This window comes from Salinimicrobium marinum, from assembly GCF_014651535.1.
Lineage (GTDB): Bacteria > Bacteroidota > Bacteroidia > Flavobacteriales > Flavobacteriaceae > Salinimicrobium > Salinimicrobium marinum.
Genome location: NZ_BMXB01000014.1, coordinates 1 through 92,038, shown reverse-complemented (window position 1 = coordinate 92,038; position 92,038 = coordinate 1). Strand labels below are relative to the sequence as shown.

Below are 92,038 nucleotides of genomic sequence, written 5' to 3'. Positions count from 1 at the left end.
TAGTCAATTGCTTTCATAAATGATAAGTTTTTAAATCCTTACCTAAATTTAAGCAAAAAACTCATCGGTGTTTGCGTGTGCTAAATCATGGGTATTTCATAATATCTTATTTCACGTTTAAAAACTGTTGATAATTTTCCTCTCCAACCGATATGTCTCTTCTCAATCCAATTGTTTCTATCATCATAAATATATTCATATCTGTTGATAGACTTTTTGTCTTCTGAGAAATTCCCAATTATCATTGTTATAACATTTCCGTTTTTATCGTATTCAAATTCGTTATAAAAGCTATTGTCGTGTTTAGTCCAAATCACAATTTCTTTGAACTTATTATTACTAATCGTATCGTTATAGGTTGATATCCTCATATCCTGAACAAATTCCTTATCGGCATAATCTTCCATACGAGTCAACCTATTCAGGTTATCATAAACAAATAATTTTTTGGTAATATAAGAACTGTCAGAATTAGCGTGATTTAGATACTCAAAATTTCCTTCTTGCCGATAAGTATAGTAAAGAACTTTGTAAGTTTTATCAAGTTGCTGGACGTTAATAATAGAATCTCCTTTGTATTCGTAATTCCAAATAGTTGTGTCTTTTGAGTATTGGTAAGAAATTCTCTTTTCTTGTAAAATTCTTTTATTTTGATCGTATTTATAATTCCAAATTGCTCCGGCAATTAATGAATCGTTTTCCTTTCTTAATTCTGTTCGAGTATTTAAGTTACCGTTTTGATTAAACTCGAGTTTATAATTGTGAGGTGCAAGAAAATCATACAATTCTAGTGTATATGTTGAATCATTTGAAAATTTGGGTTCGTATTCTTTGTGAATAATCTCCAATACTGAACCTTTAAGTCCGTAACGTTCTAAATCTGTTATATTTAAACGTTCACGCATTTGTGAAAATCCAACTATTGGAATAAGAAGCAATATTAAGCAGGTTTGTTTCATATGTATGGCAACGCACTCATTAACTTAACAGTAGATTCATTTATATTATAAATTCTCAACCGACTGGTATTTCAATTGAAATATAGATAGATCTGAAGCATTCAGTTCCTCCAGGGCATTGTTGTAATCCTCTGCAGAATCTATTACCAGTCCGTTTCGGTGTTCTTTTAGAGAGGAGAAGAATTTAATTTCAAACCATACTTTATCCAGCATTTCCTGTTCTTCAGGAGTGATGCCGGTGCCGCCGTATAGCATTGCATCCATCTGTCTGCGGGCTATATCTTTCAGGTCATTGGCTGCGTTGTTGCTTGTAGGTAGATTTCGGATAGCACCAATCACAAAAAAGACTCTTCCATAACCTTGTTTTTCGATATATTCGTTTCCGTATTTCAATTTGTACAGCGCCGGATTTTCCTCGTAAACTTTTGCCAGTGAGTCCCGTACTTCCCTTTTGTTGTAAAAGTAATCGTAACCGTCCTCGTACTTGCCCCCACCAATCAAAACGCCATTTTCGGTTACCGGAAATTGCTCAATGACCGTTTGGTACAACTCGGTGCTTACAGCAAACCTGGTAGCAAAGTAATCTCCCGGATCGTAATACTTATTGAACAGCCGATACGGAAACATAAACTCTATTGCATTGGCATTGTTACGCCATACTGGACTTTTGGAAGAGGATTGATTCAGCTTGAAATAGGAAGTTTCAGTAGCCCCAAAAGGATTAGCAACGGGAACATAATTACTCGTATAAATTCCTGCACCAACCTGTTCCTTGTAAGGATAGTTTTCCTCCAGAATTATTTGTCCGTTGCTGGTAATAGTGACTTTCCGGGTTCCGGCTGCTGCATTGTAGGTAGTGGTGCTGGTGCTGCTATTATCAGCCGCTGTAAATTCAATCGAACTCAGCTCACCATGGGTATAATTGTGAATAGCCGTACCTTCCTCGCTGTACACCTTTTTAACCGAGGGAAGCCCGTTGGAATATTCGGTTTCAAACCAAAGCTCTCCATCGGGTTGGAAATATCTGGACCAGAGCGGCTTGTTATCCTCACTACGACTTATTTCCATATACAGGTGCTGCTGCGGATAACTGGCATATACTTTGGCCGATTTTATGTAGCCGTTTTCGTAGTATTCGAATTCATTGGTTGGCCCTCCGGTTAGCTGATATTGACCTTCTTTTATCCAGCCATTCGAATGCCGGCTGATGAGTTCAAATCCTGAAGTAGATTTGATAGAGTAGTCGGTTTGGGAAACATCCTCTTCTTTTTCGCAGGAAGAAAATAGCACTAAAGCTGCCAGTAGCAGAGACAGGTAGAATTTTTTGTGCATCAATTGTATTTCTGAAAATTATACGATCATTTATGTATATAAAATCTATCAGTAGCAAATCCTCCTTATTTGTTACAGATTTCATTTATTAATCTGCTGCAAACCAAACAACAATGATAAATTTTTCAGCTAAAGGAATCAGGATGCGAAAAACCTCTAAATATTATATCTTTAAAAGATTTTCATCCATTTATGAGCTTAAATACCCTTAATCGATTTGATCGTATAGTGGCAATTCTCATTCAATTGCAGTCCAGGCGGATAGTAAAAGCACAGGAACTAGCCGACCGGTTTGAAGTTAGCTTGCGAACCATTTATCGCGACATAAGGACTCTCGAAACTTCCGGAGTGCCAATTTACAGTGAAGCGGGAGTGGGATATTCCATTGTTGACGGGTATAGGTTGCCACCGGTTATGTTTACACGCGAGGAAGCCACAAGTTTTGTCGCGGCCGAAAAACTGATGCAGAAATTTACCGATAAATCATTGGGGAAACATTATGAATCAGCAATGTTTAAGCTGAAGTCGGTATTGAGAGGCACGGAAAAAGATTGGGTCTCTGCTATAGAAACCAGGGTAGCCATTAATTCTTCCGAAGAACTTTTTAATAAAAATGTTCCCGATGCTTTGGAAATTCTGTTTGAAAGCATTGCTGAGAAGAAACAGGTTTTTCTTCTTTATCACTCGTCGGATTCTAATTTTCCTACGGAACGAAAAATTGAACCGGTTGGAATTTTTCACGAAAACCGGCACTGGTACGTCATGGGATTTTGCCACCTTCGAAATGATTACCGCCAATTTCGAACCGACAGGATACAGAAAATAGCCCGCACCGAAATTCCCTTTAATCAAAACCATCTTTCTTTAGATCATTTTCTAAAAAATCCTGCTGCCCCACAGCAAACTAAAATCCGGATTCTCGTAGATAAAGAAGTGGTGAAATACATTAAATCTGACCGAAAACATTATGGATTTGTTTCTGAAAAAGATTTTGAAAGCCAGGTAGAAATGACATTTATGTCCCGGGATTTGGAAGACGGTTTTTCGCGGTGGTATTTAATGTTTGGGGATTACGCAAAAATTCTGGAGCCGGAGCGCTTAAAAACACGAATTCGGGAAATCATTAAGAACACAGAAAAAGGAATTCAATAGTTATAAGGATTAAAGAAATCCAGATCCGGTTAAGAAATCACCGTCCCTGGATTTCATTTTTAGAAAATTTTAAATGCGAAATACAGGCTATTCTACCTATCCCAAAATGCCGGTGGTTCTACACCTAAGGAGCGCAGGTACACATATCCCTGGCCGCGGTGGTGAATTTCATTATCAATAAAATAAAATATGTTTTCCCAAACCTTGCCTTCATATTGTCCAAAAGATTTTATGGTTTCATGGAAACGTTCAGGTTTTATCTGCTTCCAGTATTTTTCTATTTCAGCGGTGGATTTATCCCAGGCAGCAAGTAACTCAGCCTTTTGGTTTTGGTGATCAAAATTCTCCTGTAATTCAGCAGGTTTTTGGGTAGCTATTTCCTTAATTCCAGGAGCAGTTACCCCGAGAATTTCCTGAATTAAATCTGCAAAAGTGCGCATTCCCCCCAGCGAATAATTAAAGAGTTTATCTTCGGGAAAAGCTTCAATTGTTCTTCTGGTAAGCCGTTGGTGTCCTTTTAAGTGTTCAAGTAATTCTTCTGGCGAAATTACCTGCTTTTTTTTGTTGATGGTGTTTGTCTCCATAATTATAGTTTAAAGGATTAATTAAATGAGTGACGTAATTAAATTTTTGTCGATGAGGAATGATTTAGCTTTTGCCGGCAACCATTCCTGCAACACTTTTTATTATACCATCAAAATTAACAGGGGTAGGTGACAAGGGTTTGTCAGCAGGGTTTTATTATTTTTTAAATTTTCAGTCTTAAAGACTGTTGGACTTAAAACACCGGCCAACCATATATTAAATCAAAAAACCCCGATGAATAAATCATCAGGGTTTGTTGTAACTAAAAACTTAAAAGTAGCCTCGCCAAGAATCGAACTTGGATCTACAGTTTAGGAAACTACTATTCTATCCATTGAACTACGAGGCCCAATTTAATGAGAATGCAAATTTAAAAAAAAGTTGCAGTTAGTGACCGTTACACTAAAAAATATATAGGAAAAGGATATTCAGGAAATGCAGGTGCAGAAACATCAAAATAATTAGTACCAGCGAAAGGGAAAATAAATTTTTAAATTTGCAAAAAAAGCTATCATGAAACTCCTGCATCCTATTACTATCTTCCTGTTTTTATTCCTAAGTACCTCAACCTTTGCACAGGTCAATGAAGAGAAAACCGGAGGCTGGTATATGTATTTCTGGAATACCACGTTTTCTGAAAGCAACTGGGGATTACAGGGAGACGTGCAGTATCGTAACTGGAATCTAATGGGAGACCTGGAGCAATTATTGTTAAGAGGCGGACTCACTTACAGGCCCAATAATACCGCTGTAAAGTTCACGCTTGGCTATGGTCATATTACTTCGGGTGCTTATGGTGACAGCAACGACACCAGTAGTGAAAGCCGTATTTATCAGGAGGCTTTACTTCCCCAAAAAGTGGGTTCAAGATTCTTTCTTACCCATCGATTTAGGTATGAACAACGCTGGGTAGAAGATCAGGATATAAGAACGAGAATTCGGTATAATATCTTCCTGAACATTCCGCTCAATCAACCCGATCTTGGAAAGAATTCGGTTTACCTGGCATTGTATAACGAACTCTTCATCAACGGGGAACGGGAGATAGGAAATAATAACAGGGTGGAATTTTTTGACCGCAACAGGTTTTATTCGGCTTTGGGCTATTCAATTTCCGACAATATGAGGGTGCAAGCCGGTTATATGGAACAAACGACCAATACTTTGTCTAAAGGACAAATTCAGGTGAGCCTGCATCATACCTTCTAGCAGTAAAATTTCCGGATTAAACCCTTTTTTTAAGCAGCGGAAAACATTCTGAAGATACCTTCTGCAGTTAAAAAAATGAACTTCTGAAGCTGTTTCAGAAGTAGATTTTTAAAGAAAAGATCACATAGAATCCGAAGCAGATAACATACTGAAACAGAATATAGATACCTGAACCTTAATTTTCTAAATTTTAAGTTAAATTTACGGAAAAATATCTTTTTGCGCTTACTCATCTTCTTCCTGCTCCTCCTGTTTCCCCTTACCTCTACGGTTTGTCAGGAACTACCTCCTGTTTCCAATTATGACCCCAATATGTATGAAGCAGGGAATCAAAACTGGATGGTTTCTCAATCCAACAGCAAGGATATTTACATAGCCAATAGCTCGGGCCTGCTGGAATATACCGGTGCAGAATGGAAGGTGTATCCTATGCCCAACAATACTATAGTAAGATCAGTAAAAGCTGTGGACAGCCTTATTTTTACAGGTGCTTACATGGAAATGGGGTTTTGGAAAAAAAATGACTACGGTATTCTCGAATATACCAGTCTTATATCTAAGTTTCCAGATGAAATTCGAGATGGAGAACAGTTCTGGCACATGGAAATTATTGGCGAGATCCTCATTTTTCAAAGTTTTGAAGGTCTCTACACCTATAACATAAAAAAGGATGAAATCTCAAGAATTGAGAGCCGACCCAACAGCGCGGTCAGCAGTTTGTTTAATGTAGAAAATAAGATTTACTTCCACGTCCTGGGAGAGGGATTGTACATGATAGAAAACGGGGTTCCACAACTTATAATTGAAGACGCGTTAATCCCCGATAGTGAACTTACCCTGCTATACCGGCAGCATGGGCATTTGATAATCGTTAGTCAGTCAGGAAATTTCTACAGTTGGGATGGGGCAAAGCTTGACCGGCTTTCACCGGAATTTAACAAAAAAACCAAAGACCTCAGCATATTTTCTGCTGTCAATCTTCCCGATGGTTCCCTGGTGCTGGGTACCATAGAAGACGGGATTTATATACTGAATCCCGACGGGGCTATCCGCCACCATTTTAATCAGGAAAAAGGACTGCTGAATAATACGGTTTTAAGCCTCTTTCTAGATAAAGACCAGAATATCTGGGCGGGTCTTGACAACGGAATTAGTATCATCAATATGGATTCCCCTTTCAGGTTGTTCGAAGATCATAAAGGATCAATAGGATCTGTATATGCATCTTTTCAGGATGAAAATTATCTTTACCTGGGAACGAATCAGGGGTTATACTATAGAGAAACCGGGGAAGAAGATTTCCATTTTATGGAAGGTACCAACGGGCAGGTTTGGAGCCTACAGCGTATTGACGGCACCCTTTTTTGCGGTCATAACAGGGGAACTTATGTGGTCGAGGGAAAATTTGCCCGTAGAATTGCAGAACATGCCGGGACCTGGGTGGTAAAAAAATATGATTATCATCCAGATTATTATCTTCAGGGACATTACAACGGAATTAGCCTACTTAAAAAACAAAACGGAGCTTTTATTCCCCAGCCAAAACTTGAAGGTTTTCCACATTCTTCGAAATCTATTGTAACAGGAGATAACGGAGATATCTGGATAGCCAATGAGCATAAAGGTGTTTTCAGGTTAAGGTTTAACGATGCTACCAATACTATTTCTGAAACCGAAAATTACCAGTTTCAAAATACTTCCGGGATCACCTCGAGCATATTCAGGTTTAACGATACGCTTTACTATTCCACCACCAATAAGATATTTCAGTTTAATAATTCGGAGAATAAATTTACCGAAAACCACCTTTTAGGAAGAACGCTTAAGGATTTGGAAAGGATTTCAGGAAAAATAATAAATGAAAGAGAAGACAAAATATGGGGATTTTCGGGCAATGCCATCTTTAGTGTAGCACCGGAACCTTTGAGCAATGATTATAAAGTTGCTTCGATTTATCTCCCAAAAGACCTTCGTAATATCACGTTGGGATATGAAAATGTTACGGCGCTGGGAAGTGACGTTTACCTGCTGGGGGTGGCGAACGGGTACCTGGAATTTGAAAGAACAGAAAGAGCAGAAATCAATAAAGAGATCAGGATCAATGAAGTGGCCACTGCCCCTCTTGATGAAACCCCTCGCTCTGTAAATCTTTATGAAGATCCCATTTTTCATTATAAAAACAACAACATCAGTTTTACATACAGCATTCCGGAATTTAAAAAATTCCTGGTTCCGGAATACAGTTACAGGCTCGTGGGATTGAGTGACCAATGGAGTGACTGGAGCAAAACCCCCGCAGCAAGTTTTAAAAACCTTTCTTTTGGAAATTATGAATTCCAGGTAAGAGGAAGGATTGGGGAGGAAAATACATTGGTTCAAACTTTTAGTTTTAAGGTAGAAAGGCCATGGTACTTCAGTTTTACGGCGTTTGCAGTATATTTTCTACTATTTCTGTTACTGCTTGTTCTAATTCATAAGACTTATAAGCGACAACATGAAAAGCTTATCGAAGAGAATGAAAAAGAGCTGCGAATGAAAAACCTGGAAGCAGAGCAAAAGATCATTAAACTACAAAATCAACAGCTGGAAAGAGACGTTAGCAGTAAGAATAAAGAACTGGCTGTGTCTACGATGAGCCTTATTAAAAAGAATGAATTCTTAACCAGTATTAAACAGAAATTAAAAGATTCGGCACATTCTTCAGAAGTCAACTCGGTTATTAAAACAATAGATAAAGATATTAATGAGGAAGATAACTGGAGATTTTTTAAAGAAGCCTTTAATAATGCCGATAAAGATTTCTTCAAAAAGATAAAAGCTTTACATCCACAACTTACTTCCAACGATTTAAAATTGTGTGCCTACCTGCGATTAAATTTATCTTCAAAAGAGATCGCTCCTCTGCTAAACATCTCGGTGAAGAGTGTGGAAATTAAGCGATATCGATTGAGGAAAAAGATGGATTTGCCCCGGGAAAAGAATTTAACCGATTATATTCTCGAAATTTAAGCTATACACGCGGTTACAAAAACTCTACATCACCTCTACATCCCTGTTTTATTCTGCTTTTCCTGTGAATTATGAAAACTTCATTATAGGAGATTAAATAATGCTATATCCTTAATTGAGGCCTTTTTCGCGGCCACAAGACACTGCTTTCCCAAAATTTACCGGCTGTATATTTTTTGTAAAGGTGAGAATTCAATGCACTTAACATTCTATTAATAAATTGTCATCCAATACAAATACATAATATTAAGTCTAACCATAATCACGCAAACGTTTTCAAAAATGATGTATTCTGAAATGAACCTGCTATTAACTAATTCAACATCTATAATTTAAATCTACTCATATGAAATTTAAAAATTACTTGTTACTACTATTCCTTCTGGTAATTAGTAGTAGTTGGGCGCAAACCCACACAATTTCCGGAACTGTATTGGATGATACAGGGATACCTCTACCCGGAGCCAACGTAATAATAAAGGGGACTACCACAGGAACTCTTACAGATTTTGATGGTAACTTCTCGATTGAGGCTTCTCAGGGAGAGACCCTGGTGATCTCTTATTTAGGTTATGAGTCACAGGAAGTAGAGGTTACAGATGCAAGCCGCATCGAAATTACTCTGACACCAGATACCGCCTCCCTTGAAGAAGTGGTGGTTGTAGGATATGGTACTCAGAAAAAAAGTGTGGTAACCGGTGCCATTTCCAGTGTAAATGCTTCAGATCTTGAGACGCTGCCAATCAACAGCGTGGGAGAAGCTTTACAGGGTCGAACTTCAGGATTAACGGTTGCTGCTTCGAGCGGACAACCCGGTTCCGGTGCTACTATAAGAGTCCGTGGAATTACCACTCTAAACAACAATGATCCTTTATGGATTGTGGATGGGGTGGTAGTCGACAATGGAGGAATTAATTACTTAAACCAGTCAGATATTGCTTCCATAGAAGTTTTAAAAGATGCAGCCTCCCAGGCAATCTATGGAGCAAGGGCAGCCAGCGGGGTTATTCTTGTTACTACCAAATCTGGTAAGGAAGGAAGAATGAGGATAAACTACAATACTTATGTAGGTTTTTCCGAACCGGCCGACAGGATAAATCTTACCAACGCTACAGAATATGCTGCTTTGCGTAATGAAGCCAGCGTAAATGATGGTGGAGCCGTTGTGTTTCCAAACCTCAGCGCTTTAGGACAGGGCACAGACTGGCAGGATGTAATCTTTAATGACTCCGCCTTTCGCCAGAATCATGAAGTTAGTCTTAGTGGAGGAAGTGATGTTTCGAGCTTCTATTTCTCCTTTGGATATCTTGAGGAAGAAGGTATAGTGGCTACAGATATCTCCAATTTTGAACGTACCAACCTTCGTTTGAACTCTACCCACAAGATCACTCCCTGGTTAACGTTTGGGGAAAATTTCGGATATTCAAGAAACAAAAGTGTGGGAATTGGAAATACCAATAGTGAATATGGTGGGCCATTAAGTTCAGCCACGAATCTTGATCCTCTTACACCCGTTGTAGTGACCGATCCTGCACGATTGTCACAATTTCCATACAACCAGGACCTGCCATTCCTTAGAGATGCCATGGGAAATCCTTACGGTATTTCACAACAGGTAGCGCAGGAGATCATTAACCCATTGGCCTACATCAAAACCCGACTGGGAAATTTCGGGTATAGTGATAATTTTGTAGGGAATACTTTCCTTGAGGCCGAACCTATAGAAGGGCTGGTGTTTCGCTCAAATCTTGGTGTTAAACTTTCCTATTGGGGTGACGAGACATTTACCCCCATCAATTACTTAAATGCTTCCTTCAGTACAGCACAGACTTCTTTTACCAGAAGTAATAACAACAAACTTGATTATAATATAGAAAACACAGTTTCCTATTCAGATCAAATTGGAGAGCACAATTTCACCATACTTTTAGGACAGGGTGCTTATAAGGAAAATGAAGCCAAAGGGTTAAATGTCACCAAATACGGAATTCCTGTTGACAACTTTGATGATGCTTCCTTGAATTTTGATGTGCCTGAAGATGACATAGTAGCAAATGGCTACGAAAACGTGCCACATAAAGTTTCCTCTCTTTTTGGAAGGATAAACTACAATTACGCAGAAAAATATCTCTTTAGTGGAATTATTCGAAGAGATGGTTCCTCTAGATTTGGGTCCAATAATAAGTACGGTATCTTCCCTTCAGCATCTGTAGGCTGGGTGATTTCCAGAGAAAATTTCTGGGGTATGGAAAACCCTGTTGGCTTCTTCAAGCTGCGGGGTAGTTATGGTATTGTGGGTAATGACAATGTTGGGGATCTTGCCTTTTTGTCAACCATTGGCTCCGGAAGAAATTATGCTTTTGGAGACCAACTTGGCAGCTACGATGTTGGATACAGTCCCGAAGCACCGGCCAACCCCGATCTTAAATGGGAAGAAACAAGCCAGTTAAACATCGGATTTGAATCGCGTTTCCTCAATGGTTTCTCGCTTGAAGTCGACTGGTACAGAAAGGAAACAACAGACATTTTACTTTATCCAAGAATTCCGGCATTTGCAGGGGTAATTGGTAACCCGGCCCGAAACGTTGGTAACATGGAAAACATGGGAGTTGAAGTGAATCCCGGCTACACAATGAACCGTGAGGATTACGGATTCTCTATTAATGCCAACGCCTCCTATTTACGCAATGAAGTGACTTATCTTGGTGACGGCCAGGAATATCTTGACGGCGGTGAAGCCTTCCAGTCAAGCACATTCCCCATTACCAGGACAGCGGTTGGGGAAGCAGTAAATTCCTTCTATGGTTTTAAAACTTTAGGAGTATTCCAGACCCAGGAAGAAATTAACAACTACACCAATGCGGAAGGGAATTTAATACAACCAAACGCTGTGCCGGGAGATTTCAAATGGCAGGATTCCGATGGAAGTGGTTCAATTGGTGAAGAAGACCGTGTTTTCATTGGAGATCCGACGCCGGACTGGTCTTATGGTATTACGGTGAACGCTTATTACAAAAACTTTGATTTTACAGTATTTGGACAGGGTGTAGCCGGAAACCAAATTTTCCAGGGGCTTCGCCGACTGGATATAGCCAATGCGAACTATCCCGCTAAAGCACTAGACAGATGGACAGGACCGGGTACTTCAAACAACCATCCAAGAATGACCAATAATGATCCTAACAACAATTACAGTAATCCTTCAGATTTCTATCTTGAAGATGGAGATTACTTCAGAATCAAAACTGCTCAAATAGGATACAGCCTTTCTGAAGAGGCCCTCTCTACAATCGGATTTCAAAAAGTGAGGATCTATGTAATGAGTGAGAACCTTTTCACTTTCACGCAGTATACCGGTTACGATCCCGAGATTGGAGGAGGCGTAATGAGTATAGACAGAGGTATTTATCCGCAGGCAAGATCTTTTATGCTTGGGGCATCCATTGGATTTTAATTGTATAAAATTATAAAAGGTACTATTATGAAAAGAGTAATAAAATATATAACAGTCGTTGTTTCAGCGGTTACTTTAACCGCGTGTAGTGACGATTTTTTAGAAGTTGAACCAAGGGGAGAAAGCCTGGAATCCAATTACTATCGTAATGCAGAGGAAGCCTACAATGGCGTGGTGGCAGCCTATGATCCCGTAGGATGGGTAGGCCAAAATTATGTTGCGAAGGAATTTGCGCTAAATGCAGCCTCCGATGATTTTTATGCAGGAGGTGGAAATTCCCAGGATGTACCGGCTGTTCAGGCCTGGTCCAGTTACACCTTAGAGCCTGCCACAGGGCCTCAGGAGGAATTATGGAGAAGAAGTTATTCAGGAATTTACAGGACCAATGTGCTGCTTTCCAAATTGCCCGATACAGATATGGACGAGCATTTAAAAAGCAGGTTTGAGGCTGAAATGAAATTCCTAAGAGCATACTATTATTTTGATTTAATAAGGTTATTTGAAAGGGTGCCTATGTTTACTGAACCGGTAGCAGTAAGTGATTTAGGCAATGCAGTACAGGTAGACCGTTCAGAAGTTTTTACCCTGATAGAGCAGGATCTTGTAGAGGCCGTTCCTAATTTACCCACCGAGGTAAATCTGGCAACTGAAGCCGGGCGGGCAACACAAGGTGCCGGCAAGGCTTTATTAGGAAAAGTTTATCTGCACCTGGAAAGGTTTGGAGAGGCTGCACAACAATTTCAGGATGTGAATGGCACCCCCGGTGGTACAAGTCAGTACGGGTACCGCCTTCTTGAAAATTATGGTGACCTGTTCGAAAATGAAAATCAGTTTAATGAGGAATCGATTTTTGAAGTTATCCATACTTCTGCATCAAACTGGGGCGACTGGAATTGTATTGGATGTACAGAAGGTAACCTGCTAAACCAAATGTCTGCGCCACGGGGTTATAATATTATTGAACAAGGTAAGGGTGCCCCTGATTTCATTGCAGGCTGGGGTTTCAACATTCCCACAGAAAAATTGGCAGATGCCTTTATTTACAGTGATGGCAGCTATGACAACCGTTATAAACACACCCTTAGTAATCTTGACAGTCTCGCACAGCAGGGAATAATATCTTATGAAAAAAGCTATCAGGATACAGGATATTTTCTGAAGAAATTTGCCGGAAAGCAGGAAGACCGTTCTACGGGTGGTGGTAACTTTGAACTTAACTGGCCTCAGAATTTCTACGACATTAGATTGGCCGATACCTACCTGCTAGAAGCAGAAGCGCTGGTAAGAGGCGGAGGTGATACCAACAGGGCGCAGGCATTATTAGATGCCGTACGAAGCCGTGTAGGAGAAGAATCTGTACCTGCAACTTTTTCGAATATCCTCAGGGAAAGAAGACTGGAACTTGCGGGTGAAGGACATCGCTGGTTTGACCTGCAAAGAGCCGGTTTGGCTGCCGAATATCTTCAGTTTAAAGGATATGTAAGTAAGAAACATGATAAGCTGCCAATCCCGCTGCAAGATTTAACTAACACACAACTAGAACAAGATCCCGCTTATCAATAAATGGAACTTTTTCAACAATAAATGAACAGTATGAAAAATATCTTTAAAATAATGATAGCCGTTTTTGTCAGTACTGCTGTAATAAGCTGTGACAAAGACGATGACAGCCTGGGAGTAGATCTTGAGGGAATGGCAACACCCACAAATCTTGGGGCTACTTTCCAGATCACCCAGGATAACACCGGCTTAGTGACCATTACTCCTACCGGGGAAGGTGCCACGCTGTATTCTGTGGATTTTGGTGACGGTTCGGGTTCCTCAGATGAAATGAGTGTGGGGGAGAATGTAACTCATGTATATGAGGAAGGTGAATACGACGTAGTGATCACCGGAACAAATCTGGCGGGAGAAACTGCTGAAGGCACTCAGCCGCTCACCGTTTCCTTCCGTGCTCCCGAAAATCTGGAGGTTTCCGTAAATAAAGATCCTCAGGATAATTATTCCATTTCTGTAAGTGCCGCTGCAGATTATGCAACGATGTTCAATGTGTATTTCGGCGATGTGGCAGAGGAAGAACCAACCCCATTAATGCCCGGTGAAACTGTAAATCACACTTATGAAACCATAGGAACGTATGACGTACGGGTCGTAGCTTTAAGTGGAGGAACCGCAACTACCGAAATTACTCAGGAAGTGGTAATTTCTGATCCTTTATTCCTGCCAATAGATTTCGAATCTGAAAAACTGGATTACAGTTTTGTCAATTTTGGCGGAGGAGAAGGCGACGGAGTACCTGTTATAGCCAATCCAGATCCTTCGGGTGTAAATACCACCGAAATGGTAGCTGCCTATACTAAACCGGCAGGTTCAGAAACATGGGCAGGAACTTCCATCGCACTTGACGAACCTATTGATTTTTCCACTACCCGTTACGTAAGTGTGGATGTATGGTCTCCAATAGCCGGTGCAGATGTGCTCTTTAAGGTAGAAAACCTTGAAAATCCAGATATAGCTGTAGAAGTCGCTGCAACCACTACGGTTAGCGAAGAATGGGAAACCCTGATCTTTGACCTCAGCGCAATAGATCCTGCTGTTGATTACGGAAAAGCAGTCTTGTTCTTCAATTTTAATATTCCGGGAACAGGAGAAACCTACTATTTTGACAATATCAAAACCACTCAGTTAGAATTCACCGAATTGCCTCTAACTTTCGAGTCCGAAAATCTTACGTACACCTGGAGTGGCTTTGGAGGCGCCGAGGGAGGAGTGGTAGCAAACCCTGATCCTTCCGGAATTAATCCAAGTGCCCACGTAACCGAATTTAAAAAGGCTGGTGGTGCAGAAACCTGGGCCGGAATTTCCCTTGATTTAGATCAACCACTTGATTTTTCTAACGGTACCACGGTAAAGATGAAAGTCTGGTCTCCGGAAGCAGGGGTGCCTGTTCTTCTAAAATTGGAGAATTCAGCATCCGTTCCTGAGGGAGGTGGTAACCCTACCGTTTTTGTAGAGGTGATCCAGAACACCAGCACTTCGGGAGAATGGGAGGAATTAAGCTTTGACCTCAGCAGTTTTGAAGCATTTGATCCTTCCGTGGATTACGACAGAATTATTCTGTTCTATGACTTCGGAAATTCAGGAGAGGGAACTACTTCTTATTATGATGACATCAAGATTGGAGATACAAATTATATTTCCTTGTTCAGCGACCTTGCTGAAGATATAGTGGTAGATTCCTGGAGAACAGACTGGTCAGTTTCAGATTATGAAGAAGTAACCTTTGATGGCCGATTGACAAAACGTTACTACAACCTAAGTTATGTGGGAATAGAAACTATCGCCAATCCTGTTGATGCTTCAGAAATGACCTATTTCCATACAGATATTTACACCGATAATGCAACTTCTTTCAAAGTGAAACTGGTTGACCTGGGACCCAACGGCGTTTATGGTGGCGGTGATGATACCGAACATGAAGTTACCATCGAAAATCCAGCTCAAAATGAATGGGTAAGTGTAGAGATACCTCTTTCTCGATTTGAAAATCTTGCTGAAAGAGCGCATATAGGGCAGCTCATCTATTCCGCTGTACCTTCGGGAGCAGCAAATGTGTATGTCACGAACGTATATTTTCATAATTAAAAAGCAAACACATGAAAAGCACAATAAACCTTAAAAATATATTTCTTCTCCTTCTTCTAAGTACACTTGGAGTGAGTTGCGTTGAGGAAGAGTACGACCTGGGAGAAATTACTTCTCCGTCAAATTTAAATGTCAATGCACAGGTTGTAGGACAGAGTGAAGAGATGCCGTATGGAGACGGCAGCGGAACTGTAAATTTTTCAGTAACTGCAGATAATGCAATGACGTATAAATTTATTTATGGCGAGGGCGTCGAAGAAGTCTCCTACGATGGAAACAGTACCCACTCCTTTAATAAAAATGGAGTGAATGATTATGTCGTTACGGTTATTGCCTATGGCACCGCGGGTGCTTCTGCCAACACTACAGCAGAAGTGACCGTTTTTAGTGACTTCAGTGATCCTGAAACGGAGTTACTGTTAACCGGCGGAAGTACAAAAACCTGGTATGTGGCAGTTTCACAACCTGCTCATTTAGGAGTGGGACCTGCTACGGGTGATAATATGGACAATCCTTCCTACTACGCCGCGGTGCCTTTTGAAAAAGCCGGAGAAGAGATAAGTTCCTGCCTGTACACAGATGAACTTACATTTAGTATGAATGGTGAAAATATTGTTTACAACTATAACAATAATGGACAAACCTTCTTCAATGCATCCTATGCTCCAGATTTTGGAGGGACAGGTGCAGAAGATGAGTGCCTGGACTATGACAGTGAAGGAACCATCAACGTTTCTTTATCTCCATCCACTTCGGGCTTAACCGGTGGACAAACAACCGGTACTGCCATAAACTTTGCCGAGGATGGTTTTATGAGCTACTACATTGGCGCCAGCACTTATGAAATTCTATCTATTGATGAAAGCAGCATGCACGTGAGAGCGGTAATGGGTAATGACCCGGCCCTTGCATGGTACCTGAAATTTACAACCTCACAGGAAGAGGAGGAAGAACCGGCTCCATTTGAAACCGAATACGACGAGCTGGTTTGGGATCAGGAATTTGAAGAACCACTGGACACTGATCTGTGGAATTTTGAGACCGGTAACGGTGAAAACGGATGGGGAAATCAGGAAAAACAGTATTACACTACAGAGAATGCTGAAGTTGTTGACGGAAACCTTGTGATTACTGCCAAAGCCGAAGAAACCAGTGGATTTGATTATTCTTCTTCCCGGATCACTACTGAAGATAATTACGAATTCATGTACGGACGGGTAGAAGCACGGGCAAAACTTCCTGAAGGCGCAGGAACCTGGCCTGCAATTTGGATGCTGGGCTCCAACTATGCCGAAGTGGGCTGGCCCGATAGTGGTGAAATAGACATCATGGAACATGTAGGAAATGACCAGAACACTATCCACGGAACCCTTCATTATCCCGGAAGATCTGGCGGTAATGCAGATGGTGGCACGATTGAAATTGAAAATGCCAGCAGCGAATTCCATATTTACACCATGGAATGGTCTCCCGAAAGGATTGTTTTTCTTGTAGACGGTGAAGTTTACCATACCTACACAAACAATCCCAATTCTCCATACCATCAGGATTTCTTCCTGATCTTAAATGTCGCCATGGGCGGTAATTTTGGAGGAGCAATAGATGCCGCGTTTGAAGAATCGTCCATGGAGATTGATTATTTACGAGTTTACCAATAGCCCCCCTTTATATTAGCCAACATGAGGCTGTTTTAAGGTATTTGTACGTCAACCTGTCCCAAAGCATCGGGAGAATTCAGGAGCTAAGGAAAATTGAAAATCAGTAGTGTAAGATTCTGAAATAAATTCAGAATGACGGAGTAAAAGCTTTTTAACAGCCTCATTTTAATTGATGAAAAAATGAAAAAATACAGCCCCTTCCTCGTGTTTCTCTTCGGAAGCTTTTTAGCACAGGCACAAAATCCGGAAATTCCAAGTTCTGTTGAAAATGTGGAAACAAAAGTCGATTCGGTTTTAAACCTGATGACACTGGAAGAAAAAATAGGACAATTAGTGCAGTACAATGGCAGCTGGGACCTTACCGGTCCTGCCTCCGATATGGACAACAAACAGAAAGAGGAAAACCTTAAAAGAGGCATGGTAGGCTCCATGCTCAACGTACTTTCTGTAGAAGCTACTACCGAAGCCCAGAAGCTGGTCATGGAAAATTCCAGACTCAAAATTCCGCTAATATTTGGATATGATGTGATCCACGGGTATAAAACAATGTTTCCGGTGCCAATTGGGGAGACTGCCAGCTGGGACCTTGAAGCCATGGAAGAATCAGCGCGAATCGCCGCTTTAGAATCTGCAGCACATGGCGTGAACTGGACCTTTGCCCCCATGATCGATATTTCCAGAGATGCCCGCTGGGGACGTATCATGGAAGGATCGGGAGAAGATCCTTTCCTAACTTCGAAGGTCGCCGTAGCCAAAATAAAAGGCTATCAGGGGAATGACCTGGCCAGTCCTACTACCATAGCAGCCACTGCAAAACATTTTGCTGGCTATGGTTTTGCTGAAGCAGGGCGTGATTACAATACCATACACGTAGGAGAAAATGAACTTCACAATACGATTTTGCCCCCCTTTAAAGCGGCCGCAGATGCGGGAGTTGCCACCTTCATGAATTCGTTCAATGATATTGACGGTACTCCCGCAACCGGCCATAAAATTCTACAGAGGGATATCCTTAAAGGAGACTGGAACTGGAACGGGTTCATTGTATCTGACTGGGGTTCCATTATCGAAATGGTAGACCACGGATTTGCCCGTGATAAAAAACACGCTGCCGAAATCGCTCTAAATGCAGGAAGCGACATGGATATGGAAGGTGGCGCTTATGAAGCCAGTCTTTTAGAACTCGTGGAAGAAGGAAAAGTTTCTGAAGAAAAGATCAATGATGCCGTAAAACGTGTGCTTAGGGTAAAGTTTAAATTAGGACTTTTTGAAGATCCTTATAAATATTCAAATCCGGATTTATTAGCACAAATCCCATTTCAGGAGCACCAAGAAACAGCAAGGGATATTGCACGTAAATCTATTGTACTTCTAAAGAACGAAAATAACATTTTACCAATAAAATCTTCGGTTAAAAATATTGCCGTGATAGGACCTTTGGCAGATGACAAAGATACTCCAATAGGCAACTGGAGAGCACAGGGAGAAGCAAATTCAGCTGTTTCGCTGCTTGAAGGAATTAAAAATACGGTAGGCAGCGGTGTAAAAGTTACCCATGCAAAAGGTGCCGCCCTGGGAATGGGAGAAAGAAGTTTCCTGGCGCCTCTGGAAATCAATACTACCGACAGATCGGGTTTTGCAGATGCTGTTAAAAAAGCCGGAAATGCAGATCTTGTAATCATGGCGCTTGGCGAGGATGCTTTTCAGTCGGGAGAAGGAAGAAGTCAGGTGAATATAGGCCTGGCAGGGCTTCAGCAGGAATTACTTGAAGAGATTTATGCGGTTAACAAGAACATTGTGCTGGTACTACAAAACGGAAGACCGCTGGAAATTTCCTGGGCTGCAGAAAATATTCCCGGCATCGTGGAAGCATGGCAACTGGGTTCTGAAAGCGGGAACGCCATCGCCGATGTACTTTTCGGAAAATACAATCCTTCAGGAAAACTTCCGGTATCATTTCCACGTGCGGTTGGTCAGGAGCCGCTTTATTACAATCAGAAGAACACCGGAAGGCCTTTTAGCCCCAATTCCGTTACTTATTCTGCTTATACCGATGAGAAAAAAGATGCATTGTACCCCTTCGGATTTGGATTAAGCTATACCGATTTTGAATATGGTGACCTGCAGCTTTCCTCCAGTAAAATGACTCCTGATGCAAGTATTAAAGTTAGTTTTCAGTTAACAAATTCCGGAGATGTTGAGGGGAAAGAGGTCGTTCAGCTTTATTTACGGGATCTGGTTGCCAGCACTACCCGTCCGGTGAAAGAGCTTAAAGGATTCCAGCTAATTACTCTTGCCCCGGGAGAAACTAAAAAAGTTACTTTTGAAATTTCAGAAGAAATGCTTCAGTTCTATAATGCTGAAAGAAAATGGGATTCCGAAGCAGGAGAATTTCATGTGTTGATTGGCGGAAACTCCAGAGACCTGAAAAAGTCCTCTTTCACTTTAAATAAGTAACGTATGAAAAGTTTGAAAAATGTTGTTCTTAGTGGCTCATTTATTATGTTACTTTTTCCGGCAGTTACTGCGCAAGTCATCTTTGAAGAAAATTTTGACGGAGAGCAACTGAATAGGGACCACTGGAGCTATGAGGAAGGCGACGGCTGCCCCCATCTTTGTGGCTGGGGAAACAATGAACGCCAAATCTACAACCGTGATTATCTAAAAGTGGAGGACGGGAACCTGGTGATCACAGCCGTAAAAGAAGGAGATCAATATTTTTCGGGAAAGGTGAATTCCAAAGACAAAGTGGAATTCCAGTACGGGGAGATAGAAGTACGGGCAAAACTTCCTGAAGGTCACGGTATCTGGCCGGCAATCTGGATGCTTGGGCATGATATTAATGAGGTGGGCTGGCCTGCTTCGGGCGAGATCGATATCATGGAATATGTGGGCCGGGAGCCAAATACACTTTACACGACACTGCATTATCCCGCACACCACGGGGAGAATGCGAGTTCAAAAAAGACCTATATTGAAGATATCGAGGAAGGTTATCATACGTACAAGACCATTTGGAATGAGAAAAATATTAAGTATTACATGGACGGGGAACTGGTTTATACGTTTGTGCCGGAAAAGTATGATGAAGAATACTACCCATTTAGAAAACCCTTTTATTTTCTTTTAAATATGGCGGTAGGCGGAAATTTTGGTGGTCCCGAGGTGGATGATTCCATTTTTCCTGTGAAATTCTACATTGATTACATTAAAGTGACCGCACTGGAAGAGTAACAATTGGGACAGAAACCACGCCTAAAGATGGCCGTGGAATCTTAAAAGTTTGGAAAACAGCGATAATTATTATCTTTATCGCTAAATTCACAGCAAAAATTTTTCCATATGAAAAAGACACTTCTTATTAACAAAATGATATTGGGAGCTGCGGTGGTAACCTTAGGTTTATTTTCTTCCTGCAAGGATGAAGAGAAAACAGAAACCACTACTCCTGCAAACACTGTAAATACAACTAACAACACTTCGGAAGGATCTGAAGCACAGCAAACTGCGCAGCTGAATCCGGAACACGGACTCCCGGGACACAGATGTGATCTCCCCGTAGGAGCACCTCTAAGTTCTTCTCCGAACACTACGAATACAACACCCGCACCAACTCCGGCTTCCAATGTGTCCCCGGTAAGAATTGACCAAACACCAAAAGTGAATCCGCCGCATGGAGAACCTGGTCACGATTGTGCAGTTCCGGTTGGTGCAGAATTGAAACAGCAATAATTCTTTTTCTTCAGAAAAAATACAGGAGGCTGTCTAAAAAGCTTTAAAGGTCATCCAGATTTTATTTTCAGAATCTTTTTGTGCTGATTTCCAGAACTGATCAGAACCTGAAACAAATTCAGCTGGATGTTAAAAATGCTTTGTTAGACAGCCTTTTTATTACCTCTCCCCCCCTTTTTCTCCGTTGGGATCACAACTCTTAATCGCTGACTAATTATTTTTCATTATTTCCAAAAAGCTGTATTTTACTATAAAACTGCAGGAATGGAAGAAGAAGCACTGGAATTCGCACGAAAAGCACATGGAGATCAACAGCGTAAGTACAATGAAGAGTTGTACATAGAGCACCTTAAAAGGGTGGCTGAAATTGTGAAAACTGTTCCCCATACTACCGAAATGATCTGTGCAGCATATTTGCATGATGTGGTGGAAGATACCCCGGTTTCACTTCAGGATATCCAGCGAAAATTTGGAGGCAAAATAGCCAAACTGGTAGAAGAGTTAACCGATGAATACATAAAAGAAAATTACCAGCATTTAAACCGCAAAGCCCGCAAAAAGAAAGAAGTGGAACGCCTGGAGAAGATTAGTGCAGAAGCCAAAACCATTAAACTCGCAGATGTGATTGACAATACCAGAGATATTTTGGTCAATGACAGAAATTTTGCACGAAAATATATTCCGGAAATGGAGGCTTTAACCGAAGCCCTGCAGGGAGGAAATTTCAAGCTCCTCATGAGAGCCTGCTACGAAGTACAGCGCGGCAATTTAGAACTGAACCTGGAGCGGCAAAAAGTGTGATTTACAGATAAAAAAGAGGCTGCCTGAAAAGCCTGCTTTACGTCCACCTGAACTTGTTCCAGAATGACGTTTTAATGCTTTTCAAACAGCCTCTTAGTACTTATAGAAAACTAATCCAAACCACCTTTACGGGTCGGAGGCTGTGGCGTAGGCCATTGCTGAGGTTCTCCCGTTCTAGGATGATTTTTCAGTTTTATTTGTTCACGGGATGTTCTTTCCGGATCTTCACTTGCCATATAAGTCAACACGGCGGTAAGGATCACGTTGTTACGAACATCGTCAAAAACGATCTTATCATACGTGTCTCTGTTGGTGTGCCAGGTGTAGTTCCAGTAAGACCAGTTAAGGGCACTAAGATTAAAGGCCGGTGCTCCTGCAGCAACGAAAGATGCATAATCTGATCCTCCACGGCCTGGACTTCCGGGGAAATTGGTTTCAATATGATCTGCAACGGTATCGGGAACTTTTTCTAGCCAGTCTCCCAGATAATCGTACGCATGTAAAAATCCGTTTCCGGAGATGTTTACCACTCTTCCGGTTCCGTTATCCTGATTAAACACTGCCTGTACGTTCGCAACGATCTCAGGATGGTCTTCCACAAAAGCACGGGATCCATTTAGCCCCTGCTCTTCACTTCCCCAAAGTCCCACAATGATGGTTCTTTTTGGGTTTGGATATACTTCTTTCAGGATACGCGCAGCTTCCATCATCACGATTGTTCCGGTTCCGTTATCGGTGGCACCGGTGGCACCATCCCAGGAATCGAAATGAGCAGAAAGAATAATATATTCTTCAGGTTTTTCTGTTCCTTTTATTTCTGCAATGGTATTAAAAGTAGGCACTTTCCCCAGTTCTCTCGATTGTGCCTCTACTTTAATTTGCGGCTTGTTTCCACTTTCGACAAGCCTGTACAACATTCCGTAGTCTTCTAGTGAAAGGTCGAGCGTTGGTACTTTTTTGCTGTAGGCACCAAAGATCTTATTGGCTCCAAATCCACGGGACCAGTAAGAGCTTATGATTCCGGCTGCACCGGCATTTTCAAGCGCTTCAGGTAAGGTTCTGGAGGTATATCCCATCTTTCTGAATTTTTCACGCCATGCCTCTTCCTGTTCCTGTCGCTCCTTTTTCATTTTTTCAAAAGAGGCTTCTGTAGCAAATTCCTCCCAGTTATAATCGGGACGACCGGTAGGTTGGTTCATCGAGATCATTACAAATTTTCCGTTCACCTTAGGAAGCCATTTTTGAAAAGACAAAGAATCTGTCACTTCCGGAAGTGTGATAACTTCGGCAGTAACCGGTTTCTTTCCGGTAGAAGGGCTCCAGGCCAGCTGCCGGCCCTCCAGTGACTGTATTCTTGGATGTACCATATCGATATGGGTGATCCCTCTTTCCCAGCCACGCCATTCTCCCCACTTTTGTTTTTCCGCAGAAATCCCCCAGCTTTCAAACTTATCAACCGCCCAGTTATGAGCGTTGTTCATTTGTGGTGTTCCAACCAACCGCGGTCCCACCACATCCAGAAGTTCATGAGCGAGATGCTCCAGTTGAGAATTTTCTTCGGCCTCATTAACAATGCTGTTAATTACCTGATCCTCCTGTGCAAACACTAAATTGCCGGTCATCAGGAAGCAGAAAAGCCATAATTTGAACTGATTTTTCATAAAAATGTTTTGATTTATTGAAGTTGTTAGCCAAATATATCAATAAATCATCGTTCAGAAACTAAAGTTATTTCACCTCAACACCCTTAATTCCTGACTAATTTTCAGGTATAAGACGGAATGGCGGATTTCACACAATATCAAAAAATATGTAACTTGCTGTTATGCGGTTATTTATCATTCAAATAAAATTATTGGTATATTAAAACACACTTGAGGAGCCGTCTGTACGGTCTTTGTACATATATTCAAAATTAAATCTTAAATTTTCATTTTTCTGAAGAGATTCAGGAGAATTGAAGATTTTAACCGGTAAAATGAAACAAATGAAAGTATTAGTTATTGGAGCAGGAAACATGGGTCTCACTTACGCAGAAGGAATGGCTTCTTCTGCCTTATTAAATAGGAAAAAACTGAAAATCTTTGATGTCTCCCCTGAAAAAATAATTTCATTAAAAGAAATGTCTCTTTTCAACGTCTATGAAAAACTGGAGGATTGTCTTCCCAAGGCCGATGTGGTTTTTATTGCAGTAAAACCATACCATAGCGAAGAATTGTTTGAGCAAATGAAACCCATGGTCAATAATGACCAGATCTTTGTCTCACTTATGGCCGGGGTGACCATTGAAACCATACAGGAAAGCCTTGGAATAAAAAAAGTAGTAAGAACCATGCCTAACTTACCTGCACAGGTAGGAAAAGGAGTGACTTCTTATACTGAATCCAAGGAGGTATCTCGGGTGGAATTACTTATGATAAGAAACTTGCTCGACACCACCGGCGAATCCATCAGGGTTAAAAACCAGAATTTCATTGATGCTTCTACAGGAATTTCGGGAAGCGGACCTGCATATGTATTCTATTTTATGAACTCCATGCTGGAAGCAGCTCTCAAAATGGGCTTTTCAGAAAACGATTCAAAGGTTCTTGTTAGTCAGACCTTTGAAGGCGCGGTAGAATTGTTCAATAAAAACGATCTTTCTCCTACCCTTTGGATGGACAGGGTGGCTTCAAAAGGAGGTACAACCCGTGCAGCTCTTGATTCCATGGATGATAATAATGTGAAGGAATTGATCAAGGAAGCAGCCTATGCAGCATTTAACCGTGCAGTGGAACTGGGAGAAGAGGATTGATTATTTCTGAAAATCATATAAACCGGCTTTGCTTAAATCAATGCCGGTTTTTTTATGCGGAATAAACTTTGTGCATATTTTATTTTAAAATTCAACAGAAGAACCCATTTCCGAAGATTGTTCTTCCAATCCCATCCTTCTATATGATTTATGTGATATTTTTGCCACCTGAAGGAATCAGACATTTCCGTAATTTCTCTTTTGATCTTACTGTAGCCTGAAAAATAATTTTTTAACGGAATGAATTCATTGCAACAACCCACACGCCTTTTTGACTGCTTAACTTACCGACTGAAAAACTCTCCTGCACCCGATTTTCTGGCTGCCAAAGAAAACGGTGTCTGGAGAAAATATAGTACCAGTGAGGTTCGGGAAAAAGTAGATGGTCTGAGCGCGGGCTTGCTGAAAAAAGGATTTTCCGGAGGGGATGGCTCTATTGAAGGCAGAGACAAAATAGGCATTATAAGTGCGAACTGTCCCGAATGGATCATGGCCGATATGGCCATTCAGCAGACGGGAGCAGTTTCTGTTCCGGTGTATCCGAATATTACAAATAAAGAACTTCAGTTCATCCTTAGTGATGCTAATGTGAAAATGATCTTTGTAGGGGATGAATCCCTTTTCACCAAAGTTTCAGAAATAAAAAAAAATTTACCCGCTCTGGAAGCGGTGTATTCTTTCAAAGAAATAGCAGGAGTTTCACCCTGGACCGAATTACTGGAAGAATTAAACCCTGAAAAAGAGCAACAGATCAACGATCACCGGGATGCTGTTAATGAAACCGACCTGGTGACCATTCTCTATACCTCCGGAACAACCGGAACTCCTAAAGGTGTGATGCTTTCCCACAAAAATATCCTGAGTAATTCTTTTGGAGCGGCAGAAGTAATTGCAGATGTAAAAGTGCAGGGAGAAAGAGCCCTTAGTTTCCTGCCCCTCAATCATGCTTTTGAGCGAATGGCCACCTATTGCCTGCTGTACAGCGGCGCTTCTATTTATTATGCAGAGAGCATGGATAAACTGGCCGAAAACCTGGGAGAGGTAAAACCGAAAATTTTCACGACTGTACCACGACTTCTTGAAAAGGTGTACGAAGGCATTTTAGCGAAAGGAAATGAACTGACAGGGGTAAAGAAAAAGCTGTTTTTCTGGGCTCTTGGTCTTGCCGAAAGGTTCAAAATTGATAAGCCTTTAAGCATGAGTTACAAAATTCAGCTTAAAATAGCAGATAAATTAATTTTCATTAAATGGCGGGATGCACTGGGTGGAGAAATAAAATCCATTATCACAGGAGCTGCAGCCTGCCAGGTAAGACTATTAAGGATCTTTACTGCTGCCGGAATTGTGATTCAGGAAGGTTATGGTTTAACGGAAGCAGCTCCCATTATCAGCGGAAATTACTATGACAAAAAAGACCGGAAATTTGGAACGGTAGGGCCACCAATGAATAATGTAGCGGTGAAAATAGCTGAGGACGGTGAAGTTCTCTGCAAAGGACCGAACGTGATGCTGGGTTACTATAAACGACCGGATCTCACGAAGGAAGTCATGATTGACGGCTGGCTGCGCACAGGCGATATCGGAACTTTTGTAGACGAAAAATTCCTGAAGATCACCGACCGTAAAAAGGAATTACTTAAAACCAGCGGCGGAAAGTTTGTAGCACCACAGCCCATAGAAAACAAAATGTCTGAAAGCCCTTGGATCGAGCAGATCATGGTGGTGGGGGAAATGCAGAAGTTTGTGAGCGCTCTCATTGTTCCCGCTTTCCAGGCATTCAAAAAATGGTATGCAGAACAGGAAAAACCCTATCCCGGAGATGATGCGATTTTAAAGGACAATGAAGCACGAAGATTAATCAAGGAATCTGTAACGGAATACAACCGGGAATTTAATCCGGTAGAACAGATCAAGGAATTCCGGTTACTGCCACAGGAGTGGACGATAGAAGGAGGAGAATTAACCCCCACCCTCAAACTAAAACGGAAGAAGATTGGGGAAAAATATCAGGAGTATATCAGTTCTATTTATAGCTAAGCCTGCAACTGGTATTTTCATCTTTCCCATACAATCCTAAAAGCATGAAATTTTACGGATTTATGGAAGAGAGACAGAAAGTTCATACCTTAAAAAAAAATCAGCCCCTTCACAAGGGAAGAGGCCGATGGAATTTCAATTTACCCTACTAATTAAAATTGAAATGCATACTGAATTTTAAGGCCGAAAGCCAGTGTTTTTACTTCATCCACATAATGATTGAAGGATTTGTTGTTTATTGATGAAAGCATGCTGCCATTCATAAGATCTACGGGATCTTCAGAATTGTAGGCAATAAGATTTCCCTGATTTTCTTCAGGTTTTATATCCTTTAAACCATAATCCAAAAATAGACCCATATAAAATGCACGGTCATTCTCCAGCATAAATTTAACTCCTGCTTCCATGTTTAACACCAGGTTGGTAACAAGTCCAAGTTCCAATCTTGAAGCATTCATTGGACCAAAATTTCCGAAACCGGAAAATCCTGGAGCGCTTAGTTCTACATCATACTGCTCATAATAACCGCTGGTGGTTAATGAAGAAGCGCTTGCTTCATATTCTGATTGAATTTCAAAGCCCAATTTAGCACCGGCTGCAGCATAAAAGCGGGTAATATTGCCGGTTTCGTACTGAATTTTTAAAGGCACATTTAAGTAATATGCATATTGATTTTCCCGGAAATCCTTTAACTGGTACCGGAACTCAAATTCTTCTCCCTCCATATCAAGCGTAGAATAAACATCTTCTACAGAGGAAAGATAAGCCGAACCCTCGAAATATTGCAGTTCTGCCCCTGTACCAATACTCCAGTTTTCAGAAAGGTAGTAGGAGTATCCCGCTCCAAAACCAAATCCGTTTTCCATATCGCTGTTCTCCTGAAAGACTTCATAATCAAGTTTTGAGAACGATCCTTGCATGTAAAGAGAAATTTCATTTTTGGTTTGGCCGTGAGAACTGCCAATGATACCGCAAACCAGCATGAGCAATAAAATCTGCCAACCGGGTTTAAGCTGGGAACTATTTCTATTATATATTTTCATTTTTTTGTTTGATAAATTATTCATGCAGATTTAATTAGTGAACAATAAACTTTAAAGATTTACTGTTTGAATTAGTGGTACAGTTAAGAATATAAACACCCGAGGGTAAATTAAATGGCAGCTCAATAGTAGTGGCTTTGCTGTTTGATCTCAGCTGTTTCAGAATCGTTCCATTAAGATTATGAATGGAAATCTGCATGGTTTCCAGTTCTTCCTCAGGGAAATCTGCCAAAAGTTCTAATGGCTCTCCGGAATTTATTGGGTTTCGAGCCAATACCACCCTATAAGAATTTTTAATCTGGATTACAGTGGAGCAGGTTCTGAGTATTTCACCATCTTCAGTTATCATTTCCACATGATAAGTACTCCCAGAATCCAGCTGATCACTGAAATTATTACCTTCAGAAAAATACTGCCCGGTACCAATAAGTGCTCCGTTTCTGTACCATTTGTAGCTTTCAAACCTATAGCCTCCATTGGTTTCAGGATTGTTATTTACCAGAAGCACATTGTTAAACTTCTGAACAACGATATCTTCAAACTTGAACGTCTTTTCTACTTTAATTTGATAAACCCTTTGTGCATTTCCATCTCCTGAAGTTACCGTTATGGTCTCATTGTAAATCCCAGGAGCAGGAGTGGCGATAGTAAACACTTCGGCGTGATCTGCGGAAGAGCCACGATTGGTTTCCATTCGTATTTGCACCCCATTCTCATCACTGCCACACCCGATAAGGTAATAAATCTCTGCGGAAGGACTAGCGTAAGTGGTACCATTGATGACCACATTGTTCAGTTTTGCTTCACTGCTTGTAATGTTAAGCATCCTGGTGACAGGAGCGGCCGCTTCATAGTTCTGGTTTCCTGACTGCGTGGCGGTAATGCTTATTTGCCCCGCAGTAAGCAATTTCACAAAACCACGTGGGCTAACAGAAGCTGCAGGTTCAGCAACTTCAGAAGTATAGGAATACTTCACAGCTAATTCTGAAGTTGAAGTAGCATGCAAGAGAAAATCCTCATCTGTTTGAAGGTTTCTATCTGAAAGTTCTTCAAAAGTGATACTCTGTACAGCCTTCTCAATAGTCAAAACAGCAGTAAGAACTTTATCATTAAAGTTTTCCTTACTAATATTAGCTGTCACTGTATAAGTGCCTGCATTTACGTTAACATTATTGCTGTAGGTAACGCTGGCACCTTCAGGCATTCCGCTAACAGCTAAGCTGTGTGGTTGGCCATCATACGTGAAGGTGGCATCATCAAACCTTACACCTTCAATATCGGTAGATGTAACTACCAGCCTTACTTTTTTGGAAGCAGCCAGGTAATTGTTAGTTTCTTCAGCAGAGATAGTTACATCATATTTTCCGGCATTGGTATATCCCTGTGCAGGAGCATACGTCATTTCTGTTTCCTCATGATTCAGGCTTCCGACAATATTCTTTACCGTCCTATCATAAGTGAAAGTTTGTACGGCATCTGCAGTGATTACCGTTTCAGCTTTTTCGATCACAAGATCAGCAGCCAGTACCTTACTATTGTAATTCTTCTGGCTTATCGTTGCCGTCACTGAATAAATTCCCGCATTGATTTGCCCGTTGTTCTCATACTTCACGGTAGCACCATCAGGCAGACCAGTAACGTAAATACTTTTTGAAGTTCCATCATAAATGAAGGTTTCACCTTCAAATGCTACTCCTTCAATTTCTGCATTTTCAATTACCAGTGAAACTTCTTCGGAAGCAGACAAATAATTGTCGGTTTCTTCGGCAGAAAGAGTAATGGGATACGTTCCGGCATCATTAAATCCTTGTGCAGGGTCATAGGTTAATGTAGTTTCTGAATGGTTTAAGCTAGCAGTTACTGTTTTTTCAGTACCATCATAGGTGAAAGTTTGAACGGCTTCCGCAGTGATTAGAGCTTCAGCTTTCTTAATTATAAGATCCGCAGTCAGTATTTTATCATTAAAGTTTTCCTGGCTTACGGTTGCAGTCACAGTATAAGTTCCTGCATTAATTTGCATATTATCGGCATACGTTACTGAAGCTCCTTGCGAAAGTCCGCTCACGGCTAAGGTGTGAGCTTCACCATTATAAATGAAGGTATCATCTTCAAAGGCCACTCTTTCGATTTCTGCATTTTCGATAACCAGCGAAACTTCTTTTGAAGTAGCCAGGTAATTATCGGTTTCTTCGGCAAAGATAGTCACATCATAGGTTCCTGCATTTGTAAATCCTTGTGCTGGAGCATAAGTCAACACGGTTTCAGAATGATTTAGACTAGCAGCAACATTCTTAACTGTTCCATCGTAAGTGAAAGTTTGAACGGCTTCCGCAGTGATTATCGCTTCAGCTTTTTTGATTATTAGATCGGCAGTCAATACTTTATCATTAAAGTTTTCCTGACTCACCGTAGCAGTTACTTTATAAGTCCCTGCATTAATTTTCCCATTATCGACATACGTTACTGAAGCTCCTTGCGAAAGTCCGCTCACGGCTAAGGTGTGAGCTTCACCATTATAGATGAAGGTATCATCTTCAAAGGCCACTCTTTCGATTTCTGCATTTTCGATAACCAGCGAAACTTCTTTTGAAGTAGCCAGGTAATTATCGGTTTCTTCGGCAAAGATAGTCACATCATAGGTTCCTGCATTTGTAAATCCTTGTGCTGGAGCATAAGTCAACACGGTTTCAGAATGATTTAGACTAGCAGCAACATTCTTCACTATTCCATCATAAGTGAAGGTTTGGACAGCATCGGCAGTGATGATAGCTTCTGATTTGTAAATCACAAGATCAGCAGTCAGGATTTTATCATTATAGTTTTCCTGACTAACAGTAGCAGTCACTGTATAAGTTCCTGCATTGATTTGTCCGTTGTTAGCATATTCTACTGTAGCCCCTTCCGGAAGTCCGGTTACGGCTAAGCTGTGGATTTCACCATTGTAAGTGAAAGTTTCATCTTCAAAGGCTACTCCTTCGATTTCTGCATTTTTGATTACCAGCGACACTTCTTTTGAAGCTGATAAATAGTTGTCAGTCTCTTCTGAGGAAATAGTTACTCCATAGGTTCCTGCATTTGTAAATCCTTGTGCTGGAGCATAATTCAACACAGTTTCAGAATTATTTAGACTAGCAGCAACATTCTTCACTATTCCATCATAAATGATGGTTTGGACAGCATCGGCAGTGATGATGGCTTCTGATTTGTTAATCACAAGATCAGCAGTCAGGATTTTATCATTATGATTTTCCTGGCTTACGGTTGCAGTCACTGTATAAGTTCCTGCATTGGTTTGTCCGTTGTTGTCATATTCTACTGTAGCGCCTGCTGGAAGACCGGTTACTGCTAAGCTGTGTGAGATTCCTTCATAAATGAAAGTATCACCTTCAAAAATCACTCCAGTGATTTCAGCATTTTCGATCACTAAAGACACTTCTTTGGTAGCCGGCAAGTAATTGTCAGTCTCTTCTGAGGAAATAGTTACTTCATAGGTTCCAGCATCAGTGTATCCTTGTGCAGGAGTATAAGTTAAAATAGCTTCTGAATTGTTTAGACTGGCCGCAACATTCTTCACTATTCCATCATAAATGATGGTTTGGACAGCATCGGCAGTGATGATGGCTTCTGATTTGTTAATCACAAGATCAGCAGTCAGTACTTGATCATTGTAATTTTTCTGACTTATTGTTGCAGTTACTTTATAAGTTCCTGCATTGATTTGCCCATTATCGGCATATTCTACTGATGCACCTTCCGGAAGTCCGGTCACGGCTAAACTATGAGCTTCACCATTATAAGTGAAGGTATCACCTTCAAAGGCCACTCCTTCAATTTCTGCATTTTCGATTACCAGCGACACTTCTTTTGAAGCTGATAGATAATTGTCTGTCTCTTCAGCAGAAACAGTCACTTCATAAGTTCCGGCAGTGGTATAAGCCTGTTGAGGAGTGTACACCAATTCAGTTTCTAAATGGTTTAAACTTGCAGTTACTGATTTTTCAATTCCGTCATACGTAAAAGTTCGTACGGCCTCAGCAGTGATTACCGCTGCTGCTTTGTTAATCACAAGATCTGCATTCAATACTTGATCATTGTAATTTTCCTGACTTACCGTCGCAGTTACTTCGTAAGTTCCTGCTTCCGTTTGATCGTTATTCTCATAACTAACAGAAGCTCCTTCAGGAAGACTACTAACTTCAATGGATTTTGAAGTGCCATCATAAGTAAAGGTATTATCTTCAAAAGCCACACCTGTGATCTCTGCATTTTCAATTACCAGCGACACTTCTCTTGAAGTTGATAGATAATTGTCTGTCTCTTCTGCGGAAATCGTAACAGGATAAGTTCCTGCATTGGTGTATCCTTGTTGAGAAGTATAAGCCAATTCAGTTTCTGAATGGTTTAAACTTGCAGTTACTGCTTTTGAAGTACCGTCATAGGTAAAGGCTTGTAATGTCTCTGCAGTGATTACGGCTTTAGCCTTTTCGATAATAAGGTCGGCAGTCAGTACTTTATCATTGTAATTTTCCTGACTTACTGTTGCAGTTACTTTATAAGTCCCTGCATTAATTTGCCCATTATCGGCATAAGCTACTGTAGCACCTTCCGGAAGTCCGGTTACGGTTAAGCTGTGAGCTTCACCATTATAAGAGAAACTATCATCTTCAAAGGTCACTCCTGTAATAGTTGCAGGTTCAATAACTAAATTCACTTCTTTGGAAACCGCCAAATAATGCTCGGTTTCGGCTGCGGAAACTGTGATTGGATAAGTCCCTACATTGATATATCCTTTTTCCGGGAAATATTCTAAGCTACCTTCCTCATTGTTGAGACTTGCCACCACATTTTTTACAGTTCCATCATAAGTGAAAGTTTGGGTGCTGTTTGTTGCGATTTCTGCTGAAACTTTAAAATAAATACTGAATCGTGTTGCAGCTTTATTGGCATTCCCCGCTGTATCTTCAGCTACATTGCCCTCGATATCGATCTTTACGGTGCCTCTTTCTGTGGGTTTTAAATCGAAACTAAACGAATCATGTTCACCTTCAAAATTTTCTGCTGTCCCGTTAGTAATCTTCAAATCGGACACTTCAAAACCTGATACTTTCTCGCTAAATTCTATATTTATTGAAACGCTATCTGCATTGCTGGGATCGCTTTCCGTACTGCTAATTTTTACGGTTGGGGCCGTCCTATCACTCTCAATACTAAATTGTGTTGCAGCTTCATTCGAATTTCCCGCTGTATCTTCAGCTACATTGCTCTCGATATCTACGCTAACCGTTCCATCTTCTATGGGTTTCAGCTCAAAAAAGTAACTGCCATCCTGTTCCTTAAAGTTTTCTACTTCTGCATTGGCAACAACCAAATCGGAAGCATCAAAACCAGTTACATCTTCACTGAATTTTACGGTTACCAGAAAGCTTTCTGCATTGCTTGGACTGATTTCCGTAGTGGAAATGACAACTGTTGGGGCTTTAGAATCCAAAATTTCGTAAGCACCCATATCTATAGCTTCTTCAGAAAGCCTTGGATTTCCCGCCAAATCTGTAGCGTTTTGTAAATCTCCGGGAAATAATCCATTGTTACCTGAATTGATTGCGGGACTAGCTGTTTTAAGGCTGAAATCACCGTTTCCCGGATCGGCGAAGATGTCGGCTTCAACAAGTCCGGTAGCATCTATATTACCATTGGAAGTATTATTGTTATCCTGGATGAGACTGTACTGGGCGATGTAGTTGCCTCCAAGAGAAAGTTTTATCCCTCCCCAAACGATCGAGTTGTAAAATTCCGGAACAGAGGAACCATTGTACATTGCCGCATCATTCGGCGCCCAATTATCTACAATGCTCACATTAATCAATTTAGGGGAAGAATGAGCATTAAACATACCACCGGCCCAATGATCTATTGCCAAATTATTCGTAATAATTACGCTGACTAATTGTGGGGAAGAATCATAATTGACCATCCCTGCACCATAATTTTGTGTTGAATTTTGAACAACCTTTATATTGACCAATTGTGGGGAAGAAGACGAATTGAACATTCCTCCACCTCTATTACGCCAAAGTGTATTTGAATGAACGGTAAAATCTGAACTTCCATTCGCGTTCCCCCCACTAATAGTGAACCCATCAAGGCGGGCACTGCCCACAGCACCAGAACTTAGCACCACGTGATAGGCATTTTCACTATTCCCGGTAATACTCAGTGTACTGCCACTCCCGCTCGCGACATCGTCACCGTTAAAATCACCACTTAAAATACTGACATTTGCTTCAATACCCAAATCGCGCTGGTTCAAAGCGGTTTCCGCACCTGCAAAACCGCCATAAAGTTGTACATTCTTTACCAATAAAAAAGCATTGTCGCGGCCTTCATCGGCAAAATTAGCACCATCACGTGGGCTGTAAAGCGGTTTATACGTTCCACCGGCTACCCATATCTGCAAGGGAGAATTCTCCCAGTTACTTTCATTGTTTTTGGCATATTTTAATGCTTCGGCTAATTCTGGAAGGGCATTGGCCCAGGAATCGCCGCTGCCATCCCCTGTGACATTTTTATTGACATACAGAATGTTGTTTTCATCTGGATGGATCGCAATTACTGGCCCTTGCAGGTCACTTTCCACTGCCGTACCGGCATTGGTTCCATCATTGGGCGTGACTTCAAAGCTTATGTATTTACCAACATCTGTAGTTTGTAACTCATAGGTTTTATCAGTGGCCTCGCTAATAGCCGCTTTATTAGTTCCGGAAGCGTCATCAGCCCGATACCATATATAGGTGGAGCAGGATTCGGGATCGCTGTCAGTATCATTATAAGAATAATTCCCTTCAAGGGTTTTACCAACTTCTAAGGTACCTGAAAAGGTCACGGCAGCCGCGGTGGGTGGGGTATTGGCTGCAAAACTGGTATTTCTATACAAAGTAGAAATAGAACCATTTTCAGTTGTACCTATAATAAGCACATCTTTATCATTATCTCTATCTATATCGGCAAAAGCTATAGAACCGTAATGCACACCTTTGAAAGGAAGCCCTAAAACTTCCGTGTAATTACCTGTGCCATCATTTTTATAAAGTTTGGTAATAGGATTATAACTATCATTGCTACCTGTGATCATCACATCTTGGAAACCATCTCCATCAACATCGGCAAAACCTAGGGAGCTATTTTGTACTCCTGTGAAAGGCATGCCGGTAACTTCAGAATAATTACCGGCACCATCATTCTTATAAAGTTTGGCGATTGGTCTGTAGGAAGTGTTATTATAGCCTGTGATCAATACGTCTTGGTCATTATCTCCATCTATATCGGCTAAAGCTACAGAACCATTATACATTCCTGTGAAAGGGGCACCTGTGACTTCTGTATAATTGCCAACTCCATTATTTTTATAAAGTTTGGTGATAACATTAGAATACGGCGTGCTCCTACCTGTTATCAACACATCCTGGTCACCATCTCCATCTACATCGGCAAAAGCCATGGAGCCGTCCTGCACTCCTTCAAAAGGGGTTCCTGTAACTTCTGAAAAATTACCCAGACCGTCGTTTTTATAGAGTTTTGAAGAAACACTAGATGTCAAGTTACTCACTGCCCCCGTGATCAAGACATCCTGATCACCATCTCCATCTACATCGGCAAAAGCCATGGAACTATTTTGCACGCCTGTGAAAGGAGTTCCCATCACTTCGGAATAATGGCCGGAGCCGTCATTTTTATAAAGATTTGCGATACGATTATTGGAATTATCCATACCTGTAATCAACACATCCTGATCACCATCTCCATCTACATCGGCAAAAGCTATAGAGCCATTTTCCACTTCTGCGAAAGAAGTTCCCGTGACTATTGAATAATTGCCAAAACCGTCATTTTTATAAAGTTTTCCGATGCGGTTATATGAATTATCATGTCCAGTGATCAATACATCCTGGTCATTATCTCCATCTATATCAGCAAAAGCTATAGAACTGTTTTGCACTCCTGGGAAAAATGTTCCTGTGGGTTCTACATAATTACCGGCACCAATATTCACATATAATTTGGCAACAGGTGTTAAGTGATTATCTCCACCTGTGATCAATACGTCCTGATCATTGTCCCCATCTATATCTGCAAAAGCTATAGAACTATATTGCGCTCCTGCAAAAGAATTATTAATATCTTCCATATAATTGCCCGAGCCATCATTCTTGTAAAGTCTGGAAATATTATAGCTTGTGATTAACAGATCCTGATCACTATCTCCATCTACATCAGCAAAAGCCACGGAACTATTTTCTACTCCTTCGAAAGAAGTACCTGTTGATTCTGAATAATTACCACCACCATCATTTTTATAAAGTTTGGCAATCGAATTGTAGTTAATATCCATGCCTGTGATCAATACATCCTGATCATTATCCCCATCAATATCTGCAAAAGCTATAGAACTATTTCCCACTCCCGGGAAAGGAGTATTTATGTCTTCTAAGAAATTTCCCAAACCGTCGTTGATATAAAGCGTAGAACCGCGAACTCCTTGCCACTCATCACCAGAAATTCCTGTGATTAAAACATCCTGATCGCTATCTCCATCTACATCGGCAAAAGCTATGGAGCCGTACTGCACTCCTTCAAAGAAATTAGTGTTATCTTTCGTATAGTTGCCATTACCATCATTCAAATAAAGTTGAGAATTAGTAATTCCATTATAATAATCACCAGACATTCCAGTAATTAGCACATCCTGGTCACCATCTCCATCTACATCGGCAAAAGCTACGGAACTATTTTGCACACCTTCGAAAGGGGTATCTAAAAGTTCTGAAAAGTTACCGAATCCATTATTGAGATATAGTTTAGCAACAGACTCCCCGTCACCATACATGCCACCAGTACTACCGGTTATCAACACATCCTGGTCACCATCTCCATCTACATCGGCAAAAGCTACGGAACCCTTTTGTACTCCCATAAAAGGAGTTCCTGTAGCTTCTGTGTAGTCGCCAGATCCATCATTAAGATATAGAATAGCACTAGCTCCTTCCCCTCCCATCGTACCTCCGTTCATATCACCAGAACCACCGGCTATTAATACATCCTGGTCACCATCTCCATCTACATCGGCAAAAGCAATCGAGCTATGTTGTACTCCTTTAAAGTCGGGAAGGATTTGTGGGGCGGGAGGAGGAGGCAAAACCTGCTCAAAAGTCTGCGCAAAGGACACTTTACCTCCGAGGCATAAAATAAAGAAAATTAGAATTTTCGGAATGTAATTTTGTTTCATATAGAAATAGAATTGATGGGTATTAAGGAGGATCTTAAATAATACGCTCTACTTAGTAGAGCGAAAATTCTGTTAAATGAAATGTTATAATATTGCAAAAAAACGTTAAAAAGGATAATTAACAGGATAAAATACGAATGTAATGGTGACCAAATTTGATTTGGACACAATCCTAATCGTCTAATTTTTAGGGTAGAAGGGGAGGAGAATAATTATGAGTTGAAGGATAGTTTATTTGATACCACTGTAAAGACTGGCCAGAACTTACTTCTCCTTATTAAAAGCTTTTTCGAAAGTGGTTCTGCTGCCTAATTCACCTTCGCCGTCCAAAGAATCATTAATACAATTTTTCCAGATAGCCTTCTTAAATAAATTTCTCCCCTGATTTATACCTAAACATTCTGTAGGAAGTAATGTAGTTGTTAACATATAACATAAAGAGAGAATCTTCTAATTCAAAATAAAAGCCTTTTGGAAGTCAGTTAGAGAAGTCAAAGACATCGAATTCTTCCTCTCCAGATAACCAAATTTTTTGCCTAGTCCATAATTTGTAGGAGTGATCCCAAAACTCAGTCATTTGCCTTTGCTGTAGGCTTTAAAACTTTAGGATTAAGGTGAAATTTCATTTTTACATCCAAATTTGATGTGAACCTAGTATAAAATCGATCCAGCCCTTCAGAATATAAAATGAAAACACAGTACATCATCCAATCCACCAAATTGTGAAACAAAAAAGCCTAACATTTCTGTCAGGCTTTATTTGCTCCCCCTCTTGGGCTCGAACCAAGGACCCTCTGATTAACAGTCAGATGCTCTAACCAGCTGAGCTAAGGAGGAATTTCAATATGTCTTTAGTGTGGTCAAATGAGGTACTAAACCCTCTTTTCAATTTGCTCCTCCTCTTGGGCTCGAACCAAGGACCCTCTGATTAACAGTCAGATGCTCTAACCAACTGAGCTAAGGAGGAATGTCGCAACCATTTTTGCGGTTGCAAATATAATGTAATTTTTGATTTTCGCTAAATTTTCAGATAAAAAAAGTAAATAAATATTTCTCCTTTTTCCTGCTTCATTGAACTTCTGAATTTACACCAAAATCATGGCTCCAGCTTTTACCTGCTACTGCGTTCACAATTCTTGTAATCGATCACTGACTGATATTCCTTGAGGTAATCAATAATGTATTCAGCAGTCGTTTTTTCAAAGGTCTTTTCAGGGGTTTCAAAGTATTGCGGGTAGACGTTAGATATATAATCGTTTAATCCCACAGTAAGAATCTTATCATCGGGAAGTGATTTTCCGGAAGAATCCAGTAAATCGATAGATCCGTTACGATTCACCATTTCAATTCCGGAATAAGCCAGAGATGGTGCACTGCCGGAATGGAAGAAAGCTTTCAATTCGGCTACGGTCATTTTAAAAGTATCTAGGCCATTTCCGAAGGGATCGATCGTGTAAATATCAAAAGGAGTAATTTTTCCGTAATCGAGTCCGGCCCTGATCCCACCGTAATTCTGAAAAACAAGATCTGCACCCGTGATCGTTCTAAGCGCATCGGTATAAAAACATCCTGTTTCAGCCGAATTGTGGTTTTGCAGCGAAGTTCCTATTTCCACAAAAAGTTCGGGAATGTTATTATAGGCTGTGATCTCCTCCTGTAAAGCTTCATCCAGAACGTGTACCTCATCGAGATTAATTAGCTCATATTCATAATTTGTAATCTCTCCGTTCCGCACTTCCAGCGACAACTTTGTTAGATATTCAAGGTCTGAACCCGATTGCACCATATACCGGCCAGCAACCCTTTCACTATACACGGCATGATTGTGACCTCCAACTACCAGATCTATGAAATCGTGTTTTAGAAGTATCTGCCTGTCCCCATACTGCCCGTAATGCGTTAGCGCCACCACCAGGTCTGCATCCTGAACCTCTTGTGAATGTTTATAAGCCCCTACGGCATCCACACCTTCAGAAAACTCGAGTCCGGTGATCTTTTTTGGATGGGTTGAAGGTTTATGTCCGGGAGAACCTGTCTCCACCACCCCGATAAATGCAATTTTAAAACCGTCTTTTTCCACGGTTATCTGTCCATCCGGAAGGTTAAGTTCTCCATTTTCTTTGCTGATATTGGCCAGCAAAAACGGAAATGAAGCCTGTTCCATTCTGTTATTCAGAATTTTTTGTCCGTAGTCAAATTCATGATTTCCAATCACGCTCACATCCATTCCAGCTTTGCCCATAAGATCAACTATAGGAGAGCCTTTTTCGGGATGATAATCAACAATTGGATTTCCGGAGAAGATGTCTCCTCCACTCACAAAGAACACCTGAGATTCATTTTCTTTTTCTGCATCAATGATCGCTTTGATCCGCGCAAAATTGTTGATCTTTCCGTGAGGATCATTGATGGTATAAATGACAATGGATTCGGCAGCAGCAGATTTTTCAAAAACGGCAGTGACCTTTTTTTCGCTGTCCATGGTAATCTCGACCGGATTTTCATTTCCAGAAAGGTCTCCTTCCCAGGAAATAAATTCATAGCCATTTGCAGGCTCCGCCAGCAGCTCCAGCACCTCTCCTGAAACATAATTCTCTTTGGAAGGAGAAACAGATCCTCCATCTTCCGGAGTAACTCCTGTGGTCAATATATACTGCTGTACAACCGGATTTTCATCGTCTGAACAGGAAACAAGAAAAATCAGGGCGAAAAAGATTGAAAAGTATCTCATAAAAATCGGAATAAGAAAGCTGAAAAATTTTCATTTTCAGCTTTAAGTGATGTTATAATATATTCTAAATATTTAGTCAAATAACCAGCGATAAAGGTCGTTCCCGTTAGCAAACAGCACAAGGGCTATTAAGATAAAGAAGCCTACCATCTGGGCGTATTCCATAAATTTATCGTTCGGCTTCCTTCCCGTAACCATTTCATAAAGTAGAAAGGTTACATGGCCTCCATCAAGGGCGGGAATAGGAAGTATGTTCATAAATGCGAGAATTATGGAAATGAAAGCCGTGGTCAACCAAAATGCCTGCCAGTTCCACGAATCAGGGAATAGACCTCCAATAGCTCCAAAACCACCCACCTGTGTCGCTCCTTTTTTGGTAAACACATATTTAAACTGTGCCACATAATCATGCAGTGTCCAGTATCCATAACTAAAGCCTTTTTCGATACTTTCACTTAGAGAGTAGGTTTCAAACTGCGGAGTCACTTCCCGGGATATGGAGATCCCAAGGTTTCCTTCCTCATTTGGAGTAATATCCAGCGTTTGGAATTCTCCTCCCTGAAGGTCGCCTTCAGGATTTACTGGAATACTTTCAAACTGTCCTTCCCTTTTGATCACCAGGCGTAAAGATTTTTCGGGACTTTTCTGCACTTCCCTTGTAAGTTCATGCCAGTAGCCTATTTCCATGTCATTAACAGAAACAATCACGTCGCCCGGTTGCAATCCTGCCTGCTCTGCCGGACTTCCAGGAATAATGGAGTCCAATACCGGCCTTTCGATGGGTACAAAAGGCTGCATCACCCCTTGCTGAAACATTCTCGACCCAATATCTTCAGGAATAGAAATGGTCTCCTGCTCCCCATTTTGATGAAGCACCGTAATTTTCTCAACGTCTCTTAAAAACAAGTGTTTGTTGATATCCAGACTGTTCCGGAATTCTTTATCATTAACTTCAACGATCCTGTCACCGTCTTCAAATCCATATTCCTTAAAAGTATCGGCTACTGCGAAACCATTGGGCATATCATCTGCGCCAACATATCCGCTACCCCACACAAAGAGGACCATCATATAAATCACAAACCCCAATACAATATTGACCGTGACCCCACCTACCATAACTATAAGTCGCTGCCATGCCGGTTTACTCCGGAATTCCCAGGGTTGCGGCGGTTGGGCCATTTGTTCCTTGTCCATACTTTCGTCGATCATCCCGGCAATTTTTACGTAACCACCTAAAGGAAGCCAGCCCATTCCGTAAACGGTATCCCCTATTTTTTTCTTGAAAAGCGCGAATTTCACATCAAAAAAGAGGAAAAACTTTTCAACTTTGATCTTAAATATTTTTGCAGGTATAAAGTGTCCCAGTTCGTGAAGAACAATAAGTATTGATAAACTGAGAAATAGTTGTATTGCTTTTATAAAAAACGGATCCATAGTCATAATTAAAAATCGCACAAAAGTAACCTTTTAAAGTCTCCTAAAAAAGTATAAAATAAGACCACGATCCTGATTTACTAAATTTTAAACCTCATTAATCCACAAAATTGAATTTTAGAGTGTAATTTTGCCCAAAATTGTTTTATATGCTGCAGTTTTTCGCCAAATATAAATTCTTCGGAATTTTTCTCTTTTTCCTTTCGGCAGTTATAGTCACCATCATTTATTCGATCCTCACACCCGAAGAAAGGCTCCCTGTCTACCAACCCAGCATGGTGAACAATGAACTGGTGGATTATTCGATCCAGGAGGTGAGAAAATACCATACAATTTCCGATTTTGAATTACTGAACCAGAACGGAGATACCATTACTCAGGAATTTTACCGGGATAAGATCTACATCGCCGATTTCTTTTTCACTACCTGCCAGACGATCTGCCCTATTATGACAGACCATATGCTGCAAATTCAGGGAGAATTAAAAGATGATCCTGAAGTGCTTTTATTGTCCCATACGGTTATTCCAAAAGCAGACAGTGTTCCGCAGTTGAAGAAATATGCGCTGGAAAAAGGAGTAAATGATTCCCAATGGAACCTTGTCACCGGTGATAAAAAACAGATCTACGAACTCGCCCGTAAGTCTTATCTGGCCGCAAAGAGCGAAGGTGATGGCGGAACTTTTGACATGATTCATACCGAAAATTTTGTGCTTGTCGATAAAAAAAACCGGATTAGAGGCTTTTATGACGGTACAGATCCTAAGGCCATTGAGGAACTTCTAGAGGACCTTACCATACTAAAAAAGGAAGGGGAATAAGCAGTAATACCTGCAGATATACTGATATTCATTAGTTTCCGAAAATAAAAATCCCTTTTAACCAAACATTTTTTTCTAATACTGAATTTTACCCTACTTTTGCCTTGTTTAAAATCAATCTAAATAAAAATTGAAGATCACAGTTGCCGATTTAAAGCGAGGCCAGCGAGGTATAATTAAAGAAATTTCAGCAGAAATCCTTCCGCTAAAACTTTTGGAAATGGGATGCCTGCCAGGGAATGAAGTAGAACTGGTGCAGACAGCACCTTTTCGAGATCCTCTGTATCTTAATATAAACGGTAGCCATTTGGCCATTCGCAAAGAAACAGCAACCCAGATCGAGATAGAAATACTCCCCTAATTATGGGCAAGCAAATTAATGTAGCCTTAATCGGAAATCCCAATACAGGAAAAACCTCTGTTTTTAACCAACTTACCGGCTTAAACCAGCAAGTAGGTAACTATCCCGGAATTACTGTTGAAAAAAAGGAAGGGATCTGTAAACTGCCTTTAGGCGTAAAAGCACATATCCTAGACCTCCCGGGAACTTACAGCCTTAACGCCTCCTCAATTGACGAAAATGTTGTCATTGAGCTGCTACTTAATAAAAATGACAAAGATTATCCAGATGTTGCTGTTGTTGTAAGCGACATCGAAAATTTAAAAAGAAACCTTCTTCTTTTTACACAGATTAAAGATCTTGAAATTCCAACGATCCTTGTTATCAATATGGCCGACAGGATGGACCGTAAAGGTATTAGCCTGGACATACCTGCGCTGGAAAAGGAGCTTAAAACAAAAATTGCACTGGTAAGTGCCCGCAAAAAAACCGGAATAGAAGACCTGAAGGAGCTTATCATAAATTACAAGAAGCTTTCCACAGAGCCTTGTATGAATGCCTCCTCCATGGATCCGGATTATTTCAACAGGCTTAGAAAGGCATTTCCAAATCAGTCTTTGTATAAGCTATGGCTAGTAATTACCCAGGACGTCAACTTCGGAAATCTAAATCGAAAAAATATTGATAAAAATCAGGATTTCCGTACCAAAGATGAAGGCAGCCTTAAAAGGATGCAGCAAAAAGAAACCATTTTAAGGTATAAATTCATTAATGACACGCTTAAAAAGACACTAACGGTAGATGCGAATGCTGCCAAAGGGCTACGCGCAACTTTAGATAACATTCTTACTCACAAAGTATGGGGCTATGTTATTTTCTTCGGAATTCTACTTTTAATATTTCAGGCTATCTATGACTGGTCCAGTTATCCAATGGATTTTATCGATGCCTCTTTTGTTTGGCTCAGCGAAAACCTGAAAGAAGTTCTTCCGGCAGGTCCTTTTACGAGTTTGATTGCCGAAGGTATTATTCCGGGACTGGGTGGAATTGTAATTTTCATTCCTCAAATTGCGTTTTTATTCTTCTTTATTTCAATTCTTGAAGAGAGTGGGTACATGAGCAGGGTGGTATTTCTCATGGACCGCACCATGCGCCGCTTTGGATTAAGCGGAAAAAGTGTGGTCCCGCTTGTTTCCGGAACAGCATGCGCAATACCCGCGGTAATGGCTGCAAGAAATATCGAAGACTGGAAAGAACGGCTTATCACCATACTGGTGGTCCCGTTCACCACCTGTTCTGCAAGATTGCCGGTGTACCTTATTATCATTGCGCTGGTAATACCCGAACGTTCTTTTATGGGCTTCAACCTTCAGGGACTAACCCTTATGCTACTTTATCTTCTGGGCTTCGGGATGGCTATATTTTCCGCCTGGATCCTGCATAAATTATTGAAAATTAGAAGCAAATCTTATTTTGTGGTAGAGATGCCAAACTATAAGTTACCCATGCTGAAGAATGTTGGATATAACGTGGTGGAGAAAACAAAATCATTTGTCTTTGGAGCCGGAAAGATCATTCTCGCAATTTCTATTATTTTATGGGTACTTGCCAGCTATGGTCCTGGCGAAAAATTCGAAAATGCAGAAGAAATCGTCACTACCAAATTCAGGGATACCTTCTTACCCGAACAGGAATTACAGGATAAGATCGCAGCCTATAAATTACAGCACTCCTATATTGGAAAAGTGGGACAGGCCATAGAACCTGCCGTCACTCCTCTTGGCTATGACTGGAAAATTGGAATTGCGATTGTAAGCTCATTTGCGGCAAGGGAAGTATTTGTAGGAACCCTGGCGACAATTTACAGTGTGGGCAACGATGAAGAAGAGACCATCAAGCAAAGAATGGCTACCGAAACCAATGAAACTCTTGGAGGGCCTTTGTTCACCTTTGCCAGCGGTATCAGTCTGTTACTTTTTTATGCTTTTGCGATGCAGTGTATGAGTACACTGGCCATTGTAAAAAAAGAAACAAACACCTGGAAGTGGCCGGCATTGCAGCTGGTGTCTATGACTTTAATTGCCTATTTTGCTGCTTTGATCGCATTTCAGGTATTAAAATAATTTTGTAAGGAAATTAGTATTTTACGACTTAAGGATTATGGAATTACTACAGGAAATTTTAGTTTTTATAACCTTTGCAATTGCAGTAGGATATATGATCATCAAATTAGTTTGGAAACCCAAATTTATCTTCGGAACAAAAAAATCGGCTAAAGCTTGTGGCGACGGTTGCGGCAGTTGTCACTAATCTTTGATCTTTTCCGTTACATTAAGAGATAATGTATAATCTGAAGGTTTTATTTTAACCGAAGTTTCGGGGTATGGCTGCAGGTTAAAACCTGTTAGTTTGTAAGCTGCTCCGGAAAACAGATGTTCCAGTACAACCGAAGCTTGTCCCCCTCCGGAAATCACAAGGATTTCCTCTCCGCATAATTTGCCATTTTCATACAATTCGACGAGAACCTTTGCTTCCCCGGCCCAAACACAGCTCACATCGGTCGGACATCTGGAATCTGAAATCAGTTCTTTAAATCGTAGCGACCTTTCACCGAACGCCATGAGTTCCCCTACCATTAGTTCAGAAGAATATGATGTTACATCAGTAGAATCCTGCGCTAAGGAAGCTCCGGTAAAAAATAACAACAGGAAAAGAGAAAACAGTTTCATAAAATGGTTTGTTTAATGACGATCCAATAAAGGATTTGTTGCAAAAAACTAGCCAAGACCAACATCAAGGGTCATCATTACCATAAATCCGCCAATGAACCCAAGGGTTGCGATATCTGTGAACCGGTCCTGCTGGGCCTCGGGAATAACTTCTTCCACCACCACAAAGATCATGGCTCCTGCCGCAAAACTTAGTGCATAAGGTAGGATAGGTTCAAAAGTTAATACGGCCCAGGCACCCAGAACTGCTGCAATTGGCTCTACAATAGCCGATAATTGTCCATAGTTCCAGCTTTTAAAGCGGCTCATTCCCTGACCCCGTAACGGCATCGCAACCGCAAAACCTTCAGGAAAATTCTGCAGGCCTATTCCCATGGCAAGAGCAACAGCTCCTCCAATGCTGGCACCTTCAAGGCCCATCGCTGCTCCACCAAACAAGACCCCAATAGCAAGACCTTCAGGGATATTATGCATGGTGATGGCCAGGGTTAGCAATACAGATTTGTGCCAGGGCGTTTTCACACCCTCTTTCTCGGTCATTTTAAAGTTCACGTGCAGGTGTGGCAGGATCTTATCGAGTCCGAAGATGAAGAGCGCTCCCAATCCGAACCCTACTACCGCAGGAATCACCTTTATAAAACCTTCTCCTTTACTCATTTCAATCCCCGGTGCCAGCAGGCTCCAGAAACTCGCAGCCACCATGACACCGCCGGTAAAACCCAGCATTCCGTCAAAAACAGCACGATTCATTTTCTTGAACAGAAAGACAAGGGAAGCACCTAAAGCAGTAAGTCCCCAGGTAAAAAGTGTGGCTAAAAATGCCGCCAGCACAGGATCTATTTCTTCGAAAAAAGCAATTATATTTTCCACGATTATGTCATTTTTATATGTAAGTTATTCGAAACCTCCTGAGATATATTGATTTTCAGACCATCCACTTCTACAATCATAGACTGGTCATAATCTTCTTTGTCGATCACTTTGATTAATTTGCCAAGAGAAACCTGAATTTTATCCAGATACCGAAGAAATTCTGCTGAAGAATCTTTTACCCCAACGAATATCCCGGAATTTCCTTTTTGAAGTTCTGCCAATAAAGTTTGATTTGACACTACAAATTTCCCATCGGCATTGGGGATAGGATCTCCATGAGGATCCCTGCTGGGAAACTCCAGAAATTTGTCCAGCTGCCTAATAAGCTTTTCAGATTTTATATGTTCCAGCTGCTCTGCCACCTCGTGCACCTCATCCCAGGAGAAATCCAGCTTTTCTACTAAAAACACCTCCCATAGCCGATGCTTTCTGATAATTTCTACTGCAGTTTTCCTGCCCGATTCACTCAGTTTTACTCCCTGGTATTTCCGGTATTTCACCAGACTTTTTTCTGATAATTTTTTGATCATATCGGTTACCGAAGAAGCCTTGGTATCCATTCCTTCCGCCAGAGCATTGGTACTCACCCCCTCCTTATAGGCCTGCTCGAGGTGATAAATGGTTTTTAAATAATTTTCTTCGGATAAACTGAACATAACTTAAAATTTTAATTTGGAATGAGATAACTAATACCGGCTCCCAGCAACAGTTTCTGATCTGCATTAATTCCGGTGCCAGCAAATGCATCCAGCTGGAGATTTTTCTGAAGATTGTACGTGAAGCCGGCATCAAAAAAATGTTCTGCGCTGCTGTTTTCCGGAAGATCACCATAGAGTTCTGCAAAAACTCCGAAATTGTCGGTTATCTCATACCCGTAAGCAATGGTGTATATATAGGTGGCTTCAGTGGCATCATCCAGCCATTCGGCTCCAAGATTATATGAAAGATCTGACTTCTCTGAAAGATCATGGCTAAAAGCAAACCTAAAATCTATTCCAGTAGTTTCGGGGCGGTAATCTTCAGCTGCATTAAAAGGCAACCGCAGGTGCAGCATCAGGCCTATTTGCGGTAAAAGATCCTGTTCTTCTGCAATACCAATTTTAGCCCCTACAAGCAAAGGAGTGAGTCCGCTACTAATTTCTGCAATTGTTGATCCGTTGAGTTCTTCTTTATATCCTAAAAGATCTCCGCCAATCCTTAATTCCAGATTACTCAGTACCCCATAGCGGAGCATTGTGGTATTATAGCCAGTGAGTTTAATAAGAATATCGTTCTCCTCTCTTTCCTCGAAAAAACCACCGGTTTCTATTTGCAGGAAACCCTTTGGGACTAAATTGGGTGCTTCCGTTTCATCGGGACGATCTGTGATCATTTCTTCAGGAATTACAGGTTCCTGACCATAGACTCTGCAGCCTAAGAGGAGTAATACGGCTACTAATATTCTAAACTTCATTTTCTCAATTAATAAAAAACGAAGTAACAAAAAATATTTTTAGATATGTCTAAAAATAAGGTTAAATTACTGAGTGTGGGTTTCCTGAGACAAATGGTCAGGAGTTAGAAGAAGAGCCTCTTCAGAAAAAAATTACATTCCCCGCTCTTTTTGTATCTGTTCATAGGCCTCCTGGACTTTCCTGAATTTTTCCTCAGCTCCGGCTCTGTAGGCCTCGTCCATATGTTGCAGTTTATCGGGATGGTACTTCTTCGCCATAGTTCTGAATGCCTTCTTAACTTCAGCATCGGTAGCGGACTTATCAATTTCCAGGATCTTGTAAGCATTGTCTGCCGTTTTAAAGAACATGGCCTTGATACTCTCATAATCTTTCACACCAATGCGCAGATATCCGGCAATTTGCTGGATTACATTGGCTTCCGCTTCACTAACCCTGCCATCTGCGTTAGCTATTCCGAAGAGAAAATGAGTGATCTGCAACCGTGCCGGATACTGAGTTCGGGTGGCGAGATACTGCGCAATTCTCGAAGCAGATAACTCCCTGTTTTTGATCACATCGTTAAAAGTCCTGAAAATGGCATTTGCCCGCTCTTTTCCATAGGCCTGTACAAAATAAGTGCGCACATAATCCAGTTCTGTCTGAGATACACTCCCGTCTGCTTTTATAACCAGTGCCGATAAGGAAAGTAGGTGCAGCTCAAAATCTCCAGGAGAAACATTTTGTTCACCCCCTGAAAATCCGGTAAATTTCACTCTTGAAGAGGTCATGAAATCGAACAGACTCCCAATAATAAACCCTATGATTGCACCCCGAAAGCCTAAAAACATAAAGCCGACTACTGCGGCCATCCATTTAATCATTGTAGAAAATTTTACGTGGCAAAGATAAACATTAATGAGGCACTTATTCCAACTTATAAGTCAAATAGCCTGCATCTATATCCCCATAGTTATATAGTTTTGAAAATTTAATAAGCTGAAGTTAATTTGGTATCTTTGTTAGTTCAAAAGATTTATATAAAATAAAACAAACAATATGTATCCAGCAGAATTAGTTAAACCAATGCGTGAGGACCTGACCAATGTTGGTTTTCAGGAACTACACACCGAGGCTGAAGTTGATGAAGCAATCGCCAAAAAAGGAACTACTCTTGTGGTAGTAAATTCTGTTTGTGGTTGTGCTGCGGCAAATGCACGTCCAGGTGCACGTATTTCATTACAAAACAGCAAACGTCCAGATAATTTAGTAACAGTTTTCGCAGGTGTTGATAAAGAAGCAACAGACAAAGCCAGAAGTTACATGATACCTTTCCCTCCTTCTTCTCCATCTATGGCATTATTCAAGGATGGTGAATTAGTGCATATGCTGGAAAGACATCATATTGAAGGTCGACCTGCAGAAATGATTGCAGAAAACCTTTCCGGAGCCTATGACGAGTTCTGCTAGAACTCTACAAAATTCGAACAAATATAAAAACCGCCTCATTACAACAATGAGGCGGTTTTTTTATGCATAGCTGAAAAATAAGAGAATCATAACCTCCCAGGGTCATATTTCCCATTCATATAAATTTCAAAAATATTTTAATGGAATTTTGCGGCAGTCAAAAACTAATCTATATTTGTTCTTTATAATAAGTCTAAATAAGGATAATAACGAATTTAACTGTCGTTCCCATGAAAAAAAAGAAAAGCTATGGCATTAGGAAGTTTATAAATGATATTCATTTATGGCTTGGAATAGGGAGCGGTATCATAATTTTCATCATTTGTCTTACCGGAACTATTTTGGTTTTCGACACAGAAATAAAGGCTCTTTTCGCTGAAGATGTTCCGTTAGAAGATACAGAGCAACCGGTAAAAAGTCTGGATGAACTTGCTTCCACAATTTCCGCGGAAGGGCTAGGGGAACTTAACAGCCTCACTATTTCAGAAAAATCAGGAAGTTTCTATGAGGCAAGGATCAAAACCTCTCCCGAAGACCGCCGTGGAACAACTTTCCTACTCAACCCTCACACTGCCGAAGTATTTTCTGCTCCGCCCTCTTCAGCAGATGATTTCATGTTCAGTATGTTCCGGCTTCATCGCTGGCTACTGGTAGATACCAATATTGGCCGACCTATAGTGGGTGTTGCTACCATAATTTTTCTTTTGCTGTCCATCTCCGGACTTGTGTTGTGGTTTCCGAAGAAAATGAAGTGGAGAAACTTCAAACCGGGATTTAAGATAAAAACCAAAGCCAACTGGAAAAGGATCAATCACGACTTACATAACACCCTTGGATTCTATTCTCTTCTTTTAATCATTGTAATGGGACTCACCGGCCTGTGCTGGTCTTTTGAAGGCTATAGGGAGATCGCCGGAAACGTAATTGGCGCAGAAATATTTAACAGAGGCGGCGGCGCGACCTATGAACAGCTCAACCTCGAAGCAGGACAGGAAGTGAGCCTGGAAGAAGTTTATGCAATTACCAACCGCGAACTCTCCTACACCGGAAAAACTTCCATTAGCTTTCCTAATGAGAGGAATCCCGTGTACAGCGTAAGGAAATATAATGATGCATCGTTTTCACCCGTGATTGCAGACCAGTTGGTAATAAACAAAGCAGGTACTGTGGAAGACAGGGAGATCTACCGGGACAAGCCTCTTAATGTACAGGTAGCTTCTCTTATAAAGCCGCTTCACGTTGGGGATATTTTTGGAACCTTTTCAAAGATCCTTTATTTTATTGCATGTTTAATTGCAACAAGCTTACCTGTTACCGGTACTATAATCTGGATTAATAAATTAAGAAAAAAGAGCCGCCGTAAAAAAGAAAAGAAGTATACCAAAGCTGCTGCTTAAGCAAAAATGGGTTCTATGTTGTAGGGTAAGAAATAAATTGTGAAATTGCGCACCTGTTCGCAAGGAATAAATGCAATGAAAACGATCAAAAAAATTCTTTCCTACCCTTTATCGGTACTTTTTTACTTATTCTTTTTTCTCACGCTGCTTATTTTCCATGGGATACAGTGGATTAGCTTGAAATTGGGAGGATATGAGGCACATAAAAAAAGTGTTGATATCTTTAATTTTTTCCTGCTGCGTTGCTTAAATATTCTCGGCACCAACTTTAATGTAGATAATCCTTATAAAATTCCTGCCGGCAAGCCCTGTATTTTCGTAGCAAATCATCAGGGAATGTTTGATATACCTCCTATCATCTGGCATTTCAGAAAATATCACCCCAAATTCATCAGCAAAAAAGAACTGGGAAAAGGGATTCCCGGTATTTCTTTCAATTTAAGACATGGCGGAAATATCCTTATCGACAGAAAGAACGGAAGAGAAGCCCTGACCAAAATGTCCCGATTTGCAGACTATCTCAATGAACACAATCGTTCTGCTGTAATATTTCCGGAAGGTACCCGTAGCCGGACAGGGGCACCCAAAAAGTTTGCAGTCCAGGGATTGCAAATGCTCTTTAAAAAAATGCCCAATGCCACTGTAGTGCCCATTACCATCAATAACAGCTGGAAACTGTTCAGGTATGGAAACTTCCCCATGGGAATAGGTGTGAATCTCAATCTGAAAGTACATGAACCTTTTTCAGTAGGTTCTCAGGATCCGGTAAGCCTGGTGGCACAGGTGGAGCGTACCATTACCGCCGACATTAAATAAGCTCTAAGATTTTTCAGTTTAAATAATCCACATCATTTCATGACGCAATCACAAATCATCGCCAATACCATTTCTTTTGTAAAAGAAACTCTTAAAAATGCTGAGGGCGGACATGACTGGTTTCACATTGAGAGGGTGTACAACAATGCCTGTAAGATTGCAAAAACTGAAAAAGCCGATGGTTTTATTGTAGCTCTCGGAGCTCTTTTACACGATATTGCAGATTCTAAATTCCATAATGGTGATGAAACTGTTGGCCCAAGAGTAGCCGGAGAATTTCTAAAGGATCAGCAAGTTGCACCCGAAGTTACAAATCATGTGGTAAAGATCATTGAAAATATATCTTTTAAAGGCGGCAACGAATCCCAAAGCTTTACGTCTCCCGAACTGGATATTGTGCAGGATGCCGATCGCCTCGATGCGTTGGGTGCCATAGGAATTGCCCGCACTTTCAATTACGGCGGATATAAGGGCAGGGCTTTATATGATCCTGAAATTAAGCCAAACCTGCATATGACCAAAGAGGAGTATAAAAAATCCACTGCCCCCACGGTCAATCATTTTTATGAAAAACTGTTTCTTTTAAAAGACCGGATGAATACCAAAACCGGCAGGAAACTGGCTGAAGAAAGACATTTGTTCATGGAGCAATTTCTGGATCAGTTTTATCGGGAATGGGGAGTTAACGAGGAATGAATTCATTCAAACCGGGTAAAAATCATGATGTCTTCTGTACTTCTTGAGGTGAGGGTATCTCCCTGAATAGTATAAGTAAATTCAGATCTTTCCTCCTCTTCATCATATGCATTTCGAATGCCCTCATAAAATAAGTTTCCCCAGGCAGTTTCTCCAATTTCAGAGGTATAGGAGTTGGTAAGAAGTAACCTGTTGCTAACTATTTCATAATCTCCCCCAAATTCATTTACCGATGTTTCACCAATGTATTCTCTTTCTTTAAATGTGATCACGATCTCTTCATCTTCGGGTGCATCATAGACGGCCTCATTATCTACGGCCATTAATTCCCAGCTTCCCACTAAAGGATTAACCTCCACGTCGTCGTCGTCAGAGCAGCTCAGGAGAATGACAGAAAGTAGCATTGTATAAAGTATCTTTTTCATCTTTCTCTTTTTACTTTAATATAAGGAAATTAACCGTAATTCTCTGAAACCCCCGGAGTAGAAGTTAAAACAGTTTTAGCTGTCCATCTTTATACTGTTCGTGCAAGGCACAATTCAAAGATGGCCTTTCCCTGCCTGAAAGATATTTTTTTCTGGCAATGGCAAACTGTTGAGCTACCTGATCGGCTATTTTACCGTCACCTTTCATTCTTGCACCAAAACGGCTGTCATTAAGGGCTCCGTTATGGCATTCGGCAATTTGATGCAGCACCTTTTCAGCTTTATGGGGCATGGCTTTGTGAATCCATTGGGAAAAGATTTCGCCGATAGCCCCGTTTAGCCGCACCATTGTATAGCCCACTCCGCAGGCACCTCTTTCAGCAACTTCTTTAACCAGTGGCAGAACCTCATGGCTGTTGATACCAGGAATGATAGGTGCCATCATCACGTTTACCGGCACCCCTCTTTCATGCAGTTTCTCTACGGTTTCCAGTCGCTTTTTGATGCTGGCTGTGCGAGGTTCCAGCAACCTTCTTGTTTTTTCTTCCAAAGAAGTAATCGACAAATTCACCCTTACAAGATTATCTTTTGCAAGTTCCTGCAGGATATCAAGATCCCTCTGAATGAGAGCGTTTTTAGTGATAATCCCCACCGGATGCTTATACTTCAGGAATAACTGCAGCAAACTTCTGGTGATCTTCAGCTTTTTTTCGACTGGCTGATAGCAGTCGGTATTGCCGGAAAGGACGATGGGTGCAGCTTTCCAGCCTTTGCTTCGCAATTTCTGCTCCAATAGTTCTACGGCATTTCTCTTGACAAGGATCTTTTGTTCAAAATCGAGTCCGGCACCATAACCCCAGTATTCATGAGAATTCCGGGCGTAGCAGTATACGCAGCCGTGTTCACAACCCTGATACGGATTGAGGGAGAATTCCATGCCCACGTCTGGACTGGTTACTTTATTGACAATTGTTTTCGGAAAAGTTTCTATAAAGGAAGTTTTGGAATCGTTTGCTTCCTCTCCTTCCACAGCACAATAATTAAGAAAATCATCCCGCATTTCATGTGAATGAAGCGAGAACCGATTGGCCACCTGCTGCTGGGCTCCTCTTCCTTTGATGTAATCATTCCTTTCCACAGCAACAAAAATATGGATAATTTCCATAAAAAAGGATTTAATCCTAATTTTTTATGCTTATTCAAAAGTGAGAAAGAACAAAAAAAAATTCCCACAGCTCCGGATGAGCCATGGGATATATATATCTTCTTTATCTTGAGTTTCGAAATCTATTTTCCCGGGAAGCTGGCTTTGCGCTTGTTCAGAAAAGCAGAGGTTCCCTCCTTAAAATCTTCGGTTCCGAAAGCGTTTCCGAATTCTTCAATTTCTACTTCGAATCCGTTCACTCCTTCTTTATAATTGGAATTTACCGCCTTAATGGCCGCAGAGATTGCCACCAGGGAATTTTTCATAATCTTTCCCGCAAGTTTTTCAGCAAATGGTAACAATTCTTCGACCGTGGTAACATGGTTTACCAGGTTGTATTGCAATGCCTGGTTGGCATCTATCATTCCTGCAGTCATGATCATTTCCATTGCCCTGCCTTTTCCTACGAGCTGAGGCAAACGTTGTGTCCCTCCATAACCCGGAATTACTCCTAAAGAAACTTCGGGCAAGCCCATTTTTGCATTATCACTTGCAATCCTGAAATGCGCAGCCATGGCAAGTTCCAAACCGCCACCCAGGGCAAAACCATTTACAGCAGCTATAACAGGCTTGCTGAAATTAGCCACATAATCAAAAAGCAATCGCTGACCTTCGGCTGCCAGTTCCTTTCCTTCCTCTTCAGAATAATCTGAGAATTCACTAATATCGGCTCCTGCAACAAAGGCTTTTTCACCACTTCCGGTAAGGATTACGACCTTCACCTCAGCATCCCCTTCAGCTAACCGAAAAGCCCTGTTAAGTTCACTTATGGTCTCTTTGTTCAAAGCATTAAGCTTCTTAGGCCGGTTAATAGTTATTTGGGCAATGCCGTCTTGTGTTTCAGATAGGATATTTTCGTATTTCATAATGTCTATTTTGGAAAATGTACCTTAAAGATAGTACCTTTATTTATTTTAGAGGTAAAGGTTATACTGCCATTATAATTTTCCACAATATTCTTCACCATCGCCAGGCCTAAGCCCATTCCGCTGGATTTTGTCGTGAATTTAGGTTCGAATATTTTTTCCCTGTTTTCTTCGGAAATTCCTACCCCGTTATCTGAAATACTAATGCACACGTTTTCTTCTTCTTCGGTCACCGATACCAACACCGCCGGATTATTAACACCTTCGGTAGCATGAATGGCGTTTTTAACCAGATTGGTAACTACCCGAATAAGCTGTGTACGATCAAATTTTGCAAGGATTTCCTCTTTTTCAGAAGAGAACATTACATAACCTTCATTAAAAATATCCAGGGCAAGTTTTACAATTTTCGGAACATTTAAGGTTTCATTCTGCTGCGCCGGCATCTTCGCGAAGTTTGAAAAAGCCGAAGCAATGGAACTCATAGTGTCGATCTGATTAATCAACGTATTGCTGTATTCCTCCACCTTTTTATAGATTTCGGGATCATTGGGATCAAAATTTCGCTCAAAACTCTGAACACTCAGCCTCATGGGCGTCAATGGATTCTTGATCTCGTGCGCCACCTGTTTTGCCATCTCACGCCAGGCCTGTTCCCTTTCGCTGGTAGCAAGTTTTACCGCGCTTTCTTCAAGTTCATCGATCATACTGTTGTACGCCTCCACCAGGGTGTAGATCTCTTCACTTACATTACCTATATCAATCTTCTTATTTTGCTTATCCAGACGGGTTTCCGTGATTTTTTCTGAAATAGTTTTTAATGACCGGGTAATATATTTGGACAGAAAATAAGCCATAACAATCGCCAGCGCCAGCATAAAGAGGTAAACTTCAGTAAGTTTGATAAGGAAATTACGCAGATCCCTGGTTATAAAATAATCATCTTCAAGGTATGGAAGATTAAGGATCGCAAGGGGTTTGAATTTATTATCTGTAATGTAAGTATAGGAAGATTGGAATTTTTTATCATTTTTGACGGTGTGCCGCACTACCCTTTTTCTGGGTGAGCCTTCCAGATCACCCAGGATTTCCTGATCCAGAAAAAGATCTGTCGTATCCCTGAAAAATGACTGGTTGGATTTCAAAATCAGGTTTCCACGCAGGCTGTACACATTGAGGGGCATATTATGAACCTGGGCAATCTCATGGATCTTGTTCCTGTCCTTTAGAATGAGCCGAATATTCTCTTCTGAAACCTCGTAAGTGGTACTTTCAATTACAAACTTAATGTTCTCCCTTATCCCCTCTTCTTTTCGTTCAAGACGTTCCCGGTGATAATCCTGGGCTTCTTTCTTGTACTGGATCACGGTCATTCCTCCAATTAAAATGGAAGCCAGCAACACCAGTAAGATCATGGAAAAGAATATCCGGGTACGTAAGGAGAATTTTAAAAGCCTCATGAATTTTTATTGCTCCGGTAAAGATATCAATTATCAAACCATTATTAAAGATCGGGATTTTTTGCTCTTAGCCGCTTATAAATCTTCACTCCCAGCATTAACATTCCTGCCAAAAGAAAGATCCCGATAACGCCGTAGATCCAATTAACCGCATCCCTAACGATCACCAGAAAAATTACGGCAAAGAGGATAAGCGTAGAAACTTCGTTCCAGAGTCGCATTTGAGTGGATGTCCAGGTGATTCTATCCTGCTGAAGTTGTGTAAACAGGTGATGACATTTAAAATGATATAAGAAGAGCAGGAGCACAAAGGCCAGTTTTACATGCATCCAGGGCTGCTGAAGCCAATCGGGAATAAGGATTAACAGCCAAACTGCAAAGAAGGTGGCAAGAATTGCAGAAGGCCAGGTAATGATGAACCAAAGCCTTTTGGTCATCATTTTTAATTGCGTGGTCAGGATCTCCTTGTCGGGTGAGGGTTTTTCTGCAGCCTCAATATGATAGATGAACAGCCTTGGAATATAAAAAAGTCCGGCGAACCAGGTAATCACAAAAATGAGGTGCAAGGATTTAATGTAGTTGTAATATTCCAAAACAGATCAGGGTTTTTTGTTTGGGTTGCGGGAGGTGTTGAAAATAGAATGAATATACACTTTATCATTGAACACACTATATATTAAAACGTAGGGGAAAAAATTAACAGCTACTTCCCTGAAGTGATCCTGGCTCCTCATAAACTGAAAAGGATTACTTCCAATTCTTTTAACCTCACTTCTGAAACTGTTCATGAATTTTATGCCAAGTTCCTTAGATTTGGATTCATACCAGAGAAAAGCATCTTCCAGTTCAATCTCAGCCCTTGAAAGAAGAATGACATCAAATGTCATATTTTTCCTGAAGCTTTTTATCTACCTCATTCCATGTGGAAGCTGTCAATTCCCCTCTCTTATACTTCTCAAATTCTTCTTCTAAAATTTCATAATGCCATTCCGGAACAGCATTTTTATTTATTTGAGCAGAATATCCAACCTCATCTTCATTTACTTCGGAAACATTTTCCTCAAAAACCTTTTCAATTTTCCGCAGAAGGTTTTCATCCTCACAGGAATTTATTTTGTGAATAAGCTCAATTTTCATCTGATTAAGATCCATAACGACAGCTTTCTAACAAAGATAACCAATTGTGAGCAGAATTTTCTGAAGTTAGATTAGCAGGAAAGATTCTGAAAAAACAAAAATCAGGCTTTTACCGGCTCCGAAAAAGCCCATTCATCCACCCATCGGGCCAGGACTTTCACCCAGTCCTCACGATCATTGAGACATGGAACCACGGTAAAATCTTTCCCACCAACTTCATGGAAGATCTCTTTTCCTTCCATCGCAATCTCTTCCAGGGTCTCCAGACAATCTGAAACAAAAGCCGGAGTCACTACCGCTAAATTTTTAGTTCCGTTGATGCCCATTCGTTCTATCGTCCTGTCTGTTGGTGGCTGCAACCAAGGATCAAATCCTAAACGCGACTGAAAAGTAACCGTGTAGGTTTCTTTTTTCAGTTCCAGGTATTCTGCCACCAACCGGGTGGTTTCATAACACTGGTGACGGTAACAGAACTGATGTGCCGGGGATGGCGTCTGGCAGCAAGATCCGTCTATTTTACAATGCGATTTGGTAATATCGCTCTTCCTGATATGCCGTTTCGGAACCCCGTGGTACGAAAATAAAATATGCTCATAATCAACCCCCTTTAGTTTTTCGGAAATGCTGTTTGCCAGCACCCGTATATAATCCGGATGGTTGTAAAACGCAGGAACGGTAGTAAATTCCATGTTGGGGAAATCCTTTTTCCGAAGTTCTTCAGCAAGCACTACAATGGTTTCTGTAGTAGCCATTGCAAACTGCGGATACAGGGGAAACAATAAAACTTCATCTACTCCCTGATCGTGCAATTCCTGCAAACCAGATTTAATGCTGGGTTTCCCGTATCGCATTGCCAGGGCGACAGGCACAGAAGTAAGTTCGTTTACCTTTTCCTGAAGTCTTTCAGATAAAACGATCAAGGGAGAGCCTTCTTCCCACCAGATCTTTTCATAAGCTTCAGCCGATTTTTTGGGCCTGGTATTGAGAATAATTCCTCTTACGATTAATGATCTCGCCCAAAATGGCACATCAATAACCCGTTCATCCATGAGAAATTCATCGAGATATTTCTTCACATCATTAGGATCTGTACTATCCGGGGAACCAAGATTAACAAGCAATACGCCTTTACTCATAATTTTTTATTTTCATTACAAACATAGGATTAATAGACAAAGGCAACAATCCAGTTTCATTATAGTTTTTTATAGCAGCATAAAAGAAAAACCTGTTGCTACTTCCCTATTGCAAATAAAATGCACTGTAGCAAATGCTCTCTGAAATTCTCTTCAAAATATGATTCATCTGTATGTCCACCTCCAGTATAAACTGTCCTTCCACCACCCTCAAGTTCCCGAAACCATGCAATAGGATGAAATCCTTCATTTTTTCCACCTTCATAGGAATCTTCATCCAGCAATAGCAGTACTTCCATCGCAGGATTGATATTTCTATAGTTATACCATTCATCGGTCCTGTTCCAGTTTTCAGGTAAATGGGCCACGGTAGGGTGATTTGGCTTCACTACCTTTACTGTTGCTTCCTGTATCTCGGGATGGTCAACAAAATATGCACCTACCAGCTTGCCGTACCATTCCCATTCAAACTCGGTATCTGCAGCAGCATGGATTCCGAAGAAATTTCCTCCCGTTTCCATGTAGTTCTTAAACGCCCTCTGCTGGTGTTCATCCAGTACATTTCCTGAAGTATTCAGAAATAATACAAGGTCGAATTTTTCCAGGTTTTCTTTTGTAAAAGCACCGGCATCATCTGTTTCGGTCACTCTGAAACTATTTTCCTCCCCCAGTTCCTGAACAGCTTTAATTCCTGTGGGAATAGATTCATGATGCCAGCCTTCGGTTTTATGGAATACCAGCACCTCTTTTTCCTGTGCATTCAGAAATGAAAAATTCAGCATTAAAATAATAAGGAAAGTTCTCATAGCTTTTAAATTAATTAGAAGGTAATGACATTATATACTTTTTTGGTGTGGTACCAAATTTCTTTTTAAAGGCAGCGATGAAATGGCTGGAGGTACTGTAGCCTATTTTCAATCCTACTTCATTGACATTATAATCACCCGAATCCAACAATCTACGGGCAAATTCCATCTTGTAATCAAAAAGAAAACTATAAACAGAATCCCCATAGATTTGTTTAAAACCTTCCTTCAGTTTTTTAAGGCTAAGACCTATTTCATTTGAAAGTTCCTGCAGGGAAGGCGGCTCGGCCATGTTTGCAATCACTATATCTTTAGCCTTTCTTATTTTGAGCACGTTCTCTTCATCTACCAGAAATGGGCATTGCTCTACATTGGCATCTTCGGTCCTGTTGAAATATAAACTCAAAAGCTCGTAAGCCTTCCCTTTGTAATACAGATTTTTAATAGAAGGAACAATATTGGAATTCAAAAGCTGATTAAGCACAATCACCATGGATGGAGAAAGCGGAGCATCATTATAATACTGCTTATCTCTGTTCTCCAGACTCAAAAAGCTGATATAACCCGCTTCTTCTGAAAAAAGGGAATGAAATTTTTCTATGGAGATCACCAGCGAAATCACCCAGGAGTTTTGTTTAAGATCCAGCGTTATAGGCAAATCTCTTTTTGGGTTGTAAAGCAACAGCGAACTTTCTTCAAGCAGGGGAACTTTATATCCTCCCTGATTGAAAGAGAATATATTTTCACCCTTTCCTCCAAAATGAAATTGAATGTAACTGCTTCCTACATGTTTCTCTATTCTGGTAAGTTCGTCGGTGTCATTCCGGAATTTGAGGATATAAAAACCTTCCTCGGGTTTAATCTCCTCCACAAACCTTCCAGCGATATTTTTTTCAGGTGTTTCCATCAGTCCATGAGCTTCTTTATTTAGAATAGTTCTAAACTAGAACGGTTAAAAGAGCTATTCTCACTACAAAATTAGCTGAAATATATGATTAAAATCAGTTTTCGGCATAAAATCACGTGCAGCGTTAAAAAATACCCCTCCAGCGTTGTTTTTTAAAAATAGTTAATATTAATTTTGCTAGTTGAATTCCTAATCAGGTACATGAAAGATTATAATATTTCAAGAGGAACACATTTTTATACCATTGGCCTTAGTTATAAAAAGGCAGATGCAGAGATTAGAGGACATTTTAGCCTGGACGAAGAAAGAAAGGAAAAGCTACTTCAGCAAGCTAAAGAGGAAGGAATTGATGGTATCATTGTAACTTCAACTTGTAACAGAACTGAGATTTACGGCTTTGCTCAACACCCATTTCAGTTAATAAAACTGTTGTGTGAGCACACCCACGGTACTGTTGAAGAATTTGAAAAGGTAGCTTATGTTTATAAAAACAAAGAAGCTATTTCTCACATGTTTAGGGTAGGAACTGGTCTTGACAGTCAGATTCTTGGTGACTTTGAGATCATTAGTCAGTTAAAACTGGCTTTTGTACACTCAAAAGAAGTAGGGGTAGCAAATCCGTTTTTAGAAAGACTGGTAAATTCTGTCATCCAGGCCAGTAAGAAGATTAAGAATGAAACCCGCATCTCTTCCGGAGTAACTTCTGTAAGCTTTGCCTCGGTTCAATACATATTAAACAACGTTAGTAATCCCGCAGAGAAGAATATCCTGCTCTTTGGAACAGGAAAAATTGGCCGTAACACCTGTGAAAATCTTATTAAGCATACAAAAAACAATAAGATCACCCTTATCAATAGAACTAAAAATAAAGCTGAAAAGGTTGCCGGGAAATTTGATCTAAGTGTAAAAGATTATGCAGATCTTCCTGAAGAAATCCGAAAAACGGATATCCTCATTGTTGCAACCGGTGCTCAAAATCCAACGATCACCAAAGAACTTATCTACAACAAAAAAGATTTATTGATCCTGGATCTTTCTATTCCCAAGAATGTTTCAGATGATGTGGAGGAACTAGACGGCGTGACACTTATACACCTGGATCATCTTTCAAAAATGACAGATGAGACCCTGGAGCGTCGTAAAGAGCAGATTCCTTTTGCCCAGGCCATTAATAAAGAAATTGAAGCTGAATTTATAAACTGGCTTGAAACCAGAAAGTTCGCTCCCACCATTAAAGCTTTGAAGAAAAAGCTGAAATCTATGAAAGAGGCAGAACTTGATTTTCAGCGAAAAAAGATTTCCGGATTTAACGAAGCGCATGCCGATGTGGTAAGCGACCGAATCATACAAAAAATCATGAATCAGTTTGCGAACCACCTAAAAGGCGATTCCAACATGACCGATGAGAGTATCGATCTTATCCAGAAGGTGTTTCAATTAGATGAACCCGTCCGGAAATGACAAAAGTGATAAGAATAGGCACCCGCGACAGTGAACTTGCCCTGTGGCAGGCAAATACAGTGAAAAGTGCACTGGAAAAGTTAGGTCATAAAACCGAACTTGTTCCGGTGAAATCCCAGGGAGACCTGGTTCTTGATAAGCCATTGTACGAATTCGGCATTACCGGAATTTTCACAAAAACCCTGGACATTGCCATGTTGACCAATGAGATCGACATTGCAGTACATTCCATGAAAGATGTCCCGACTGCCCTGCCTAAAGGAATAGTTGAGGCAGCTGTTTTAAAAAGAGCACATACACAGGATATCCTACTTCATAAAGGAACAGATTTTTTGAATTCCCGGGGAACTATTGCCACCGGAAGCCTGCGCAGAAAAGCACAGTGGCTTCACAGGTATCCAGATCATAATGTAGTGGATCTTCGGGGAAATGTAAACACCCGCCTTCAAAAACTGGAAGACAATGACTGGAACGGTGCCATTTTCGCTGCTGCAGGCCTGGAACGCATCAATCTGAAACCGGAATCCTACATGGACCTGGACTGGATGATCCCGGCGCCGGCACAGGGAGCCATGTTAGTAGTCGCCAAAGAAGATGATAGTTACTGCTTAAAAGCACTTTCTGCACTTAATCACGAAAAATCACAGATTTGCGTTCACCTGGAACGGGAATTTCTTCGCACGCTAGAAGGAGGCTGTACTGCACCCATTGGGGCTTTAGCTACCATTGAAGACAATAACATTTATTTTAAAGGAGCACTATTTAACATAGATGGCTCAAAGAAATTTGAAGTAGAAAAATCTATTCCTGCTTCTGAAAGAGCTGGTTTCGGAAAAGCTTGTGCCGAAGAAATTTTAAGAAGTGGAGGAGCCGAAGTGATGAAGGATATCAAAAATTCGATAGGTAGAATCCAAAAAAATTAGACTGTTAAAAAGTCAGATTACGTTGACCTTTCCCGAAAATGAGGGACTTTCAGGTGCTAAAAAATATTAAAATCTAAAATAGTAGATTCTGAAATAAATTTCAGAAGAACGTTTTTAAGAGCTTTTACACAGCCTACAGCCATAAGGAGATGGAAAATAAAATCGGAATAGCACAGAAAAAAGGGAGCGTAAGCATCCTCTCCACAAAGAAACTGGCCCGTAATCAAAAAGAATTGCTTTTAAATGCTGGTCTCCGCGTAGTAGAGCATGACCTTATTTCTATTGTTCCTATCGCTTTTGAAATCCAGGAGCTACCCCAAAACATCATTTTCACAAGTAAAAATACGGTTAGAATAGTTCTGGAAAAAAAACCGGACTTATCCACCAAAAATATTTTCTGCGTCGGAGATAAAACAGCAGCTTTTCTAAATCAAAATGGCCTCCAGGTAAAAGAAACTGCCAACTATGGCCAGGATTTAGCCGAAAAAATAGCTTCCGGTTATTCAAATGAAGATTTTATTTTTTTCTGCGGAAAGAAAAGAAGACCTGAGTTACCTGATTTTCTAAGACAGAAGAAAATCAGTATTTCTGAAGTTGAAGTGTATGACACCCATTTAGTTGAAAAGAAAATAGATCGTACCTTTGATGGAGTACTGTTTTTTAGCCCCAGCGCAGTAAGAAGTTATTGTGCCGTCAATGGTCTATCTGGAAGCATTGCTTTTTGTATTGGAAAAACAACTGCTTCAGAAGCAAGAAATCATACCAGTGATATCATCGTTGCCACAAAGCCCACCATTGAAAATGTGATCGTACAGGTAGTGAAATATTTTGGTAAAAGCTGAACAGGCTTGAAATAAAAAATACCCTTTAAAAAAGGAGAAATTCCCGAAAAAAAAATACTATGATAAAAAACGACTTATTTCTTAGAGCTTTAAAAGGAGAATCTGTAGAAAGACCTCCGGTGTGGATGATGCGCCAGGCGGGACGCTACCTCCCCGATTTCATGAAGCTGAAGGAAAAATATGATTTTTTCACCCGTTGCCGTACGCCTGAACTGGCTACTGAAATTACCATTATGCCCATAAAACAAATAGGGACCGATGCTGCTATTTTGTTCAGTGACATCCTGGTGGTACCACAGGCCATGAACATCGAAGTGGAAATGAAACCGGGAGTTGGTCCCTGGTTACCAAATCCGGTACGATCCATGGAAGATGTGCATAAAGTCAATGTTCCTGATGTTGAAGAAACTTTAGGATATGTGCTCGAAGCAATTAAAATGACTAAAAAGGAGCTGAATAACGAAGTACCGTTAATCGGGTTTGCCGGTTCTCCCTGGACCATTCTTTGCTATGCAGTTCAGGGACAGGGCTCAAAGAATTTCGATATTGCCAAGCAGTTTTGCTTTACCAATCCGCAAGCTGCACATTTATTGCTTCAGAAGATTACCGACACTACTATTTCTTACTTGAAAGCCAAAGTAGCAGCCGGTGTGGATGCAGTTCAAGTGTTCGATTCCTGGGGCGGAATGCTTTCTCCGGCCGATTATAAGGAATTTTCATGGAAATATATTCAGCAGATCATTGATGCTCTAAAAAACGATATTCCCGTGATCGCCTTCGGAAAAGGTTGCTGGTTTGCCCTGGATGAAATGGCAAAATCTGGCGCTTCGGCACTTGGAGTAGACTGGACATGTTCTCCAAAAACAGCAAGGGAACTTACCGGAGGAGAAATTACCTTACAGGGAAATTTTGATCCCAGCCGACTTTTCTCACCTCCTGAGATAATTAAAGGAATGGTGCACGATATGATCAACGAATTCGGAAAAGATAAATACATCGTCAACCTCGGTCACGGAATATTGCCAAATATTCCGGTGGAAAATGCACAGGCCTTTGTTGATGCCGTGAAAGAATATAAGCACGGGAACTAATGACCATCGCGGCGAGGATTAAAAGCTCAAATTTTCATCAGCTGTTTACGCTGTCAAAGGTGTTCATTCAGAAGCCGCTGTTTATAATTCCTACGCTGAATGCTACCAGAAAAACCATCCAGATTTGCAACAGCAACTTCGGAAAAGCACATCACAAGAATACTCCGGCAAATGCATTTAGGCATGCGCTATGGAATTTTTTGATCTGTGAAAAATGTTACCGAATTTCAGGTTCTGCAGAGAAAGTGATGCACTGGAGCAAAAAAATAACCGATTTGCACGAAAGGCTGGCCCCAAACAAGGAACTGGCACAAAGAATGGATCTGCATAATAATCTGGTGGGAAGATCATTGTTTAAAGAACACGTTTCAGAAAGAATTGATATTGTTATAATTCTGATGGGAAAGTTGAAAGATGCCGTAAAGATTTCCGAAGTAAAAAACATTGAAAGAGCAAAGAATAACCTGGTTTTTATTGAAAACTAAACCGAAATGAAGGAGAAATTTTACGCTTACATACAGGATTTACAGGATACCATTACCTCCAAACTGGAAGAGGTTGATGGAAAAGCAGTTTTTAGAGAAGATTTGTGGGACCGACCTGAAGGCGGAGGCGGAAGAACACGCGTGATTGAAAACGGAACTGTTTTCGAAAAAGGCGGAGTCAATATTTCGAGGGTATTCGGACCTTTAGCACCTGCAATGCAGCAGCATTTTGGAGTGGGAGATGTAGATTTCTATGCCTGCGGACTAAGTCTCGTGCTACACCCTAAAAATCCTATGGTCCCAACAGTTCACGCCAACTGGCGGTACTTTGAAATGTACGAAAAAGACGGAACTTTGGTAGATCAATGGTTTGGTGGCGGCCAGGATTTAACTCCGTATTATTTATTTGAAGAAGACGCCCGGCATTTTCATCACGTTTGCAAATCGGCTTGTGACCGACATAATCCGGATTTTTATCCCGATTATAAAAAGAGGTGTGATCTATATTTCTGGAATTCCCATAGGGATGAAGCCCGGGGAATTGGCGGATTGTTTTTTGATTACTGTAAACTTTCCGAAGAAATGTCTGTAGATGACTGGTATAAATTCGTCACCGATATTGGTGATAGTTTTCTAAGTGCATATGTACCAATAGTGGAGCGAAGAAAGGAACTTTCTTATTCCGAAGAAAACAGGAATTGGCAGGAAATTCGCCGTGGCAGGTATGTGGAATTTAACCTGGTACACGACAAAGGCACCCTCTTCGGATTAAAAACCAACGGAAGAATTGAGAGTATCTTGATGAGTTTACCGCCACATGTACAGTGGGTGTATGACCATCAGCCGGAAGAAGGAAGTGAAGAAGAGAAATTGCTGAAGGTGTTAAAAGAGCCAAGGGAGTGGGTGTGAAAGAAGTGGTTAGTGGTGAATGGTTGATAAAACCAAATTCAATTATAGTAAAACAGTGAATCCTTCAACGGAAAACTGTAAACAAATACGATAATCATGTTAATAAGAAACCGAAGATTAAGAACGAGTGAAGCAGTGAGAAGCCTGGTGCGGGAAACTGCCATCACTCCGAATGATTTCATTGTTCCGCTGTTTGTGGTGGAGGGAAAAAACGTGAAAGAAGAAATTTCTTCCATGCCCAATTATTTCAGGTATAGCCTGGATTTGCTGGAGAAGGAAGTGAAGGAATTGTGGAGCCTCGGATTAAAATCGGTTTTACTTTTTGTGAAAGTACCCGATGATCTTAAGGATAACAAAGGAACCGAAGCATTAAATAAGGACGGACTCATGCAGCGGGCGGTAAAAACCGTCAAAAACGCAGTTCCGGAAATGGTGGTGATGACTGATGTTGCACTAGATCCCTACTCCTCTTACGGACACGACGGAATCGTGGAAAATGGACGTATCCTTAATGACCCCACCAAAGAAGTTCTTGCTAAAATGTCACTTTCTCATGTACAGGCAGGAGCCGAGTTTGTCGCGCCTAGCGATATGATGGACGGTAGGATAAAGACCATTCGGGAACTGCTGGAAAAAGAAGGTTTCGACACTGCCGGGATCATGAGCTACAGCGCAAAATATGCATCGGCATTTTATGGTCCTTTCCGGGATGCGCTGGATTCTGCGCCGGGATTCGGGGATAAAAAAACCTACCAGATGGATCCTGCCAATCGCGATGAAGCCATCAAAGAAACCTTGTTGGATATTGAAGAAGGAGCCGACATTGTGATGATAAAGCCGGGGCTTTGTTACCTGGACATTGTGCGGGATATTAGAAATACGGTAAACGTGCCGGTAGCAGTGTACCAGGTGAGTGGGGAATATGCCATGATAAAGGCAGCTTCAGAAAAAGGTTGGCTGGATCACGACGCCGTGGTTCTGGAGCAGCTAACGGCTATTAAACGGGCAGGCGCCCAGATGATTGCAAGTTATTTTGCAAAAGATGCTGTAAAACTCCTCTAAAATATTTGACCTCTGAATGCTTTTTTATCACTAATTTTGCGTGGTGAAAAAGAAACTTAATTATATTGGCTTTTGCTTTGCCATCCTTCTGGGAATACTCAATATTTCAGGGGGTTTAGCAGAGGAAAAGCCATTATTTATTTCTTCTGAAGAAGATACTTCTTCTATTGAAAATCTTCAGCCTTCCGGGGACACACCTTTTTGGGCTGCTGAAGAGTTACTTACCAAAACTTCACTTCCCGAGTATTCTGAAGAGCAGTTTTCCTCCGGAAATTCCATAATTCCTGCAATTTCTGCTCCTTCCGAAGAAATATATGAGCCGAAAAGCTCTGCACTTCCCTTAAACAGAGATCTGCGTGCAGAAATCAGGATTCAATTATTTCCTTTCCATTTCTTTTTGTGAAAATTTTTCTACCGTAATAACGCCAGTTAAAAATCTACTTTTTCAGCATTAGACTGAAAGATCATTTTACGTTTCACAATTAAATCAAATAAAAATGGATACAGCATCCACCTTAATAGGTATGGGCTTTTTACTACTGTTTATTGCCCCCGTAGCATACGTGCTAATAAAAGAAGCCTCTAAAAATAAATCACAAAAAAAACAATTTGTGCAACTTTCGAAACAGCACAACCTGGAATTTACCCAAACTGAATTTTTCTCCAATCTTTCTCTAGGGCTGGACGAAATGACAAAAAAGCTTTTCGTTCTTACTACCGGAAAGTCACCCAGGACCCTATACATTGATCTCAACACGATAAATTCTGCGGAAATTAAAAATAAATATTCTAATGATGGTTCCGCTCAGAAATCTATAGATGATATTTCAGAAATTTCTCTCGATCTTAAGTCAAATGAGAAAGCTTCCGCAGAAAATAAGATCATTTTCTATGGAGAAGATTTTCATTCCGTATTACAAAAAGAGGCCAGATTAAATTCAGCTCAAAAATGGTATTCTTTGATCCAAAATACTCTAAAGAATTAAAAACCATAAAATTTTCAGTTTTCTAGATAAGCAGGAGTTAAAGCTCCTGCTTTTTTTTTGTGCAAAATTTAGCAGCTTCTTCAACCCCTGATATATAAAGAGTTTGGAATAAAATTGATGCCTAAAAACACCATCAAAAAAGCTTCCAGTTTTATCGCAACACGTGTAAAATCAGGGTGTTTAAGATACTTTTAAGTTTGTTTTAATACAATTTCACAGCAGCCTCTTGTACCTTTGAATCAGGCGGCTCTTCAAGATGAGCTGTTTTTATTTATACTCCGGAAATCTTTTTCAAGGTTTTATCGAATTTACAGAGAGGATCTGGCTGTTATTTTCCGGAACTATTTGATGACTAAAAATGTGAATGAAGAAACAGAATTCTCCTAAAATAGCAGTGGTGACAGGTGGCAGTAGTGGCATAGGAAAAGCCATTGCCGAAAAACTGCACGAAGAAGGCATAACAGTAGTGGTAGCCGATATTACTGAAGGTGAAAACAAACAGGGAATTCTTTTCAAAAAATGTGATGTAAGCAAGGGAGCCGAAATAGATGAGCTTTATACATGGGTTCTGGACAACCTGGGGAAACCAACTATTCTCATCTTAAATGCCGGACAAGGCATAAGGGAAAAGCTAACGGAAGGAGATCCTGAAAAATGGCAACAAATCTTGCATACCAATTTAATGGGGCCTTTGCGGGCTGTTCGTTCTTTTGTTCCTGATATGCTTGAAATGAAGAAGGGAAATGTGGTATTCATTTCTTCGGTTTCGGCAAATCAACCTCATCCTTACGGCGGAATTTACAGTGCTTCAAAATCAGCGCTCGAAGTAGTGGCCGAAACGCTAAGGCTGGAGACCATACCACACGTAAATGTTACAGTGGTGAGTCCCGGGGTAGTCGACACTAGTTTTTTTAAAAATGAAATGTCGGGTGATAGTAATATAGACGAAATGGGAATGGGTTCTATTTCACCCAAAGAAATAGCAGAAGATGTGTGGTATGCCCTCAATAAAAAATCGGGCACCAGCATCAATAAAATTATAACAAGACCAACTTTACAAAATTTCTAACCAACCAAAAACTAACTTTTAAATGGGAAAAAAAGTACTAATAACCGGAGGCGCAGGATTTATAGGATCCCACCTTGCTGACGAACTGCTCAATAAAGGTTACAGTGTTCGTGCTCTGGATAACTTATCTGAGCAGGTTCACGGAGACGCAACCGAAAGACCTGATTATTTGAATCCGCAGGTGGAGCTTCAAATCGGTGATGTACGGGATAAAAATGCAGTAAGAAAAGCTCTGGAAGGTGTAGATGCGGTTTTTCATCTTGCAGCAATGGTAGGCGTTGGACAAAGTATGTACCAGATCAAGGATTATACAGATGTCAATAATGTAGGAACTGCGGTTCTCATGGAAGCCCTAATGGATAATCCTGTCGAAAAACTTGTGGTAGCCTCCAGCATGAGCATCTACGGAGAAGGCCTTTATGAAGATTCCCACGGAAAAAAAAGAATGGAATGCGAGAGAAATCTTTCTGATCTCAAGCAGGGAAATTGGGAAATGTATGATGAAAACAGCAACGTTTTAAAACCAGTTCCCACGCCCGAGGAAAAGAAACCAAATCTTTCCTCTATATATGCTCTTTCAAAATACGATCAGGAACGATTAAGTCTTATCACCGGAAAAGCTTACCAAATTCCAACTACTGCCTTGCGGTTTTTTAACGTATATGGCACAAGGCAGGCGCTTTCGAATCCCTATACCGGAGTGCTTGCCATTTTTGCTTCAAGGCTGCTCAACAACAGTGCACCCCTGATTTTTGAAGACGGAAAACAAATTCGGGATTTCATTCATGTAAAAGATGTAGCCCGTGCCTTACGATTGGCAATGGAAGTGCCTGAAGCTGATGGGCAAGTATTGAACGTGGGAAGCGGAAACCAGTACAGCATTGAGTTTATTGCCAATAAACTGGCTAAAGTGATGGGCAAGGAAGAAATTTCTGCAGAGATTACGGGGAAGTATCGTGTTGGCGATGTACGTCATTGTTTTGCAGATAACACTAAAATGAAAAAGATTTTGGGTTTCGAACCCGAAGTAGAATTTGAAGATGGTTTATTCGAACTGGCAGAGTGGCTTAAAACCCAGATCGCGACAGATAATGTGAATAAAGCCAGCAACGAACTTTCTTCCAGAGGATTAACCATTTAAACCAAGAAGCATGAGTATATCAAAAAACAATACACACGCACCCACCATAGGGATTCTGGAATGGTTTAGACCCGGAGAATATGACGAGGTGAAAACTGCTATTTCAGATTTCAAGAAACTGGGAATAACTCACCTTCGCACAGGAATTTCCTGGGCCGACTGGTATGTGGAAGGTACTGAGGAATGGTACGACTGGCTTTTTACTGAACTGGATAAACACGTAGAGATACTCCCGTGCTTTTTGTACACGCCACCTTCCATTGGGGAAATGGCGAAGACTTCCGCTCCTCCAAAAGACCTGAAATCTTATGCAGATTTTATAGATGTAATGATCAATAAATATGGACAATATTTTGAATGGGTAGAGCTTTGGAATGAGCCTAACAACAAAGTAGAATATGATTTCACGCTGGATTATTCCTGGGAGAAGTTTTCGAAAATGATCACAATGGCGGCTTACTGGGCGAAACAAAAAGGCAAGAAAACCCTTCTGGGCGGGATGAGCCCCATTGACCCAAACTGGCTGCAAATGATGATAGAACAAGGGGTTCTTGAAAATATAGATGCAGTGGGAATCCACGGGTTTCCGCACGTTTTTGATCAGCAGTGGAAAGGTTGGGAAGTCAACATCAATGCGGTGAAGGAAATTCTTTCCCGGTTCGGGCTTGAAAAAGAAATCTGGGTTTCTGAAGTCGGATTCTCCACCTGGCAAAACGACGAAGTAAAGCAATACGAAGAATTCAAGAAAGTACTGAATTCAGATGCTGATCGGGTTTACTGGTACAGCCTCAAGGATCTTGATGCTTCCAAAGCTACCGTTGGCGGTTTTCACCTCGATGAAAGGGAATACCACTTCGGACTTAAAAAAGTGGACGGAACAAAAAAACTGCTTTATAAGCTACTCGAAAGAGAAGGAATAGAAAACATTCAGCAACACAATTTTATCTCCAAGCAGTACAAAATTACTTCTAAAGAAAAATACACTTTAATTACTGGAGGCGCCGGATTTATTGGAACAAACCTCGCCTCAAGATTGCTTGGGGAAGGTAGAAAAGTGATGATCTACGACAGCCTTTTCAGAGATGGTGTGGAACAGAACCTGCAATGGCTTCAGAAGAAATATGGAAATAAACTAATTATCCAGATTGCTGATATTAATGAACATCTTATCCTGCAACAATGTGTAAATAATGCTTCGGAAGTTTTCCATTTTTGTGCCCAGGTAGCGGTAACATCTTCGGTAACCAACCCAATGCACGATTTCCAGGTGAATTTAAACGGAACTTTTCAGTTGCTGGAAGCCATTAGAAAATCTGAACATCAGCCACCATTACTGTTCACATCCACAAACAAGGTCTACGGAAACCTTCAGGATGTGAAAATGGAAGAAAATACCACCCGTTACTATCCTTCAGATGAAAAAATAAAGAAGTACGGAATCAACGAAAAAATTCCGCTGGATTTCCACAGTCCGTATGGCTGTTCAAAAGGAGCGGCAGATCAATATATCCTGGATTATTCCAGAACCTATGGACTCAAAAGTGCGGTTTTCAGAATGAGCTGTATCTACGGACCTCATCAATTCGGAACTGAAGATCAAGGCTGGGTCGCTCACTTTTTAATTAGTGCGCTTGAAGACCAGCCTATTTCTATCTACGGAAATGGAAAACAGGTACGGGACATCCTTTTTGTAGACGATCTAATTGACGCGTTCCTGCTGGCTCATAAAAACATTGACAATCTTGCCGGACAGGCTTTCAACATTGGCGGCGGACCGGAAAACACTGTAAGTTTGCTGGAGATCCTCGATATCATCAAGGAAAAAGCCGGAAAAGAAATGGATATTTCTTTTGATGAATGGCGTACCGGAGACCAGTTTTACTACGTCTCCAACACAAATAAATTCAAAGAAGCCACAGGCTGGGCACCAAAGTACAATGTAGAACAAGGTGTCGAAGCCCTTGTGAAATGGCTTTGTGAAACACGAAATATAGATTTACCCGAACAATTAAAATCTTCAAAAGCAATCGCTATATGAGATCAGCGAGAACATTACAGGAAATGCCGGTAATACCGGAGGAAAATACCTTACAAAAATCCGCAGTACTAGACGCACCCGGAAAGGTAAGCATTAAAGAATCCGAAAAACCTCAACCTAAAGACGGCGAGGTACGAATAAAGCTGGAAGGTTCGGGGGTTTGTGCTTCAAACATTCCGCTATGGGAAGGACGCGACTGGTTCGAATATCCCGTAGAACAGGGAAATCCCGGACACGAAGGTTGGGGAGTCATTGATGCTGTTGGCGAAGGCGTGACAAATCTAAAAGAGGGAGACAGGGTAACGGCCCTTACCTATAACGCTTATGCCACTCATGACATTGCAAAAGAAGATAACGTGGTAAAACTTCCGGAGTTTCTGGACGGAAAACCATTTCCGGGGGAACCTTTGGGATGCGCCATGAACATCTTTTCAAGAAGTGACGTAAAAAAAGGGCAAACGGTGGCCATTGTGGGAAGCGGATTTTTAGGAAGTCTGTTGATTCAGCTCGCAAAATCTGAAGATGCCAAGGTGATCGCTATTTCGAGAAGAGATTTCTCTTTGGAAACAGCAAAGGAAGCCGGAGCCGACGAAACCATTAAAATGGATGATCATTACCAGATCATCGAAAAAGTAAAAGAACTAACGAACGGAAACTTCTGTGAACGGGTGATTGAATGCACCGGAAAAGAATGGCCGTTAAATCTTTCCATCGAACTAACCGGGGAAAGGGGAAAACTTATCGTTGCAGGCTTCCATCAGGACGGGATGCGGAGCCTGAACGTTCAAATGCTTAACTGGCGTGGGATTGATATGATCAGTGCCCACGAAAGGGATTCTAAGAAGTACATCAAAGGAATCGAAGATGCCATTGTTGCTGTAAAGGAGGAACGAATGAATCCTTTTCCGCTTTTCACACATACTTTTTCCCTTGACCAGATGGAAGAAGCCTATCGCCACCTCACCGAACGGCCCGACGGATTTATAAAAGCAATTGTCACAACCAACTAACCAACCAATGATTGCAACCCAACCAAAAGAAGAACTACAAAAACCCCTTTCTTTAGGATTTATCGGCGTAGGATGGATCGGCCGAAACAGGATGGAAGTCCTTTTAAAAGATGCCAAAACAACCGCTGCCTCTATTTATGAACCGGCAAAGAAAAATGCTGACGAGGCATTAAAAAGTGCCAAAAAAGCCGTTTTAACGGGGTCTCCTGAAGAAATGTACCGGGATGGAAATCTTGACGGAATTGTCATTGCCACCCCCAGTGCTATGCATGCTCAACAGAGCATTGAAGCTTTAAAATCCGGAAAAGCCGTTTTTTGTCAGAAGCCTTTGGGAAGGACTGCTTCCGAAGCAAAAGAAGTGGTAGCCGCTTCAAAAGAAAGCAACAAATTTCTTGCAGTAGATCTTTCTTACCGTCATACTGAAGCTTTTAAAGCTATCTATAATCTCATCAAAAGTGGCGAAATCGGCGATATTTATGCGGTAGACCTGGTTTTTCATAATGCATATGGACCCGATAAGGAATGGTTTTACGACATCAAAAGATCTGGCGGAGGATGCGTAATGGATCTGGGAATCCATTTGGTAGATCTGGCGTTGTGGAGCCTTGACTTTCCGGAAATAACGGATGTCCGGAGCCATCTTTTCCACCAGGGAAAAAAACTTACTTCATTTGAAGAACATGTAGAAGATTTTGCCAGTGTAGCCATGACTTCAGAAAAGGATACGGTGATAAATCTGGAATGTAGCTGGCACGTTTCCGCCGGAAAAGATGCCGTGATCGAGGCCAAATTCTACGGAAACAAAGGCGGGGCTGCATTTAAAAATGTCAACGGCTCTTTCTACGATTTCACCGCAGAAAAATACAACGGAACACAAACAGAAACTCTGGTCACCCCTCCCGATGAATGGAGCGGGCGCGCAGGGGTCGTCTGGGCCGAAAAAGTACTGGCAGGGCAAGGCTACGAAGCCGAATCTGCTGAAGAATTTATTAAAACAGCAACAATTATAGACCGTATATATGGAAGGTAAGGGAATGAAAATATTAATGACCACAGACACTGTCGGTGGGGTTTGGGTCTATTCCCTTGAATTGTGCAAGGCACTTCAGGAATATGATGTAGAAGTGCATCTGGCTGCCATGGGCGCCTGGCCTTCCGAAGCTCAAAAGCAGCAGGTAGAAACCATAAAAAATGTCACGCTGTACAAAAGCGACTTTAAGCTGGAATGGATGGAAGATCCCTGGGAAGACGTGGAGAAATCCAATAAATGGATCAATTCCATTTACCACACGATCTATCCAGATGTGGTTCATATGAACAATTACGCCCATATTGGCGAAGACTGGACCTGCCCTACTCTAACCGTTTTTCACTCTTGTGTGCAAACATGGTGGCAGGCGGTGAAAGGAACTTCGGCTCCAACGAACTGGGACAGATATACTCAGGTGGTCAAAGAATCGCTGGAAGCATCAGATATTGTGGTGAGCCCTACACAATCCATTTTGGGAAAAGCGAAAAACACGCACGATTTTTCCTCACCCGCAAAAGTGATCTATAATGGACGAGCTATGGATGCTTCGGAAGAAAAAGAAAAGGAGCCATTCATTTTGTGCATTGGCCGCATCTGGGATGAGGCAAAAAACCTGAAATTGCTTTCCCATATCGCAAAGAACCTTCCTTGGCCGGTTTACATTGCAGGCACGAGAATAAATCCCGGATCGGGTGAAAAATCGGAATTTGAAAATGTGAAATTCCTTGGCAAACTGGAACCTCACGAAGTAGAAGAATGGATGCAGCGCGCCAGCATTTTTGTTAGTCCCACAAAATATGAGCCCTTCGGACTCGCAATTCTGGAAGCGGCAAAATCGGGCTGTGCATTGATCTTGAGTGAACTGGATACTTTGAAAGAGATTTGGGAAGATTCCGCTGCTTTTTTCGATCCTGAAAATGAGGCAGATGCGCAGGAAAGAATCCTTCAATTGATTAATAACGAAGCTGCCAGAAAAGAACTTTCAGAAAGGGCCAGAAATAAAGCGAAAGAGTATTCTTCAGAAAAAATGGCTTCAGAATATATGGACCTGTACCGGGAAATAATTAACAATAAATCCAAACCTAAGCTCGCAACTGTATGAAAATAGTAATGTTTTATCATTCGTTATACTCTGACTGGAACCACGGAAATGCCCATTTTTTAAGGGGGACAGTAAAGGAACTTCAGAAGAGAGGGCACGATGTGGACGTTTACGAACCTGAAGGCGGATGGAGTTTGCAAAACCTCATCAAAGATCACGGGGCTGACAAACTGGATGAATTCCGGCAGTATTACCCATCCTTGAATCCGCAGTTTTACAATCCGAGGAAAAAGCTCAACTACGAAAGCATTTTAAAGGATGCAGACCTGGTGATTGTGCATGAATGGAATGAGCCGGAACTGGTTTCAGAAATTGGTAAAAAGAAAGAGCAATACGGCTATAAATTACTCTTTCACGATACTCATCACAGGGCAGTTTCAGATGAAGAAAGTATGTCGAAATACGACTTCAAAAATTTTGACGGGGCATTGGTTTTTGGAGATGTGATCAAAAATATTTACGAAGAAAAAAAGTGGGTGGATAAAGTCTGGACCTGGCACGAAGCTGCCGATGCCGAATTTTTCACGCCCAATAGAGATGAAGAAAAAGAAGGCGACCTGGTGTGGATAGGAAACTGGGGAGATAATGAGCGTACCGAAGAATTAATGGAATACCTCATCGAGCCGGTAAAAGAGCTGGGCATAAAAGCCAAAGTGTACGGTGTGCGTTATCCTGAAAAGGCTAAAAAAGCTCTTGCTGACGCCGGAATAGAATATGGTGGCTGGCTGCCGAATTACAAAGTTCCGGAGGTTTTTGCAAAGTATAAAGTGACCGTTCACGTCCCAAGAAGACCTTATGTGGAAATGCTGCCAGGGATCCCGACTATCCGACCTTTTGAAGCACTTTCCTGCGGAATTCCTTTGATCTGCTCTCCCTGGGAAGATGCCGAGAACCTGTTCTCTCCGGGAGAAGATTACCTCATGGTCACAAACGGAAATGATATGGGCTACAGGATCGCTGAAGTGCTGAAAAGTGCACAACTGGCACAAAGCCTCTCCCAAAACGGAAGAAAAACCATTGAAGAAAAACATACCTGTGCCCATCGCATTGATGGCCTGGAATTAATTCTGCAAGAACTGGGAATACCTGAAGAGAAAATTTTCCCAATCCACAACAAATCACAAAAAGGATGAAAACCGATCTTAAAATAGCATTTTTTGGCTCCAGCATCGTCTCAGCTTACTGGAATGGTGCGGCCACTTACTACCGCGGCATTGTAAAGGCGTTACACCGAATGGGTCACGACGTCACATTTTATGAACCGGATATTTATGAGCGCCAGAAGCATCGTGATATTGAGGATCCCGAATGGTGCAAGGTGGTGGTTTATGAAAAAGATGAAAATACACTTCGGAAGTTGCTAAAAGAAGCTTCAGAAGCCGATGTGATCATAAAAGCCAGTGGGGTTGGTGCTTTTGACGAATTCCTAGAAAAAGAAGTCACTGAACTGAAAACTGATAACAACCTCATCATTTTCTGGGATGTGGATGCACCTGCAACGCTTGACAGGATTGAAGAAAACAAAGAAGATCAATTCAACCAATTGATCCCTAAATACGATTTTGTGCTCACTTATGGCGGCGGGCAACCCGTGATCGATGCTTACGAACGCAACGGTGCTAAAAAATGTATTCCGATTTACAATGCTTTAGATACCGATACCCATTTTCCGGTGGAGGCAAATCAAAAATTTAATGGAACTCTGGCGTTCCTTGGAAACAGGTTACCCGACAGGGAAAAACGTGTGGAGGAATTCTTCATTAAACCTGCGGAAAACCTTCCGGAAAAAAGATTTTTACTAGGTGGAAGCGGCTGGGGAGACAAACCATTGCCTGAAAATATTGATTATCTGGGTCACGTTTACACTAAAGACCACAACGCTTTTAACTGCACTCCAATGGCAGTGCTGAATATTAGTCGGGATAGTATGGCGAAGTACGGATTTTCACCAGCCACCAGGGTTTTTGAAGCAGCCGGGGCAGCAGCCTGTATCATCACCGATTACTGGAAAGGAATAGAGACCTTTTTTGAACCCGACGAAGAAATTATCGTGGTGAAAAGTGGCGAGGAAGTGGAAAAAGTCCTTGCAGAACTCACGCCCGAAAGAGCCAAAGAAATTGGACAGGCAGCATACAAAAAGGTACTTTCCAGGCACACTTACGAGCACAGGGCCGAACTGCTGGAATCTGTGATCGCTGAAAAACTCGACATTGAACCTAAAGCGGTAGAAAATACTAAAATCTAAAGAATGAAATTTGTAATTATAGGTTTATCGGTTACCTCATCCTGGGGAAATGGCCACGCCACCACATATCGGGCTTTGCTAAAGGAACTTGCAGCGTTGGGCCACGACATCCTATTCCTGGAAAAAGATGTACCATATTACGCCGGAAACCGTGATATGCCAAATCCGGAGTTTTGCAAACTCGGATTATATAATACCAATGAAGAATTAAAAAAAGATTATGCTACCGAAGTTGCTGAAGCAGATGTGGTGATCGTTGGATCATACGTTCAGCAAGGTGTGGAAGTCGGAAATTGGGCAATTGGAACCGCTAAAGGAATTACTGCTTATTACGACATCGATACCCCGGTAACGCTGGCAAAACTGGAACGGAAAGACTACGAATATATTGATCCCGATTTAATCAGTAAATATGATCTTTTCCTGTCTTTTTGTGGCGGACCAACACTAGACCTTCTGGAGAACAAATATGGCAGCCCTATGGCAAAGCCACTATACTGCTCGGTTGATCCCGATCTTTACCATCCTGAAGACAATGTGAAAAAATGGCAAATGGGATATCTGGGAACGTACAGCGATGACCGCCAGCCTACGCTGAACGAACTACTGATTAAATCTGCAAGAGATATTCAGGATACGCAATTTGTTGTGGCAGGACCACAATATCCAAAGGAAATTGAATGGCCGGAAAATGTCGAAAGAATTGATCATTTGCCGCCAGCACAACACCGATCTTTTTACAATTCCCAGAAATACACTCTCAATGTCACCCGGGAAGATATGATCAAAGCCGGATATTCACCCAGCGTTCGGTTATTTGAAGCGGCGGCCTGTGGCGTGCCAATAATTTCAGATTACTGGGATGGCATTGAAACCATCTTTGAACCCGGAAATGAGATCCTGATTGCAAAAACCTCTTCTGAGGTTTTGGAATATTTCAGAAATATATCTGAAGAAAAAAGAATACAAATAGGTGAAAATGCACGGCAGAAAGTGCTGAAACACCACACCTCGAGGGCAAGGGCAAAAGAACTTGAAACCTATGTAAAGGAGATCCTGCAGCCTTCAGAAAAATTTTAAATCCAACTATGTCTATAAAAACAGAAATAAAAGAATTATCACCCTGGTTTCACAACATCCATTTACCTGACGGTACGGAAACAGCCCCCGATCATTTTCTGGGCGACTTTCCGAGCTTTAAATGGAACAACATCAAAGATTCCATCCCGGAAGACCTAACCGGCTGGAAAGTACTGGATATTGGCTGCAACGCCGGATTTTATTCCATTGAACTCGCCAAAAGAGGTGCCGATGTTCTGGCTATTGACCTGGACGAACATTACCTGAAACAGGCACGCTGGACTGCAGAACAATTTGGGCTGGATGACAAGATCAGGTTTAAGCAGATGCAGGTGTACGACCTTGCCCATACCGAAGAACAATTCGATTTGGTTTGGTTCATGGGAGTGTTCTACCATTTGCGCTATCCCACGCTTGCCATGGACATCCTGACTCAGAAAGTGCGAAAAATGATGGTTTTCCAGACACTTTCCCTTCCCGGCAAAGAGGAAATGGAAATTCCCGATGATGTGGAATTCCACAAAAGGGAGATCATGAAAAACGATGCCTGGCCCAAAATGGCTTTTATCGAGAGTAAACTTGCCGGAGATCCTACAAACTGGTGGGCGATCAACCACCAGGGAATACTTTCATTGCTGCGGAGCTGCGGATTTAAAGTAACCGCAATGCCCGAAGACGAAACCTACATAGCAGAAAAAGATGAAAAACTGGAATCAAGTGTGGATACCTGGAATTTTTCAGAATACCTTTCGGCAGTAGGCAAGGACTGGAAAGAAGAAGTGAAAAACAAAACCCGGAAATAAAACATCTTCCGGGCATACTTTTTTATTCACTGTTACCGGAGCAACACTTTCTTCCCCAGCTGCCCTCTTACAAGATCGAATTCTCCAGTAACGGGCGCCACTTCTATATGAAAATCAAAGTTTTTCTCGGCAAAAGGATAAAAATTCAAGAAAGAAATCAGTTTACCTTATATCCAACCACAGCTTTCTTATTTTTGTAAGTACACCTAAAACAAAAGGCATGCTTTGTATAAAACATCACTCCACAGATCCATATTTCAATATTGCCACAGATGAATTTATCTTTAAGCACCTCAAGGAGGATTGTTTCATGTTATGGCGCAATGACAATGCGATCATAGTAGGGAAACATCAAAATACCCAGGCAGAGATCAATGCAGATTATGTGAAGGAAAAAGGAATTAAGGTGGTGAGAAGACTCTCGGGAGGGGGTGCGGTATATCACGACCTTGGAAACCTTAACTTCAGTTTTACCCGCACCGGTGACAGCTATGAAATGGTGGATTTTGAACGCTATACCAAACCTATTATAGATGTTTTAAAGAGCCTTGGCGTGGACGCAAAGTTTGAAGGAAGAAATGATTTAACCATTGAAGGAAAGAAGTTTTCCGGAAATGCAGAACATGTGGTAAAAAACAAGATCCTGCACCACGGAACTCTTCTTTTTTCTTCCCAAATGACCGATGTGAGCGGAGCATTAAAAATTAATCCTCTGAAGTACAAGGACAGAAGTGTAAAGTCTGTTCCGAAGAGGGTTACCAACATTAGCGATCATCTTAAGGAAAAAATAAGTCTGGAGGAGTTCACAAACAAGGTAATGGACCACATCACCTCCACCTTCGAAGATGCCCGGATGTATGAATTTACAGAAGAAGATTTGAAGAAAATTCAACAAATAAGAGATGAGAAATACAGCACCTGGGAATGGAACTTTGGGAAATCCCCCGATTACAACTTTAAGCAAGGTGCACGTACAAAGGGAGGAACATTAGAAATGCACATGAATGTTTCCCAGGGCATCATCAAAGATGTAAGAATTACCGGTGACTTCTTTCACATAAAGGACATTGAGCCGGTGGAACGAGCATTAGAGAACACAAAACACGAAGAAAATGCTATCAGGGAAGTTTTACAGCAGTTTAATCTCAAGGAATATTTCAACAACATTTCTGAGGATGATCTGGTAGCTGTTATGTTTTAAAACCTCATAATTTGGTCGCATTTGAATTATTCAGAAGCATTTAAGATACTTTCTGCTAATAATTATTACCTTAGAATTTAAGAAAACAATTAAATGGGATTACTACTTCTTTATGCTTTTCTATCCATCTTCTTTTCTTTTTTATGCTCTATTCTTGAAGCTGCATTTTTAAGTTTTACCCCTTCATTTATTAGAATTAAAAAAAGCGAAGGAAAATCATACGCGAAAACCCTGGCAAAATTTAAAAAAGACGTAGATCAACCTTTAATAGCCATTCTTACTATTAATACCATTGCCCACACAGTAGGCGCCATTCTTGTGGGGGTGCAGGCAGAGAAAATCTATCCAAGTGGTGGTGTTGTAGGAATTGTTTCTGCACTAATGACCATTGCAATTCTGGTGATCTCTGAGATAATTCCCAAAACACTTGGTGCCACTTACTGGCAATCTTTAGGCAATTTTAGCGCACAGACCCTCAGGATCTTTATTTTTCCTTTGAAATACACTGGAATTATATGGCTGCTACGGCTCACTACCAGGCTCATTGGGAAATCGGCACACATGGGTACCATGAGCCGCGAAGAATTCATGGCGATGACTGACGCAGCCGAAGAAGAGGGGGTTTTTGAGGAAAACGAATCCACTTTCATTAAGAACATGCTCGTTTTTCGATCTGTACTGGCAAAAGATATTATGACACCCTTTTCTGTGGCGGTGACCGAAGATGAAAATACTTCTATAGAAGATTTTCACCGCAACCATAAGAATCTCAAATTCTCCAGGATTCCCATTTACCGGGATAAATCGAATAATATTACAGGGTTTATACTTAAAGACGATGTACTGGAGGAAATGATAGATGACAGAGGTCCCGAGCCTCTAAAAACCCTTCGCAGGGAGATCCAGATCACTTCTCTTGACACACCAATCCCAAAGCTGTTTGAAACTTTTGTCGATAAGCGCAACCACCTCGCTATAGTGGTTGATGAATATGGAAATACAGTGGGGCTGGTGACTATGGAAGATATCATTGAGACGCTGTTAGGTCTTGAAATTATGGATGAAAGTGATAATGTAGCAAATATGCAGGTACTTGCCCGTAAAAACTGGGAAAAAAGAGCCCGCAGGCTGGGCATTCTGGAGCAGCAAAAAGAACAGGAATAAATGGCAACAGCATATTTCGAATGTCCGTTGGGAACAGTACTTCTGGAAGGAGATCATAACGGAATTTCACGTATTTCAATTACTTCTGAAAAAGACCACGGTTCCCAGAATGTTCCACAAGAACTGAAACAGGCAATTTTTCAGCTGAAGGAATACTTCTCCGGAAAACGGACTCGTTTTGAGCTATCACTAAATCCTGAAGGAACCGGTTTTCAGAAGAAAGTTTGGACAGAACTGCAAAAAGTGCCATTTGGAAAAACCATTTCCTATCTCGAATTGTCAAAAACACTCGGAGATGTAAAAGCCATACGTGCTGTTGCTGCAGCCAACGGAAAAAATCCCCTGTGGGTGGTAGTTCCCTGTCACCGAATCATTGGCAGCGACGGCTCTTTAACAGGATATGCCGGAGGATTGTGGCGCAAAAAATGGCTCCTGGACCATGAAAATCCGGTGAAACAGCAGGTGCTTTTCTGAATATTTAAGAGTAATTACATTATAAAATGAACGTCATTAAAAAAATACTACTGGGCCTCTTTCTTTTTCTTATGGCGGCCATTCTTCTACTTTATCTCTTCAATTACGAATATATTCTAAGGGCAATTCAGGTAACTTATTTCACCGGACACACCACGGCGTACATTGAAGATTATCCTGAATTTGAAAACAGGAAAATTGGTGACGGTACTCCGCAACCATGGCCAAAACATAAAAACTATAACAGGGCTGAAGCATCACCTGTTTTACAGGAATTGAACAGTGAACTGGAAACCGTGGCTTTCCTCATTTTTAAAAATGACAGTATCTGGTATGAAGATTACAATGATGATTATGGCCCCGACTCGAAGAGCAATTCCTTTTCTATGGCAAAAAGTATAGTTTCCGCCCTTTTGGGAAAGGCAATTAATGAAGGAAAATTAAAAAGCCTGAAACAACCTGTTTCAGATTTTTATCCGCAATTTGACAGCAGGCTTTCCGTGGGAGACCTTGCCTCCATGTCTTCGGGATTGAACTGGGAAGAGAATTATTACAGTCCGTTTTCGATGACGGCAAGGGCTTACTTTGGAGAGAATATCCGGGAACAGATACTTAACCTGAAAGTGACAGAAGCACCAGGCGAAGAATGGGAATATCTCAGCGGAAACACGCAGCTGCTGGCCATGGTGCTTGAAAAAGCCACTGGAAAGCAACTTTCTGTTTATTTAAGTGAAAGCTTCTGGCAACCCATGGGAATGGAAACCGATGCTCTGTGGCAGCTCGACAGCGAGGAAAGTGGCATGGAAAAAGCCTATTGTTGTATTGCTTCAAATGCCCGGGATTTCGCCCGCTTCGGAAAACTGTTTAAAAACTTCGGAAAATGGGATGGTCAGCAATTACTGGATTCTTCCTATGTAGCCACTTCCATACAGCCACGTTTTGAGGAAACCCCTCATTACGGATACGGATTCTGGCTCGAAAAATATCGTGACAAGGAAATCTTTTACATGAGAGGAATTTTGGGACAGTACGTGATCGTAATTCCCGAGGACAACCTGATCATTGTGCGACTGGGCCGGAAAAAAATGGACAAGACAGAAGGAAGTGAACACTCCAATGATTTTTATGCTTACATAGATGAAGCATACCGGATGGTAGAAAAGAGGTAGCCTTCATAATTATTTCTCAATTTCAGTCACTCCTTTTTTAATCCATGGCAAGCAGAGGTAATATATAAGCAGGTTCAAAGCGACAAGTACAAATGGACTTAATGCGGTGTGGATGAATAAATGCTGTGCCACAAAAAAATCCACAATTCCTATAACCAGGATCACTGCCAGAAATTTTAGAAGACTTCCTGTTGTGAAAATTAAATACCCAATTTTCATTTTTTCGCTTGTCATTTCAGGTTTGGTAATAAGTCCTTCAGAAGTAGAAAAAGTTACAGGAAATACGAAATTCTTATATAATTCAAGCAGGGCTATTTCCTTCTCCTGATGCTTCCGGTGAGCGCAAGACCTGCTCCGGCGCCGGTTAATAATCCCGCAAAAAGATCGATATTATCAGCATCAAAAGAAATTAGTAACAGTACGCCTGCAGTAAGTATAATGATCCCCAGAATCCTGATTTTATACATGTATGTTTATTTAAATAGGTGAAGCATTGGCTAAAAAACTGGCTCCAGATTTACAGTTTCATGCTTAATGAAAATGTGAGTAAATGATAATAAATTTTATACTTTACTTTATCATCGTAGCTCATTCCGTCTCCAATCCATTCAAGGCTATTTTCATGAGAAAATTGATTCAGTTCATATCCTAGCTTAAAAATTGGAGTAAACCTATAAATTTTTGTGCCTATTCCTAAATTGAGGTTCAGAAGATATCCGCCTCTTTCCCTGAAATGGTATCCATTTTGTGAATTTCCGAATGCGGAGTTTGCATAATTGTATCCCGCGTTTAGGTCACTTAATATAAACGACTTCGAACTAAGATATTTTTGCCCTCTTAACCGGAGGAAAAAAGGTATAAAAATCCTATGCTGATATTCATCTGCAAGCACGGGATGATTATCATATAATGCAAAATTAACTCCGGAGCCCACTCCGGCCGCAAAATTTTCAGAAAGTTGATAGTTCATACTAAGGGTGATTCCATACACCTCATTATAAAATTTTGATACTTTCGGAACATCCACAGTATGGTTCTCGTACATTACTATTTCCCGGGAAGTTTCCCCAATAGAAATTTTGGTATTAAAGTCTGCTTCGAGATAAACTTTAGTGATATCCTGTGCCGTGGAAATGAAACTGTGTAAAAGAACTGCGATAAAAAAGTATTTGTTTGCCATAGATATTTTTTAAAAAATGATGTAGCAGAGCAGAGAAAATTGATAGTGAATTAAAGTATTCAGAATTATTTAGCTAACCATAAATGACCCTGCAAAAACCTTAAATTCAAGACTGCAATCAACATGCAATATACTTTATTGCATATCAAATATTTACTATCTTTAAAAGAGAGGGAAAATTAATTTTATACTCATCAATCTTTAGCTAATTAAAAATTTTTGATATGTACTTATATGTAGAATTATGGAATGTCACCCAGAAATGGATGGACCTCTCTATAGAGGAGCGGCGGGATTTTATAAATAAAGCCGGGGGCGGAATGAAAGAGTTAATGAACCAGGGAGTAGAAAACCTGGGTTGGGCAATGAATGATGAACACACTCCCTACCGAAGCGACTACAGGTATATGGCTGTCTGGAAAATGCCATCGCTGGAATATGTTGAAAAATTGGAAAAAGCAGTGGCAGATGCAGGCTGGCATGAATATTTTAATCAGGTTAATGCCCGTGGAGAAATTATTTCGTTGCCAGATTCCATGGATCGATTAATAAATTTGAAGAAAGACTCTACCTCCTTGCTCGACTAAAAATCAGATGAGAAAAACTGAACCTTCCAAATATATCTGAAGGTTCCGTTTTTATAATGCTTCTAATTCAGCTGCATTTCGGGAATATCACCTTCAACAATCAGCGTTCCCTCTGTTGCATCTCTAATTTCCTGCACCGAAATTCCGGGAGCGCGCTCCAAAAGCTTAAACCCTTTGTCGGTTACTTCCAGTACGGCAAGGTTGGTTACTATTTTGGTGACACAGCCTACTCCTGTTAACGGAAGAGAGCACCTTTTAAGCAGTTTGGACTCTCCTGCACGGTTAGTGTGCATCATAGCCACAATAATGTTTTCGGCAGAAGCTACAAGATCCATAGCCCCTCCCATTCCCTTTACCATTTTCCCCGGAATTTTCCAATTGGCGATGTCCCCGTTTTCGGCTACTTCCATGGCACCAAGGATGGTAAGATCCACATGTTTCCCGCGGATCATTCCAAAACTCATAGCCGAATCAAAGAAACTCGCTCCGGGCAAGGCTGTGATTGTCTGCTTCCCCGCGTTGATCAAATCGGCGTCTTCTTCTCCTTCAAACGGAAAAGGCCCCATTCCCAGGATTCCGTTTTCACTCTGAAACTCCACTTGTATATCATCGCGCACAAAATTGGCTACCAACGTAGGAATTCCAATTCCCAGGTTTACATAAAAGCCGTCTTTTACCTCTTTTGCGATGCGTTTTGCTATTCCTTCTTTGTCTAACATAATCTATCTTTTGTCATTCCCGCGAAAGCGGGAATCTTGTTCGAAGATTAGTTAAATTTGAAGATAAATTTTCGAATCTATAATCTGATTCTCTAAATCCTCAAATCAACCCGTTCTCAAATCTTCAAATCCTATTTACTCCTCACTGTTCTTTTCTCAATTCTTTTCTCGTAATCTTTTCCCTGAAAGATGCGTTGCACAAAGATTCCCGGGATGTGGATCTGGTTTGGATCGAGTTCTCCGGGTTTCACCAGCTCTTCTACCTCAACTACAGTCACTTTCGCAGCACCGCACATTAACGGATTAAAATTTCGGGCGGTACCTTTAAAGATCAGGTTTCCGGCTTCGTCACCTTTCCATGCTTTTACAAAAGCAAAATCTGCTTTGTAAGCTTCTTCCAGCACATACATTTTTCCGTCGAATTCACGGGTTTCTTTTCCTTCGGCTACTTCGGTCCCATATCCTGCAGGGGTAAAGATTGCGGGAAACCCTTGTTGCGCTGCCTGACATTTGGCGGCCAAAGTTCCCTGCGGCGTAAGCTCCACGTCAAGTTCTCCGCTAAGCATTTGCCGTTCAAATTCAGCATTCTCTCCCACGTAGGAAGAGATCATTTTGTCAATCTGTTTTTTACGGAGTAACAACCCAAGGCCAAAATCATCGACCCCGGCATTATTGGAAATACAGGTAAGGTTTTTCAGGTTTAACCTAACAAGTTCAGAAATGGCATTTTCGGGAATCCCGCTTAAACCAAATCCACCCAGCATAAAGGTCATGCCATCATGAACACCATCCAAAGCATCCTGTACATTATCAACTGTCTTTTTTATCATTTCGTAAAAATTTCTTAGGGAAAATTACGAAATAATTATTTTGGTCGCAATGGTTTTCGATTCTTTAGAGAATATTGGGGTTCAGCATAAAGATTTTAACCAGAAATGATGTTTTTGAACATCGGTATTCAGGAAAAAATTGTCATAAAAAGACTGTCTAAAAAACACTTTTTACGTCAACCTAAACTTGTTTAAAGTTCTAATAAATTCTGTAAATCAGAATATTAAGATTCAAAAATAACTTCAGAATGACGATTTTAAAGCTTTTTAAACAGCCTCTATATTTATATTCAGAATTATTATTCTAAAAATCAAGTTCATCTGGAATACCTCCCGAACCACTATCACTGCCACGGCCATAGTTACTGCAGTCGGTTTCAATGGAAAGAGTATCAGGCTTTGGGAAATCCCCGTCAGAAACGTCCAGCTTATCATCGGCATAGACTTTCTTCATGTAAACGCCCCATATAGGCAATGCCATGGCTGCTCCCTGTCCATATCTTATCCCGGGGAAATGTACCGCACGGTCTTCTGCTCCAACCCATACTCCGGTCACAAGATCTGGCACCATACCCATAAACCAGCCGTCACTTTGGTTTTGAGTAGTTCCTGTTTTTCCTGCAATAGGATTTTTGAAATTATATGGATATCCTGTTATCACACTATTGTAGTAGGGATCGTTTACGGCCCAGTTTCCACGTAACCTGGTTCCGGATCCGGTTTGAGTCACCCCTTCCATCAAATTCACAGTCACATAAGCAGATTCTTTACTCAAAACATCTCTGGTTTCAGGCACATGTTGATAAAGCACAGTTCCGTTTTTATCTTCAATCCTGTTAACAATTACCGGCTTCACATAAACGCCTTCATTTACAAATGCACTGTAAGCAGAAACCATTTCAAATACACTTAAATCTGCAGTTCCCAGGGCTATTGAAGGCACTTCAGGAATATTACCGGTATCCACGCCTAGTTTGTCGATAAGATCGATCACCGGCCCCGGACCTGTTTTATCAATAAGCCGGGCAGTAACTGTGTTTATTGATTCTGCAAGTGCATCTTTCAGGCTCACCATCCCAAGGTAATCATCCTTTCTTCCACCACTGTTCTTTGGCGTCCAGTCCTGCATATTGCCATGCCTGCCCGCTTCTATGGTATACGAACTCTTTGGCAGGGTATCACAGGGAGATAAATGTAGTTGATCTATCGCTGTTGCATATACAAACGGCTTAAAAGTAGATCCAACCTGTCTTTTCCCCTGTTTCACGTGGTCGTATTTGAAATGCTTAAAATGAATTCCTCCCACCCATGCTTTAACTTCCCCGGTTTGTGGGGTCATAGACATCATCCCTGTTTGCAGAAATGATTTATAATATAAAATGGAATCTCGTGGAGTCATCACCGTATCTTTGATTCCCTGCCAGCTAAAGATTCTCATATCGGTCTCTTCTTCAAAAGAAGCTGCGATCTCTTCGGAAGATTTTCCCTGTGCATCCAGAATTCTCCATCTTTCAGAACGTCTCATCGCATCCCGAACAATTTTATTTCGTTCCTCCACCGTTACATCCCGGAACGGTGCCGTTTTGTTATTTCGGTTTTGACGGTCAAATTCCTTCTGAAGTTTGGACATGTGCATTTCAACCGCTTCTTCGGCATATTGCTGCATCCTGGAATCTATACTCGTGTAAATTTTCAGTCCGTCGCGGTAGATATTATACTTGTCACCATCAGGCTTCGGATTTTTCTCGATCCAGTCTTTCATGAACCCCTGAAGATACACCCTGAAGTAAGTGGCTACTCCTTCATCATGGCCCTGCGGAGAGAAATCCAGTCTTAACGGAAGCCCCTGCAAAGAATCTTTTTCGGTTCCTGAAATATAATCATTAATCTCCATCTGCTTCAACACCTGATTCCTCCTTTGTATAGAGTTATCTTTAAATTTTTCTTTCGCCGGATTATATAAAATAGGATTTTTAAGCATTGCGACCAACACTGCAGCTTCCTCTAATTTAAGTTCCTTTGGTTCTTTTCCGAAGTAAATTTTTGAAGCAGATCGTATTCCTACGGCCTGGTAAAGAAAATCATACTTGTTGAGATACATGGTGATGATCTCTTCCTTAGTGTACTGACTTTCCAGCCGAATGGCAATAATCCATTCCTTAAATTTTTGAAGTACCCTTGCAACTGGATTTCTAGATACATTTTCGGTGAATAGAAGTTTCGATAGCTGTTGGGTTATGGTACTTGCCCCTCCCCTTTTCCCAAGATAGACAGCGGCCCTCAAGGTACCTTTTGCATCAATACCTGCGTGATTGAAATAGCGCTCATCCTCGGTAGCTACCAATGCATCTACCAGGTGCTGTGGCAAATCTTCATACTTCACCGGAGTACGGTTTTCGTTATAGTATTTACCCAGCGTTTCCCCATCAGATGAGAAAATTTCTGTAGCGAGATTGGTCTCGGGATTTTCAAGTTCCTCGAAAGTGGGCATAGGCCCGAATACTCCCCAGCTCGCCATAAGGAATAATAAAAGTACCGCCAGTATTCCTGCGGCAAATAAAGACCAGAACCAAACAATATAGCGGCTGTATGATCTTTTTTTGGAAGCCTTTTCTGATTTTGCAGTTGATTTGCCCATCGGCTATTTCTTAATTATCTGTTTTTTCTATTCTAAAACCAACCTCTGTGATCCCTTCAAGATCCTGAATTCCCTCAGTCTCGCCACCTCTTCGCATGGCCTGCTGAATCTGAATTTCATATTCTCCTTCTTCAGAAAAACGAACGTTCTCCTTATACCAGAGTTTGTTTTCCTTTAACTCACCAAAGCCTGTGCCAAGCCATTCCCCCGATGGTTCTGCCATTCGGTATTCCAGCGTATCGCTTATAACTTTCCCATTCGGAAAGACCATTTCTGTTAGTAAAAAAAGGTTACTGAAGGAGTAATCTGCATTGTTCCGGATATTTATAAACAAATTATAAGGCTGTATAGTATCCGGGGCGGTAAAATTAAATTTTACCACAGAATCTTTGTGCCATTGCTCCGGCAGACTTTCATACGTATCCACTACCCTTGTTTTATCACAGGAAAACAATAGCAGGCAACCTAAAAGGCACACCATAAGGGCTTTATGCATCTCTCTGTGGTTTTCTCTTTTTACGCTTGTTTTTACGTTTTTTCTTGCCAGACGTTCCTTTGTTGTCAAATCGCGTAAGGCTGTCCTGCCCTACCACGTTTCCAAAGTCGGGTTTGGATTCCTGCAGCAATTCAACGGCATATTCCTCAATACTATTTACAGGTTCCTTCTTCGAATTCGCATTAATAATGGTATTTGCCTGTTCTGCAGTTAATGTATGCCAGTTGCTCCAGTCCCCTTCATAAGCATACCAAAGCATTCCTTTGAAAATGTCGATTTTTTGACAAACAGCTGTTCCTTTTTTGGTGTAAAGCTTCACCTCTGTCTTCGGAAAATCTTTTAAAGCATCCAGATAAGTGTCCAGCTCATAGTTAAGGCAACATTTTAACTTTCCACACTGCCCAGCAAGTTTCTGCGGATTTAGCGATAGCTGCTGATATCTTGCTGCTGAAGTATTTACGGATCTAAAGTCTGTCAACCAGGTAGAGCAACAAAGTTCTCTTCCGCAAGAACCGATTCCTCCCAAACGGGCAGCTTCCTGCCTGAAGCCAATCTGCCGCATCTCAATCCGGGTGTTAAATTCCCTGGCAAATTCCTTGATCAACTGCCGGAAATCCACTCTTTCTTCCGCTGTATAATAAAAAGTAGCTTTTGAAGCATCTCCCTGAAATTCAATATCACTTATCTTCATTTGAAGGTTAAGACGAATTGCTATTTCACGGGCTCGTACTTTCATTTTGTCCTCCCGCTCCCGTGCTTCCTGCCAGATGTCTATATCCCGCTGGGAAGCTTTACGGTAAATTTTAAGGATCTCGCTGCTGTCCTGCCGTACTTTTTTCTTCTTCATTTGTACCCTTACCAATTCCCCGGTTAAGGCTACAATTCCCACATCATGACCTGGAGCTGCCTCGGTGGCAACCACGTCTCCTATACTTAAACTTAAATTTTCGGTATTTCTGAAAAAATGTTTTCTTCCGTTCTTGAAACGGACTTCCACAAACTCGAAGGGCGCCATTCCATTGGGAAGTTCCATATTCGACAGCCAGTCAAAAGCAGAAAGTTTATTGCAACCATCTGTTCCACACGTGCCGTTATTCTTACATCCCTTTGGCTGACCGCCACCGGTCGAGCAACTTTCACATCCCATATTTTATATATATTGAAATATTGCCCGGCAGTCCTACCCAACAATATTGAAAATTAATAATTCACTTTAAAACGGTAAAGATACCAATTTATTGAGAGCTTTATACGCGTAAGCGGTAAAGCTAATTTTATTGGATAACCGCCGGGATTCTACTTTTCGTACTAATTAGAAATAAATCCTGCAGCCGTTTTTTAAACTCTTCTGAAGGTTTGAAGGTAATAATTTTTTATTCACTCAGGAAAGTAGGTTCATATTATCGAAATATTCAGACGTGAAAAAAGGTCTCAGGAGGGAGTTACCAAAAGAGATTGGAAAAAACTATATGATTTCCTCGGAAAATTGAAAAAAACCTGCAAGGTCTTTTTGGCCTTGCAGGAAATTTATATTTGTAGGATTAATCTATTTCCAAATCGGATTAAAAAAATCTACTGTTTGAATTTCAATACCTCAGATCTTCCTTTTTTAAAGATCTTGTTACTATTAGGAATTCCTTTGCGCAATGCTTTTTGCTCTTCGTAAGGCAGAGCGTTTATTTCCTGACATTTATCTGAACAGCAATGATCCATTTTTGCCGCACATTCCTCGCACTGGATGAACAGCAAGTGGCAGGCTTCATTGGCGCAATTTACATGGGTGTCGCAAGGTTTCCCGCACTGGTGGCAGTTTGAGATGATATCATCACTAATACGTTCTCCCCTGCGGTGGTCAAATACAAAGTTTTTCCCCTGGAATTTATTTTCCAGTTTCAGGTTTTCTACCTGTCGGGCATATTCAATGATCCCACCCTCCAGCTGAAAAACATTCTGGAAGCCTTTATGTTTGTAATAAGCACTTGCCTTTTCACAGCGAATTCCACCGGTACAATACATCACCAGCTTTTTGTCTTCTTTATGGTCCTTGAGATCTTCTTCAATGATATCCAAAGAATCCCTGAAGGTATCCACATCGGGAGTGATCGCTCCTTTAAAATGGCCTATTTCACTTTCATAGTGGTTTCTCATATCTACCAGAATAGTATCTGGATCTTCCAGCAGTTCATTAAACTTTAGCGCATCCACGTGCACCCCTTTATTGGTGACGTCAAAGGTCGAGTCATTAAGTCCATCGGCAACAATTTTGTCGCGGACTTTCACCTTTAGTTTAAGGAATGACTTTAAATCGTGTTCAATGGCGATGTTGAGGCGAACATCTTTCAGAAAATTAATTCCGTCTAAAAAGTTTTTAAACTCCGGAAATTTTTTAGCGGGTACAGAAAGCTGGGCGTTGATTCCTTCGTGGGCAACATAAATTCGGCCAAGAACCTCCATCTGGTCCCAAGCGATAAATAAATGATTCCTGAAAAGTTCGGGGTTTCCAATTTTAGCGTATTGGTAGAAAGAGAGTGTCAACCGGTCTTCCCCGGCTTCCTCCAAAAGGGCTGCTCTTTCTTTAGCGCTTAATTTATTGTACAGTTGCATGCTATACTAATGTTTAAGAATTAAAGAATATTTTGCAAAGATATCATTTTAATCATAATTGCTTTGTAAAGAGTCTGGACCGATGCGCTGCCAGAATTAAGAACCAAGATTAATTTCACATATTATGAAACATCAGAGATCTAATATAACTTCACATTAACTTTAAAATTTAATGTATTAGAATTAAAAATTAACTTAATGAAAAAATGCCCTGGTGATTTACCGAGGGCACTGAAAAACTATCTCTTTTGAGGTAATTTTATGAAAGCGATCAAGCAAAAAAGTATTTTTGACTTGGTCGCTTTTTTTGTGGGTGATTTTTTGAGCT

Annotated in this window: 76 protein-coding genes and 3 tRNA genes; 44 read left to right on the top strand and 35 right to left on the bottom strand. The window is 41.0% G+C overall.

What is annotated here, in order from left to right:
• Window positions 1-80 precede the first annotated feature (80 nt).
• Window positions 81-959: a hypothetical protein gene (locus IE056_RS14690; protein ID WP_189605478.1), complete on the bottom strand. Its 879-nt coding sequence runs from the start codon at window positions 957-959 to the stop codon at window positions 81-83.
• 45 nt (window positions 960-1,004) lie between these two features.
• A complete protein-coding gene (locus tag IE056_RS14685) occupies window positions 1,005-2,291 on the bottom strand; it encodes a hypothetical protein (protein ID WP_189605477.1) in 1,287 nt (428 codons plus the stop codon).
• A 192-nt stretch (window positions 2,292-2,483) separates the two neighbouring features.
• On the opposite strand from IE056_RS14685, the gene IE056_RS14680 reads away from it, so the two are divergent.
• Window positions 2,484-3,443 (top strand): helix-turn-helix transcriptional regulator, encoded by a 960-nt coding sequence (locus IE056_RS14680; RefSeq protein ID WP_189605476.1) that lies wholly within the window; start codon window positions 2,484-2,486, stop codon window positions 3,441-3,443.
• Between the two features lie 92 nt (window positions 3,444-3,535).
• Here the strand turns inward: IE056_RS14680 and IE056_RS14675 are convergent, their stop codons facing one another.
• Entirely contained in the window at window positions 3,536-4,027 is a 492-nt protein-coding gene (locus IE056_RS14675) for a DinB family protein (protein WP_189605475.1), read from the bottom strand.
• Between the two features lie 278 nt (window positions 4,028-4,305).
• A tRNA-Arg gene (locus tag IE056_RS14670) sits at window positions 4,306-4,377 on the bottom strand.
• Between the two features lie 164 nt (window positions 4,378-4,541).
• On the opposite strand from IE056_RS14670, the gene IE056_RS14665 reads away from it, so the two are divergent.
• The 10 genes from IE056_RS14665 (at window position 4,542) to IE056_RS14620 (ending at window position 21,536) form a co-directional block, all read left to right on the top strand.
• Window positions 4,542-5,237, top strand: coding sequence for a DUF2490 domain-containing protein (locus IE056_RS14665; protein WP_189605474.1), 696 nt, complete (start codon window positions 4,542-4,544; stop codon window positions 5,235-5,237).
• A 219-nt stretch (window positions 5,238-5,456) separates the two neighbouring features.
• On the top strand, window positions 5,457-8,246 hold the full coding sequence (locus IE056_RS14660; protein ID WP_229793777.1) for a triple tyrosine motif-containing protein: 2,790 nt from the start codon (window positions 5,457-5,459) through the stop codon (window positions 8,244-8,246).
• Between the two features lie 346 nt (window positions 8,247-8,592).
• The gene (locus IE056_RS14655; protein ID WP_189605473.1) at window positions 8,593-11,700 is read left to right on the top strand and encodes a SusC/RagA family TonB-linked outer membrane protein; all 3,108 of its coding nucleotides are present in this window, start codon (window positions 8,593-8,595) and stop codon (window positions 11,698-11,700) included.
• A 27-nt stretch (window positions 11,701-11,727) separates the two neighbouring features.
• Window positions 11,728-13,263, top strand: coding sequence for a RagB/SusD family nutrient uptake outer membrane protein (locus tag IE056_RS14650; RefSeq protein ID WP_189605472.1), 1,536 nt, complete (start codon window positions 11,728-11,730; stop codon window positions 13,261-13,263).
• A 30-nt stretch (window positions 13,264-13,293) separates the two neighbouring features.
• Window positions 13,294-15,345 (top strand): hypothetical protein, encoded by a 2,052-nt coding sequence (locus IE056_RS14645; RefSeq protein ID WP_189605471.1) that lies wholly within the window; start codon window positions 13,294-13,296, stop codon window positions 15,343-15,345.
• A gap of 11 nt (window positions 15,346-15,356) precedes the next feature.
• Window positions 15,357-17,003: a family 16 glycosylhydrolase gene (locus IE056_RS14640; protein WP_189605470.1), complete on the top strand. Its 1,647-nt coding sequence runs from the start codon at window positions 15,357-15,359 to the stop codon at window positions 17,001-17,003.
• A 180-nt stretch (window positions 17,004-17,183) separates the two neighbouring features.
• Window positions 17,184-19,460: a beta-glucosidase BglX gene (bglX, locus tag IE056_RS14635; protein WP_189605469.1), complete on the top strand. Its 2,277-nt coding sequence runs from the start codon at window positions 17,184-17,186 to the stop codon at window positions 19,458-19,460.
• 3 nt (window positions 19,461-19,463) lie between these two features.
• A complete protein-coding gene (locus IE056_RS14630; RefSeq protein WP_189605468.1) occupies window positions 19,464-20,237 on the top strand; it encodes a glycoside hydrolase family 16 protein in 774 nt (257 codons plus the stop codon).
• A 108-nt stretch (window positions 20,238-20,345) separates the two neighbouring features.
• On the top strand, window positions 20,346-20,735 hold the full coding sequence (locus tag IE056_RS14625) for a hypothetical protein (RefSeq protein ID WP_189605467.1): 390 nt from the start codon (window positions 20,346-20,348) through the stop codon (window positions 20,733-20,735).
• 264 nt (window positions 20,736-20,999) lie between these two features.
• The gene (locus tag IE056_RS14620) at window positions 21,000-21,536 is read left to right on the top strand and encodes an HD domain-containing protein (RefSeq protein WP_189605466.1); all 537 of its coding nucleotides are present in this window, start codon (window positions 21,000-21,002) and stop codon (window positions 21,534-21,536) included.
• 110 nt (window positions 21,537-21,646) lie between these two features.
• Here the strand turns inward: IE056_RS14620 and IE056_RS14615 are convergent, their stop codons facing one another.
• Window positions 21,647-23,197 carry a M20/M25/M40 family metallo-hydrolase gene (locus IE056_RS14615; protein ID WP_189605465.1) on the bottom strand — a complete coding sequence of 517 codons (1,551 nt, stop codon included), beginning with the start codon at window positions 23,195-23,197 and terminating at the stop codon, window positions 21,647-21,649.
• Window positions 23,198-23,514: 317 nt separating this feature from the next.
• Between IE056_RS14615 and proC the strand changes: the two genes are divergently transcribed.
• Together proC and IE056_RS14605 are read left to right on the top strand one after the other, a co-directional pair.
• Window positions 23,515-24,330, top strand: a complete 816-nt coding sequence (gene proC / locus IE056_RS14610) for a pyrroline-5-carboxylate reductase (protein WP_189605464.1) — start codon at window positions 23,515-23,517, stop codon at window positions 24,328-24,330.
• A 240-nt stretch (window positions 24,331-24,570) separates the two neighbouring features.
• Window positions 24,571-26,367, top strand: a complete 1,797-nt coding sequence (locus tag IE056_RS14605) for an AMP-dependent synthetase/ligase (protein ID WP_189605463.1) — start codon at window positions 24,571-24,573, stop codon at window positions 26,365-26,367.
• Between the two features lie 152 nt (window positions 26,368-26,519).
• Here IE056_RS14605 and IE056_RS14600 read toward each other — a convergent pair whose 3' ends face one another.
• The 6 genes from IE056_RS14600 to rseP form a co-directional block, all read right to left on the bottom strand.
• Window positions 26,520-27,410: a hypothetical protein gene (locus IE056_RS14600; protein ID WP_189605462.1), complete on the bottom strand. Its 891-nt coding sequence runs from the start codon at window positions 27,408-27,410 to the stop codon at window positions 26,520-26,522.
• Between the two features lie 34 nt (window positions 27,411-27,444).
• Window positions 27,445-36,690 carry an FG-GAP-like repeat-containing protein gene (locus IE056_RS14595; RefSeq protein ID WP_189605461.1) on the bottom strand — a complete coding sequence of 3,082 codons (9,246 nt, stop codon included), beginning with the start codon at window positions 36,688-36,690 and terminating at the stop codon, window positions 27,445-27,447.
• 763 nt (window positions 36,691-37,453) lie between these two features.
• A tRNA-Asn gene (locus IE056_RS14590) sits at window positions 37,454-37,527 on the bottom strand.
• 56 nt (window positions 37,528-37,583) lie between these two features.
• Window positions 37,584-37,657 (bottom strand) — tRNA-Asn (locus IE056_RS14585).
• A 144-nt stretch (window positions 37,658-37,801) separates the two neighbouring features.
• Window positions 37,802-39,421, bottom strand: a complete 1,620-nt coding sequence (locus tag IE056_RS14580) for an InlB B-repeat-containing protein (RefSeq protein WP_189605460.1) — start codon at window positions 39,419-39,421, stop codon at window positions 37,802-37,804.
• Between the two features lie 72 nt (window positions 39,422-39,493).
• Entirely contained in the window at window positions 39,494-40,858 is a 1,365-nt protein-coding gene (rseP, locus tag IE056_RS14575) for an RIP metalloprotease RseP (RefSeq protein ID WP_189605459.1), read from the bottom strand.
• A gap of 149 nt (window positions 40,859-41,007) precedes the next feature.
• Here rseP and IE056_RS14570 point away from each other — a divergent pair, with 149 nt between their 5' ends.
• The 3 genes from IE056_RS14570 to feoB all read left to right on the top strand — a co-directional run bounded on the left by IE056_RS14570 (window position 41,008) and on the right by feoB (window position 44,142).
• A complete protein-coding gene (locus tag IE056_RS14570; RefSeq protein WP_189605458.1) occupies window positions 41,008-41,679 on the top strand; it encodes an SCO family protein in 672 nt (223 codons plus the stop codon).
• Window positions 41,680-41,809: 130 nt separating this feature from the next.
• A complete protein-coding gene (locus IE056_RS14565; protein ID WP_189605457.1) occupies window positions 41,810-42,040 on the top strand; it encodes a FeoA family protein in 231 nt (76 codons plus the stop codon).
• Window positions 42,041-42,042: 2 nt separating this feature from the next.
• The gene (feoB, locus tag IE056_RS14560) at window positions 42,043-44,142 is read left to right on the top strand and encodes a ferrous iron transport protein B (protein ID WP_189605456.1); all 2,100 of its coding nucleotides are present in this window, start codon (window positions 42,043-42,045) and stop codon (window positions 44,140-44,142) included.
• Between the two features lie 183 nt (window positions 44,143-44,325).
• Here the strand turns inward: feoB and IE056_RS14555 are convergent, their stop codons facing one another.
• The 5 genes from IE056_RS14555 to IE056_RS14535 form a co-directional block, all read right to left on the bottom strand.
• On the bottom strand, window positions 44,326-44,748 hold the full coding sequence (locus tag IE056_RS14555; RefSeq protein WP_189605455.1) for a hypothetical protein: 423 nt from the start codon (window positions 44,746-44,748) through the stop codon (window positions 44,326-44,328).
• A gap of 48 nt (window positions 44,749-44,796) precedes the next feature.
• Window positions 44,797-45,621 carry a ZIP family metal transporter gene (locus IE056_RS14550; RefSeq protein WP_373297314.1) on the bottom strand — a complete coding sequence of 275 codons (825 nt, stop codon included), beginning with the start codon at window positions 45,619-45,621 and terminating at the stop codon, window positions 44,797-44,799.
• Window positions 45,621-46,277: a metal-dependent transcriptional regulator gene (locus tag IE056_RS14545; RefSeq protein WP_189605453.1), complete on the bottom strand. Its 657-nt coding sequence runs from the start codon at window positions 46,275-46,277 to the stop codon at window positions 45,621-45,623. The genes IE056_RS14550 and IE056_RS14545 overlap by 1 nt, the downstream gene beginning before the upstream one ends.
• Before the next feature lie 11 nt (window positions 46,278-46,288).
• Window positions 46,289-47,074: a transporter gene (locus IE056_RS14540; RefSeq protein WP_189605452.1), complete on the bottom strand. Its 786-nt coding sequence runs from the start codon at window positions 47,072-47,074 to the stop codon at window positions 46,289-46,291.
• 132 nt (window positions 47,075-47,206) lie between these two features.
• Entirely contained in the window at window positions 47,207-47,935 is a 729-nt protein-coding gene (locus IE056_RS14535) for a TerB family tellurite resistance protein (RefSeq protein ID WP_189605451.1), read from the bottom strand.
• Between the two features lie 175 nt (window positions 47,936-48,110).
• Between IE056_RS14535 and IE056_RS14530 the strand changes: the two genes are divergently transcribed.
• The 4 genes from IE056_RS14530 to IE056_RS14515 all read left to right on the top strand — a co-directional run bounded on the left by IE056_RS14530 (window position 48,111) and on the right by IE056_RS14515 (window position 51,430).
• Window positions 48,111-48,521: a BrxA/BrxB family bacilliredoxin gene (locus IE056_RS14530; protein ID WP_189605450.1), complete on the top strand. Its 411-nt coding sequence runs from the start codon at window positions 48,111-48,113 to the stop codon at window positions 48,519-48,521.
• 230 nt (window positions 48,522-48,751) lie between these two features.
• Window positions 48,752-49,918: a PepSY-associated TM helix domain-containing protein gene (locus tag IE056_RS14525; protein WP_189605449.1), complete on the top strand. Its 1,167-nt coding sequence runs from the start codon at window positions 48,752-48,754 to the stop codon at window positions 49,916-49,918.
• A 75-nt stretch (window positions 49,919-49,993) separates the two neighbouring features.
• Window positions 49,994-50,734, top strand: coding sequence for a lysophospholipid acyltransferase family protein (locus IE056_RS14520; RefSeq protein WP_308427645.1), 741 nt, complete (start codon window positions 49,994-49,996; stop codon window positions 50,732-50,734).
• Window positions 50,735-50,773: 39 nt separating this feature from the next.
• Window positions 50,774-51,430 (top strand): HD domain-containing protein, encoded by a 657-nt coding sequence (locus IE056_RS14515; RefSeq protein WP_189605448.1) that lies wholly within the window; start codon window positions 50,774-50,776, stop codon window positions 51,428-51,430.
• A 2-nt stretch (window positions 51,431-51,432) separates the two neighbouring features.
• Here IE056_RS14515 and IE056_RS14510 read toward each other — a convergent pair whose 3' ends face one another.
• The 10 genes from IE056_RS14510 to IE056_RS14465 all read right to left on the bottom strand — a co-directional run bounded on the left by IE056_RS14510 (window position 51,433) and on the right by IE056_RS14465 (window position 59,371).
• Window positions 51,433-51,855 carry an META domain-containing protein gene (locus IE056_RS14510; protein ID WP_189605447.1) on the bottom strand — a complete coding sequence of 141 codons (423 nt, stop codon included), beginning with the start codon at window positions 51,853-51,855 and terminating at the stop codon, window positions 51,433-51,435.
• A gap of 64 nt (window positions 51,856-51,919) precedes the next feature.
• Window positions 51,920-53,020 carry a PA0069 family radical SAM protein gene (locus IE056_RS14505; RefSeq protein ID WP_189605446.1) on the bottom strand — a complete coding sequence of 367 codons (1,101 nt, stop codon included), beginning with the start codon at window positions 53,018-53,020 and terminating at the stop codon, window positions 51,920-51,922.
• Window positions 53,021-53,142: 122 nt separating this feature from the next.
• Window positions 53,143-53,925: an enoyl-CoA hydratase/isomerase family protein gene (locus tag IE056_RS14500; RefSeq protein WP_189605445.1), complete on the bottom strand. Its 783-nt coding sequence runs from the start codon at window positions 53,923-53,925 to the stop codon at window positions 53,143-53,145.
• A 5-nt stretch (window positions 53,926-53,930) separates the two neighbouring features.
• Window positions 53,931-55,385 carry a sensor histidine kinase gene (locus tag IE056_RS14495; protein ID WP_189605444.1) on the bottom strand — a complete coding sequence of 485 codons (1,455 nt, stop codon included), beginning with the start codon at window positions 55,383-55,385 and terminating at the stop codon, window positions 53,931-53,933.
• A 44-nt stretch (window positions 55,386-55,429) separates the two neighbouring features.
• Complete coding sequence (locus IE056_RS14490; RefSeq protein ID WP_189605443.1) at window positions 55,430-55,978, bottom strand: CopD family protein; 549 nt, start codon at window positions 55,976-55,978, stop codon at window positions 55,430-55,432.
• A 6-nt stretch (window positions 55,979-55,984) separates the two neighbouring features.
• On the bottom strand, window positions 55,985-56,272 hold the full coding sequence (locus IE056_RS14485) for a type II toxin-antitoxin system RelE/ParE family toxin (RefSeq protein ID WP_189605442.1): 288 nt from the start codon (window positions 56,270-56,272) through the stop codon (window positions 55,985-55,987).
• Window positions 56,262-56,537, bottom strand: coding sequence for a hypothetical protein (locus IE056_RS14480; RefSeq protein WP_189605441.1), 276 nt, complete (start codon window positions 56,535-56,537; stop codon window positions 56,262-56,264). The genes IE056_RS14485 and IE056_RS14480 overlap by 11 nt, the downstream gene beginning before the upstream one ends.
• A gap of 86 nt (window positions 56,538-56,623) precedes the next feature.
• Window positions 56,624-57,658: a ferrochelatase gene (gene hemH / locus IE056_RS14475; protein ID WP_189605440.1), complete on the bottom strand. Its 1,035-nt coding sequence runs from the start codon at window positions 57,656-57,658 to the stop codon at window positions 56,624-56,626.
• A 98-nt stretch (window positions 57,659-57,756) separates the two neighbouring features.
• Window positions 57,757-58,464 carry a ThuA domain-containing protein gene (locus IE056_RS14470; RefSeq protein WP_229793775.1) on the bottom strand — a complete coding sequence of 236 codons (708 nt, stop codon included), beginning with the start codon at window positions 58,462-58,464 and terminating at the stop codon, window positions 57,757-57,759.
• A 10-nt stretch (window positions 58,465-58,474) separates the two neighbouring features.
• Entirely contained in the window at window positions 58,475-59,371 is an 897-nt protein-coding gene (locus IE056_RS14465) for an AraC family transcriptional regulator (RefSeq protein ID WP_189605439.1), read from the bottom strand.
• Between the two features lie 201 nt (window positions 59,372-59,572).
• Here IE056_RS14465 and hemA point away from each other — a divergent pair, with 201 nt between their 5' ends.
• The 23 genes from hemA (at window position 59,573) to IE056_RS14350 (ending at window position 82,656) form a co-directional block, all read left to right on the top strand.
• Window positions 59,573-60,832, top strand: coding sequence for a glutamyl-tRNA reductase (gene hemA, locus IE056_RS14460; RefSeq protein ID WP_189605438.1), 1,260 nt, complete (start codon window positions 59,573-59,575; stop codon window positions 60,830-60,832).
• Window positions 60,829-61,755, top strand: a complete 927-nt coding sequence (gene hemC / locus IE056_RS14455; protein WP_189605437.1) for a hydroxymethylbilane synthase — start codon at window positions 60,829-60,831, stop codon at window positions 61,753-61,755. Before hemA ends, hemC begins: the two co-directional genes overlap by 4 nt.
• 149 nt (window positions 61,756-61,904) lie before the next feature.
• The gene (locus tag IE056_RS14450) at window positions 61,905-62,597 is read left to right on the top strand and encodes a uroporphyrinogen-III synthase (RefSeq protein WP_189605436.1); all 693 of its coding nucleotides are present in this window, start codon (window positions 61,905-61,907) and stop codon (window positions 62,595-62,597) included.
• A 59-nt stretch (window positions 62,598-62,656) separates the two neighbouring features.
• The gene (gene hemE / locus IE056_RS14445) at window positions 62,657-63,688 is read left to right on the top strand and encodes a uroporphyrinogen decarboxylase (RefSeq protein WP_189605435.1); all 1,032 of its coding nucleotides are present in this window, start codon (window positions 62,657-62,659) and stop codon (window positions 63,686-63,688) included.
• Window positions 63,688-64,173, top strand: coding sequence for a DUF6973 domain-containing protein (locus IE056_RS14440; RefSeq protein ID WP_189605434.1), 486 nt, complete (start codon window positions 63,688-63,690; stop codon window positions 64,171-64,173). The genes hemE and IE056_RS14440 overlap by 1 nt, the downstream gene beginning before the upstream one ends.
• 6 nt (window positions 64,174-64,179) lie before the next feature.
• Window positions 64,180-65,082 carry an oxygen-dependent coproporphyrinogen oxidase gene (gene hemF, locus IE056_RS14435; RefSeq protein ID WP_189605433.1) on the top strand — a complete coding sequence of 301 codons (903 nt, stop codon included), beginning with the start codon at window positions 64,180-64,182 and terminating at the stop codon, window positions 65,080-65,082.
• A gap of 90 nt (window positions 65,083-65,172) precedes the next feature.
• Entirely contained in the window at window positions 65,173-66,144 is a 972-nt protein-coding gene (gene hemB / locus IE056_RS14430) for a porphobilinogen synthase (protein ID WP_189605481.1), read from the top strand.
• A gap of 43 nt (window positions 66,145-66,187) precedes the next feature.
• Complete coding sequence (locus IE056_RS14425) at window positions 66,188-66,547, top strand: hypothetical protein (protein WP_189605432.1); 360 nt, start codon at window positions 66,188-66,190, stop codon at window positions 66,545-66,547.
• Window positions 66,548-66,641: 94 nt separating this feature from the next.
• The gene (locus tag IE056_RS14420) at window positions 66,642-67,130 is read left to right on the top strand and encodes a hypothetical protein (protein ID WP_189605431.1); all 489 of its coding nucleotides are present in this window, start codon (window positions 66,642-66,644) and stop codon (window positions 67,128-67,130) included.
• A gap of 364 nt (window positions 67,131-67,494) precedes the next feature.
• Entirely contained in the window at window positions 67,495-68,199 is a 705-nt protein-coding gene (locus IE056_RS14415; protein WP_189605430.1) for an SDR family oxidoreductase, read from the top strand.
• 22 nt (window positions 68,200-68,221) lie between these two features.
• Window positions 68,222-69,340, top strand: coding sequence for an SDR family NAD(P)-dependent oxidoreductase (locus IE056_RS14410; protein WP_189605429.1), 1,119 nt, complete (start codon window positions 68,222-68,224; stop codon window positions 69,338-69,340).
• Window positions 69,341-69,350: 10 nt separating this feature from the next.
• Window positions 69,351-71,378, top strand: coding sequence for a GDP-mannose 4,6-dehydratase (locus IE056_RS14405; protein WP_189605428.1), 2,028 nt, complete (start codon window positions 69,351-69,353; stop codon window positions 71,376-71,378).
• Window positions 71,375-72,388, top strand: coding sequence for an MDR/zinc-dependent alcohol dehydrogenase-like family protein (locus IE056_RS14400; protein ID WP_229793774.1), 1,014 nt, complete (start codon window positions 71,375-71,377; stop codon window positions 72,386-72,388). The genes IE056_RS14405 and IE056_RS14400 overlap by 4 nt, the downstream gene beginning before the upstream one ends.
• Before the next feature lie 7 nt (window positions 72,389-72,395).
• Entirely contained in the window at window positions 72,396-73,418 is a 1,023-nt protein-coding gene (locus tag IE056_RS14395; protein WP_189605427.1) for a Gfo/Idh/MocA family protein, read from the top strand.
• Window positions 73,408-74,520, top strand: coding sequence for a glycosyltransferase family 4 protein (locus tag IE056_RS14390; protein WP_189605426.1), 1,113 nt, complete (start codon window positions 73,408-73,410; stop codon window positions 74,518-74,520). The genes IE056_RS14395 and IE056_RS14390 overlap by 11 nt, the downstream gene beginning before the upstream one ends.
• Window positions 74,517-75,653: a CgeB family protein gene (locus IE056_RS14385; RefSeq protein ID WP_189605425.1), complete on the top strand. Its 1,137-nt coding sequence runs from the start codon at window positions 74,517-74,519 to the stop codon at window positions 75,651-75,653. Before IE056_RS14390 ends, IE056_RS14385 begins: the two co-directional genes overlap by 4 nt.
• Window positions 75,650-76,765 (top strand): CgeB family protein, encoded by a 1,116-nt coding sequence (locus IE056_RS14380; RefSeq protein ID WP_189605424.1) that lies wholly within the window; start codon window positions 75,650-75,652, stop codon window positions 76,763-76,765. Before IE056_RS14385 ends, IE056_RS14380 begins: the two co-directional genes overlap by 4 nt.
• A gap of 3 nt (window positions 76,766-76,768) precedes the next feature.
• Complete coding sequence (locus IE056_RS14375) at window positions 76,769-77,845, top strand: CgeB family protein (RefSeq protein ID WP_189605423.1); 1,077 nt, start codon at window positions 76,769-76,771, stop codon at window positions 77,843-77,845.
• Window positions 77,846-77,853: 8 nt separating this feature from the next.
• Window positions 77,854-78,648: a TIGR04290 family methyltransferase gene (locus tag IE056_RS14370; protein WP_189605422.1), complete on the top strand. Its 795-nt coding sequence runs from the start codon at window positions 77,854-77,856 to the stop codon at window positions 78,646-78,648.
• Between the two features lie 220 nt (window positions 78,649-78,868).
• Window positions 78,869-79,849: a lipoate--protein ligase gene (gene lplA, locus IE056_RS14365; protein ID WP_189605421.1), complete on the top strand. Its 981-nt coding sequence runs from the start codon at window positions 78,869-78,871 to the stop codon at window positions 79,847-79,849.
• A gap of 93 nt (window positions 79,850-79,942) precedes the next feature.
• Window positions 79,943-81,013 carry a CNNM domain-containing protein gene (locus tag IE056_RS14360; RefSeq protein WP_189605420.1) on the top strand — a complete coding sequence of 357 codons (1,071 nt, stop codon included), beginning with the start codon at window positions 79,943-79,945 and terminating at the stop codon, window positions 81,011-81,013.
• A complete protein-coding gene (locus IE056_RS14355) occupies window positions 81,014-81,487 on the top strand; it encodes a methylated-DNA--[protein]-cysteine S-methyltransferase (RefSeq protein WP_189605419.1) in 474 nt (157 codons plus the stop codon).
• Between the two features lie 35 nt (window positions 81,488-81,522).
• Window positions 81,523-82,656, top strand: coding sequence for a serine hydrolase domain-containing protein (locus tag IE056_RS14350; RefSeq protein ID WP_189605479.1), 1,134 nt, complete (start codon window positions 81,523-81,525; stop codon window positions 82,654-82,656).
• Between the two features lie 9 nt (window positions 82,657-82,665).
• Here the strand turns inward: IE056_RS14350 and IE056_RS14345 are convergent, their stop codons facing one another.
• The 3 genes from IE056_RS14345 to IE056_RS14335 form a co-directional block, all read right to left on the bottom strand.
• A complete protein-coding gene (locus IE056_RS14345) occupies window positions 82,666-82,890 on the bottom strand; it encodes a hypothetical protein (RefSeq protein WP_189605418.1) in 225 nt (74 codons plus the stop codon).
• A 77-nt stretch (window positions 82,891-82,967) separates the two neighbouring features.
• Complete coding sequence (locus IE056_RS14340; RefSeq protein ID WP_189605417.1) at window positions 82,968-83,123, bottom strand: hypothetical protein; 156 nt, start codon at window positions 83,121-83,123, stop codon at window positions 82,968-82,970.
• A gap of 50 nt (window positions 83,124-83,173) precedes the next feature.
• Complete coding sequence (locus tag IE056_RS14335; protein ID WP_189605416.1) at window positions 83,174-83,836, bottom strand: hypothetical protein; 663 nt, start codon at window positions 83,834-83,836, stop codon at window positions 83,174-83,176.
• Between the two features lie 224 nt (window positions 83,837-84,060).
• Between IE056_RS14335 and IE056_RS14330 the strand changes: the two genes are divergently transcribed.
• Window positions 84,061-84,423, top strand: a complete 363-nt coding sequence (locus tag IE056_RS14330) for a DUF6616 family protein (protein WP_189605415.1) — start codon at window positions 84,061-84,063, stop codon at window positions 84,421-84,423.
• Between the two features lie 62 nt (window positions 84,424-84,485).
• On the opposite strand, the gene IE056_RS14325 is transcribed toward IE056_RS14330, so the two are convergent.
• From IE056_RS14325 to trhO, 6 genes are all read right to left on the bottom strand, one after another.
• On the bottom strand, window positions 84,486-85,142 hold the full coding sequence (locus tag IE056_RS14325; RefSeq protein ID WP_189605414.1) for a CoA transferase subunit B: 657 nt from the start codon (window positions 85,140-85,142) through the stop codon (window positions 84,486-84,488).
• Window positions 85,143-85,273: 131 nt separating this feature from the next.
• Complete coding sequence (locus IE056_RS14320; protein ID WP_189605413.1) at window positions 85,274-85,972, bottom strand: CoA transferase subunit A; 699 nt, start codon at window positions 85,970-85,972, stop codon at window positions 85,274-85,276.
• Between the two features lie 304 nt (window positions 85,973-86,276).
• The gene (locus IE056_RS14315; protein WP_189605412.1) at window positions 86,277-88,610 is read right to left on the bottom strand and encodes a penicillin-binding protein 1A; all 2,334 of its coding nucleotides are present in this window, start codon (window positions 88,608-88,610) and stop codon (window positions 86,277-86,279) included.
• Between the two features lie 10 nt (window positions 88,611-88,620).
• Window positions 88,621-89,106 carry a gliding motility lipoprotein GldH gene (locus IE056_RS14310; protein WP_189605411.1) on the bottom strand — a complete coding sequence of 162 codons (486 nt, stop codon included), beginning with the start codon at window positions 89,104-89,106 and terminating at the stop codon, window positions 88,621-88,623.
• Complete coding sequence (locus tag IE056_RS14305; protein WP_189605410.1) at window positions 89,099-90,253, bottom strand: PSP1 domain-containing protein; 1,155 nt, start codon at window positions 90,251-90,253, stop codon at window positions 89,099-89,101. The genes IE056_RS14310 and IE056_RS14305 overlap by 8 nt, the downstream gene beginning before the upstream one ends.
• Before the next feature lie 425 nt (window positions 90,254-90,678).
• Entirely contained in the window at window positions 90,679-91,710 is a 1,032-nt protein-coding gene (trhO, locus tag IE056_RS14300) for an oxygen-dependent tRNA uridine(34) hydroxylase TrhO (RefSeq protein ID WP_189605409.1), read from the bottom strand.
• Window positions 91,711-92,038: the final 328 nt, after the last annotated feature.

What these genes read in the sequence shown, in the direction of transcription:
- IE056_RS14690 (WP_189605478.1), bottom strand. Translation starts at nt 959, where the DNA reads ATGAAACAAACCTGCTTAATATTGCTTCTTATTCCAATAGTTGGATTT.
- IE056_RS14685 (WP_189605477.1), bottom strand. Translation starts at nt 2,291, where the DNA reads ATGCACAAAAAATTCTACCTGTCTCTGCTACTGGCAGCTTTAGTGCTA.
- IE056_RS14680 (WP_189605476.1), top strand. Translation starts at nt 2,484, where the DNA reads ATGAGCTTAAATACCCTTAATCGATTTGATCGTATAGTGGCAATTCTC.
- IE056_RS14675 (WP_189605475.1), bottom strand. Translation starts at nt 4,027, where the DNA reads ATGGAGACAAACACCATCAACAAAAAAAAGCAGGTAATTTCGCCAGAA.
- IE056_RS14665 (WP_189605474.1), top strand. Translation starts at nt 4,542, where the DNA reads ATGAAACTCCTGCATCCTATTACTATCTTCCTGTTTTTATTCCTAAGT.
- IE056_RS14655 (WP_189605473.1), top strand. Translation starts at nt 8,593, where the DNA reads ATGAAATTTAAAAATTACTTGTTACTACTATTCCTTCTGGTAATTAGT.
- IE056_RS14650 (WP_189605472.1), top strand. Translation starts at nt 11,728, where the DNA reads ATGAAAAGAGTAATAAAATATATAACAGTCGTTGTTTCAGCGGTTACT.
- IE056_RS14645 (WP_189605471.1), top strand. Translation starts at nt 13,294, where the DNA reads ATGAAAAATATCTTTAAAATAATGATAGCCGTTTTTGTCAGTACTGCT.
- IE056_RS14640 (WP_189605470.1), top strand. Translation starts at nt 15,357, where the DNA reads ATGAAAAGCACAATAAACCTTAAAAATATATTTCTTCTCCTTCTTCTA.
- bglX (WP_189605469.1), top strand. Translation starts at nt 17,184, where the DNA reads ATGAAAAAATACAGCCCCTTCCTCGTGTTTCTCTTCGGAAGCTTTTTA.
- IE056_RS14630 (WP_189605468.1), top strand. Translation starts at nt 19,464, where the DNA reads ATGAAAAGTTTGAAAAATGTTGTTCTTAGTGGCTCATTTATTATGTTA.
- IE056_RS14625 (WP_189605467.1), top strand. Translation starts at nt 20,346, where the DNA reads ATGAAAAAGACACTTCTTATTAACAAAATGATATTGGGAGCTGCGGTG.
- IE056_RS14620 (WP_189605466.1), top strand. Translation starts at nt 21,000, where the DNA reads ATGGAAGAAGAAGCACTGGAATTCGCACGAAAAGCACATGGAGATCAA.
- IE056_RS14615 (WP_189605465.1), bottom strand. Translation starts at nt 23,197, where the DNA reads ATGAAAAATCAGTTCAAATTATGGCTTTTCTGCTTCCTGATGACCGGC.
- proC (WP_189605464.1), top strand. Translation starts at nt 23,515, where the DNA reads ATGAAACAAATGAAAGTATTAGTTATTGGAGCAGGAAACATGGGTCTC.
- IE056_RS14605 (WP_189605463.1), top strand. Translation starts at nt 24,571, where the DNA reads ATGAATTCATTGCAACAACCCACACGCCTTTTTGACTGCTTAACTTAC.
- IE056_RS14600 (WP_189605462.1), bottom strand. Translation starts at nt 27,410, where the DNA reads ATGAAAATATATAATAGAAATAGTTCCCAGCTTAAACCCGGTTGGCAG.
- IE056_RS14595 (WP_189605461.1), bottom strand. Translation starts at nt 36,690, where the DNA reads ATGAAACAAAATTACATTCCGAAAATTCTAATTTTCTTTATTTTATGC.
- IE056_RS14580 (WP_189605460.1), bottom strand. Translation starts at nt 39,421, where the DNA reads ATGAGATACTTTTCAATCTTTTTCGCCCTGATTTTTCTTGTTTCCTGT.
- rseP (WP_189605459.1), bottom strand. Translation starts at nt 40,858, where the DNA reads ATGGATCCGTTTTTTATAAAAGCAATACAACTATTTCTCAGTTTATCA.
- IE056_RS14570 (WP_189605458.1), top strand. Translation starts at nt 41,008, where the DNA reads ATGCTGCAGTTTTTCGCCAAATATAAATTCTTCGGAATTTTTCTCTTT.
- feoB (WP_189605456.1), top strand. Translation starts at nt 42,043, where the DNA reads ATGGGCAAGCAAATTAATGTAGCCTTAATCGGAAATCCCAATACAGGA.
- IE056_RS14555 (WP_189605455.1), bottom strand. Translation starts at nt 44,748, where the DNA reads ATGAAACTGTTTTCTCTTTTCCTGTTGTTATTTTTTACCGGAGCTTCC.
- IE056_RS14545 (WP_189605453.1), bottom strand. Translation starts at nt 46,277, where the DNA reads ATGTTCAGTTTATCCGAAGAAAATTATTTAAAAACCATTTATCACCTC.
- IE056_RS14540 (WP_189605452.1), bottom strand. Translation starts at nt 47,074, where the DNA reads ATGAAGTTTAGAATATTAGTAGCCGTATTACTCCTCTTAGGCTGCAGA.
- IE056_RS14535 (WP_189605451.1), bottom strand. Translation starts at nt 47,935, where the DNA reads ATGATTAAATGGATGGCCGCAGTAGTCGGCTTTATGTTTTTAGGCTTT.
- IE056_RS14530 (WP_189605450.1), top strand. Translation starts at nt 48,111, where the DNA reads ATGTATCCAGCAGAATTAGTTAAACCAATGCGTGAGGACCTGACCAAT.
- IE056_RS14525 (WP_189605449.1), top strand. Translation starts at nt 48,752, where the DNA reads ATGAAAAAAAAGAAAAGCTATGGCATTAGGAAGTTTATAAATGATATT.
- IE056_RS14520 (WP_308427645.1), top strand. Translation starts at nt 49,994, where the DNA reads ATGAAAACGATCAAAAAAATTCTTTCCTACCCTTTATCGGTACTTTTT.
- IE056_RS14515 (WP_189605448.1), top strand. Translation starts at nt 50,774, where the DNA reads ATGACGCAATCACAAATCATCGCCAATACCATTTCTTTTGTAAAAGAA.
- IE056_RS14510 (WP_189605447.1), bottom strand. Translation starts at nt 51,855, where the DNA reads ATGAAAAAGATACTTTATACAATGCTACTTTCTGTCATTCTCCTGAGC.
- IE056_RS14505 (WP_189605446.1), bottom strand. Translation starts at nt 53,020, where the DNA reads ATGGAAATTATCCATATTTTTGTTGCTGTGGAAAGGAATGATTACATC.
- IE056_RS14500 (WP_189605445.1), bottom strand. Translation starts at nt 53,925, where the DNA reads ATGAAATACGAAAATATCCTATCTGAAACACAAGACGGCATTGCCCAA.
- IE056_RS14495 (WP_189605444.1), bottom strand. Translation starts at nt 55,385, where the DNA reads ATGAGGCTTTTAAAATTCTCCTTACGTACCCGGATATTCTTTTCCATG.
- IE056_RS14485 (WP_189605442.1), bottom strand. Translation starts at nt 56,272, where the DNA reads ATGACATTTGATGTCATTCTTCTTTCAAGGGCTGAGATTGAACTGGAA.
- IE056_RS14480 (WP_189605441.1), bottom strand. Translation starts at nt 56,537, where the DNA reads ATGGATCTTAATCAGATGAAAATTGAGCTTATTCACAAAATAAATTCC.
- hemH (WP_189605440.1), bottom strand. Translation starts at nt 57,658, where the DNA reads ATGAGTAAAGGCGTATTGCTTGTTAATCTTGGTTCCCCGGATAGTACA.
- IE056_RS14470 (WP_229793775.1), bottom strand. Translation starts at nt 58,464, where the DNA reads ATGAGAACTTTCCTTATTATTTTAATGCTGAATTTTTCATTTCTGAAT.
- IE056_RS14465 (WP_189605439.1), bottom strand. Translation starts at nt 59,371, where the DNA reads ATGGAAACACCTGAAAAAAATATCGCTGGAAGGTTTGTGGAGGAGATT.
- hemA (WP_189605438.1), top strand. Translation starts at nt 59,573, where the DNA reads ATGAAAGATTATAATATTTCAAGAGGAACACATTTTTATACCATTGGC.
- hemC (WP_189605437.1), top strand. Translation starts at nt 60,829, where the DNA reads ATGACAAAAGTGATAAGAATAGGCACCCGCGACAGTGAACTTGCCCTG.
- IE056_RS14450 (WP_189605436.1), top strand. Translation starts at nt 61,905, where the DNA reads ATGGAAAATAAAATCGGAATAGCACAGAAAAAAGGGAGCGTAAGCATC.
- hemE (WP_189605435.1), top strand. Translation starts at nt 62,657, where the DNA reads ATGATAAAAAACGACTTATTTCTTAGAGCTTTAAAAGGAGAATCTGTA.
- IE056_RS14440 (WP_189605434.1), top strand. Translation starts at nt 63,688, where the DNA reads ATGACCATCGCGGCGAGGATTAAAAGCTCAAATTTTCATCAGCTGTTT.
- hemF (WP_189605433.1), top strand. Translation starts at nt 64,180, where the DNA reads ATGAAGGAGAAATTTTACGCTTACATACAGGATTTACAGGATACCATT.
- IE056_RS14420 (WP_189605431.1), top strand. Translation starts at nt 66,642, where the DNA reads ATGGATACAGCATCCACCTTAATAGGTATGGGCTTTTTACTACTGTTT.
- IE056_RS14415 (WP_189605430.1), top strand. Translation starts at nt 67,495, where the DNA reads ATGAAGAAACAGAATTCTCCTAAAATAGCAGTGGTGACAGGTGGCAGT.
- IE056_RS14410 (WP_189605429.1), top strand. Translation starts at nt 68,222, where the DNA reads ATGGGAAAAAAAGTACTAATAACCGGAGGCGCAGGATTTATAGGATCC.
- IE056_RS14405 (WP_189605428.1), top strand. Translation starts at nt 69,351, where the DNA reads ATGAGTATATCAAAAAACAATACACACGCACCCACCATAGGGATTCTG.
- IE056_RS14400 (WP_229793774.1), top strand. Translation starts at nt 71,375, where the DNA reads ATGAGATCAGCGAGAACATTACAGGAAATGCCGGTAATACCGGAGGAA.
- IE056_RS14395 (WP_189605427.1), top strand. Translation starts at nt 72,396, where the DNA reads ATGATTGCAACCCAACCAAAAGAAGAACTACAAAAACCCCTTTCTTTA.
- IE056_RS14390 (WP_189605426.1), top strand. Translation starts at nt 73,408, where the DNA reads ATGGAAGGTAAGGGAATGAAAATATTAATGACCACAGACACTGTCGGT.
- IE056_RS14385 (WP_189605425.1), top strand. Translation starts at nt 74,517, where the DNA reads ATGAAAATAGTAATGTTTTATCATTCGTTATACTCTGACTGGAACCAC.
- IE056_RS14380 (WP_189605424.1), top strand. Translation starts at nt 75,650, where the DNA reads ATGAAAACCGATCTTAAAATAGCATTTTTTGGCTCCAGCATCGTCTCA.
- IE056_RS14375 (WP_189605423.1), top strand. Translation starts at nt 76,769, where the DNA reads ATGAAATTTGTAATTATAGGTTTATCGGTTACCTCATCCTGGGGAAAT.
- IE056_RS14370 (WP_189605422.1), top strand. Translation starts at nt 77,854, where the DNA reads ATGTCTATAAAAACAGAAATAAAAGAATTATCACCCTGGTTTCACAAC.
- lplA (WP_189605421.1), top strand. Translation starts at nt 78,869, where the DNA reads ATGCTTTGTATAAAACATCACTCCACAGATCCATATTTCAATATTGCC.
- IE056_RS14360 (WP_189605420.1), top strand. Translation starts at nt 79,943, where the DNA reads ATGGGATTACTACTTCTTTATGCTTTTCTATCCATCTTCTTTTCTTTT.
- IE056_RS14355 (WP_189605419.1), top strand. Translation starts at nt 81,014, where the DNA reads ATGGCAACAGCATATTTCGAATGTCCGTTGGGAACAGTACTTCTGGAA.
- IE056_RS14345 (WP_189605418.1), bottom strand. Translation starts at nt 82,890, where the DNA reads ATGACAAGCGAAAAAATGAAAATTGGGTATTTAATTTTCACAACAGGA.
- IE056_RS14340 (WP_189605417.1), bottom strand. Translation starts at nt 83,123, where the DNA reads ATGTATAAAATCAGGATTCTGGGGATCATTATACTTACTGCAGGCGTA.
- IE056_RS14335 (WP_189605416.1), bottom strand. Translation starts at nt 83,836, where the DNA reads ATGGCAAACAAATACTTTTTTATCGCAGTTCTTTTACACAGTTTCATT.
- IE056_RS14330 (WP_189605415.1), top strand. Translation starts at nt 84,061, where the DNA reads ATGTACTTATATGTAGAATTATGGAATGTCACCCAGAAATGGATGGAC.
- IE056_RS14325 (WP_189605414.1), bottom strand. Translation starts at nt 85,142, where the DNA reads ATGTTAGACAAAGAAGGAATAGCAAAACGCATCGCAAAAGAGGTAAAA.
- IE056_RS14320 (WP_189605413.1), bottom strand. Translation starts at nt 85,972, where the DNA reads ATGATAAAAAAGACAGTTGATAATGTACAGGATGCTTTGGATGGTGTT.
- IE056_RS14315 (WP_189605412.1), bottom strand. Translation starts at nt 88,610, where the DNA reads ATGGGCAAATCAACTGCAAAATCAGAAAAGGCTTCCAAAAAAAGATCA.
- IE056_RS14310 (WP_189605411.1), bottom strand. Translation starts at nt 89,106, where the DNA reads ATGCATAAAGCCCTTATGGTGTGCCTTTTAGGTTGCCTGCTATTGTTT.
- IE056_RS14305 (WP_189605410.1), bottom strand. Translation starts at nt 90,253, where the DNA reads ATGGGATGTGAAAGTTGCTCGACCGGTGGCGGTCAGCCAAAGGGATGT.
- trhO (WP_189605409.1), bottom strand. Translation starts at nt 91,710, where the DNA reads ATGCAACTGTACAATAAATTAAGCGCTAAAGAAAGAGCAGCCCTTTTG.